This is a genomic window from Acidovorax sp. LjRoot66 (assembly GCF_964253305.1).
Taxonomy (GTDB): Bacteria; Pseudomonadota; Gammaproteobacteria; order Burkholderiales; family Burkholderiaceae_C; genus Acidovorax.
The window spans coordinates 4994690-5103599 of record NZ_CAXUQU020000001.1 but is presented as its reverse complement, the minus strand read 5'-3'; the positions used below and the strand labels follow the sequence as shown (position 1 = coordinate 5103599).

At 68.1% G+C, this 108910-nt stretch carries 110 protein-coding genes, 1 other RNA gene and 1 riboswitch (2 of these 112 cut by a window edge); of the genes, 76 read left to right on the top strand and 35 right to left on the bottom strand.

Annotation, left to right across the window (positions count from 1 at the left end):
- Positions 1–208, bottom strand: the beginning of a protein-coding gene (locus ACSQ3Y_RS24020; RefSeq protein WP_057206401.1) for a universal stress protein. The gene continues 236 nt to the left of window position 1, outside the view; only the first 208 of its 444 coding nucleotides appear in the window; its start codon is at positions 206–208; the stop codon falls past the left edge of the window.
- 103 nt (positions 209–311) lie between these two features.
- On the opposite strand from ACSQ3Y_RS24020, the gene ACSQ3Y_RS24015 reads away from it, so the two are divergent.
- From ACSQ3Y_RS24015 to ACSQ3Y_RS23970, 10 genes are all read left to right on the top strand, one after another.
- The gene (locus tag ACSQ3Y_RS24015; protein WP_436179125.1) at positions 312–2723 is read left to right on the top strand and encodes a heavy metal translocating P-type ATPase; all 2412 of its coding nucleotides are present in this window, start codon (positions 312–314) and stop codon (positions 2721–2723) included.
- Positions 2723–2860 carry a cbb3-type cytochrome oxidase assembly protein CcoS gene (gene ccoS / locus ACSQ3Y_RS24010; RefSeq protein WP_007860012.1) on the top strand — a complete coding sequence of 46 codons (138 nt, stop codon included), beginning with the start codon at positions 2723–2725 and terminating at the stop codon, positions 2858–2860. The genes ACSQ3Y_RS24015 and ccoS overlap by 1 nt, the downstream gene beginning before the upstream one ends.
- 62 nt (positions 2861–2922) lie before the next feature.
- Positions 2923–4365: a cytochrome-c oxidase, cbb3-type subunit I gene (gene ccoN / locus ACSQ3Y_RS24005; protein WP_057206397.1), complete on the top strand. Its 1443-nt coding sequence runs from the start codon at positions 2923–2925 to the stop codon at positions 4363–4365.
- A 26-nt stretch (positions 4366–4391) separates the two neighbouring features.
- Positions 4392–5024: a cytochrome-c oxidase, cbb3-type subunit II gene (ccoO, locus tag ACSQ3Y_RS24000; RefSeq protein ID WP_057206395.1), complete on the top strand. Its 633-nt coding sequence runs from the start codon at positions 4392–4394 to the stop codon at positions 5022–5024.
- A gap of 10 nt (positions 5025–5034) precedes the next feature.
- Positions 5035–5172, top strand: coding sequence for a cbb3-type cytochrome oxidase subunit 3 (locus ACSQ3Y_RS23995; RefSeq protein ID WP_007860005.1), 138 nt, complete (start codon positions 5035–5037; stop codon positions 5170–5172).
- A 50-nt stretch (positions 5173–5222) separates the two neighbouring features.
- Positions 5223–6143, top strand: a complete 921-nt coding sequence (gene ccoP / locus ACSQ3Y_RS23990) for a cytochrome-c oxidase, cbb3-type subunit III (protein ID WP_057206391.1) — start codon at positions 5223–5225, stop codon at positions 6141–6143.
- A gap of 115 nt (positions 6144–6258) precedes the next feature.
- Positions 6259–7716 carry a cytochrome c oxidase accessory protein CcoG gene (gene ccoG / locus ACSQ3Y_RS23985; protein WP_436179124.1) on the top strand — a complete coding sequence of 486 codons (1458 nt, stop codon included), beginning with the start codon at positions 6259–6261 and terminating at the stop codon, positions 7714–7716.
- Between the two features lie 59 nt (positions 7717–7775).
- Complete coding sequence (locus ACSQ3Y_RS23980) at positions 7776–8063, top strand: FixH family protein (protein ID WP_436179123.1); 288 nt, start codon at positions 7776–7778, stop codon at positions 8061–8063.
- Between the two features lie 160 nt (positions 8064–8223).
- The gene (locus ACSQ3Y_RS23975) at positions 8224–8520 is read left to right on the top strand and encodes a hypothetical protein (RefSeq protein WP_057206384.1); all 297 of its coding nucleotides are present in this window, start codon (positions 8224–8226) and stop codon (positions 8518–8520) included.
- A 278-nt stretch (positions 8521–8798) separates the two neighbouring features.
- Entirely contained in the window at positions 8799–9569 is a 771-nt protein-coding gene (locus tag ACSQ3Y_RS23970) for a helix-turn-helix transcriptional regulator (RefSeq protein WP_436179122.1), read from the top strand.
- A gap of 48 nt (positions 9570–9617) precedes the next feature.
- Here ACSQ3Y_RS23970 and ACSQ3Y_RS23965 read toward each other — a convergent pair whose 3' ends face one another.
- Both ACSQ3Y_RS23965 and ACSQ3Y_RS23960 read right to left on the bottom strand, forming a co-directional pair.
- On the bottom strand, positions 9618–11090 hold the full coding sequence (locus ACSQ3Y_RS23965) for an N-acyl-D-amino-acid deacylase family protein (protein WP_436179121.1): 1473 nt from the start codon (positions 11088–11090) through the stop codon (positions 9618–9620).
- Between the two features lie 4 nt (positions 11091–11094).
- The gene (locus ACSQ3Y_RS23960; RefSeq protein WP_436179120.1) at positions 11095–12120 is read right to left on the bottom strand and encodes a Bug family tripartite tricarboxylate transporter substrate binding protein; all 1026 of its coding nucleotides are present in this window, start codon (positions 12118–12120) and stop codon (positions 11095–11097) included.
- Positions 12121–12301: 181 nt separating this feature from the next.
- On the opposite strand from ACSQ3Y_RS23960, the gene ACSQ3Y_RS23955 reads away from it, so the two are divergent.
- Positions 12302–13186 carry a LysR substrate-binding domain-containing protein gene (locus ACSQ3Y_RS23955; protein WP_436179119.1) on the top strand — a complete coding sequence of 295 codons (885 nt, stop codon included), beginning with the start codon at positions 12302–12304 and terminating at the stop codon, positions 13184–13186.
- A gap of 56 nt (positions 13187–13242) precedes the next feature.
- On the opposite strand, the gene ACSQ3Y_RS23950 is transcribed toward ACSQ3Y_RS23955, so the two are convergent.
- Together ACSQ3Y_RS23950 and ACSQ3Y_RS23945 are read right to left on the bottom strand one after the other, a co-directional pair.
- Positions 13243–14244 carry an MBL fold metallo-hydrolase gene (locus ACSQ3Y_RS23950; RefSeq protein WP_436179118.1) on the bottom strand — a complete coding sequence of 334 codons (1002 nt, stop codon included), beginning with the start codon at positions 14242–14244 and terminating at the stop codon, positions 13243–13245.
- 48 nt (positions 14245–14292) lie between these two features.
- Positions 14293–14976 carry a glutathione S-transferase family protein gene (locus ACSQ3Y_RS23945; RefSeq protein ID WP_436179117.1) on the bottom strand — a complete coding sequence of 228 codons (684 nt, stop codon included), beginning with the start codon at positions 14974–14976 and terminating at the stop codon, positions 14293–14295.
- Positions 14977–15074: 98 nt separating this feature from the next.
- Here ACSQ3Y_RS23945 and ACSQ3Y_RS23940 point away from each other — a divergent pair, with 98 nt between their 5' ends.
- The gene (locus tag ACSQ3Y_RS23940) at positions 15075–16019 is read left to right on the top strand and encodes a LysR family transcriptional regulator (RefSeq protein WP_436179116.1); all 945 of its coding nucleotides are present in this window, start codon (positions 15075–15077) and stop codon (positions 16017–16019) included.
- On the opposite strand, the gene iaaH is transcribed toward ACSQ3Y_RS23940, so the two are convergent.
- Entirely contained in the window at positions 16016–17572 is a 1557-nt protein-coding gene (iaaH, locus tag ACSQ3Y_RS23935) for an indoleacetamide hydrolase (RefSeq protein ID WP_436179115.1), read from the bottom strand. The two genes, ACSQ3Y_RS23940 and iaaH, sit on opposite strands and share 4 nt — an antisense overlap.
- Positions 17573–17786: 214 nt before the next feature.
- Here iaaH and ACSQ3Y_RS23930 point away from each other — a divergent pair, with 214 nt between their 5' ends.
- Positions 17787–18647 (top strand): hypothetical protein, encoded by an 861-nt coding sequence (locus tag ACSQ3Y_RS23930; protein ID WP_436179114.1) that lies wholly within the window; start codon positions 17787–17789, stop codon positions 18645–18647.
- A gap of 5 nt (positions 18648–18652) precedes the next feature.
- Positions 18653–19057 (top strand): hypothetical protein, encoded by a 405-nt coding sequence (locus ACSQ3Y_RS23925; RefSeq protein ID WP_428001728.1) that lies wholly within the window; start codon positions 18653–18655, stop codon positions 19055–19057.
- Between the two features lie 16 nt (positions 19058–19073).
- On the opposite strand, the gene ACSQ3Y_RS23920 is transcribed toward ACSQ3Y_RS23925, so the two are convergent.
- Positions 19074–21413, bottom strand: a complete 2340-nt coding sequence (locus ACSQ3Y_RS23920; protein ID WP_436179113.1) for a cytochrome P450/oxidoreductase — start codon at positions 21411–21413, stop codon at positions 19074–19076.
- 55 nt (positions 21414–21468) lie between these two features.
- Entirely contained in the window at positions 21469–22281 is an 813-nt protein-coding gene (locus tag ACSQ3Y_RS23915; protein ID WP_057263879.1) for an IclR family transcriptional regulator, read from the bottom strand.
- A 95-nt stretch (positions 22282–22376) separates the two neighbouring features.
- Between ACSQ3Y_RS23915 and ACSQ3Y_RS23910 the strand changes: the two genes are divergently transcribed.
- The 3 genes from ACSQ3Y_RS23910 to ACSQ3Y_RS23900 all read left to right on the top strand — a co-directional run bounded on the left by ACSQ3Y_RS23910 (position 22377) and on the right by ACSQ3Y_RS23900 (position 25027).
- Positions 22377–23357, top strand: coding sequence for a Bug family tripartite tricarboxylate transporter substrate binding protein (locus tag ACSQ3Y_RS23910; protein WP_436179112.1), 981 nt, complete (start codon positions 22377–22379; stop codon positions 23355–23357).
- Between the two features lie 121 nt (positions 23358–23478).
- The gene (locus ACSQ3Y_RS23905) at positions 23479–24450 is read left to right on the top strand and encodes an MBL fold metallo-hydrolase (protein ID WP_436179111.1); all 972 of its coding nucleotides are present in this window, start codon (positions 23479–23481) and stop codon (positions 24448–24450) included.
- Positions 24422–25027, top strand: a complete 606-nt coding sequence (locus ACSQ3Y_RS23900; RefSeq protein WP_436179110.1) for a histidine phosphatase family protein — start codon at positions 24422–24424, stop codon at positions 25025–25027. Before ACSQ3Y_RS23905 ends, ACSQ3Y_RS23900 begins: the two co-directional genes overlap by 29 nt.
- Here ACSQ3Y_RS23900 and fnr read toward each other — a convergent pair.
- The gene (fnr, locus tag ACSQ3Y_RS23895; RefSeq protein ID WP_436179109.1) at positions 25024–25743 is read right to left on the bottom strand and encodes a fumarate/nitrate reduction transcriptional regulator Fnr; all 720 of its coding nucleotides are present in this window, start codon (positions 25741–25743) and stop codon (positions 25024–25026) included. The two genes, ACSQ3Y_RS23900 and fnr, sit on opposite strands and share 4 nt — an antisense overlap.
- Positions 25744–25915: 172 nt before the next feature.
- Between fnr and hemN the strand changes: the two genes are divergently transcribed.
- The 4 genes from hemN to ACSQ3Y_RS23875 all read left to right on the top strand — a co-directional run bounded on the left by hemN (position 25916) and on the right by ACSQ3Y_RS23875 (position 32139).
- Positions 25916–27298: an oxygen-independent coproporphyrinogen III oxidase gene (hemN, locus tag ACSQ3Y_RS23890; protein WP_436179108.1), complete on the top strand. Its 1383-nt coding sequence runs from the start codon at positions 25916–25918 to the stop codon at positions 27296–27298.
- A 2-nt stretch (positions 27299–27300) separates the two neighbouring features.
- The gene (locus ACSQ3Y_RS23885) at positions 27301–28032 is read left to right on the top strand and encodes a sulfite exporter TauE/SafE family protein (protein ID WP_436179107.1); all 732 of its coding nucleotides are present in this window, start codon (positions 27301–27303) and stop codon (positions 28030–28032) included.
- 313 nt (positions 28033–28345) lie between these two features.
- Positions 28346–29674, top strand: a complete 1329-nt coding sequence (locus ACSQ3Y_RS23880) for an HD-GYP domain-containing protein (protein ID WP_436179106.1) — start codon at positions 28346–28348, stop codon at positions 29672–29674.
- A complete protein-coding gene (locus tag ACSQ3Y_RS23875; RefSeq protein ID WP_436179105.1) occupies positions 29671–32139 on the top strand; it encodes an EAL domain-containing protein in 2469 nt (822 codons plus the stop codon). The genes ACSQ3Y_RS23880 and ACSQ3Y_RS23875 overlap by 4 nt, the downstream gene beginning before the upstream one ends.
- Positions 32140–32212: 73 nt before the next feature.
- On the opposite strand, the gene ACSQ3Y_RS23870 is transcribed toward ACSQ3Y_RS23875, so the two are convergent.
- Positions 32213–33031: a helix-turn-helix domain-containing protein gene (locus ACSQ3Y_RS23870; protein ID WP_057206343.1), complete on the bottom strand. Its 819-nt coding sequence runs from the start codon at positions 33029–33031 to the stop codon at positions 32213–32215.
- A gap of 86 nt (positions 33032–33117) precedes the next feature.
- Between ACSQ3Y_RS23870 and ACSQ3Y_RS23865 the strand changes: the two genes are divergently transcribed.
- Positions 33118–34152 (top strand): zinc-dependent alcohol dehydrogenase family protein, encoded by a 1035-nt coding sequence (locus ACSQ3Y_RS23865; RefSeq protein WP_057263859.1) that lies wholly within the window; start codon positions 33118–33120, stop codon positions 34150–34152.
- Positions 34137–34514, top strand: a complete 378-nt coding sequence (locus ACSQ3Y_RS23860; RefSeq protein WP_057206339.1) for a hypothetical protein — start codon at positions 34137–34139, stop codon at positions 34512–34514. Before ACSQ3Y_RS23865 ends, ACSQ3Y_RS23860 begins: the two co-directional genes overlap by 16 nt.
- An 81-nt stretch (positions 34515–34595) precedes the next feature.
- Here the strand turns inward: ACSQ3Y_RS23860 and ACSQ3Y_RS23855 are convergent, their stop codons facing one another.
- The 5 genes from ACSQ3Y_RS23855 to ACSQ3Y_RS23835 all read right to left on the bottom strand — a co-directional run bounded on the left by ACSQ3Y_RS23855 (position 34596) and on the right by ACSQ3Y_RS23835 (position 37127).
- Positions 34596–35411: a sulfite exporter TauE/SafE family protein gene (locus ACSQ3Y_RS23855; RefSeq protein ID WP_057206337.1), complete on the bottom strand. Its 816-nt coding sequence runs from the start codon at positions 35409–35411 to the stop codon at positions 34596–34598.
- A 93-nt stretch (positions 35412–35504) separates the two neighbouring features.
- Positions 35505–36092: an ankyrin repeat domain-containing protein gene (locus ACSQ3Y_RS23850; RefSeq protein WP_436179104.1), complete on the bottom strand. Its 588-nt coding sequence runs from the start codon at positions 36090–36092 to the stop codon at positions 35505–35507.
- A 113-nt stretch (positions 36093–36205) separates the two neighbouring features.
- A non-coding RNA gene (gene ssrS, locus ACSQ3Y_RS23845) (6S RNA) lies at positions 36206–36387 on the bottom strand.
- 102 nt (positions 36388–36489) lie between these two features.
- On the bottom strand, positions 36490–36906 hold the full coding sequence (locus ACSQ3Y_RS23840; protein ID WP_057206332.1) for a cell division protein ZapA: 417 nt from the start codon (positions 36904–36906) through the stop codon (positions 36490–36492).
- Positions 36903–37127 (bottom strand): hypothetical protein, encoded by a 225-nt coding sequence (locus tag ACSQ3Y_RS23835; RefSeq protein WP_007858570.1) that lies wholly within the window; start codon positions 37125–37127, stop codon positions 36903–36905. The genes ACSQ3Y_RS23840 and ACSQ3Y_RS23835 overlap by 4 nt, the downstream gene beginning before the upstream one ends.
- A gap of 36 nt (positions 37128–37163) precedes the next feature.
- Positions 37164–37402, top strand: a riboswitch (cobalamin riboswitch).
- A gap of 87 nt (positions 37403–37489) precedes the next feature.
- Between ACSQ3Y_RS23835 and ACSQ3Y_RS23830 the strand changes: the two genes are divergently transcribed.
- From ACSQ3Y_RS23830 to cobT, 20 genes are all read left to right on the top strand, one after another.
- Entirely contained in the window at positions 37490–39379 is a 1890-nt protein-coding gene (locus ACSQ3Y_RS23830) for a TonB-dependent receptor domain-containing protein (protein WP_436179103.1), read from the top strand.
- A gap of 43 nt (positions 39380–39422) precedes the next feature.
- Positions 39423–40787: a cobyrinate a,c-diamide synthase gene (locus ACSQ3Y_RS23825; RefSeq protein ID WP_436179102.1), complete on the top strand. Its 1365-nt coding sequence runs from the start codon at positions 39423–39425 to the stop codon at positions 40785–40787.
- A complete protein-coding gene (locus tag ACSQ3Y_RS23820; RefSeq protein ID WP_428001716.1) occupies positions 40784–41389 on the top strand; it encodes a bifunctional adenosylcobinamide kinase/adenosylcobinamide-phosphate guanylyltransferase in 606 nt (201 codons plus the stop codon). Before ACSQ3Y_RS23825 ends, ACSQ3Y_RS23820 begins: the two co-directional genes overlap by 4 nt.
- Positions 41386–42285, top strand: a complete 900-nt coding sequence (locus tag ACSQ3Y_RS23815; RefSeq protein ID WP_057206324.1) for an ABC transporter substrate-binding protein — start codon at positions 41386–41388, stop codon at positions 42283–42285. Before ACSQ3Y_RS23820 ends, ACSQ3Y_RS23815 begins: the two co-directional genes overlap by 4 nt.
- Positions 42282–43322: a FecCD family ABC transporter permease gene (locus tag ACSQ3Y_RS23810; protein ID WP_057206322.1), complete on the top strand. Its 1041-nt coding sequence runs from the start codon at positions 42282–42284 to the stop codon at positions 43320–43322. The genes ACSQ3Y_RS23815 and ACSQ3Y_RS23810 overlap by 4 nt, the downstream gene beginning before the upstream one ends.
- On the top strand, positions 43319–44092 hold the full coding sequence (locus ACSQ3Y_RS23805; RefSeq protein WP_057263842.1) for an ABC transporter ATP-binding protein: 774 nt from the start codon (positions 43319–43321) through the stop codon (positions 44090–44092). The genes ACSQ3Y_RS23810 and ACSQ3Y_RS23805 overlap by 4 nt, the downstream gene beginning before the upstream one ends.
- A gap of 52 nt (positions 44093–44144) precedes the next feature.
- Complete coding sequence (locus ACSQ3Y_RS23800) at positions 44145–44822, top strand: energy-coupling factor ABC transporter permease (protein WP_436179101.1); 678 nt, start codon at positions 44145–44147, stop codon at positions 44820–44822.
- A 779-nt stretch (positions 44823–45601) separates the two neighbouring features.
- Positions 45602–46171 carry a cob(I)yrinic acid a,c-diamide adenosyltransferase gene (gene cobO, locus ACSQ3Y_RS23795; protein WP_057263838.1) on the top strand — a complete coding sequence of 190 codons (570 nt, stop codon included), beginning with the start codon at positions 45602–45604 and terminating at the stop codon, positions 46169–46171.
- A gap of 3 nt (positions 46172–46174) precedes the next feature.
- On the top strand, positions 46175–47053 hold the full coding sequence (locus ACSQ3Y_RS23790) for an ABC transporter substrate-binding protein (protein WP_436179100.1): 879 nt from the start codon (positions 46175–46177) through the stop codon (positions 47051–47053).
- Positions 47054–47099: 46 nt separating this feature from the next.
- On the top strand, positions 47100–48167 hold the full coding sequence (gene cobW / locus ACSQ3Y_RS23785) for a cobalamin biosynthesis protein CobW (RefSeq protein ID WP_057263836.1): 1068 nt from the start codon (positions 47100–47102) through the stop codon (positions 48165–48167).
- A gap of 10 nt (positions 48168–48177) precedes the next feature.
- Positions 48178–51999: a cobaltochelatase subunit CobN gene (cobN, locus tag ACSQ3Y_RS23780; RefSeq protein WP_436179099.1), complete on the top strand. Its 3822-nt coding sequence runs from the start codon at positions 48178–48180 to the stop codon at positions 51997–51999.
- On the top strand, positions 51996–53063 hold the full coding sequence (locus ACSQ3Y_RS23775) for an ATP-binding protein (RefSeq protein WP_436179098.1): 1068 nt from the start codon (positions 51996–51998) through the stop codon (positions 53061–53063). The genes cobN and ACSQ3Y_RS23775 overlap by 4 nt, the downstream gene beginning before the upstream one ends.
- On the top strand, positions 53042–53761 hold the full coding sequence (locus ACSQ3Y_RS23770) for a vWA domain-containing protein (RefSeq protein WP_436179097.1): 720 nt from the start codon (positions 53042–53044) through the stop codon (positions 53759–53761). Before ACSQ3Y_RS23775 ends, ACSQ3Y_RS23770 begins: the two co-directional genes overlap by 22 nt.
- 39 nt (positions 53762–53800) lie before the next feature.
- Positions 53801–54184, top strand: coding sequence for a DUF1636 family protein (locus ACSQ3Y_RS23765; RefSeq protein ID WP_057264334.1), 384 nt, complete (start codon positions 53801–53803; stop codon positions 54182–54184).
- A 79-nt stretch (positions 54185–54263) separates the two neighbouring features.
- Positions 54264–55265: an adenosylcobinamide-phosphate synthase CbiB gene (cbiB, locus tag ACSQ3Y_RS23760; RefSeq protein ID WP_436179096.1), complete on the top strand. Its 1002-nt coding sequence runs from the start codon at positions 54264–54266 to the stop codon at positions 55263–55265.
- A gap of 11 nt (positions 55266–55276) precedes the next feature.
- Complete coding sequence (locus tag ACSQ3Y_RS23755) at positions 55277–56332, top strand: aminotransferase class I/II-fold pyridoxal phosphate-dependent enzyme (protein ID WP_436179095.1); 1056 nt, start codon at positions 55277–55279, stop codon at positions 56330–56332.
- Positions 56329–57114, top strand: coding sequence for a HipA family kinase (locus tag ACSQ3Y_RS23750; RefSeq protein WP_436179094.1), 786 nt, complete (start codon positions 56329–56331; stop codon positions 57112–57114). Before ACSQ3Y_RS23755 ends, ACSQ3Y_RS23750 begins: the two co-directional genes overlap by 4 nt.
- Positions 57101–57499, top strand: coding sequence for a DUF3037 domain-containing protein (locus tag ACSQ3Y_RS23745; protein WP_057206300.1), 399 nt, complete (start codon positions 57101–57103; stop codon positions 57497–57499). The genes ACSQ3Y_RS23750 and ACSQ3Y_RS23745 overlap by 14 nt, the downstream gene beginning before the upstream one ends.
- A gap of 35 nt (positions 57500–57534) precedes the next feature.
- The gene (locus tag ACSQ3Y_RS23740) at positions 57535–58995 is read left to right on the top strand and encodes a cobyric acid synthase (protein ID WP_436180164.1); all 1461 of its coding nucleotides are present in this window, start codon (positions 57535–57537) and stop codon (positions 58993–58995) included.
- 31 nt (positions 58996–59026) lie between these two features.
- The gene (cobT, locus tag ACSQ3Y_RS23735; protein WP_436179093.1) at positions 59027–60082 is read left to right on the top strand and encodes a nicotinate-nucleotide--dimethylbenzimidazole phosphoribosyltransferase; all 1056 of its coding nucleotides are present in this window, start codon (positions 59027–59029) and stop codon (positions 60080–60082) included.
- 12 nt (positions 60083–60094) lie between these two features.
- Here cobT and ACSQ3Y_RS23730 read toward each other — a convergent pair whose 3' ends face one another.
- Together ACSQ3Y_RS23730 and ACSQ3Y_RS23725 are read right to left on the bottom strand one after the other, a co-directional pair.
- Positions 60095–61183 carry an MBL fold metallo-hydrolase gene (locus tag ACSQ3Y_RS23730; protein WP_436179092.1) on the bottom strand — a complete coding sequence of 363 codons (1089 nt, stop codon included), beginning with the start codon at positions 61181–61183 and terminating at the stop codon, positions 60095–60097.
- Between the two features lie 146 nt (positions 61184–61329).
- Positions 61330–62262 carry a LysR family transcriptional regulator gene (locus ACSQ3Y_RS23725; RefSeq protein ID WP_428001702.1) on the bottom strand — a complete coding sequence of 311 codons (933 nt, stop codon included), beginning with the start codon at positions 62260–62262 and terminating at the stop codon, positions 61330–61332.
- Between the two features lie 134 nt (positions 62263–62396).
- Between ACSQ3Y_RS23725 and ACSQ3Y_RS23720 the strand changes: the two genes are divergently transcribed.
- Genes ACSQ3Y_RS23720 through ACSQ3Y_RS23710 form a run of 3 tightly spaced genes read left to right on the top strand, consistent with a single transcriptional unit; the run spans position 62397 to position 65456 of the window.
- Positions 62397–63383, top strand: a complete 987-nt coding sequence (locus ACSQ3Y_RS23720) for a tripartite tricarboxylate transporter substrate binding protein (protein WP_428001701.1) — start codon at positions 62397–62399, stop codon at positions 63381–63383.
- Between the two features lie 16 nt (positions 63384–63399).
- Entirely contained in the window at positions 63400–64581 is a 1182-nt protein-coding gene (locus tag ACSQ3Y_RS23715; RefSeq protein WP_436179091.1) for a CaiB/BaiF CoA transferase family protein, read from the top strand.
- Entirely contained in the window at positions 64581–65456 is an 876-nt protein-coding gene (locus ACSQ3Y_RS23710) for an HpcH/HpaI aldolase/citrate lyase family protein (protein ID WP_436179090.1), read from the top strand. Before ACSQ3Y_RS23715 ends, ACSQ3Y_RS23710 begins: the two co-directional genes overlap by 1 nt.
- Here ACSQ3Y_RS23710 and ACSQ3Y_RS23705 read toward each other — a convergent pair.
- On the bottom strand, positions 65438–66571 hold the full coding sequence (locus ACSQ3Y_RS23705; protein ID WP_436179089.1) for a GGDEF domain-containing protein: 1134 nt from the start codon (positions 66569–66571) through the stop codon (positions 65438–65440). The genes ACSQ3Y_RS23710 and ACSQ3Y_RS23705 overlap by 19 nt on opposite strands.
- A gap of 265 nt (positions 66572–66836) precedes the next feature.
- Between ACSQ3Y_RS23705 and ACSQ3Y_RS23700 the strand changes: the two genes are divergently transcribed.
- From ACSQ3Y_RS23700 to ACSQ3Y_RS23670, 7 genes are all read left to right on the top strand, one after another.
- Positions 66837–67937 carry an ABC transporter ATP-binding protein gene (locus ACSQ3Y_RS23700; RefSeq protein ID WP_436179088.1) on the top strand — a complete coding sequence of 367 codons (1101 nt, stop codon included), beginning with the start codon at positions 66837–66839 and terminating at the stop codon, positions 67935–67937.
- 68 nt (positions 67938–68005) lie between these two features.
- Positions 68006–69298: an ABC transporter substrate-binding protein gene (locus ACSQ3Y_RS23695; protein ID WP_436179087.1), complete on the top strand. Its 1293-nt coding sequence runs from the start codon at positions 68006–68008 to the stop codon at positions 69296–69298.
- A 100-nt stretch (positions 69299–69398) separates the two neighbouring features.
- Positions 69399–70313 (top strand): ABC transporter permease, encoded by a 915-nt coding sequence (locus ACSQ3Y_RS23690; protein WP_057206278.1) that lies wholly within the window; start codon positions 69399–69401, stop codon positions 70311–70313.
- Between the two features lie 40 nt (positions 70314–70353).
- The gene (locus tag ACSQ3Y_RS23685) at positions 70354–71247 is read left to right on the top strand and encodes an ABC transporter permease (protein WP_179679383.1); all 894 of its coding nucleotides are present in this window, start codon (positions 70354–70356) and stop codon (positions 71245–71247) included.
- 21 nt (positions 71248–71268) lie between these two features.
- Positions 71269–72075: a GntR family transcriptional regulator gene (locus tag ACSQ3Y_RS23680; RefSeq protein ID WP_436179086.1), complete on the top strand. Its 807-nt coding sequence runs from the start codon at positions 71269–71271 to the stop codon at positions 72073–72075.
- Positions 72076–72080: 5 nt separating this feature from the next.
- The gene (locus tag ACSQ3Y_RS23675; protein WP_436179085.1) at positions 72081–72839 is read left to right on the top strand and encodes an aspartate/glutamate racemase family protein; all 759 of its coding nucleotides are present in this window, start codon (positions 72081–72083) and stop codon (positions 72837–72839) included.
- Positions 72840–72919: 80 nt separating this feature from the next.
- The gene (locus ACSQ3Y_RS23670) at positions 72920–73075 is read left to right on the top strand and encodes a hypothetical protein (RefSeq protein ID WP_436179084.1); all 156 of its coding nucleotides are present in this window, start codon (positions 72920–72922) and stop codon (positions 73073–73075) included.
- Here ACSQ3Y_RS23670 and ACSQ3Y_RS23665 read toward each other — a convergent pair whose 3' ends face one another.
- From ACSQ3Y_RS23665 to ACSQ3Y_RS23650, 4 genes are read right to left on the bottom strand one after another with little or no spacing between them, the layout of a single operon-like run.
- Positions 73076–73996, bottom strand: a complete 921-nt coding sequence (locus ACSQ3Y_RS23665; protein WP_436179083.1) for a dioxygenase — start codon at positions 73994–73996, stop codon at positions 73076–73078.
- A 54-nt stretch (positions 73997–74050) separates the two neighbouring features.
- Positions 74051–75037, bottom strand: a complete 987-nt coding sequence (locus ACSQ3Y_RS23660) for a tripartite tricarboxylate transporter substrate binding protein (RefSeq protein WP_436180163.1) — start codon at positions 75035–75037, stop codon at positions 74051–74053.
- A gap of 38 nt (positions 75038–75075) precedes the next feature.
- Entirely contained in the window at positions 75076–75351 is a 276-nt protein-coding gene (catC, locus tag ACSQ3Y_RS23655; protein WP_436179082.1) for a muconolactone Delta-isomerase, read from the bottom strand.
- Positions 75352–75368: 17 nt separating this feature from the next.
- Entirely contained in the window at positions 75369–76562 is a 1194-nt protein-coding gene (locus tag ACSQ3Y_RS23650) for a muconate cycloisomerase family protein (protein ID WP_436179081.1), read from the bottom strand.
- A gap of 142 nt (positions 76563–76704) precedes the next feature.
- Between ACSQ3Y_RS23650 and cynR the strand changes: the two genes are divergently transcribed.
- A complete protein-coding gene (gene cynR, locus ACSQ3Y_RS23645; protein ID WP_436179080.1) occupies positions 76705–77571 on the top strand; it encodes a transcriptional regulator CynR in 867 nt (288 codons plus the stop codon).
- A 796-nt stretch (positions 77572–78367) separates the two neighbouring features.
- On the opposite strand, the gene nth is transcribed toward cynR, so the two are convergent.
- The gene (nth, locus tag ACSQ3Y_RS23640; protein ID WP_436179079.1) at positions 78368–79006 is read right to left on the bottom strand and encodes an endonuclease III; all 639 of its coding nucleotides are present in this window, start codon (positions 79004–79006) and stop codon (positions 78368–78370) included.
- Positions 79007–79276: 270 nt separating this feature from the next.
- On the opposite strand from nth, the gene ACSQ3Y_RS23635 reads away from it, so the two are divergent.
- The 6 genes from ACSQ3Y_RS23635 (at position 79277) to ACSQ3Y_RS23610 (ending at position 83055) form a co-directional block, all read left to right on the top strand.
- Complete coding sequence (locus tag ACSQ3Y_RS23635; RefSeq protein ID WP_157421791.1) at positions 79277–79549, top strand: hypothetical protein; 273 nt, start codon at positions 79277–79279, stop codon at positions 79547–79549.
- Entirely contained in the window at positions 79534–80496 is a 963-nt protein-coding gene (locus tag ACSQ3Y_RS23630) for a peptidase C39 family protein (RefSeq protein ID WP_436179078.1), read from the top strand. Before ACSQ3Y_RS23635 ends, ACSQ3Y_RS23630 begins: the two co-directional genes overlap by 16 nt.
- 22 nt (positions 80497–80518) lie before the next feature.
- Positions 80519–80764, top strand: coding sequence for a peptidase C39 family protein (locus tag ACSQ3Y_RS23625; protein WP_255361002.1), 246 nt, complete (start codon positions 80519–80521; stop codon positions 80762–80764).
- Entirely contained in the window at positions 80746–82359 is a 1614-nt protein-coding gene (locus ACSQ3Y_RS23620; protein ID WP_436179077.1) for a RimK family protein, read from the top strand. Before ACSQ3Y_RS23625 ends, ACSQ3Y_RS23620 begins: the two co-directional genes overlap by 19 nt.
- Positions 82360–82486: 127 nt before the next feature.
- Positions 82487–82903: a GNAT family N-acetyltransferase gene (locus tag ACSQ3Y_RS23615; protein ID WP_436179076.1), complete on the top strand. Its 417-nt coding sequence runs from the start codon at positions 82487–82489 to the stop codon at positions 82901–82903.
- The gene (locus tag ACSQ3Y_RS23610) at positions 82903–83055 is read left to right on the top strand and encodes a hypothetical protein (RefSeq protein WP_436179075.1); all 153 of its coding nucleotides are present in this window, start codon (positions 82903–82905) and stop codon (positions 83053–83055) included. Before ACSQ3Y_RS23615 ends, ACSQ3Y_RS23610 begins: the two co-directional genes overlap by 1 nt.
- 6 nt (positions 83056–83061) lie before the next feature.
- Here the strand turns inward: ACSQ3Y_RS23610 and ACSQ3Y_RS23605 are convergent, their stop codons facing one another.
- Positions 83062–83979, bottom strand: coding sequence for a LysR family transcriptional regulator (locus tag ACSQ3Y_RS23605; protein WP_436179074.1), 918 nt, complete (start codon positions 83977–83979; stop codon positions 83062–83064).
- Between the two features lie 119 nt (positions 83980–84098).
- Here ACSQ3Y_RS23605 and ACSQ3Y_RS23600 point away from each other — a divergent pair, with 119 nt between their 5' ends.
- The 6 genes from ACSQ3Y_RS23600 to ACSQ3Y_RS23575 all read left to right on the top strand — a co-directional run bounded on the left by ACSQ3Y_RS23600 (position 84099) and on the right by ACSQ3Y_RS23575 (position 90394).
- Positions 84099–85574, top strand: a complete 1476-nt coding sequence (locus tag ACSQ3Y_RS23600) for an amidase (RefSeq protein WP_436180162.1) — start codon at positions 84099–84101, stop codon at positions 85572–85574.
- Between the two features lie 61 nt (positions 85575–85635).
- Complete coding sequence (locus ACSQ3Y_RS23595; protein WP_436179073.1) at positions 85636–86622, top strand: Bug family tripartite tricarboxylate transporter substrate binding protein; 987 nt, start codon at positions 85636–85638, stop codon at positions 86620–86622.
- Between the two features lie 130 nt (positions 86623–86752).
- A complete protein-coding gene (locus tag ACSQ3Y_RS23590; protein WP_436179072.1) occupies positions 86753–87307 on the top strand; it encodes a hypothetical protein in 555 nt (184 codons plus the stop codon).
- A 162-nt stretch (positions 87308–87469) separates the two neighbouring features.
- Positions 87470–88486: an alpha/beta hydrolase family protein gene (locus ACSQ3Y_RS23585; protein ID WP_436179071.1), complete on the top strand. Its 1017-nt coding sequence runs from the start codon at positions 87470–87472 to the stop codon at positions 88484–88486.
- Positions 88487–88675: 189 nt separating this feature from the next.
- The gene (locus ACSQ3Y_RS23580) at positions 88676–89419 is read left to right on the top strand and encodes a helix-turn-helix transcriptional regulator (protein WP_436179070.1); all 744 of its coding nucleotides are present in this window, start codon (positions 88676–88678) and stop codon (positions 89417–89419) included.
- A 96-nt stretch (positions 89420–89515) separates the two neighbouring features.
- Complete coding sequence (locus ACSQ3Y_RS23575; protein WP_436179069.1) at positions 89516–90394, top strand: NmrA family NAD(P)-binding protein; 879 nt, start codon at positions 89516–89518, stop codon at positions 90392–90394.
- Between the two features lie 34 nt (positions 90395–90428).
- On the opposite strand, the gene ACSQ3Y_RS23570 is transcribed toward ACSQ3Y_RS23575, so the two are convergent.
- Positions 90429–90905, bottom strand: a complete 477-nt coding sequence (locus tag ACSQ3Y_RS23570) for an AraC family transcriptional regulator (protein ID WP_436179068.1) — start codon at positions 90903–90905, stop codon at positions 90429–90431.
- A gap of 198 nt (positions 90906–91103) precedes the next feature.
- Here ACSQ3Y_RS23570 and ACSQ3Y_RS23565 point away from each other — a divergent pair, with 198 nt between their 5' ends.
- Entirely contained in the window at positions 91104–91988 is an 885-nt protein-coding gene (locus ACSQ3Y_RS23565) for a LysR family transcriptional regulator (protein WP_057263753.1), read from the top strand.
- Positions 91989–92011: 23 nt separating this feature from the next.
- Here the strand turns inward: ACSQ3Y_RS23565 and ACSQ3Y_RS23560 are convergent, their stop codons facing one another.
- Complete coding sequence (locus ACSQ3Y_RS23560; protein WP_057201129.1) at positions 92012–92314, bottom strand: hypothetical protein; 303 nt, start codon at positions 92312–92314, stop codon at positions 92012–92014.
- Positions 92315–92423: 109 nt separating this feature from the next.
- Here ACSQ3Y_RS23560 and ACSQ3Y_RS23555 point away from each other — a divergent pair, with 109 nt between their 5' ends.
- The 5 genes from ACSQ3Y_RS23555 (at position 92424) to ACSQ3Y_RS23535 (ending at position 96883) form a co-directional block, all read left to right on the top strand.
- The gene (locus ACSQ3Y_RS23555; RefSeq protein WP_436179067.1) at positions 92424–93386 is read left to right on the top strand and encodes a GlxA family transcriptional regulator; all 963 of its coding nucleotides are present in this window, start codon (positions 92424–92426) and stop codon (positions 93384–93386) included.
- Positions 93387–93627: 241 nt separating this feature from the next.
- On the top strand, positions 93628–94377 hold the full coding sequence (locus ACSQ3Y_RS23550) for an SDR family NAD(P)-dependent oxidoreductase (RefSeq protein WP_057201125.1): 750 nt from the start codon (positions 93628–93630) through the stop codon (positions 94375–94377).
- A gap of 158 nt (positions 94378–94535) precedes the next feature.
- Complete coding sequence (locus ACSQ3Y_RS23545; RefSeq protein ID WP_057263748.1) at positions 94536–95174, top strand: glutathione S-transferase family protein; 639 nt, start codon at positions 94536–94538, stop codon at positions 95172–95174.
- A gap of 276 nt (positions 95175–95450) precedes the next feature.
- Positions 95451–96641, top strand: a complete 1191-nt coding sequence (locus ACSQ3Y_RS23540) for a PLP-dependent aminotransferase family protein (RefSeq protein ID WP_436179066.1) — start codon at positions 95451–95453, stop codon at positions 96639–96641.
- The gene (locus tag ACSQ3Y_RS23535; protein ID WP_057201122.1) at positions 96641–96883 is read left to right on the top strand and encodes a SlyX family protein; all 243 of its coding nucleotides are present in this window, start codon (positions 96641–96643) and stop codon (positions 96881–96883) included. The genes ACSQ3Y_RS23540 and ACSQ3Y_RS23535 overlap by 1 nt, the downstream gene beginning before the upstream one ends.
- An 18-nt stretch (positions 96884–96901) precedes the next feature.
- On the opposite strand, the gene ACSQ3Y_RS23530 is transcribed toward ACSQ3Y_RS23535, so the two are convergent.
- The 6 genes from ACSQ3Y_RS23530 to ACSQ3Y_RS23505 form a co-directional block, all read right to left on the bottom strand.
- On the bottom strand, positions 96902–97423 hold the full coding sequence (locus ACSQ3Y_RS23530; protein WP_057201120.1) for a hypothetical protein: 522 nt from the start codon (positions 97421–97423) through the stop codon (positions 96902–96904).
- A 45-nt stretch (positions 97424–97468) separates the two neighbouring features.
- A complete protein-coding gene (locus tag ACSQ3Y_RS23525) occupies positions 97469–97951 on the bottom strand; it encodes a hypothetical protein (protein WP_436179065.1) in 483 nt (160 codons plus the stop codon).
- 61 nt (positions 97952–98012) lie between these two features.
- A complete protein-coding gene (locus tag ACSQ3Y_RS23520; RefSeq protein ID WP_057201116.1) occupies positions 98013–98396 on the bottom strand; it encodes a hypothetical protein in 384 nt (127 codons plus the stop codon).
- 13 nt (positions 98397–98409) lie between these two features.
- A complete protein-coding gene (locus ACSQ3Y_RS23515) occupies positions 98410–99075 on the bottom strand; it encodes a hypothetical protein (RefSeq protein WP_436179064.1) in 666 nt (221 codons plus the stop codon).
- A 928-nt stretch (positions 99076–100003) separates the two neighbouring features.
- Positions 100004–101104 carry an IS5 family transposase gene (locus ACSQ3Y_RS23510; protein ID WP_436177452.1) on the bottom strand — a complete coding sequence of 367 codons (1101 nt, stop codon included), beginning with the start codon at positions 101102–101104 and terminating at the stop codon, positions 100004–100006.
- A gap of 178 nt (positions 101105–101282) precedes the next feature.
- Positions 101283–101903, bottom strand: coding sequence for a TetR/AcrR family transcriptional regulator (locus ACSQ3Y_RS23505; RefSeq protein ID WP_436179063.1), 621 nt, complete (start codon positions 101901–101903; stop codon positions 101283–101285).
- Between the two features lie 91 nt (positions 101904–101994).
- Here ACSQ3Y_RS23505 and ACSQ3Y_RS23500 point away from each other — a divergent pair, with 91 nt between their 5' ends.
- Complete coding sequence (locus ACSQ3Y_RS23500) at positions 101995–104079, top strand: FAD-dependent oxidoreductase (protein WP_436179062.1); 2085 nt, start codon at positions 101995–101997, stop codon at positions 104077–104079.
- Between the two features lie 9 nt (positions 104080–104088).
- On the opposite strand, the gene ACSQ3Y_RS23495 is transcribed toward ACSQ3Y_RS23500, so the two are convergent.
- The gene (locus tag ACSQ3Y_RS23495) at positions 104089–104703 is read right to left on the bottom strand and encodes a 3'-5' exonuclease (protein ID WP_436179061.1); all 615 of its coding nucleotides are present in this window, start codon (positions 104701–104703) and stop codon (positions 104089–104091) included.
- Between the two features lie 365 nt (positions 104704–105068).
- Here ACSQ3Y_RS23495 and ACSQ3Y_RS23490 point away from each other — a divergent pair, with 365 nt between their 5' ends.
- Positions 105069–105998 carry a DUF2142 domain-containing protein gene (locus ACSQ3Y_RS23490; protein WP_436179060.1) on the top strand — a complete coding sequence of 310 codons (930 nt, stop codon included), beginning with the start codon at positions 105069–105071 and terminating at the stop codon, positions 105996–105998.
- 14 nt (positions 105999–106012) lie between these two features.
- Positions 106013–106438: a DUF2142 domain-containing protein gene (locus ACSQ3Y_RS23485; RefSeq protein ID WP_436179059.1), complete on the top strand. Its 426-nt coding sequence runs from the start codon at positions 106013–106015 to the stop codon at positions 106436–106438.
- Positions 106439–106471: 33 nt separating this feature from the next.
- Here the strand turns inward: ACSQ3Y_RS23485 and ACSQ3Y_RS23480 are convergent, their stop codons facing one another.
- The gene (locus tag ACSQ3Y_RS23480) at positions 106472–107758 is read right to left on the bottom strand and encodes a sensor domain-containing diguanylate cyclase (RefSeq protein WP_436179058.1); all 1287 of its coding nucleotides are present in this window, start codon (positions 107756–107758) and stop codon (positions 106472–106474) included.
- A 224-nt stretch (positions 107759–107982) separates the two neighbouring features.
- Here ACSQ3Y_RS23480 and ACSQ3Y_RS23475 point away from each other — a divergent pair, with 224 nt between their 5' ends.
- Positions 107983–108900 (top strand): LysR substrate-binding domain-containing protein, encoded by a 918-nt coding sequence (locus ACSQ3Y_RS23475; protein ID WP_436179057.1) that lies wholly within the window; start codon positions 107983–107985, stop codon positions 108898–108900.
- Here ACSQ3Y_RS23475 and ACSQ3Y_RS23470 read toward each other — a convergent pair.
- Positions 108885–108910, bottom strand: partial view of an amino acid ABC transporter substrate-binding protein gene (locus ACSQ3Y_RS23470; protein WP_436179056.1) — the end only. Its footprint extends 883 nt past the window's final position; 26 of the gene's 909 nt are visible here — the last part of the coding sequence; its start codon lies beyond the right edge, outside the window; it ends in the stop codon at positions 108885–108887. The two genes, ACSQ3Y_RS23475 and ACSQ3Y_RS23470, sit on opposite strands and share 16 nt — an antisense overlap.

Here is a 108910-nt window from a genome sequence, read left to right as displayed (position 1 = left end):
GTGCGGCATCGTTCCACTGCTGCTCGATGCGTTTCACGTCGCTCATCTCCACAGGCATGCCGCCTTCGAAGTAGCTGCGCGGGTAGCGCGGCACCACCTTGAGAGCGATGACGGTGGCCGATGTCAGTTCGGCCAGTCCAAGCCCATGGTCCACCGCCTTGTCGGACAGGGTGGAGCCATCGGTGGCGATCAGGATGCGTTGGTACATGGTGGTCTCCTTGCTTGTAGATAGTGCAAGCGTAAGGGCCATGATGTTCCCCGCCTTGATCCAGGTCAACAAGCCAACCGGGCTGCGGCGATAGGCTTGAGCCATGTCAAATGCCACCCCCAGCCCCGCAGATGCAAGCTCGCCGGTGGCCTCGCCACAGCAGCTGCACGCCACACTGCTCGACGATCCGCAGGAGTGGTCTTCCTTTGGCCGCCCCTGCGACCGCCGCGGAGCGCCGGTGGAGTCCGCCCCTGGGGACGCGCCCGCTTGGGAGTCGCATGTGGTGCTCTCGGGCATGCACTGCGCGGCCTGCGCCCTCAGCATCGAAGACGCGCTGCGCAGCGTGCCTGGCGTGCTGCAGGCCGATGTGAGTGCCGCCACGCACCGTGCGCGCGTGCTGTGGCAGCCCGCGCAGGTGCTGCCCTCCACCTGGATGGCCGCCGTGGCCCGTGCGGGCTACCAGGCGCTGCCGGCGATGGATGCGTTCGCACGCACCCAGCGCCAGCAAGAGAGCCGGCGCGCGCTGTGGCGCTGGCTGGTGGCGGGCTTTTGCATGATGCAGGTGATGATGTACGCGTGGCCCGCCTATGTGGCGCAGCCGGGCGATCTGTCGCAGGAGATGGAGACGCTGCTGCGCTGGGCCTCGTGGGTCATCACGCTGCCGGTGGTGTGCTTTGCCTGCGGCCCCTTCTTCGCCAGCGCGCTGCGCGACGTGCGCCTGCGCCGTGTGGGCATGGACCTGCCCGTGGCGCTGGGCATGGCCATTACCTTTGCCGTGAGCACGGCGGGCACCTTCGACCCGGCGGGCGTCTTCGGCAAGGAGGTGTACTTCGACTCGCTGACCATGTTCGTGTTCTTCTTGCTCACCGGCCGCTGGCTGGAGCTGCGCCTGCGCGACAGCACCGCCGGCGCGCTGGAGGCGGTGATGAACCGCCTGCCCGACAGCGTGGAGCGGCGCGGTGCCGATGGCGCTTTCACCCGTGTGGCCACGCGCCGCCTGGCGGTGGGCGATGTGATCCGGGTGCTGCCGGGCGAGGCCTTTCCGGCCGATGGCCGCATCACCGAGGGCAGCACGCAGGCCGACGAGGCCCTGCTCACCGGCGAATCCACGCCCGTGGCGCGCCCGCTGGGCAGCAGCGTTGTGGCTGGCAGCTACAACCTGCAGGCGGCGGTGCAGGTGCGCGTGGAGGGCACAGGCAGCGCCACGCGCTTTGCGCAGATCGTGGCGCTGATGGAAAGCGCCTCGCTGCAAAAGCCCCGCCTGGCGCAACTGGCCGACCGCGTGGCGCGGCCCTTTCTCATCGCCGTGCTGCTCGCCGCCGTGCTGGCCGCTGCGTACTGGTGGCCCAGCGATCCGGGCCATGCGCTGATGGTGGCGGTGGCGGTGCTCATCGTCACCTGCCCTTGCGCGCTGTCGCTGGCCACGCCGGTGGCCATGCTCACCGCTGCCGGCACCCTGGCACGCCATGGCCTGCTGGTGCGCAACCTGCAGGGGCTCGAAGCCCTGGCGGCGGTGGACACCCTCGTGTTCGACAAGACCGGCACGCTCACGCGCGACGGCATGGCCCTGCAGGGCGTGCACACCATCACCGGCCTGGCGCAGCACGATGCCCTGGCGCTGGCCGCCGCCCTGGCGCGCCAGTCCATGCACCCCGCATCACGCGCCCTGTGCGCGGCGGCGGATGGCGACGCCGGTCGCTGGGCCGCCACGGAGGTGTTGGAAGAAGCGGGGCAAGGCCTTACCGCCCGCGTGATCGACACCACCGGCGCGCTGGCCCCACGCCGCCTGCGCCTGGGCTCTGCGCGCCATGCGGGCGTGGGGCCAGGGCAGGGCGCCGACAGCGCGGCCCTGCAGGTGGTGCTGTCTGAGGAAACCGATGAGCCCGGCGCCGTCGCCGAACTGGCCCGCTTCACCCTGGCCGAAAGCCTGCGGCCCGAGGCCTGCGACGTGGTACAGGCGCTGCAGCGCGAAGGCGTGGCCGTGCACATGCTCTCGGGCGACCGCATGGCGTCGGTGCAGCGCGTGGCTGCGCAGGCCGGCATCGCGCACGCGCAGGGTGATTGCTCGCCAGGGGGCAAGCTCGCGGCGCTGCAGGCACTGCAGTCGCAGGGCCGGCAGGTCGCCATGGTGGGCGACGGGCTCAACGATGGCCCCGTGCTGGCCGGGGCCAACGTGTCCTTCGCCTTCGGCAGCGCCGTGCCGCTGGCGCGCTCGCGCGCCGACTTCGTGGTGCTGGGCGGCAGCCTGCAGCTGGTGCTGCAGGCGCTGCTGCTGGCACGCAAGACGCTGTGCGTGGTGCGCCAGAACCTGTGCTGGGCGGCCGCCTACAACGCGCTGTGCGTGCCGCTCGCGGTACTCGGCTACATGCCCGCCTGGCTGGCCGGGCTGGGCATGGCATTGAGCTCGCTGCTGGTGGTGCTCAATGCCTCGCGCCTGGCCCGGCTGGTGGGGGAGGCGAGGCCTGGGCAAGACGCTGCTTGTGCGCTGCCCAGGACCGCGCTGGAGACCGTGTGATGGACATCCTGTACCTGCTGATCCCCCTGTCCGTGGTGCTGGTGCTGCTGATCCTGGCCGGCCTGTGGTGGGCTGTGTACCGCGGCCAGTTCGAGAGCGTGGAGCAAGAGGGCGAGCGCATTCTCCGGAATGATTGACATGCGTCAATACCCACCGGGCTGTGCTGCAAGAAACTCAATGCAACACAAAGAGGTGCCCGATGGATTCAACGCAAAACACAGCTGCTGCGCACTACAACGACACGGTCGTGCGGCAGTTTTCTATCATGGCAGTGGTATGGGGGGTGGTGGGTATGTTGGTGGGCGTCATCATCGCCGCCCAGCTGGCCTGGCCTGAACTCAACTTCGGCATTCCGTGGCTCAGCTACGGGCGCCTGCGGCCACTGCATACCAACGCCGTCATCTTCGCCTTTGGCGGCTGTGCGCTGTTTGCCACCAGCTACTACGTGGTGCAGCGCACCTGCCAGGTGCGGCTATTTGCCGCACCGCTGGCGGCCTTTACCTTCTGGGGCTGGCAGCTCGTGATCCTGGCGGCGGCCATCAGCCTGCCCATGGGCTACACCTCGGGCAAGGAATACGCCGAACTCGAATGGCCCATCGACATCCTTATCACGCTGGTCTGGGTGTCCTACGCCATCGTGTTCTTCGGCACCGTAGGCATGCGCAAGGTGCGCCACATCTACGTGGCCAACTGGTTCTTCGGCGCCTTCATCCTGGCCGTGGCCATCCTGCACCTGGTCAACAGCGCCGCGGTGCCTGCGGGCTGGATGAAGAGCTACTCGGCCTATGCCGGGGTGCAGGACGCCATGGTGCAGTGGTGGTACGGCCACAACGCGGTGGGCTTCTTCCTGACCGCCGGCTTCCTCGGGATGATGTATTACTTCATCCCCAAGCAGGCCGGCCGCCCGGTGTACAGCTACCGCCTGTCCATCGTGCACTTCTGGGCGCTGATCTTCACCTATATGTGGGCCGGCCCGCACCACCTGCACTACACCGCGCTGCCCGACTGGACGCAATCGGTGGGCATGGTGTTCTCGCTGATCCTGCTGGCGCCCAGCTGGGGCGGCATGATCAACGGCGTGATGACCCTGTCGGGCGCCTGGCACAAGCTGCGTGACGACCCCATCCTGCGCTTTCTGATCGTGTCGCTGTCGTTCTACGGCATGTCCACCTTCGAGGGCCCGATGATGTCCATCAAGACCGTCAACGCCCTGAGCCACTACACCGACTGGACCGTGGGCCACGTGCATTCGGGCGCCCTGGGCTGGGTGGGCCTGATCTCCATGGGCTCGCTGTACTACCTGATTCCCCGCCTGTTCGGCCGCGAGAAGATGCACTCCGTGCCGGCCATCGAGCTGCACTTCTGGATGGCCACCGTGGGCATCGTGCTGTACATCGCCGCGATGTGGATCGCCGGTGTCATGCAGGGCCTGATGTGGCGCGCCATCAACCCCGACGGCACGCTCACCTACACCTTCGTCGAAGGCGTCAAGGCCACCTACCCCTTCTACGTGGTGCGCGTGCTCGGCGGCCTGCTGTACCTGGGCGGCATGCTGGTCATGGCCTGGAACGTGTGGGCCACCGCCATCGCCGGCCGCTCGGTCAAGGTCGCCATCCCTGCAGTGCACGCTGCCCACGCCTGAGCAGCACGTACGGAGAGCTTTCATCCATGTCTGACAACAAGACCCCCGCGACCACCGGTTTCAGCCACGAAAAGGTGGAGACCAACAACTTTTTGATGATCGTGCTGATCCTGCTGGTGATCGCCATCGGCGGTCTGGTAGAGATCGTGCCGCTGTTCTTCCAGAAGTCCACCACCGAGGCCGTCAAGGGCGTGGAGCCCTATACCGCCACGCAACTGATCGGGCGCGATATCTACATCCGCGAGGGCTGCTACAACTGCCACTCGCAGATGATCCGCCCCTTCCGCGCCGAGACGCTGCGCTACGGCCACTACTCGGTGGCCGGCGAGTTCGTGTACGACCACCCCTTCCAGTGGGGCAGCAAGCGCACGGGCCCCGACCTGCACCGCGTGGGCGGAAAGTACAGTGACGAGTGGCACCGCATCCACCTGACCAACCCGCGCGACCTGGTGCCCGAGTCGAACATGCCCGCCTATCCCTGGCTGGAGAAGACACCCGTCGACACTGCCGTTGCAGCCCCCCGCATGAAGGCACTGCGCACCGTGGGCGTGCCCTACACCGACGGGCAGATCGCCGACGCGGCCGCCGAGCTCAAGGGCAAGACCGAGATGGACGCCCTGGTGGCCTACCTGCAGGTCATGGGCCGCGCGCTCAAGTAAGGAGTTTGAAATGGACATCACCACCATGCGCATCGTCGCCACTCTGGCTTCCCTTGCGTGCTTCATCGGCATCTGGGTCTGGGCCTACCTGGGCAGCAACAAGGACCGCTTCGACGAAGCGGGCCGCGTGCCCTTCGAGCACGAGTGACCTTGCCTGCCTCAAGAACAACGACAACCACATGAACAAGAGAGCACCCCATGAGTGACTTCACCAGCAATTTCTGGTCGGTCTTCGTGACCGCCGTGACCCTGGGCGGCATCGTCGCCTGCGGTCTGCTGCTGTGGATGGCCGGCCGCAAGAAGGTCATGGCCACCGCTGACAACACCACGGGCCACGTCTGGGACGAAGACCTGGTCGAGATGAACAACCCCCTGCCGCGCTGGTGGGTGTGGCTGTTCGTCATCACCATCGTCTTCGGCCTGGCCTACCTGGCCGCCTACCCGGGCCTGGGCACGTTTGCCGGCAAGCTCGGCTGGACGCAGCTGGGCGAGTACCAGGCCGAGATGGACAAGGCCAAGGCCGAGCTGGCGCCGCTGTACGCCCGCTTTGCCGACATGAAGCCCGAGGACATGGCGCGCGACCCGCAGGCCCACGCCATTGGCGAGCGCCTGTTCATGAACAACTGCGCGCAGTGCCACGGCTCCGACGCACGCGGCAGCAAGGGCTTTCCCAACCTGGCCGATGCCGACTGGCTGCACGGCGGCGCACCCGAGAAGATCCGCGAGACCATCGCGCAGGGCCGCATCGGCGTGATGCCGCCCATGGCGGCCGCCGTGGGCTCGCCCGAGGACGTGCGCAACCTTTCGCACTACGTGCTGAGCCTCTCCAAGAGCCCGCACGACTCGCTGCGCGCATCGCTGGGCAAGTCCAAGTTTGCCGCCTGCGCCGCCTGCCACGGCATGGACGGCAAGGGAAACCAGGCCCTGGGCGCCCCCAACCTCACCGACGACGTGTGGCTGCACGGCTGGGGCGAAGCCGCCATCACCGCCATGATCAACAACGGCAAGACCAACCAGATGCCCGCCCAGGCCGAGAAGCTGACCGAGGCGCAGATCAATGTGCTGGCCTCCTACGTGTGGAGCCTCTCCAACAACGGCGCTGCAGCCGCCGCGCGATGACCGTGTGACCTGAACCCTGGCGCAAAGGCTTCGCCGCCATACGGCGGGGCCGTAGCGCGCCGGCCGGTGCATGCCCCAAAGGGCATTGCGATCGGCCCCCTATTCGAGAACTGCCATGAAGCCACCCAGCGGGCCTGCCCGCAAGGTCATTCCCATCACCCCGGTCGCTGCCGCCCCTGGGGGCAGCAGCGACTCAGCGGCCGAAGTCGTGTCGCTGTACGAGGCGCAAAAGAAGATCTACCCGCGCTCCATCAGCGGCACCTTCGCCCGCTGGCGCTGGGCCATGGTGGCCCTCACGCAGCTGGTGTTCTATGTGGTGCCCTGGCTGCAGTGGGGCGAGCGGCAGATGGTGCTGTTCGACTTGGGCGCACGGCGCTTCTACCTGTTCGGGTTGGTGCTGTACCCGCAGGATTTCATCTACCTCACCGGTCTGCTCATCATCAGCGCGATGTCGCTGTTTTTGTTCACCACGGTGGCGGGGCGCCTGTGGTGCGGCTTTGCCTGCCCGCAGACGGTGTACACCGAGATGTTCATGTGGATCGAGCACAAGGTGGAGGGCGAGCGCAGCGCGCGCCTGCGCCTGGATGCCGGTGGCTGGACCTGGGAGAAGATCCGCAAGAAGTCGGTCAAGCAGTTCCTCTGGATCAGCGTGGCGCTGTGGACGGGCTTCACCTTCGTGGGCTATTTCGTGCCCATCCGCGCACTGGGTGCCGAGTTGCTGGCGCTGCAGGGCAGCTGGCAGATCTTCTGGGTTTTGTTCTACGGCTTTGCCACCTATGGCAATGCGGGCTACATGCGCGAGCAGGTGTGCAAATACATGTGCCCGTATGCACGCTTTCAGAGCGCCATGTTCGACAAGGACACTCTGGTCGTCAGCTACGACCTGGCGCGTGGCGAACCCCGGGGCCCGCGCAGCAAGACCGTGGACCACAAGGCCAAGGGTCTGGGCGACTGCATCGATTGCACGCTGTGCGTGCAGGTCTGCCCCGTGGGCATCGACATCCGCAACGGCCTGCAGTACGAGTGCATCGGCTGCGGCCTGTGCGTGGACGCCTGCAACACCGTGATGGACAAGGTGCACTACCCGCGCGGCCTCATCCGGTATGCCACCGAGAACGCCGTGGCGGCCCGCTGGAGCGGCGCGCAGATGCTGCGCCGCGTGCTGCGGCCCCGCGTGCTCATCTACAGCGCCATCCTGCTCGCGCTGTGCGTGGGGCTCACGGCCAGCCTGGCACTGCGCACCGCCTTCAAGGTCGACGTGGTGCGCGACCGTGCCGCGCTCTCGCGCATCGTCGCGGGTGGGCAGCTTGAGAACATCTACCGCCTGCAGATCATGAACGCCACCGAGGCCGGCCAGCGCTACCGCATCGGCGCGCACGGGATCGATGGGCTCACGGTGGCGTCGGAGGCCGAAGTCGAGATTGGCGCCGCCGAATCGCGCTGGGTGGCCGTGCGCCTGCAGATCCCGTACGGCTCTGCCACGCCCGGCTCGCATCCCGTGCAGTTCGAGATCGAGGCCCTGGGTGGCGGGGGCCATGTCACCGAGAAGTCGGTCTTCCTGGTGCCGCGCTGACCGTGCCCGCCAGACGCTGCCGCCCCTTTGTTGTCCTTGTCCGTCAGGAGTAGTACCCCATGCCATCCCCTTCCGTCGCCGCACCGCCCGCTGCCACCCCCGCGTCTGCTCCCTGGTGGAAATTCGGCCATGTCTGGCTGGTCATTTCCGGCCCGGCCATCGTCGTCGTAGCGGGCTTCGCCACGCTGTGGATCGCCATCGCCCGCCCCGACCCCGTGGTGGCGGAGGACTACTACCAGCAAGGCATCGAGATCAACAAGACGCTGGAGGACAACCCCAGCAGCCTGGCCCCCGCCATGAAGGCGCGCAACCATGCGGCCACGCCCGAGCAGGACAGGCCGCGCTGAAAGCGGCGCAGCCTCCAAACAACGAAACACCCAACGAGCAAAGCGGTTTTGAATTCGATCGGATAACTAGGCGGGGAGCCGCAGACAGTGCTGTAGCACGGCAAGGCTCCCCAACGACGTTAGCCGATTGAAGGCAAAACCGTAACAAGGAGACAAGCCCATGAGATTGCAGCGACTGATGTGGATCGCCTGGCCCGCCTTTCTGACGGCCGGCGTGCTGGAAATGCTGGTCTTTGCCTTCGTGGACCCACAGGACATGCACTGGTTCGGCCAGCCCTTGGCCCTGTCGCGCGAGGGCGTCTACACCATCGCCTTCTTCGTGTTCTGGCTGGTGACCATCGCATCGAGCGCGCTCACCACGCTGCTTTCCATGTCGCCGTTCGAGGTCAACCGCTGCCCGGTGCCCGTGACCGAGCGGCCGGCGGATTGCGCACGGCATAGGATTGACACCCCCTGAGTCGCTTCGCGCCTTCCCCCTCTCTCGCCTCGCTGCGCGAGTCGGGAGTGGGACGCCCCCAGCGCGGCGGGGCGGCCCTTGCGCGGGGGCACTGGCCTTTGCCGCGCCAGTTTTCGTCAGCGGGGGCATGGCCAGGTTGTTGGCCGATACCGAGACCCAGAGCGAGATCGTGTAAGGGAAAGCGAGCCTGGCACAGCTCTTGAATGCGGGCAGTGATGTCCCTACAGTAGCGGGCAGGCCAGCACCATCGCTGTGCCTAAGCCTCGCACCCTCCCGCCATGTACCTGAGCCACGCCCGCGTAGAAATGCTGTCCCGCCTGATGGGCCGGCTGGAGGCTGCCGAACTCCCGGCGAGCGCCCCGCTGCGCCTGGCCGTGGGCAGCGACCTGCTGGCCCTGCTGCAGGCCGACCATTTCGCCTCGTACGCCTGGGACGACGGCGCCCAGCGCTTTGGCGACCGCGCCTCCATCCACATGGACGACGCCAACCTGCAGGCGTACGAGGCGTACTACCAGTACCGCGACCCCATCACCCACCAACTGCGCCAGCGCCGCGAGCCCACCCTGGTCACGCAGATCCTGCCCCAGCAGGAACTGATGAAGACCGAGTTCTTCAACGACTTCCTGGCCCGCGACGGCCTGCACCACGGCGTGAACCTCTTTGCCTGGGACGGCGGGCGCAACCTCGGTGACCTGCGCATCTGGCGCAGCCGCCAGCGCGGGCCGTTCGACCGCGACACGCTGGACCTGCTGCGGCTGGTGCAGCCGGCGTTCACCGGCGCGCTGCGGCGGCTGGGCGCGCGGCCGGCGGACACGGCGCCGGTCGCACCTGTACCCGCTTCACCCGACCCCTGGCAAGGCCTCAACGGCCGCGCCCGCGAAATCGCCCAGGCGCTGTGCGCGGGCTGGCCCGACAAGAAGATCGCCGCCGAGCTGGGGATTGGCTACTCGACGGTGCGCACCCATGTGGATGCGCTATTCGAGCGGTTCGGGGTGCATAACCGGACGGAGTTGGTGCAGAGGCTGCTGGGGGCGAGGCAGTCCCACTGAGGCTGTCCCTGGACCGCGAGTGCGGAGCGAAGGCTTCGCTCGCATTCTTCAACCCATCTGGCCCTGTGGTGCAGGCAAAGCGGACTGACCTTGCTGCCGCCGCAGCACCTGCCCCGCATGCGCATGCACCGTGCGCCCCTGCTCGCAGGCCAGGTGGCCGTTGACGAAGACTGCGTCGATACCAATGCTCGGGGTGGTGGGATGCTCGAAGCTCGCGCGGTCGGCCACGTGGGCCTCGTCGAAGACCACGATGTCGGCTGCATACCCAGGCGCGATCATTCCCCGGTCCGCCAGGCCGAAGCGGCGTGCGCTCAGGCCGGTCATCTTGTAGACGGCGGTCTCCAGCGGGAACAGGCGCTGCTCGCGCGCATAGTGCCCCAGCACGCGCGGGAAGGTGCCCCACAGGCGCGGGTGGGGCACGGCGTCGTGGGCCAGTCCGTCCGATCCGACCATGGTGAGCGGGTGCGCCAGGATGCGGCGCACATCGTCCTCGTGCATGGCGAAGTACACCGCGCCAGCGGGTGCCAACTGCTCCACCAGGGCCTCGGGCGTGCAGCCGCGCTCGCGCGCCAGAGCGAACAGCGAGCGACCGGCGGCGCTGGGGTCGCCGCGCGACCAGGTGACCAATACTTCGCTGGACTGCCCTACGCGCGCGGCCAGCAGCATGGTGGATGAAGCGTTGTAGGGGTAGCAGTCCATGCACACCGGCTGGTGCGCGGCGGCCGCGTCCACGGCGGCCAGGGTCTGCACCGACCTGCCGTGGTTGCGCTGGCCGATGAGCTTGTGGTGCGAGAGCACGGCCTCCACGCCCAGGGCGCGGCCGATGTGCAGGGCCTCGCGCAGCGCGTCGTCGATAGCGTCGGCCTCATCGCGCAGGTGCATGGTGAGGATGCCGCGCGCTGCGGTGAGAGGGGCTCCCACGGCTATCACTTCTTCGGCGGTGGCCGCGCGCGCTGGCGGGTAGTACAGCCCGGTGGACAGGCCACTGGCCCCCGCATCCAGCGCGTCTGCCAGGTCGGCCGCCATGCGGGCCGCCTCTGACGGCGTAGCGGGGCGCTCCAGATCGGCCACGTGGCGCACGCGCAGGGTGGAGTGGCCCACCAGGCACACGGCATTGAGCGCGGGGCGGGCGGCCTGCAGCGCATCGAGGTAGTCCCCAAAGCGCGCGTAGCGCCAGTCGTCGGCGCCCAGCAGGTCCAGCGGGGCCGGGGGCGTGGTGGCGCTCAGCAGTGGCGCCAGGCTGATGCCGCAGTTGCCGGTGACCACCGTGGTCACGCCCTGGGTGAGCTTGGGGTGGGGGCCGTGCGGCGTGCCCAGCAGCAACCGGTCGTCGTGCGTGTGCACGTCGATGAAGCCGGGGCAGACGATGCGGCCTGTGGCGTCATGGTGGGCCCGGGCCGGCTGGCTGCGCAGGTCGCCCACGGCGGTGATGCGGCCCTGGGCCACACCCACGTCAGCGCGCAAGCGGGGTGCACCGCTGCCGTCGACGACCGTGCCCCCAGCGATGATCAGGTCCAGCATGCGGTCAACCCACCTGCGCGCCGGAGCGCTTGACCATCTCGGCCCACATGGGCGATTCCTTCTTCGCGCGCTCCATCAGCCGCTCGGCCGGGCCGGGCGTCACTTCGAAGCCGATGGCGGCGTATTTCTCCTGCACGGTGGGCAGGCGCAGCAAGTCGTTGATGGCCTTGTTCAGCTGTGCCACCAGCGGCTTGGGCAGGCCCGGCGGCGCGACGATGCCGCCCCAGGCCACGGTCTCGTAGCCCTCGACACCGGCCTCGGCCACGGTGGGCGTCTGCGGCAGCAGCGGGCTGCGCGCGGCGCCCGTGACGGCCAGCACGCGCACCCGGCCCGACTGGATGTGCGGGGTGATCGAGCTCAGGTTGTCGAACATCACGTCGACCACGCCGCCCATCAGGTCCTGGATGGCCTGGGGGCTGCCCCGGTAGGGGATGTGCGTCATGGACACACCCGCCATGGACTTGAACAGCTCTCCGCTCAGGTGGCCGGTGGTGCCGCTGCCGGCCGATGCCATGCTCAGGTCGCCCGGCTTCACGCGGGCCAGCGCGATCAGCTCCTTCACGCTGTTGGCCGGCAGATCCTTGCGCACCACCAGCGCGTTCTGCACGAAGCCCAGCAGGGCGATGGGCACCAGGGCATCGGGGTCGTAGGGCAGCCTGGCATACAGCGCGCGGTTGATGGCCAGCGTGCCCACGTTGCCGTAGCCCAGGGTGTAGCCATCGGGTGCGGCGCGGAACACGTCCGCCATGCCGATGCCTCCGCTGGCGCCGGGCTTGTTGTCCACCACGAAGGGCTGGCCGATGGACCTGGCCAGCTCGTTGGTGAGTATGCGCACGATGGCGTCGGGCGAGCCTCCAGCGGCCGAGGGCAGCACCAGGCGGATGGGGCGGTCCGGGTAGCCGGCGGCGGCCTGCGCCCACTGCGGAAGCAGTGCGGCGGCGGACGCGGCGGTGGCCGATTGCAGCCACCGGCGGCGGGTGGCTGCAGCGGGCGACACAGTGGGAGAGGGCCGCGAAGCGGGGGAGGTCATGGGCGCATTCCTTTCGTTGTTGAAGGGCTGATCACGGTGGGAATGCTAGAAACCGCCCCCGTTTTGCACAAACCATGTTTTCTGCGGCTACCATGCAAAATGCTCATGCATCTTTGTGGTGAATGGGGTTTTTCATAGCTGCTCGATGCACCTATCATGTGCATAGCTCATGGAGTAAAGCATGTACCGTGCCCCTTCGACCATGTCGCTGCTGTGCCTGGAAGCCAGCGCGCGGCTGGGCTCGTTCACCGCTGCCGCGCAGGAACTGCACCTCACCCAGGGCGCGGTAAGCCGGCAGATCCAGGCGCTGGAAGAGCGGCTCGACGTGCGCCTGTTCACTCGCCGGCGCGACGCGCTGGTGCCCACCGACGCAGGCCGCTATTACCTCGACGAAGTCGCCCCATTGCTGCAGCGCCTGGAGCGTGCCACGGTGAACGTGATGGCCTTCAAGGGGCGGGGCGGCGGGCTGGCCTTGTCGGTGGGCGCATCGCTGGGCGCGTACTGGCTGATTCCGCACCTGCCTGCCTTCACCCGCGCGCATGGCGAAATCACCCTGAACCTGAGCACGCGCGTGGGGCCGGTGGACTTCAAGACCGGGGCCGCCGACGCCTCGCTGGAGTTCGGCGACGGCCAGCGCCCTGGCCTGCACAGCGACTTCGTGGCTGCGCTGGACCTGTCGCCCTACGCCGCGCCCGCATGGGTAGAGCGCCATGGCGCGCGGGTGGATGCAAGCACACCGCGCGCCGCGCTGCTCAACCACCACACCCTGCCCGATGGGTGGGAGCAGTGGTTCGAATTCGAGCAGATCGGCACCAGCCCGGGGCGCGATGGTCCGCGCTTCGAGATCATGTCCATGGCGCTCAACGCCGCCGTGGCGGGGCTGGGCGTGGTGCTGCTGCCAGCCTACATGGCGCAGGACATGGTGCAGGCCGGCCGGCTGCAGCGCTTGTCCCCCCGCGTGTGGCGCTACGCCAAGGGCTACTACCTGGTCTACCCCGAGGAGTCAGGGCGCCTGCCGGCGCTTCAGACCTTTCGCGCGTGGCTGCTGGGGTTGGCGCGCGAATAGCGCCGGCCCACGGGCCTGCTCGCGGTCTCAACAGGGGCCACGAACAGGCGCTTCGCTCAATCGGCGGCGCGGTACCGGTAGTCCACCGGCACAAACGCGTACTTCCCCTTGCCCTCGTCGCGCAGGTAGCCTACCCCCGGGTACGGAATATGCGCTGCAGCCACCATGCGCCGCTCTTTCGCCAGGCGCGCGAACTGCTGCTTGCGCTGCGCCCTGGCATCGTGGGGCACCACGTCGTAGACGATGGTCACGTCCGGCCGGGGCATCTGCACCGCTTGCACATGCAGGATGTCGCCGATGAATTCCAGCGCCTCGCCGCCCTTGCCCTGCAGCACGAAGAAGGCGTGGCCGGGCGTGTGGCCCGGGGTGGGGCGTGAGCGGATGCCGGGCACCAATTCCACCGCGCCGGTGAAGGGGCGCACTTGGCCCGACTTCACGTAGGGCGCCAGGGCCGTGGTGGCCTGCTCGAAATAGGCCTTGTCGTAGCCGCGCACGCCCTGCTGGTTGGCGAGTGCGAGGAAGAAGTCCAGGTCTGGCTTGCCCACGTGGATCGTTGCGTTGGGAAAGACGCGCTGGCCCTGCGTATCGACCAGGCCACCGCTGTGGTCGGTGTGGATATGGGTGAGCAGCACGTCCTGGATCTGCGCAGGCTCCACGCCCGCGGCCTTGAGGCTGGCAACCAGTTGGCCGCCCGCGCCCGGGCCGAAGAAGGCGCCGGCGCCGGCATCGACCAGCGCCAGGCGGTCACCGGCATAGACCAGGTAGGCGTTGATCGATGCCTCCACCGGGTTGGCGAGGAAGCCGCGCTGCAGCAACTGGTCGGTCTGTGCGGGCGTGGTGTTGGTGAGCAGGGTGTGCAGGTCCTGCGGCACCGTACCGTCGGACAGGGCGACGACCTGTACGCCGCCCACGCTGAAGCGGTAGAAGCCGGCCTGTTGGGTGGCGGTGGGAGCGCTGGCCGGGGCGGCAGGCGCAGCGGCCTGGGCGATGGCCAGAGCGGGGCCGAGCAGCGATGCGGCGACGGCCAGGGAGATCAGGGAGCGGCGTGTTGTGGTCATGTCTTGGAATGGATGAAGTGTGTAGAGGTCTGGTGAATGGCGGTGGCCTCAGGCCACCCGGCCGTGCTGGAACAGCTGGGCCTTGGCATCGGCATCGAGCTCGGCCTTGAAGGCGTGCCTGGTGGCCAGGGCCATGGCCGCAATGGCGGCGGGCCGGGCATTGAGTTCGTCGAAATGGCGCTTGATGTTCGGAAACTTCGCCCACGCCGCGTCGCCTATCAGGTAGGCCAGGCCGCCGCACCAGCCCCAGAGCGACATGTCGATGATGCTGTAGGCGTCATCACCCAGCACATAGCGGCGCGTGGCCAGCCGTGCGTCGAACAGCGCCCAGTGGCGTTCGGCCTCGAACAGGTAGCGGTGCAGCGCATACTCCTTGGGCTCGGGTGCGTAGTGCGTGAAATGCACGGCCTGGCCGGTGAAGGGGCCCAGGCCCGTGGCGGCGAGCATCAGCCACGACAGCATTTCGGCGCGGCCTGCCGCACCGGGAGTGCCGAGAAAGCGCCCGCTCTTCTCGGCCAGGTGCAGCAGGATGGCGGCGCTGTCGAACACCACCGCATCGCCATCGACCAGTGCGGGCACCTTGCCGTTGGGGTTGATGGCGCGGTAGGCGGCGCTGTGCTGCTCGCCTTTGGAGGTATCGATGGGCACCATCTGGTAGGGCAGGCCCAGTTCCTCCAGCAGCAGCGCGACCTTGCGCGGGTTGGGGGTGGGGTGGTAATAAAATTGGATCATCTGAAAACTCACAGTCGGTGCAGTGGAAAGGTGCGCAACGATAGGGCGCACAGGCACCGCAGCGTGAGTCGGAAATGCCGATAGGAGGTATAGGCACCATGGATATCCGGCGTTCCGATCTGCCCTTGTTGATCTCGCTCGATGCGCTGCTCGACGAGCTCAACGTCACACGCGCGGCGCGGCGCCTGAACATCAGCCAGCCCAGCCTGTCGGGCCAGTTGGCCAAGCTGCGCGACCTGTTTGAAGACCCGCTGCTGGTGCCCGCCGAGAACGGCCGTGGCATGGTGCCCACGCACCGCGCGCTGGAGTTGAAACCCCGGCTGAGCGAGGCGCTCAACCAGCTGCGCGGCGCGGTGGAGCTGGGCGACAGCTTCGACCCGGCCACCGCACGCCGCGCCTTCGTGATCGCTGCCAACGACAGCGTGTTCAGCATCCTCGGCCTGGCGGCGCTGGGCCGCATCGTGGGCATCGGCAACCCGGACCTGCGCGTGAGCTTCGTGCCTGCGGCCGACTCCGGGCTGGTGGAACGCATGGAGCGCGGCGAGGTGGACCTGTACCTGGGCGATGTGGGCAAGGTGCCGGGCCCGCTCAAGTCGCGCTTTCTGATGGGCGATCGCTTCGAGATGGCGCAGCGCATCGGCCACCCGCGCGGCAAGGTGGCCGCCACGCTCGACGAATACTGCGGCCTCTCGCATGTGCTGGTCTCGCAGGTGGGCCACCCGCACAGCCAGATCGACGACCTGCTCGCGGCCCTGTCACGCAGCCGGCGCGTGGTGGTTACCGTGCCCAGCTACAACCAGGTGGCCCTGGTGCTCACGCACACCGACTGCGTGGCCACCCTGCCCAGCCACCTGCTGCGCCGCTACGCGCAGATCCTGGAGATACTGCCCGCGCCGTTCGAAATACCGCCCTTCAACCTGGCCATGGCCTGGCACACCCGCGCGCAGGCCGATGCGGGGCACCGCTGGCTGCGCGAACTGTTCGTCACGGCGGTAGCGGAGCAGGCGGGTGAAGAAGCAGTCAACCCGCCTGCGCAGGATTAGAGCCTGGGCGCGGGCAGTCTGCCCAGCACTTTCTCGATTTCCAGGCCAATGGCCAGCAGCCTGCGGTCGCTGCCCACGGGCCCGTCAATCTCCAGCCCCACGGGCAGTCCGGCGCTGGTCAGGCCGGCAGGCACCGAGAGGCCTGGGATGCCGGCATTGCTGCCGGGGTCGGTGTTGCGGATGAAGGTGGCGAATGTGTCCGCATCCGCGCCGCCGTTGACCTTGACGGTGGACGAGCCCTTGGCCCGATCCATGGGCACGGCCGGCAGTGGCGTGGTCGGGAACAGCAGGGCATCGAATTGGCCCTGCGCAAAGGTGGTGGCATACAGCGCCTGCAGCTGTGGCCGGTGCACGGCCATGGCCTCGGGGTAGGCGGCGCCGAAGGCGTCGGCGGTGATGGCACCGAAGGCGCCCTGCACGTCGGGGCTGGCCACCTTGGCCGCGACCTCGGCCACCGTCTTCACGGGGGCGTTGTTGGCCGCAAGGTAGGCGGGCAGGTCGGCCACGGGCTCGTGCAGCGCGATCTGGAACGACATCTTTTCGTTGAGCGGCAGCAGTTGCGCCATGTCCACCTCCACCAGCGTGGCGCCGGCCGCGCGCAGTTGGGCCAGGGCGGCGTTCACCACCGTGGCCAGCGAGGCATCGAGCCCCGCCCACAGCGGGCGCGGCAGGCCCAGGCGCACGCGGGACAGCGGCATGGCGGGCAGGCTGGCATCGCCGGTAATCACCGCATCGAGCAGCGCCACGTCGGCCACGGTGCGGCCCATGGGGCCCACGGTGTCGCGCGTGTGGCTGATGGGCACCACAGCCAATGGGTCGTGGTAGCGCCGCTCGGCGCCGCCATTGCCCACCGAAGGGCGCAGGCCCACGATGCCGCACAGGGCGGCAGGTACGCGGGTGGAGCCGCCCGTGTCCGTGCCCAAACCGGCCGCCACCATGCGCGCGGCAATGGCTGCGGCCGTGCCGCCCGACGAGCCCCCGGGGATGCGCGTGGGGTCGTAGGGGTTGCCCACGGCGCCGGCGAACGGCGAGAAATTGGTGCTGGTGATGCCGAAGGCCAGCTCGTGCAAGTTGGCCTTGCCCAGCACGATGGCGCCCGCGTCAATGAGCTTTTGCAGCGAGGGCGCCGTGCGCGGTGGCTTGAATCCCTTCAGCGCGGGCGTGCCGCCCGTGGTGGGCAGGTCGGCGGTGTTGATGTTGTCCTTGGCCACGATCACCAGGCCCGCCAGCGGGCCGAGCGGCGCACCGGATGCCCGTGCCGCGTCGATGCGCCGCGCGGCGGCCAGGGCGCCGGCTTCGTCGAGTGTGATGAGGGCATTGAGGGATCGCAGCGCCTTGGCCCGCGCCACCAGGGCGGCCACATAGTCCAGGGCCTTCAGCCTGCCGCCCTTGATCTGTGCGATGGCCTGCGCGGACGTCAGCTGGGTGAGGTCCGACGGCGTGGAGGCCGTGCTCGCGCAGGCGGCCAGCCAGGCGGGGGCGGTGAGGGTGCCGGCCAGGGCGCCAGTGCGTTGCAGAAACCGGCGGCGGGGCTGGGGCGAGGGGTGGCTCATGAAGGTGCTCCTGAAGGTCGAAACTCGAAGCCTTCAGGTTATCGGCGCCTGGCCGGGCGCGGTATCCCCAGGATTGAGGAGGGGGGTGTGGTGCGGCGGCATCTCCTTGACAACCTGTCCAGTGCGGCGCGTGGTGCGCTCCCTACAATCCCATCGCAAGCAACGCAAGGCCAGCCGCCGCTGCGCCAGAACCATCCAGGGAGCGAGAGAAGACATGGATACCAAGGCCATTGATGGCTACACCCGACAGTACCTGTGGGACCGGTTGGAGCAGGCCGACTATTTCGACTGGTGCCGCAAGGAGGAGTACCGGCAATTGAGGGCCCTGTACTTCGATGGGGTCGTTGAGGAGTTTCCCAAGACCTTCGTCACCTGCCGCGAACTGGTCTGGAGCCCTCTGAGAGGCGAAGCGCACTGGCAGTCGGTTCTGCAGGCGCGCCGCCGGTACCAGCACATCGACACCGAAGAGACCTTCATCTCGGAAGTCTTTGGCGAGGAATACGCGGTGGAGCAACTCGAGGGTCTGCTGGTCAACCACGACCAGCAGCACTACGGCATGGCGATCGACGACCAGGTCGCGTTGATCGAGTTTCTGGGAGTCGAGCGCCTGCCTTCGCGATCAGTCTGTACCGCACTGGGCGCATGGAGCGCTGAAATGTGGCTGTGGCTGGCGGCAGAGGGCCGGGGCGAGTACGGAATTGCGGGCCTGAGCGACACCCGGGGGACCCGGCTGCGCGACCTGTTCTACCGCCTTCTTTCCGAGGCCCCGGTGGCTGTGAAGGGCGCGCGCCTGGTACCGACCGAAGAGCGGATCGGCTGGAGCGACTTCCATGCGCAAGACCTGCATGAAAGTTTCAAGCTGCTGTTCAAGCACCTCTACAACTACCGCGTGCCCAAGAAGCTCGCCTGCGACCCCGGGCCCCGGTTGCAGTTCGTGGAATCCATGCGCAATGACCTCGAGTCGGACCGCGCACCGCCGATCCTGCGCGAGCTGTGGGACCTGTGGCAATCGCGCAAAGCCGAGGCCAAGGCCAAGGCCGCCGCCAAGAAGGCAAACAAGGCCCAGGCCTGCTGACCAGCATGTCCACCGAATACATCGTCGCCCTCGAAGCCGGCTGGGGCACTGCAGACCGCGCGCTGGCACAGCTGGCATTCGCGCTGGTGCAGTCGCGGGCCGCGCCCTACAAGATCGAAACGGCGTTCGAAGCCTTCGGCAAGGAGGCAGAGCAGGGGCTGTCCGACATCCTGGACGAACACTCCCACCTGTTCCGGTCGCTGCAAACCTTCACGCACAGTGAGCAGGGCGTTGCATTGCGCTGGAGCGGCTATGGCAGCGGCGAGCCGTTTCTGGAGCAGGTCCTCCTCCTGCTGCGCACCCTCGGCTTCGATGGCGCTCGGGGGCAGGCGGTGGGTGACGAGGGGGCCTGGCACTGCCGCGTCGTGGGCGATGAACTGCACTGCGAGTACATCGAAGAGCAGCCCTGAAGGCGCTTCAGCGCCACTACAGGAACAGAACCACCCGATCCCCCGCGGCCCGCGAGCAGCAGGCCATCATGCGCTGGTTGGCCTGGCGCTCGGTCTTGGTCAGCACCTTGTCGCGGTGGTCGATGTCGCCGCTGGCCACCTGCACCTCGCAGGCGCCGCACAGGCCCTCGCCGCAATCGCAGGGCACATCGACGCCCGCTGCCTGCAGCGCCTGCAGCAGGGTCTGGTGGCGGGGCACCTCGATGGTGAGGCCCGAGTCCTTTAGCTCGGCGACGAAGGCGTGCTCCTTGCTCGGGTCGAGCGCTGCGTTGTCGGTGCTGAAGTGCTCGAAGCGCAGCACGCTCTCGGGCCAGTGCTCGCCCAGGGTTTCGAGTTCGGCGATCAACCGGTCCGGCCCGCAGGCATAGACGCGGGTGGCGCCGTCCACATGCCGCAGCATCGCGGGCAGGTCCATGCGCTGGCCCTCGGTCTTGATGTGCAGGGTGGCGTGGCCGGCATGGTCCTTCAGTACCCGGCCCAGCAGCGCCATGTTCTGGCGCGAGCGGCCCGCGTAGTGCAGCGCGTAGGGCAGGCCCAGGGCCTTGAGTCGGTCGGCCATGGCGAGGATGGGCGTGATGCCGATGCCTGCGGCCAGCAGGATGTGGTGAGTGCCCGCTTCGTCAACGCGAAACAGGTTCTTCGGCCCGGCCAGCTGCAGTTCGTCACCGGGCTGCAAGGTGTCGCAGAAGTGCCGCGATCCACCTCGGCCGCCTTCTTCACGCTGCACGACGATCTCGTAGCAGCCGGGGTGGGCGCCAGATCCGCACAGCGAGTACTTGCGGCGGTGGCCCCCGGCGATGAGGTCGATGTGCGAGCCCGCACTCCAGGCCGGCAGGGGCGTGCTGCCGGCCGCGGCGATCACGAAGCGGTAGAGGCCTTCGCCCTCGGCGATCTTGTCCTTGAGCACCACCGCGCGGGCAATGCCGTCCTTGGGCGGCGGGCCGATCTGGAACCTGGCGAGGACGGCAGGCGCCTTGTCGGCCTGGCGCTCGGGGTTCTGCAGCGGATCCCACTGCACCCACAGCGCCGACGGGCCGCGGAACGAGGTGTTCGAGAGGAACTCGAACTGCTGCCCTTCGACGAGCGCGATGTGCGGCAGGCGGCGCACGAACTCTTCGAGGAAGATGCGCATCTGCATGCGCCCGATGTTCTTGCCCATGCACTGGTGCGCGCCGTAGCCGAAGGTCAGGTGCTCGACGGCGTTTTCGCGGTGCAGGTCCACGCGGTCGGGGTCTTCGAAGTGGCTGGCGTCCGCATTGGCCGATGCCTGGAACAGCAGCAGCTTGCCGCCCTGCGGGATCTTCACGCCGCCGACCTCGGTGTCGCGTGTGGCCATGCGCCGCCAGGCGATGATGGAGCCCGCCACGCGCAGGCATTCCTCCACCGCATTGGGTATCAGAGCGGGCTGTGCGCAGATTTCCTCCCACGCATGGCGGTGCGACAGCAGTGTCATGAAGGCGTTGGCCGTGGCGTTCGACGTGGTCTCGTGCGCGGCGGCCAGGATGGCCATCATCATCGAGCGCAGGTACGACTTGGTCACGATGTCCGGGTGCGCGTGGTGCTGGCGGATCGAGTCGTACATCCAGCCTTGGCCATCGGGCTGGGCCATCATGGTGTCCAGGATGCCCTGAGCGGTCTGCCAGAAGCGGCCCACGTTGTGGGCGATCTCCAATTGCTCCTGCGCCGTGGGCCGGCCCCAGGTGTTCAGGGTGTGCGCCACCGCGAAGTTGCGCAACTGCTCTGCCCCTTCATCCGGCACCCCGAGGAAGTGCAGCGCGATGGTCAGCGGAATCTCGTAGAACATGTCGGCCACCAGGTTCGCACGCCCCTTGTCCACGAAGCGGTCCATGTATTGGCGCGCCAGGTCGCGGATGGGCTGCTCGTAGTCCATCAGGCGCTCGGGCATGAAGGCGTCCATCAGCAGGCGCCGGCGCGCCATGTGGTCCGGCTCGTCCTCGTTGACCATGGTGCGGTTCATCGCGAAGCCATAGCTCTTGAGGATGGCCAGCACCTCCTCGGTGGCGGGCGTGATCTTTTCGAGCGCGACCGAGGGCGAGAACAGGATGTTGTCGCGGAACACCGCCTTCACGTCCTCGTAGCGCGTCACCACCCAGTAGCCCAACTCGGGGCTGTAGAAGACAGGCTCCTCCTCGCGCGCCCAGCGCACCACCTCGGCCGGGTTTTGCTGGTAGCTGGCGGCGAACGGGTCGAACGCCGCCGCACGCGCGCTCACGGGGCAGCCCGTGGGGCTTTTCTGGGCGGCGGCCATCGCGGCATGGTCGACCGGGCAGCGGGAGGCGTTGGCGGGGGCAGTCATCGTAAATCTCCTTTTGCGTAAATGTATTACGCAATGTAGCGACAATGATTCGGGTTTACCCTGGGTTGCCTTGGTAGCCCATGGCGCGGCTGATGAGCCGCGCTTCCTGCAGCAGTGCGGGGCAGATGGCGCCATCGGGCCGCAGGTCGAAGCCACCCGTGGCCCCCAGGGTGGTTAGGCAGGCGCACACATTGCCGGTGGCGTCGAAGACCGGCGCCGCGAGCGCACTGATGCCCTTGAGCAGCGAGTCGTGGGCGACGGCCCAGCCCCGCGCTCGCACTTGCTGTCGCAACTGCTCGACGGGCCGGGTGCCGTCGAGCTGCGCGCGCCTGTCCGCAGAGGCCTCGGCCAGCTCCTGCTCGGCCATGTCGATCACCAGCCGGTCGCTGGAGAAACCCAGAAACACCCGGCCCGTGGCCGACCACAGCGTGGAGAGCACCGAGCCCGCGCGGATGTTCACCGTGACGGGCAGGGTGGGTTCTTCCATGCGCAGCACGGTGGCCCCCTTGTTGCCCATGACCGCCAGGAAGGCGGTGACCTCCAGCGCCTGGCGCAGCCGCTGCAGGGACGCCTCGCCCAGGCGGATGGGGTCGCACTGGCGCAGGGCCGCCAGGCCAATGGCAATCGACTCCTGCGCCAGGTAGTAGTGCTGGTTGACGGGCGACTGCTCGACAAAGCCCTGCTGGCACAGGCTGGCCAGGTAGCGATGCACCTTGGCAGGGCTCTCGTCCACCTCGGCGGCCGTGGCGGTCAGGCTGGCCGCACCGCCCAGGCGGGTCAGCGCCTTGAGCACGCTGAGCCCCATTTCGGCCGATTGGACGCGTTGCCGGCGGTCGGCCACCCGGGCCGTGGAAGGGGATGTGGTCATGGTGTTTTGGTCGAAAACCTAGGGTAAACGCTGCCCCAGGCTATTACGCATAGCGGAGTAACATCACGCAGATATTAATCCCCTGAGGTGCAGACATGTTGAAGAATCGTCGCTTGTTGGCTGGAATGCTCGCTCTGCCGGCCCTGCTGGCCTGGGCCGCCCCGGCCAGCGCGCAAACCTACCCGGCCAAGGCCATCCGCTGGCTGGTGCCGTACCCGGCGGGCGGCGGCTCCGATTTTCTTGCGCGCACCGTGGGCCAGCAGCTGTCGACCCAGGTCGGCCAGCCGGTGCTGATCGACAACAAGCCCGGTGGCAACACGGCCATCGCCGCCGTGGAAACGGGCCGCGCCGCGCCCGACGGCTACACCATCCTGTCGGCCGACAACGGCACCATGGTGTTCAACCCGGCGCTGTACAGCAAGCTGACCTACAACCCCAGCAAGGACCTGCTGCCCGTGACGCTGATGGGCAAGTTCCCGATGATCCTGGTGGTCAACCCGGGCGCCGACTTCAAGGACGCCAAGGACTTCGTCGCCAAGGCCAAGGCCAAGCCCGGCGCCATGAGCTTCGGCTCGGCCGGCGCAGGCAGCCCGCACCACCTGGCGATGGAGCTGCTCAAGGTCGATGCCGGCCTGTTCATGACCCACATCCCCTACCGCGGCGCTGCGCCGGCGCTCACGGACCTGGCCGGCGGGCAGATCCCGGCCATGATGGTTGACCTGGCCGCCGGTGGCGCCTTCATCAAGGCCGGCAAGGTGCGCCCGCTGGCGGTGGCCAGCGCCAAGCGGCTGCCGCAGCTGCCCGATGTGCCGACCTTCGCCGAACTGGGCTTCAAGAACGTCGAGGCGTCTGCCCAGGTGGGCATCGTCGCGCCCGCAGGCACGCCGGCGGACGTGGTGGCTGCCCTGCAAAAGCAGGTGGCTGCCGCCATCAACCAGCCTGCGGTCAAGCAAAAGCTGGTGGACTTCGGCATCGAGCCCGTGGCCAGCACGCCGGCCCAGTATGCAGACCTGATCCGCACCGAGACGGACCGGTGGCACAAGCTGATCAAGGCGCAGCGCATTACCCTGGACTGACGCCCCTGGCAAGATCCCAAGACCCCATGGCGCCTACTGATTTGCGCCGGGTCTGGTGCCATCGTGCCACTCCCCGTTACAGTTGAAAACTCATCAGTTCAACTCAATACCGGAGAGTTTCATGCTGTCACGCCGCCATTTCCTGGGTGCTGGGCTTGCCGCCCCTGCTTTTTACGCTGCGGGCTCGTTCGTGCCTGTGTGGGCGCAGAATGCGCCCAACTTCGGTACGCCCACCCTGCCCAACCCCGGCTTTCGGCGCATGAAGGTGGGCGATGTGGAGGTGGTGGCGCTGGCCGATGGCGTCACGCGCCGCCCGCTGGGCGAGGAGTTCGTGAAAAACGCGCCGCTGGCCGAAGTGCGTGCGCTGCTCACCTCGCAGGGCCTGCCCACGGACTACATCGACGTGCCCTACACCCCCTTCCTGGTGGTGGCAGGCGGGCGCAAAATCCTGATCGACACGGGCCTGGGCGAGTTTGGCGGCCCCACCACCGGCAAGCTGCTCGACAGCCTGGCCGCTGCAGGCCTGAAGGCCGATGACATCGACACCGTGCTCATCAGCCACTACCACGGCGACCACATCAACGGTATTCGCAATAAGGCGGGCGCGCCGACCTTCCCAAAGGCCAAGGTGCTGGTGCCGGCCGCCGAGCATGCCTTCTGGATGGACGATGCCCGCATGGCGGCTGCGCCCGCGGGCATGAAGGGCGCCTTCGAGAATGTGCGCCGCACCTTTGCCACCATGCCGGCCGACACGCTGGTGCAGTTCGGGGCGGGTACCGAAGTGGCACCGGGCATCCAGTCCGTGGCGGCCTACGGGCACACGCCGGGCCACACCCTGTTTGAGCTCAAGTCCGCCGGCCAGAACTTCTTTTACGTGGCTGACCTGACCAACGTGCCGGCCCTGTTCGCACGCAACCCCGACTGGGCCGTGACCTTCGACATGGATGCCGAGGCCGCACGCAAGGTGCGGCGCGAGGTGTTCCAGCGCATCACCGCCAGCAATGCCATGCTGGGGGGCTTTCACTTCCCGTTCCCGGCTTTCGGGCGCATGGCGGCATCGGGCAATGGCTATGCGTTCCAGCCCGCAGCCTGAAGTGGCCGTTGGCCGGCGCACCGTGCTGGGCGCCGGGCTGGCGTTGACCACGCTGCATGCCTGGGCCGCCCAGGACCCCGAGGCCGAGGCCCTGCTGCGCAAGGGCGGGGTGGTGGCTGCGTTCCGCCACGCGCTGGCGCCCGGCACCTTCGATCCACCGGGGTTTCGCCTGGGCGACTGCGGCACGCAGCGCAACCTCAGCGAAGAAGGGCGCGAGCAGGCACGGCGCACCGGCGTGTGGTTCAAGGAGCGCCAGCTGCAGCCGGCCAAGGTGCTTTCGAGCCCCTGGTGCCGCTGCATCGACAGTGCCACGCTGGCCTTTGCCGCCCCCCAGGTGTGGCCCGCGCTGGGTTCGCCGCGCGGCGCGCCGGAGACCACCGGTGCCAGCCACCTGCGCGAGCTGCGCCAGGCGCTGGTGGCCGCGTCGGCACGGGGCGCAAGCTTCGAGGCCTGGTTCACCCATATGTTCGTGCTGTCCGATCTGGCCAGCACCAACACCAGTTCGGGCGAGGCGCTGATCCTGCGCGCGGACCGCAGCGGCAAGACCGAGGTGCTAGCCCGCCTGCAAGTCTCTTAGCTACAGGTCTGCGAGTTGACGATGCGCTTGAGCGCATCGGTGTCCAGGATGCGCACATGGCGCTGCTTGACCTCGACGATGCCGTCCTCGGCGAACTTGGAGAAGGTGCGGCTCACGGTTTCGAGCTTGAGGCCCAGGTAGCTGCCGATTTCCTCGCGCGTCATGCGCAGCACCAGCTCGGACTGCGAGAACCCGCGCGCGTGCAGGCGCTGCACCAGATTGAGCAGAAAGGCGGCCAGGCGCTCTTCGGCGCGCATGCTGCCCAGCAGCAGCATCACGCCGTGCTCGCGCACGATCTCGCGGCTCATGATCTTGTGCACATGGTGCTGCAGGGCCGTGACCTCGCGCGAGAGCTCCTCGATGCGGTCGAACGGCATCACGCAGACCTCGGCATCTTCGAGCGCCACGGCGTCGCAGGTATGGTGGTCGTTGACGATGCCGTCCAGGCCGATGATCTCGCCCGCCATCTGAAAGCCCGTCACCTGGTCGCGCCCGTCCTCGGTGGCCACGCAGGTCTTGAAGAAGCCGGTGCGGATGGCGTAGAGCGAGGTGAACACCTCGCCGTTGTGGAACAGCGTGCCCCCCCGCTTGACCTTGCGCCGCACGGCCACGATCTCGTCGATGCGCGTGAGCTGCTCGTCGTTCAGGCCCACGGGCATGCACAGCTCACGCAGGTTGCAGTTGGAGCAGGCGACTTTGATGGTGAGCGGGTTCATGGGCACAGCAGCTGATTGGGGGTGCGAACGGATCGCATCCGGGGGGAGGAGCGTGGTGGTGGCTGACATGCATCAAATTGTGGGCCCTGCGACTCCGTGATCACTTGATCTGCGTCAAGGTCGGTGGGCAAAGGCTGCGGCACAGTCAGTACCCAACAAGGAACCGCTCCCCATGACCGCTGTGACGCCCGAACTTCTGAGCCGCTTCGACGTGCCTGGTCCCCGCTACACCTCTTACCCCACGGCTGACCGTTTCGTCGAGGCTTTCGGAGAAGACGAGTATGTGCTGGCCCTGGCCCAGCGCAAGGCGGGCACGCCGGGCAAGGCGTTGCCGCTGTCGCTGTATGTTCACATTCCGTTCTGCGAGTCGCTGTGCTACTACTGCGCCTGCAACAAGATCATCACCAAGCACCACGACCGGGGCGATGTGTACCTGCGCTACCTGGCGCGCGAGGTGGAGCTGCACACGGCCCACTGCGGTACGGGCCAGGTGGTGAGCCAGCTGCACCTGGGCGGGGGCACGCCCACCTTTCTGTCGGACGACAAGCTGCGCGAGCTGATGGCGGTGCTCAGGCGCAGCTTCACGTTTGCGCCGGGCGGCGAATACTCCATCGAGGTGGACCCGCGCACCGTGACCCCCGAGCGCCTGGCGGTGCTGGCCGAGTTGGGGTTCAACCGCCTGAGCTTTGGCGTGCAGGATTTTGATGCCGATGTGCAAAAGGCCGTGCACCGCGTGCAGCCGGCCGCGCAGGTGTTTGCGCTGGTGGAGGCGGCGCGCAGCCTTGGGTTTGACTCGGTCAACGTGGACCTGATCTATGGCCTGCCGCGGCAGACTCCAGAATCCTTCGACCGCACGCTGGAGCAGGTCAAGCAGCTGCGGCCCGACCGCATTGCGCTGTATGCCTATGCCCACCTGCCCGAGCGCTTCAAGCCTCAGCGGCGCATCGTGCCGGCCGAGCTGCCGGCGGCGCCTTCCAAGGTGGCCATGCTCTCGCGCTCGCTGCAGCAGTTCATGGACGCGGGCTATGTGTACGTGGGCATGGACCACTTCGCCCTGCCCACCGACGCGCTGGCCGTGGCCAAGCGCCAGGGGCGGCTGCACCGCAACTTCCAGGGCTACAGCACCCAGCCCGACTGCGACCTGATCGCCCTCGGAGTCTCGGCCATCGGCCGGGTGGGCGCCACCTACAGCCAGAACGCCAAGACCCTGGATGAGTACTACGACCTGCTGGACCAGGGCCGCCTGCCCGTGGTGCGCGGCCTGGCCCTGAACCGCGACGACCTGGTGCGCCGCGCCGTGATCATGGCGCTGATGTGCCAGGGCGAGTTGCTGTTCGAATCCATCGAGGCGGGCTGGCTCATCGACTTCCGGCGCACCTTTGCGTCCGAACTGGAGCAGCTCGCGGGCCTGCAGGCGCAGGGCCTGGTGAGCGTGACGGAGGAGGGGATCACCGTCTCGGCCATGGGCTGGTTCTTCGTGCGCGGCATCGCCATGGTGTTCGACCGCTACCTGCAGGCCGACCGCAACCGCGCCAGATTCTCCCGGATCATCTGACCATGCTGGCCACCCTGGGCTGGACCGCGCTGCTGATGGGCCTGGCCGGTGGCCCGCACTGCCTGGCCATGTGCGCGGCGCCGTGCGGGGCGCTGGTGGGGCAGGGTGGGGAACAACCCGTTCGCTGGGCCGGGCAGGGGGGCGCGGGGCTGGCCGAACCCGCACCATCGCTTGCGCTGGGCCGGCTGCTGGCCTTCCATGGCGGGCGGGTCGCCGGCTACGCTGGCCTGGGCGCGGCTGCTGCCCTGGCCATGGATAGCCTGGCCTGGCTGACCCAGCGCACCGCTGCGCTGCAGCCGGCCTGGACCTTTTTGCACCTGGCCATGATGGCCTGGGGCCTCTTGCTCCTGGTGCAGGCGCGCCAGCCGGCCTGGGTGGAAGGCCTGGGCCGCTCGGTGTGGCGGCGCGTGCAGCCCCTCACGGCGGGGGCGGGCGGTGTGGGTGCGGCCGGGCTGCTCTGGGCGCTGATGCCCTGCGGCCTGCTGTACTCGGCCCTGCTGGTGGCGGCGCTCAGCGGTGGGCCGGTGCAGGGGGGCGCCACCATGGCGCTGTTCGCCCTGGGCAGTGGCCTGTGGCTGGTGGGCGGGCCGTGGCTGTGGTCGCGCCTGCGCAGCCGCATCAACCAGGCCCGGGCCGACTGGGGCACGCGCGTGGCCGGGGGGCTGCTGTGCGCGGCGGCCGGCTGGGCGCTGTGGATGGACCTGGTCTACAAGCCTTCGCTGTGGTGCCGGTGAGACAGCCGGTCAGCCGCCAGCTGTTGTTTTGCGCGTCCTACGCAGTTGCACGGATCGCAGGGCCGCCTGATCGGTGCATTGCCAGGGCTCTGCGTCTGCAGGGGGGCGGCCTGGAGCGAAACGCGGCTTTGGCGCAACGCTCCGGTGCAGGGTTTTCCCCGGGGTGTCGTGCATTGCATCACCGAATTCGGGACAGTATCGCCATGGCTATGTCCTATGACATTGCAGGACAAGACAGGCCTTCAGAACTGGTGATAATGGTGTAACCAATGGTGGCAGCGATGCCGCCGTGCTTCCACCCGTACGCCCCGAAGTGAATTCTTCCATCCTCATCGACATCAGCCAGCTGCGCATCGGCATGTACATCCAGCTCGACCTGGGCTGGATGCACCATCCGTTTCCGGTGAGCAGTTTCCGGGTGGCGTCTGCCGAGCAGATCGCCACCTTGCGCGAACTGGGGCTGACGGAGGTGCGCTACGTCCCCAAGAAGAGCGATCCCGACCTGCGCGAGCTGGCGCTGCCCCCGGTGGGCAGCCACCAGGAGGCGCCGCCCGCCGACGCTCCAGGTGCCGTGCGGGAGGCGACGGCCCCCGCTCCGCTGGCTGTGCCACCCGACCCCGCTGTGGATGAAGCCGCCGCCCGCCGGCGCCGGCTGCTGGAGGCGCAGAACCGTGCCCTGGCCCAGTGCAACCAGCGCTTTGGCGAGGCCACGCGCCGTTATGTGGCGCTGGAGAAGGTGGTCGTGGACCATCCCGAGCGCGCCCGCACCGACGGCGAAGTGCTGGTGGCCGGCTGCGTCAGCGACCTGCTCAACAACGGCGATTCGGTGATCCGCCTGCTCTCCGAAGGCGTGGGCGAGCCCGGGGCGCTGCACCCCGTGAACGTGCTTGTCGTCAGCCTGCTGCTGGGCAAGGCCCTGGGCATGAAGGCCGAGGACCTGCAGGACCTGGGGGTGGCCGCCCTGATCCATGACGTGGGCAAGATGCGCCTGCCCGACGCATTCAAGAACGTACAGGCCCACATGCCCGCGCCCGACCGCGCCCGCTACGAGGGCCATGTGCGTGAATCCGTGGCGCTGGCGGGCCGTATGGGCCTGGGCAAGCCGGTGCTGCTGGCCATTGCGCAGCACCATGAAATGGTGGACGGCAGCGGTTTTCCGATGCGGCTCACGGCGGCAGACCTCTCGCGCCCCGGCCAGGTGCTGGCGCTGGTGAACCACTACGACCGCCTGTGCAGCCCCGGCAGCGGCATGGGCGGGCTGACCCCGCACGAGGCGCTGTCCGTCATCTTCGCCCAGCACAAGGCGCGCTTCGACGCCGTGGTGCTGGGGGCCTTCATCCGCATGATGGGGGTGTACCCGCCGGGCTCCATCGTGCAGCTGGTCAACGACCGCTACGCCATCGTGGCCTCGGTCAACTCCTCGCGGCCGCTGCGCCCCAAGGTCATCGTGCACGACCCGCGCGTGCCCAAGGACGAGGCGCCCATCCTGGACCTGGAGACGGTGCCCGAGCTCGGTATCCGCCGCAGCCTCAAGCCCGCACAGCTGCCGCGCGAGGCGCTCGACTACCTGTCGCCGCGCAAGCGCATCTGCTACTTCTTCGAGCGTGCCGTGGCCCCCGTCCCCGACGAGGGTGGAGCGTGATCCGGCCGCTGCCGCAGGCATGGATCGACGGTTTGCTGGAGGCGGTATGGCTCGTCGATGAAAAGACCCTGTACATCCTGGCCGCCAACCAGGCGGCCGAGCACCTGACGGGCCTGACCATCGCCGACATGCTGGGCACGCCGGTCACCCTGCTGGCGGCCACGCCGCAGGACCAGATCTTCTGGAGCCAGCCGGCCGCCGTGGTAGCCGACGGCATCCATTCGCACACCAGCGTGCTGCACGCCACCGGCATCCTGGTGGCGGTGGAGCGGCGCGTGACGCGCGTGCCCCGGCTCGAAGGCGGCACGGCCTTCCTCGTCACCATGGTGGACCGAAGCCACCAGCAGGCCACCGAGCGCGAGCTCGAAACCCTGTTGGCCGAGCTGCGTGCCACGCTCGATTCGGCCGCCGACGGCATGCTCGTGTGCGGCCTCGATGGGCGGGTGCGCGCCTTCAACCAGCGGCTGGCCCAGCTGTGGAACGTGCCGGCCCCGCTGCTGGTGCGCCGCGACGACGAGGCCTTGTTTGCCCACATGGCCGACCAGGTGGCCGACGTGCCCACCTATGTCGAGCGCCTGGCCGCCGTGGTGGCCGAGCCCATGCAGGAGAGCATCGACATCCTCGGGCTGCGCAACGGCATGAGCCTGGAGCGCCGCTCGGTGCCCCAGTTCAGCCAGGGGCGCGCCGTGGGGCGGGTGTATTCGTTTCGCGACATCACGCGCCAGAACGAGGTGCAGGCCAGCCTGCGCCTGGCGGCGCGGGTGTTCGAGTCGAGCATGGACGCGATCTTCATCGCCGACAGCCACCACCGCCTGATGCGCATGAACCCCGGCTGCGAGCGCCTGGTGGGCAAGACCGCGCGCGCCTTCGAGGGTGCGGCTGCAGCCTCGCTGTTCGGTGGCGGGCCCGATGCCGACTTCATGGCCCAGGTCGAGGCCGGCTGGGCGCGCGAGGGCTTCTGGGAGGGCGAGTTGTGGCTGCCCCGCGAAAACGACGCCTACTGCGCCGTGCAGCTGTCCTGGGTGGCGCTGCGCGACGACGAGGACCGGCTGGTGCAGAGCATCGGCTTCATGCGCGACCTCACCTTGCAGCATGCCGCGCAAAAACGCATCGAGGAGCTGGCCTACAGCGATGTGCTCACCGGCCTGCCCAACCGCCTGCTGCTGTCGCAGCGCGTGGACACCGCCATCCAGGGCGCGCGCCAGAGCGATACCGGCTTTGCCATTCTGTTCCTGGACCTGGACCGCTTCAAGATCATCAACGACTCGCTGGGCCACCCGTTCGGCGACCGCGTGCTGCAGTTGGTGGCCGAGCGCCTGCAGACCTGCCTGCGCCAGACCGACATGCTGTGCCGCCTGGGCGGCGACGAGTTTGTGATCTACCTGCACGGCGGCGATGCCGTGGTGGCCGAGAGCGTGGCGCGCCGCATTCTCGACGAGATGCTACGCCCCTTCACGCTCGACAACATGGGTTTTTCGATCCAGTGCAGCATCGGCATGGCGCTGTACCCGCAGGACGGCAGCTCGCTGGACGAGCTCATCAAGCAGGCCGACACGGCCATGTACCAGGTCAAGGAACGCGGGCGGGGCAGCTACGGCTTCTACCAGCCGCAGATGAACGCCAACCTGCTCTCGCGCATGAAGCTGGAGCACGCCATGCGCCAGGCCCTGGGCGAGCAGCGCATGGCCGTGCACTACCAGCCGCAGGTGAGCATGGAGACCGGTGCCATCACCGGCGCCGAGGCGCTGATACGCTGGACCGACCCCGAATTCGGCTCCGTCTCGCCCGGCATGTTCATCCCGCTGGCCGAAGAATCGGGCTACATCGTCACGCTGGGCGCCTGGGTGATGGAGCAAGCCGTGCGCGAGGCGGCGGCCTGGATCCACAGCGGCCACCCCATCGTGGTGTCGGTCAACGTCTCGGCGCTCGAATTCCGCCAGCCCGACTTCGTGGAGCGGCTCACGCGCCTGTTGGCCGTGCACCAGTTGCCGCCCACACTGCTGGAGCTGGAGCTGACCGAAACCATTTTGCTGCAGGACGCTACCGAAATGGAGCAGCGCCTGCACGAACTGGCGGGCCTGGGTGTGAGCCTGGCCATCGACGACTTCGGCACCGGCTATTCGAGCCTGGCGTATCTGAAGAAGCTGCCCATCCACAAGCTCAAGATCGACCAGTCCTTCGTGCGCGGCCTGCCCGACGACGATGGCGACCGGGCCATCGTCAGCGCCATCATCAGCATGGGCCGCGCGATGCGCATCGAGGTGGTGGCCGAAGGGGTGGAGACCGAGGTGCAGCGCGCCGTGCTGCAGCAGATGCACTGCGACCACTACCAGGGTTTTCTGTGCGCGCCCGGCCTGCCGGCCGAAGACTTTCGGCGCCTGCTGGGCCGGCCAACGGTGGCACCGCCCGGTGTGCCAGCGCCGCAGCCCGTGACAGCAAAGCCCGCGCCAGAGCCTGGGGACTGAGCCCTCAGGGGCATTTGTCGTTGCAAAGAGCTGGGCGCCGATCTGCCAGCAGTGGTGCAAGCAATCGACCTTCTCAGCCCGCAAGCCTGCTTGCCAGGGGCGGGCGTTCGGCAAGTACGGTCCGCGTCGCTGCATCGGCTGGAAACAATGTCTCGATCCGCATCTCCTGCAACGTTACGTCTTGCGCCGTGCCTATGGTGGCAATGGTGGTGAAAAGATTGAGTTCGATGCTGTCTCGTTTCAAGTTCAATCCTGAGATCAGTGGCAGTGTCTCGACCGGCAGGCGCGGCTCGCCCAGAGCCTTGAGTACGGGATCGATCTCCATCAGCAGTTCGTCGTCGCGTTGCTCGCGCACATGCGCGCTGCCCAAATCGCGACGCAGGCGGCCCAGTACCTTGCGCTGCACTTCCTCCAGGTTCCGGATGAAGCCCCGCATGCCTTCGGGGCGCATGACCAGCTGCGCCATGTTGACGGGTGCTGCACACTTGCCGGCATCGGCGGTGAAGGTGGCCAGCACCCACCTTCCTGCTGCGTTCGCGTCGACCACGTCGTAACAGCGATTGACGATGAAGGTGGGATTGGGCTCCATGGCCTGAAGTACGAACTGCAGCGCGTCGCGCACGGGTCCGAGTGTGAGTCCGTCCATTGGCGTCTCGGTATAGAGCGGCGCGAAGCCGGCAGCAGCCAGCAGCTGGTTTCGCGCGCGCAGGGGCAGGTCCATGGCTTTCGTCAGCACCGCCACCATCTCGCGACTGGGGCGGGCCTTGCCGGTTTCCAGGTAGCTCACGTGGCGTGTGGAGACGCCCGCAGCCAACGCCAGATCCATCTGGCTTTGCCCGCGCATGGCACGCCATGATTTGAGTTGCGGGCCAAAATGCGATGCAGTCTTCATGGCTCCAAGAATAACGTTTCGTTTCGTGGCGGCAATAACCTGCGACGTTATCGACAGCCCAGGTAGCGGGCCTAAGAATGCACCCCATGCAAACTTATTTCCTCCACCCCAACGGCATCTCGGCGCAGGAGCGCGAGGTGCCCACGCCAGGCCCCAGCGACATTGTTGTGCGCGTCAAGGCCGCATCACTCAACAAGCGCGACTTGTTCATCCAGGCGGGCACGTACCCCATCGCCGCGAGGTCCGGCGTGGTGCCGCTATCGGACGGCGCGGGGGAGGTGGTAGCCGTGGGCGGGCATGTCAAACGCTTTTCTATCGGCGACCGCGTGGCGGGCAATTATTTCGCGCGCTGGAAGAGTGGTCCCATCGGCTACGACGTGTTTGACCAGCTGGGTTGCACGCTCGACGGCATGCTTGCCGAGTACACAGTACTGCATGAAGAGTGGGCCGTGCGCGTGCCCGCTCACTTGACATGGCTAGAGGCCGCCACGCTGCCTTGCGCCGGGGTTACGGCGTGGAACTGTGTCGCAGGCGCCGTACCCATTGTGGCGGGGCAGACGGTGCTCGTGTTGGGCTCGGGTGGCGTCTCGTTGTTCGCGCTGCAGCTGGCCAAGGCCATGGGTGCGCGGGTGCTCGCCACCACTTCCAGCGACGAGAAGGGCCATCGGCTCAAGGCACTGGGTGCGGATGCAGTCATCAACTACTGCCATGAGCCCGAGTGGGGCAAGGCGGTGCGCGCGGTCACCGGCGGCGCGGGGGTGGACTTGGTGGTGGAGACTTTCGGGGCTGACACCATTGAGCAGTCCATTCGTGCGGTGGGCCTGCATGGCCAGGTGATGCTGTTGATCGCGCGCGGCGTGCACAAGGCGAACATCGAGATCTCCTCGCAGGCCTACGGCGCCAGCATGGCCACCATCCGCCGCGTGTTCGTCGGCAATCGCGACAGCTTCGAGGCGATGAACCGGGCCCTCACGGAGCACCAGATACGGCCCGTCATCGACAGCGTATTCCCATTCGCGCAAGCCCAAGAGGCGTACCGCCACTTCGAGCGCGGCCAGTCGTTCGGCAAGGTCGTCATTTCCATGGAAGCCACCGGGAGAGATTCATGCAGCAGCCACTAGACAGTTTCATTGCCGAGTACCTGGCCATGTGGCACGAACCCGATGCCCCACGGCGGCGGGCGATCGTGGAGCGGCTGTGGGCACCCGGGGCCGAGAACATCACCCGCAATTTCACCGCCCGAGGCCTGGGCGAGATCGCCGCGCGTGTGGACAGGGCCCACATGGAGTGGGTGCACCAGCGCGACTTCATCTTTCGCTCCCGCGGCAATGCCGATAGCCACAACCACCTTGTCAAATTCCATTGGGAGATGCTGCCCCGCGTGGGAGGCCCAATTGAAGCGCGCGGGCTGGACCTGCTGGTACTGGACGAGGCAGGGCGGATCCGCTCGCTCTACCAGTTTGCAGAGCAGCTTGCCGCGTAGACCAGGCGCGGACCAAAGCCGCCGCAGAGGGCTCGAAGGAGGCGTTTTTGCGGGCCGCACGGCATCAATCGGCGCTGGCCCTCAGATACTTGAGAGGCCTTTGTAGAGCATGTACGCGGCCAGGCAGAACAGCAGGCTGGCGAATACGCGCTTGAGCTGCTTGACCGGCAGGTTGTGTGCAGCCTTGGCGCCCAGCGGTGCGGTGAGCACGCTGCACACCGCGATCACGGCCAGGCCGGGCAGCCAGATGTAGCCCAGCGAGGCGGGCGGCAGGTTCTGCACCGTCTGCCCGCTGACGGCATAGCCCACCACGTTGGCCAGCGCGATCGGAAAGCCCAGTGCGGCGCTGGTGGCCACGGCATTGTGGATGGCCACGTTGCACCAGGTCATGAAGGGCACGCTCACGAAGCCGCCGCCGGCACCCACCAGGCCCGACAGGAAACCGATCACCCCACCCGCGGCCAGTTGCCCGCCGGTGCCCGGCATCTGGCGCGTGGGCGCGGGCTTCTTGTCCAGCAGCATCTGGCTGGCCGAGAAGCTCACGAACAGCGCGAAGAAGATCGCCAGCGACGAGCCCTTGAGCAGCGCGAAGATGCCCAGGCTGGCCGCGAAGCCGCCGATCACGATGCCCGGCGCCAGGCGCTGGACGATGTCCCAGCGCACCGCACCGCGCTTGTGGTGCGCGCGCACGCTGGAGATGGAGGTGAAGACGATGGTGGCCATCGAGGTGGCGATGGCCATCTTCACTGCCAGGTCCGGCGCGACTTCGCGTGCGCCCAGGATGTAGGTCAGGAAGGGCACCATCAGCATGCCGCCGCCAATGCCCAGCAGCCCCGCGAGAAAGCCCGTGCACAGGCCGAGGACGCCGAGTTCAACGATCAGGAGGGGGTCGAGCATGGGGAGGTGGCAGATGGAAATGGAGGGGGCGGGAAGGTGCTGCAATGCGGCAGGAATTGTAGAGCGCGGGCTTGTCGGCTGCAGGCGGTCTGGCTACTTCGCCTTGCCCGGCCGCGCTCCATGGCGACGCAGCAGCGCCACCTTCGCGGGCTCCTGCCTCGTGAGCGCTACATCCAGCGGTGTTTCGCCGGCCTTGTTGGCCGCATTCGGGTTGGCGCCCAGCTTGAGCAGCTGCGCCATCACGTCCTGCATCTCCGGGTGCTCGGTGGCGGCATGCAATGGGGTGTTGCCGCCGTTGTCGCGGGCCTCGATTTTTGCGCCTGCTTGCACCAGCAGTTTTGCCATCTCCGGGTAGGCGGCCAAATGAAGCGGCGTGGTGCCTTCGCTGTTGGCAGCATTCACGTTGGCTCCTCGCTCGATCAGCAGGCGGGCCATGGCGGTGTGCTCCTCGCCGGCCACGCCGTGCAGGGGCGTGAAGCCCCATTGGTCCCCCCGGTTCACGCTGGCAGGGTCGCGGGCCAGAAGCCGTTCCACTGCGGCTCGGTCATTGAACACGGCGGCGTCGTACAGCGTGGCATGGCGCGCGGATGGGGCTTTGCCGGTCTGCGCCAGTGACGGCAGCGCGATCATGGCGACCAGTGTGCAGCAGATGGCAAAGCGGGTGGAGCGGTGGGCTGGCATGGATTGGGGGCGACCATCGCAGGATACCGAACTGCCCGGACGCATCGCATGGGCACAGGAATCGGCGCCCGAAAAAAATGGCTGCCGGATCGCTCCGGCAGCCATTTCTGGAATAGGTGTCTGCGGCATTGCTACCGGACCCTCATCCTGAACCGGGGGTTCAGGTGGGCGAGGGCAGCCAGGTGTTGGGTTCATCTGACGCGAGATGATCACGCTCCCCTGGCGATGTACCAAGCCCGTGCTCGTTGAGCATTGGTTCAAGGAAATATAAGACCCGGCGGCACCGCAGACACCTTTATTGTAGGCGCTGAAAATGCCCTTTGCAGCCGTTAGGCGATGTAAAGAAAATCTCCAGAATGTGTGCCGCTGATAGCGTGCGGCGCGGCGCTTTCTGGCCCTACAGCAGCCGACCGTCTTCGCCCAGGGCCTGGTCCAGGCGCTGCACCAGGCTTTGCAGGCGCAGGGCCTCGTCCGCATCGGGTGGCAGCAGCGATTCCTGCACGCCGCTGGCGCTGCGCCGGGGCGGTGGCGCCGGCATGTCGTCGCCCATTGCCATGGGGGTGGCCATGGGCACAGGGTGGGGGTGGTCGGCCGCCTCGGCGAGGTCGGCGGCTTCGCGGTCGGCGATCTCGAAGGCGAGGTTCAGTGCGGCCAGCACCGCGATGCGTTCACGGGCACGCACCTTGCCGGCATCGCGGATGCGCGTCATGGCGGTGTCCACGCGCTCCACGGCGTCGAGCAGCCGGCTCTCGTGCCCCTCGGGGCAACTGAGCAGGTAGCTTTGCTGCAGGATCTGCACCTCGATTTGCTTCATGCGGCGTCTTTCGCGGGAGGGGCCTGGGGCAGGCGCTCGAGCAGGGCGTCCACGCGCGAGCGCGCTGCGCTCAGGCGGGATTTGAGGGAGTCGCGCTCCTGGGTGAGTGCGGCCACCTGCTCGGACAGCAGGGCGTTGGTGCGCTGCAGTTCGGCGTGGCGCACCAGCAGGCGCTCCACGCGCTCGGCGATCTGGTCAGTGGTCGATGGTGTTGTTGCCATACAGCCACCGATTGTAGGACGGCGGGTTGTAAACGGTCGTAAAATCACCGGGTTGGTGCTCGCGGTGTGGTTCACATGCTGCAGTTCAACGGGAAGCAGGGAGGTGGCGCCACGCATGGCGCGCCGAGCCTGCGCTGCCCCCGCAACGGTCAGCGGACGAAGCCTTCGGGCTTCTCTCTCCAGCCACATGCCACTGGGTGCCTTGAACAAGCACCTGGGAAGGCGTTGGGGAGTGTTCCGCCAGCCCGGATACCGGCCAACACGGTGGTTGCATGCGCCCTGGATTGCAGGGCACGCGCAGCCGTATCACCCATTTCGCTGGCGGGAGGCCGGCACGGGTTTGTTTGCTGACGATTCGCCCCATGAAAATCCGTACCCCCCGTGCGTGCCTTGCTGCGTCCATCGCCAAGCCCCTGTGCCTGCGTCCCGCCCTGGTGGCGTTGGCCGTGCTCGGTGCCTGCGCCGCCCAGGCCCAGCAGGCCGGTGCCAATGGCGCTGTGCTGTTGGCGCAGAACCTGCGCGCGCCTTCGCTGAGCGAAACCGTGGTGACCGCCACGCGCACGCCGCAGCCCCTGTCCGACCTGGTGGCCGACGTGACCGTGATCGACCGCCAGACCATAGAGACCAGCGGCGCCACGGGCCTGGCCGACGTGCTGGCGCGTGTGCCCGGCATCGAGATCTCCCGCAACGGCGGGCCCGGCACCACCACCGGCGTGTTCCTGCGCGGCGCGGAGTCGCGCTTCACGGCCGTCTACATCGACGGTGTGCGCATGGACTCGCAGTCCACCGGCGGCGCGGCGTGGGAGTCGATCCCGCTGGCGCAGATCGACCGCATCGAAGTGCTGCGCGGTCCGGCCGGCGCGGTGTATGGCTCCGACGCCATGGGCGGCGTGGTGCAGATCTTCACCAAGCGCGGCGAGCAGGGCGTGGCGCCCTACGTGGGCATCGGTTTTGGCAACCACGGCACACGCAAGGCCGAGGCCGGCGTGAGCGGTGCCAGCGGCACCATCGACTACGCCTTCGGCATTGCGCGCGAGGAGAGCAAGGGCTTCAACGCCCGTACCATCGCCACGCAGAACCCCGACCGCGACGGCTATGAATCCACCTCGGCCAGCGCCCGTGTGGGCCTGCAGGTGAACGCCACGCACCGGCTGGAAGCCACGCTGCTCGCCAACGACCTGGACAGCGGCTACGACAGCGGCCTGGGCAAGGACGACCGCAACCAGCACCAGCTGCACGCCCTGGGCCTGAACTGGCAGGCGCAGTGGACCCCGCAGTACAAGACACGCGTGCAGATCACCGACTCGCGCGACGAGTACCAGACCACGCCGGCCTTCTACCTGACCGAAACGCGGCTGCGCGGCTACCTGTTCCAGAACGAATGGCGCCAGGGCCCGCACCTGGTGACGGCCGCGCTGGAGCGCCGCGAGGACCGCCTGGACAACGCCCCCATCGACCGCAAGCGCTCGCAGGATGCGCTGGCACTGGGCTATGGCTACACCGCCGGCGCCCACACCTTGCAGGCCAATGTGCGCCACGACTCGGACAGCGAGTTCGGCGGCAAGGGCACGGGCAGCCTGGCCTATGGCTACACCTTTGCCCCGCAGTGGCGCGCCACGGCCTCGGTGGGCACGGCCTTTCGCGCACCCACGCTGTACCACCGCTTCAGCGAGTACGGCACGGGCAGCCTGAACCCCGAGAGCAGCCGCAATGCCGAGCTGGGCCTGCGCTGGGCACAGGCTTCGAGCAGTTTCTCGGTAACCGCCTACCGCAACCGCGTGCAGGACCTGATCGTCTTCGGCCCCGCCGGGCGCTGCCCCTCCACGCAAGGTTGCTATGCGAACGTGGCGCGCGCCGAATACAAGGGCGTGACCTTCGCAGGCTCCTACCGCCTGGGCAGCGTGCAGCTGCGTGGCTCGCTGGACCTGCAGAACCCGCGCGACCTCGATACCGGCAAGATGCTGGCGCGCCGCGCCAAGCGCCACGGCACCCTGGGCGCCGACACGCAGCTGGCTGGCTGGACCGTGGGCGCCGAGGTGCAGGCCTCGGGCCGCCGTTTCGACACCGTGGCCAACACCTTCGTGCTGGGCGGCTACAGCCTGTTCAACCTGTATGCCAGCACGCGCATCGCACGCGACTTCACGCTGACCGCGCGCCTTGACAACGCAGCCGACAAGACCTACGAGCTGGCCCGCACCTACGCCACCCCGGGCCGCACGGTCTATGTGGGCGTGAAGTGGGCGCCGCTCTAAGCACAAAGACAACGAGAGAGAGCAGGGAAGGGAAGCAAGAAGAATGGTCACCCCGGCACGCTGTCCGGCGATATTGATCGCCGCCCCGGCATCCGGCCAGGGCAAGACCACCGTCACCGCGGCCCTGGCGCGCCTGCATGCGCGCCAGGGCCGGCGGGTGCGGGTGTTCAAGTGCGGCCCCGATTTCCTCGACCCGCATTGGCACCAGCTCGCCAGCGGTGCGCCGGTGCACCAGCTCGACCTGTGGATGAACGGCGAGGCCGATTGCGCGCAGCGCCTGCATGCTGCAGCGTTGGAGAGTGACCTGGTCCTCATCGAAGGCGTGATGGGCCTCTTTGACGGCACGCCGAGTGCGGCCGACCTCGCGCAGCGCTTTGGCGTGCCCGTGCTCGCGGTGATCGATGCCGCCGCCATGGCCGGCACCTTCGGCGCGCTGGCTTTTGGCTTGCGCCACTACCGCGCGGGCCTGCCCTGGGCCGGCGTGCTGGCCAACCGCGTGGGGTCGGAGCGCCATGCCCAGATGCTGCGCGACGGCTTGCAGGACGCGGATGACTGGATGGGCGCGCTGATGCGCGTGGCGCCCGGTGACGTCGCCACCAAGGCCTCGGCACCGCTGCTGCCCGAGCGCCACCTGGGCCTGGTGGTGGCGCATGAGCTGCACGATGCCATGCAGCGCCTGGATGCGGCGGCCGATGCGCTGGCCGCCACGCCGCTTGGCCAGATGACCCTGGATGATCTGCAGCGCTGGGCGGTGGATTTTCCGCCACCCGCAGCGACGTCTGTGGCACCGCTGCTCGCCGGCCGCACCGTGGCCGTGGGGCGCGACGAGGCCTTCTGCTTCATCTACGCGGCCAACCTGCAGTGCCTGGCGCAGATGGGCGCCCAGGTGGTGTTCTTCTCGCCGCTGCACGATGCCGCGCTGCCCGCCTGCGATGCCGTATGGCTGCCCGGCGGCTACCCCGAGCTGCATGCCGCCACCATCGCAGCCAATACCGCCATGCAGGCCAGCCTGCGTGCCCATGTGGCTGCGGCCAAGCCCGCGTGGGCAGAATGCGGGGGCATGATGGCCCTGTTCGAATCGATTGCTTTGGCCGATGGCGCGCAGCAGCCGCTATGGGGCCTGCTGCCCGGCCGCGTGGCCATGCAAAAGCGGCTGGCCGCGCTGGGCCCGCAGCACCTCACGGTGGCGGGGCACACGCTGCGCGGCCATACCTTCCATTACTCCACTGCGCAGAGCTCGGCGCCCGTGGTGGGCCGCACGGCGCGCCCGCAGGCGCTGCCTGCGCCCGATGCCGGCGAGGCGCTGTACCGCCAGGGCAGCATCCACGCGAGCTACTTCCATGCCTGGTTCGCATCCGCCCCCGCAGCGGTGGCGCACTTGCTGGGCGGGGAGGGCGTGCCCGCATGACGACCCTGCCATCCACCATCACCACCGAATTCATCCTCGGCGGCCAGAAGAGCGGCAAGTCGCGCCGCGCCGAGCTGATCGCGCGCGACTGGCTGGCCCGCTCGCCCGCGCACCGTGCCGTGCTGGTCGCCACGGCCCAGCCCTGGGACGAGGAGATGCGCCAGCGCATCGCCCGCCACCAGCGCGACCGCGCAGAGCGCGTGCCCGGCCTCGCCACTCTGGAAGAACCGCGCGACCTGGCTGGCGCATTGCGCCAGCTCGGCAGTGCCGACACGCTGGTGGTGGTCGACTGCCTGACCCTGTGGCTCACCAACTGGACCATGCCGGCGGGCGCCGAGACCATGGGCCGTGAGGACCGCGACGCACTGGACAGCGACTGGGCGGCCCAGCGCCAGCACTTCTTCACCACATTGCAGCAAGCCCCCGGCCCCGTTGTTCTGGTGGGCAACGAAATCGGCCTGGGGGTCATCCCCCTGGGGCGCGAGGTGCGCGCCTTCGTCGACGCGCTGGGCGCGCTCAACCAGCAGGTGGCCGAGGTGTGCCCGCGCGTGACCCTGATGGCCGCCGGGCTGCCATTGGCCTTGAAGGAGCCGCGCGGATGACCCCGACCCCCGTGCGCCGCATCCTCTGGGTGATTGCCATCATCGTGGTGCTGGGCCTGCTCATGGCGGGGCTGGCGCAGGCGCAGCCTGTGCAGGTGACGGACGACCGCGGCCGCGTGGTGTCGCTACCCCAGCCGCCGCAGCGCATCGTGACGCTGCTGCCCTCGCTGACCGAGAGCGTCTGCGAGCTCGACCAGTGCCACCGGCTGGTGGGGGTGGACCGCTATTCCAACTGGCCCGAGTCGGTGAACAGGCTGCCCAAGCTGGGCGGCGGGATCGATCCGAGCATCGAGGCCATCGTCGCCGTGAAGCCCGATGTGGTGCTGCTGGCCATGAGCTCGCGCGCCAGCGAGCGCCTGGAGGCCCTGGGCCTGAAGGTCGTGGTGCTGGAGCCCAAGACCCATGCCGACGTGCGCCGTGTGCTCGGCGTGGTGGGCCAGGTGCTGGGTGTGCCCCAGGCCGAGGGCGCCGACCGGCTGTGGCGCGTGATCGACGCGGCCGTGCGGGCGGCGGCCCAGTCGCTGCCGCCCAAGGCGCGTGGCACGCGCGTGTACTTCGAGGTGAGCCGCGGGCCGTATGCGGCCAGTGAGTCCTCCTTCATCGGCGAGACACTGACCCGCCTGGGCGCGCGCAACGTGGTGCCCGCATCGCTCGGCCCCTTCCCCCGGTTGAACCCCGAGTACGTGGTGCGCGCCAACCCCGACGTGATCATGATCGGCAACCGCAGCATGCAGGCCATGGTGCCGTACCCCGGCTGGGCCAGCATGCGCGCCATCCGCGATGACCGCATCTGCGTGTTCGGCCCCGGCGACTCCGACGTGGTGGTGCGTCCCGGCCCGCGCATGGCCGAGGCCGCGCGCATCATGGCGCGCTGCCTGACCGAAAAGGCGCGATGACTGCTGCTGAAAAAACCTTCCTGATCCCCTCGGCTGCGGGCCGGCGCCGCGCCGCCTGGTGCGCGCTGTGGCTGCTGCTGGCCAGCCTGGTCCTGCTGGTGCTGGGCATCGCGGTGGGCAGCACGGGGCTGGAGAGCCTGGTGCACATGGGCGACGACCCGGTGGCCCGCCAGATCGTGTGGGACATCCGCCTGCCGCGCACCCTGGGTGCCTGGCTCGCCGGTGCGCTGCTGGGCCTGGCCGGCGCGGTGGCGCAGGGCCTGTTCCGCAACCCGCTGGCCGATCCGTACCTGCTGGGCAGCGCCTCGGGCGCGGCCCTGGGCGGCGCGGTGGCCATGGCCATGTTCGGCGTGTCGCCCGTGGCCGCGCAGTGGATGGCGCGTATCGGCATCACCGGCATGGCCTTTCTCGGTGCTGCCGGGGCCGTGGTGCTCACGCTGGTGCTGGCCAAGGGTGTGCAGCACACGCTGCGCCTGCTGCTGGCCGGCGTCATCGTGGGCGTGGTGCTGGGCGCCCTGCGCGACCTGGTGGAGCTGGCCTCGCCCGACATCCTGCAGGCCATGCAGGCCTTCATCCTGGGCAGCACGGCCTTTGTCGGCTGGATCGCCTGCGCGCTGATGGGCGCAGCCTGGGCGCTGTGCGCGCTGCTGGCCTGGGTGCTGGCGCGCGCGCTCGACGGCCTCACGCTGGGCGAGTCCACCGCCGCCAGCCTGGGCCTGCCGCTCGGGCCCATGCGTGCCGGCCTGGTGGCCGCCATGGCGCTGGCCACCGGCACCGCCGTGGCGCAGACCGGGCTGATCGCTTTTGTCGGCCTGGCGGCGCCGCACCTGGTGCGCTCCATGGTGCGCGTGACGCACGAGCGGCACATTTTGCTGTCCAGCCTCATGGGCGCGGTGCTGCTGCTGGCCGCCGACATTCTGGCGCGCTGGATGCTGGCGCCGCAGGAGCTGCCCGTGGGCGTGCTCACCGCGGCGCTGGGCGGCACCTACCTGCTGTGGCTGATGCACCGGCGAACCGCGCACGGGGGCGGCCTGTGAAGGGCATTGCGCTCAGCGCCCACCACATCACCGCGCGCGTGGGCGGGGTACAGGTGCTGCACGGCATCGACCTGCACCTGCCCGAGGGCCGCTGGACGAGCATCGTCGGGCCCAACGGCGCGGGCAAGTCCACCTTGCTCAAGGTGCTGGCCGGCCTGTTGCCGCGCGGCCATGTCGATGGCCATGTGGCGCTGCTCGGCCGCATGCTCAGCCAGGTGCCGGCCCGTGAGCGCGCCCGCCAGCTGTCATGGCTGGGCCAGAACGAGGGCTCGGCCGACGATCTGACGAGCTACGACGTGGCCATGCTCGGCCGCCTGCCGCACCAGCCCTGGCTGGCCCCGCCGTCGCCCGCCGACCATGCCGCCGTGGAGCAGGCCCTGCGCACGACCCAGGCCTGGGACTGGCGCGACCGCCCCCTGTCGCAGCTCTCAGGCGGCGAGCGCCAGCGCGTGCTGCTGGCCCGCGCCTTGGCCGTGCAGGCCCAGGTGCTGCTGATGGACGAACCCCTGGCCAACCTCGACCCGCCGCACCAGACCGACTGGCTGCACACCGTGCGTGCCCTGGTCGCTGCCGGCAACACAGTGGTCAGCGTGCTGCATGAGGTGTCGCTGGCCCTGCAGGCCGACGATCTGGTGGTGATGGCCCAGGGCCGCATCACCCACCAGGGGGGTTGTGATGAGCCTGTCACCCACCGCGCGCTGGAAGCCGTTTTCGACAACCGCATCGCGGTGCACGCGCTGCTGGGGCAGTGGGTGGCCTTGCCGCGCTGATCGCTGTTTTTTGTTTTCTCTCTTTCATTTGTTTTAACCAAGGAGCCGTGCCATGCACATCGAACCCGGGCTGGTGGATACCACCAAGATCTTCCTGAGCTATGCCACGGGCGCCACGGCGCTGCTGTACGCCGGCAAGCTGGCGCTCGACATGGTGAAGAAAGAGGGCCCCGTGGCCCTGCTGGCACGCTCGGTCTTCACGATCGCGCTGGTGTTTGCGTTCTTCGAGCTGCTGCCGCACCACCCGGTGGGGGTGTCCGAGGTGCACCTGATTCTGGGCACCACCTTGCTGTTGCTGTTCGGCGCTGCGCCTGCCTGCATCGGTCTGGCTGGGGGTCTGCTGATCCAGAGCGTGTTCTTTGCGCAGCAGGATCTGCCGCAGTACGGGATGAATGTCACCACCTTGCTGGTGCCGTTGTTCGCGACGGCGGCGATTGCCAAGCGTATCCTGCCGGAAAGCATGGCGTATGTGGACATGACGTATGCGCAGACGTTCAAGTTGTCGGTGGCGTACCAGGGTGGGATCGTGATGTGGGTGGCGTTCTGGGCTATCTACGGTGCGGGTGTTGGCTCTGCGAATCTGGAGAGCATTGCCACGTTTGGCGCGGCTTACATGGCGGTGGTGTTGTTGGAGCCGCTGGTGGATCTGGGGGTGCTGGCGGCGGCCAAGGCGTTGCGTCGTCTGGAGGGGTCTTCATTCGTTGAGCGCCGGTTGCACCAGGCGGCTTGAGGTTTTTTGGTTGTGGTTGCTGCTGTTTCTTTGCCGAGGGCGGAGGCCGGGATGTGCGCCCGGCGGCGCACCTACTTTCTTTTGCGTCGCCAAAAGAAAGTAGGCAAAGAAAAGGCGACCCCCAGTCTGCGTCCCCCATTCGCCCTGCCGGGCGAATGGGGGCAACCTGCGATGCTCGGAACTGGGGTGGTGCCGCAGAACTCGCTGCGTTCTTCGAACTCCGCTCAAACAGCTGCGGCAAGTCAGATCACGAAGCGTGTGTGTCCTTCGGCACACACGCCCACCCCAGCTCCTGCGCTTCTCGGCGCAGCCAGCAGGGGTGGGGAGCGGGGACCACACGGCTGCTGCTTCGCAGCTACGCCGGGTGTCGGTGACGCGCTTCGCGCTGCCGACAGGCCGAAGCGCAGCGAGGCAAATGGGGCCGAGCAAAGCGATGGCCCGAGTGGAGTCCTCTCCCACCCCCTTCTGACCGTGCCGAGAAGCGCAGGGCCTGGGGTGAGCGCCTGCCGAAGGACACGCGCATCGTTGTCTAGCTTGCCGCAGCTGTTTGAGCGGAGTTCGAAGAACGCAGCGAGTTCTGCGGCACACCCCAGGACCGAGCATCGCAGGCTGCCCCACTTGCCGCCAGGCGAGTGGGGACACGGGCAGCGGGGTCGCCTTTCTTTTGGGTACTTTTCTTTGGCGAAGCAAAGAACAAGTACCTCGGCCGCCGGGCCGAGACCCGGCTCCCGCCCGTAACACGAGCAAGCAGCAACCAAGACCACCGGCAGAGCAGAGAAATGCAAATCGAATCTCCCCCCATCCTCCGCGACACCCCCAAACCCCAAGGCGAACGCCGAGGATTGGTCCTCGTCCACACCGGCACCGGCAAAGGCAAGAGCACCGCCGCCTTCGGCCTGGCCATCCGCGCCCACGGCCGCGGCAAAAAAGTCAAGATCTACCAGTTCATGAAAGTGCCGACTGCCCGCTTCGGCGAGCACCGCCTGTTCGAACAACTGGGCATGCCCATTGAAGGCCTCGGCGACGGCTTCAGCTGGAAGAGCCGCGACCTGGACCACTCCGCGCAACTGGCCCTGGACGGCTGGGCCAAGGCCGAGGCCACCGTCCGCGCGGGCGAGCACTTCATGGTCGTGCTCGACGAAATCATGTACCCCCTGCGCTACGGCTGGATCCCGCTTGAATCCATCCTCACCTGCCTGCGCGAGCGCCCGCCCCATGTGCACGTGGTGCTCACCGGCCGGAATGCGCCAGCCGAGCTCATCGAGCTGGCCGACACCGTGACCGAGATGACGCTCGTCAAGCACCACTTCAAGGCCGGCGTGCCCGCGCAGCGCGGGATCGAGGACTGATCGATGGGTTCCTCCCTGTCGATTTCCATGCCGATGGCAAGGTCCCGCTCGGCGCCCGCGCTGGCCGTGCTCGGCCTGCTGGGCGGGCTGGCTGCTCCCCTGGCGCAGGCACAGACACAGCAGCACCGCATCGTCACGCTCTCCCCCTCGCTCACCGAGGCGGTGTGTGCCCTGGGCCACTGTGCCGAGCTGGTGGGCACCGACCGCTATTCGAGCTGGCCCGGCAGCGTGGCCAAGCTGCCCAAGGTGGGCGGCCTGCAGGACGCGCAGATCGAGCGCATCGTGGCCCTGCGGCCCGACATGGTGCTGCTCGGCCCGCGCAGCCGTGCGGGGGACCGCCTCTCGGCCCTGGGCGTACCGGTGCAGGTGTTCGATGCGCGCACGCATGCCGACCTCAAGCGCATGCTGGTCAGCGTGGGCCAGTCGCTCGGCGAATCGGCACGCGCGGCCGAGCTGGTGGCGCGCATCGAGCGCGAGCTCGACGCTGCGGCGCGCCGCGTGCCGGCCCACCTGCGCGGGCGCAGTGTCTACGTGGAGGTGGGCGTGGGCCCCACGGCCGCCAGCGCGGCCAGCTTCATCGGCGAGACCGTGGCGCGCCTGGGCCTGGTGAACATCGTGCCCGGCGACATGGGCCTCTTCCCGCGCGTCAATTCCGAGATGGTGGTGCGCCGTGGGCCGGACCTGGTCATCGGCCCACAGTCCACCCTCTTCAACGTGACAGACCGTCCCGGCTGGGCTGGCATGCAGGCGCTGCGCCAGCACCAGGTCTGCCAGCTCGACGCCGACCGCATGGACCTGCTCTCGCGCCCCGGCCCGCGCCTTGGCGAGGCGGCGCACATGCTGGTCGATTGCCTTCTTGGATTACCGCAAGTTCTGCGTTGATTCGCACCACCCCATTTACCCATTTTTCTGACTGGAGATTTCTTCCATGCAAGTCCACAAGATTCCCGCCACCATCGTCACCGGCTTTCTGGGCAGCGGCAAGACCACGCTGCTGCGCCACCTGCTGACCAACGCGCAAGGCAAGCGCATCGCCGTCATCGTCAACGAGTTCGGCGAACTGGGCATCGACGGCGAGCTGCTGCGCAGCTGCGGCATCGGCTGCGACGAGAACGGCGTGGAGAACGGCCAGCTGTTCGAGCTGGCCAACGGCTGCCTGTGCTGCACCGTGCAGGAAGAGTTCGCGCCCGTGATGGAGCTGCTGGCCGCGCGCCGTGACCAGATCGACCACCTGGTCATCGAGACCTCGGGCCTGGCGCTGCCCAAGCCGCTGGTGCAGGCCTTCCAGTGGCCGGCGCTGCGCAACGTGTTCACGGTGGACTCGGTGATCACCGTGGTCGATGCGCCCGCCGTGGCCGCCGGCCAGTTTGCCGACGACCCCGTTGCGGTGGACGCCCAGCGCCGCGCCGACGAGAACCTGGACCACGAATCGCCCCTGCACGAGCTGTTCGAGGACCAACTGGCGACGGCTGACCTGGTGGTGCTGCACAAGACCGACGGCCTGACCGCCGAGGACCTGGCGCGCGTGGAAGCCATTGTGCGTGGCGAGACCCTGCCCGGCGTGAAGTTCGTGCACGCCCAGCATGGCCGCATTGACCCCAGCGTGCTGCTGGGCCTCGGCCGTGCGGTGGAGGACGTGATCGACGAGCGCAAGACCCACCACGACGAGGAAGAGGACCACGACCACGACGAGTTCGAGTCGGTCCACGTCACGCTTGATGTAGCCGACCGCGGCCGCCTGGTGGAGGCACTGATCGCCCTGGTGCAGCGCCATGAGATCTACCGCATCAAGGGCTTTGTGGCCCTGCCGGGCGCGGCCATGCGCCTGGTGGTGCAGGGCGTGGGCCAGCGCTTCGACAGCCATTTCGACCGCGCCTGGCGCGAGGGCGACCTGCGCACCACGCGCCTGGTGGTGATCGGCGACCACCTGGATGCCGCCGCCCTGCAGGCCGAGCTGCAATCGGCACTCGCCGAATCCGCCACCACCACCGCCTGAGGCCGCCCGCATGCATCTGCTTTCCACGCGACCGGGTGGCTACGTCGAGGACGGGGGCCAGGGCCTGGTGCGCGTGGAGCAGACGCCCGGCGACATCGTCATCCTGAGCGCGGCCGACACCACGCTGTCACTGCTGTCCGACGCTGCAGCCAGCCTGGGGGATGATTTCCCCCGCGTGCGCCTGTCCAACCTGATGTGGCTGCGCCAGCCGGCCTCCACCGACATGTACGTGGACGACGTGCTGCGCCATGCGCGCGTGGTGGTCATCGACCACCTGGGTAGCCCGAGCGACTGGGCCTATGTGGTCGAGCAGGCGATGTCGCTGGCCGGCAAGCGCGGCCAGTGGCTGGCGCTGTTCTCGGGCGACAACGTCGAAGACCCGCAACTGCTGATGCGCAGCACCGCCAGCCCGGAGGACTGCCACCAGCTGTGGCGCTGCCTGCGCGAGGGGGGGCGCGAGAACGCGCTGGCCTTTTTCGCATTGATCGGTCATGCGGCCTTCGGCATCGGGCCGCGCCCGCCGCCGCCCCGGCCGCTGCCGCCGGTGATGGCCTACACGCCGGCTGCGGCTGCGCCCTGGGTACCGGGTGCGCCGGTGGCGATGCTGGTGTTTTACCGCGCCCACCTGCAGTCGGGCAACACAGCGGTGTTCGATGCCATGCAGGCAGCGCTGGCGCAGGCGGGGCTCAACACCCTGGCCGTGGCCGTCGATTCGCTCAAGAACCCCGAGAGCCTGGCCGCGCTGCAGTGCATGGCCGCAGAGCAGGGCGTGGGCGTGGTGCTCAACGCCACGAGCTTTGCCGTGGCCTCCATCGACGGCCGTGACGACGAGGACGCGCCAGCGGTCGCCCTCGCCGGCGATGCACCGGTGCTGCAGCTCATCACCGCCGGCTGCTCGCAAGAGCAGTGGCAGGCCGACCCGCATGGCCTGGCGCCGCGCGACCTGGCCATGCAGGTGGTGCTGCCCGAGGTCGACGGGCGCATCGGCGCACGCGCCATCAGCTTCAAGGGCCTGGCCTGGCGCTGCGAGCGCACCGAGGTCGACGTGGTGCGCTACCAGCCCGAACCCGAGCGCATCGCCTTCGTGGCCGAGCTGGCGCGCCGCTGGTGCGTGCTGCGCAGCAAGCCGCATGTGGGCAAGCGTGTGGCGCTCATCCTGGCCAACTACCCCAACGACGATGCGCGCCTGGCCAACGGCGTGGGCCTGGATACACCGGCTTCCACCGTGCTCATCCTGCAGGCGCTGCGCGATGCCGGCTACACCACGGGCGAGCTGCCCGAGGGCGGCGATGCGCTGATCGCGCAGCTGGTGGAGGGCGTGACCAACCACCTCGATGCCAATGCCGACCGCCCTGCGGGCCAGAGCCTGGCCATGGCCGACTACCTGGCCGACTTCGGCGCCCTGCCGCAGGCCAGCCAGGACGCGGTGAACGCCCTGTGGGGCCCGCCCGGCGCAGACCCCATCGTGCGCAGTGGCCGCTTCATGGTGCCGGGAATTCGCCTGGGCAACGTCTTCGTGGGCATACAGCCTGCGCGTGGCCGCGACCTGGACCTGGTGGCCACCTACCACGATGCCGACCTGGTGCCCACGCACGGCTACCTGGCCTTCTACTTCTGGCTGCGCCGCGTGTTCGCGGTGGATGCCGTGGTCCACGTGGGCAAGCACGGTAACCTCGAATGGCTGCCGGGCAAGAGCGTGGCGCTGGGCGCCGCCTGCTGGCCCGATGCCATCCTGGGTCCGCTGCCGCACCTGTACCCCTTCATCGTCAACGACCCGGGCGAGGGCAGCCAGGCCAAGCGGCGCACGCAGGCCGTCATCATCGACCACCTGATGCCCGCGCTCACGCGCGCCGAGACCTACGGCCCGCTCCAGCAGCTCGAGCGCGCGATGGACGAGTACTACGAGGCGCTGTCGCTCGACCCGCGCCGCGCCAAGCTGCTGCGCCAGAGCATCCTCGACCAGGTGCTGCAGCACCGCCTGCACCAGGAGCTGGGTTTTGCGCCGCCGGCCGACGACGCGCAGCGCGAAGCCCTGCTCGGCCGGCTTGACGCCTACCTGTGCGAGATCAAGGAGTCGCAGATCCGCGACGGCCTGCACATCCTGGGCCGCTCGCCGCGGGACCGCCAGCGCACCGATACGCTGGTGGCGCTGGCGCGCTTTCCCGGCGGATCGGCGCCGGGGCAGGGCAGCCTGCTGGTGGCGCTGGCCCGTGACCTGGGTCTCACCGATTTCGACCCGCTGAACCCCGAGTGGGCCGCGCCCTGGACCGGGCCGCGTCCCGAGGCATTGCAAGTGTTGATTTACGAGCCCTGGCGCCATGTGGGCCACACGCGCGAGCGGCTCGAAAAACTGGCCGCGCAGTGCGTGCAGCACCACCTGGCGATGGATGCCGCAGGCCGCATCGTGGGCGCGCCCATGGATGCCGCGCAGTGGCCGCAAAGCGCACAGGTGCTGGCGCGCATGCGCACGGTGCTGGCGCCCCGGCTCGATGCCTGCGGCCCGAACGAGATGGCCCAGTTGCTGCGCGGCTTGGCCGGCCGCTTCGTGCCGCCGGGCCCCAGCGGTGCCCCTTCGCGCGGCCGGCCCGACGTGCTGCCCACGGGCCGCAACTTCTATTCGGTGGACACGCGCGCCGTGCCCACACCCACCGCCTACGGCATGGGCGCGCTGGCGGCGGACCGCGTGGTGGAGCGCCATTTGCAGGACCATGGCAGCTTTCCCACTGCGGTGGGCCTGTCGGTCTGGGGCACCAGCACCATGCGCACGGGCGGCGAGGACATCGGCCAGGCCTTCGCCCTGCTGGGCGTGCGGCCCAAGTGGGCGCCCGGCAGCCACCGCGTGGTGGACATCGAGGTGCTGCCCATGGCCATACGCAACCGCCCGCGCATCGACGTGACGCTGCGCGTGTCGGGGTTCTTTCGCGATGCCTTCCCGGGCGTGATCGACCTGTTCGACACGGCAGTGCGCGCCGTGGCCGCCATCCCCGAAGACGATGAGCCCGACGACGTGAACCCCATCCGCGCCCGCGTGCGGCGTGAGGCGGCTGAAGCCGAAGCGCAAGGCATGGCCACTGAGGATGCACAGCGCCGTGCCACTTGGCGCGTGTTCGGCCCGCGTCCCGGCGGCTATGGCGCCGGCCTGCAGGAGGTGATGGCCAGCGGCCGCTGGAGCACCGCCGACGACCTGGCCCAGGCCTACCTGCGCGCGGGGGCCTTCGCCTACGGCCAGGGTGGGCACGGCGAGGCCGCACGCGCCGCCTTCGAGCAGCGCCTGGCGGCGGTGGACGCAGTGCTGCACAACCAGGACAACCGCGAGCACGACATCCTCGACTCGGACGACTACTACCAGTTCCAGGGTGGCATGGCCGCCGCCGTGCAGCACCTGGCTGGTGCCCCCGCTGCGCTGTACCACGGCGATTTCAGTGTGCCCGGCGCGCCGCGCATACGCACCCTGGGTGAAGAGGTGGCGCGCGTGGTGCGCGCCCGGGCCGTGAACCCCAAGTGGATCGATGGCGTCAAGCGCCACGGCTACAAGGGCGCGTTCGAGATGGCGGCCACGGTGGACTACCTGTTCGCCTTCGATGCGACCACGGGCGTGGTGGGCGACCACCAGTACGCGCTGGTGGCAGACGCCTACCTGCACGACGACGCCACGCGCGACTTTCTGCAACAGCACAACCCGCTGGCCCTGCGCGGCATTGGTGAGCGTTTGCTCGAAGCCATGCAGCGCGGGCTGTGGGGCGAACCCGGCGAGCACCGCGAGCGCATCGAGCAGCACCTGCTGGAGCTCGAACACCGCCTCGAAACCCAGGGCGAAGGACCCTTGCCATGACCGCTTTTTCTGTGTCCCCAGTGCCTGCCACTGCGTTCCCCTTCACCGCCCTGGTTGGGCACGAGGCCCTGCAGCGCGCGCTGCTGCTGGCCGCCATCGATCCTGGCATGGGCGGGGTGCTCATCAGCGGCCCGCGCGGCACGGCCAAGTCCACCTCGGCGCGCGCGCTGGCGGCGCTGCTGCCCGATGCGCCTTTCGTCACGCTGCCGCTGGCCGCCAGCCTGGAGCAACTGGTCGGCACGCTGAACATCGAAGACGTGCTGCGCGACGGCCAGGTGCGTCTGGCGCCCGGCCTGGTGGCGCGCGCGCACGGCGGCGTGCTCTATGTGGACGAGGTCAATCTGCTGCCTGATGCGCTGGTGGATTCGCTGCTCGACGTGGCCGCCAGCGGCGTGAACACGGTGGAGCGTGATGGCGTGTCGCACCAGCATGCGGCGCGCTTCGTGCTGGTGGGCACCATGAACCCGGAGGAGGGCGAGCTGCGCCCCCAACTGCTGGACCGCTTCGGCCTGTCGGTGGCCCTGCACAACCCGGCCGATGCGGCCCAGCGCCAGGCCATCGTGCGCGCCCGCCTGGCCTTCGATGCCGACCCCGCGGCCGTGGTGGCGCGGCATGCCGCTGCGCAGGCCGAATTGGCGGCGTCGGTGGCGCGCGCCCGCGCCGCGCTGGCAAGCCTGCAGTGGACCGACGCCGTGGTGCAGCATGCCGCGAATCTGGCCCTGGCCGCCGGGGTGGACGGTATCCGCGCCGACCTGGTGATGCTGCGTGCGGCACGGGCGCTGGCTGCCCTGGAGCAGGCCGACAGTGTGGGTCTGGCGCATGTGGATGCCGTGGCCGAGCTGGCGCTGGCGCACCGCCGAACGGAAAATTCCGCAGGTTCTGCTCCCCCTTCGGGCGCTACGCAGCCACCGCCGCCTTCCTCGTCCAAACCATCGCTTACCAGTGGGCAGGGCCCCGCCTCGTCGCAGAGCGCACCCGAGGGCGACTGGGGCGCACTGCCGCCCGAGCCCCAACCCATGGCGCGCGTGCGCAGCACGGGAGCGTGGCCGCCAAAAAAAGCCTGAGCCACCCCGGCCCGCGCTCTCCTGGTTCAACCAAGACAAGTGCAGGCTGGCGGTGGCAAGCCCCTCGCAATGCCTGGCTGCGCACGCCGCACGCCGTGGTCCGGCCTGCCGACCCAGAGGGCGCGGGCATCGATTGGCTGCGCACGTTGGTGGCCAAGGGCTCGGCGCGCCTGCAGGCCGCGCATTTGCGGCGCCGACCCTCCAGCGCCGTGCAGCCCTGCCTGCACCTGATCGCCCTCGACACCTCGGGCTCCATGCGCCAGGGCGGGCGCCTGGCCTGGGCCAAGGGCTATGCGGCACGCCTGATCGAGCAGGCCGCGCGCGCGGGCGACGACGTGGCCCTGCTGTGCTTCGGCGGCCAGGGCGTGGAGCTGCTGCTCCCCCCCGGCCCCGCACGCACGGCCGGCACGGCCCGCGTGCGCCCGCTGGGCGGCGGTGGTGGCACACCCCTGGCGGCGGGCCTGGCCGAGGCCGAGCGCTTGCTGCGCACCACGCGGCGCCAGCGCGGCGCGGGCGCACCCTCGTGCCTGTGGCTGCTGACCGATGGCCGCACGCTGGAACAGCCCGCCGCGCCCGCTGCGGCCACGCATGTTGTGGTCGTGGATTTCGACGATCCGCTGCGGCCCGTGGGGCGGTGTGCCGCCTGGGCCCAGCGCTGGCAGGCGGAGCACCGCCTGCCCGAACCCCTTTCCTCCTAGAACCACGAGCTTTTCCTGATGTCCGACACCGCATCCCCGATGCCATTCCCCACTGACGTGATCGTCTGCACCACCTGCCGCCCGGCCGGCGCCTCGCGCGAGTTGCCGGCCGACGGTGAGCTGCTGTTTGAGGCCGTGCAGGTGGCCCAGCTCGAAGACGACACCGGCGCCTGGGCCCAGGTGCGCGTGCGCGGCGTGGCCTGCCTGAGCAGTTGCGGGCGCGCCTGCTCGGTCGCCTTCCAGGCCCCTGGCAAGCACACCTTCGTGTTCGGCGACCTCCAGCCCGACGAAGAAACGGCGCGCCATGTGCTGGAGTGCGGCGCCATGCACGCCCGCGCCAGCGACGGCATGCTCAACCGCAACGAGCGGCCCGCGCGCCTGAAGAGTGGCATCGTGGCCCGGCTGCCGCCCTTCACGGCCTGACTCTCTGTACCATGCGTGCCGCCATGATGTATTGCCTTGACGCTCCCCGCACCAGTGCTCTGTCACTGCCGGAGGGCCCATGCTCGGTCTGATCGATCTGCTGCTGCCTGGCATGCATTGGGATGCCCTGCGCGTGCTGATCTGGGTGCCCTTCGTGGCCCTGGCCCTCGACTGGTGGCGCGGCGAGCCGCCGGTCGCCGTGCACCCCGTGGTGTGGATGGGCAAGGCCCTGCACTGGTGCGGCGAGCGCTGGGCGCCGCTGGCGCCCGTGCCGCGCGATTTCAGGGCTTTCTGGTGCATGGCGCTGGCCTGGTGCGTTCTGGCGGGTGTAGTGATGGCCGCGGCCTGGGGCCTGCAGTGGCTGGCGCTGCGCTTTCATGACGTGATCGCGGCAGCGCTGCTGGGGGTGTTGCTCAAGCCGATGTTGTCCTGGCGCATGCTGCACGACGAGGTGCTGGCGGTCGAGGCAGCCCTGGCCCGCTCGCTGCCCGAGGGCCGCGCGCAACTGGCGCGCCTGGTGAGCCGTGACGTGAGCGAACTCACGGCCGAGCAGGTGCGCGAGTCGGCCATCGAGTCGCTGGCCGAAAACCTCAACGATTCGGTCGTGGCGCCGCTGTTCTGGTTCGTGCTGCTGGGCCTGCCCGGCGCCGCGCTGTACCGGCTGGCCAACACCGCCGATGCCATGTGGGGCTACCCCGGCATGCACGGCGGGCGCTACTGGCAGTGGGCCGGCAAGTGGGCTGCGCGCGCAGACGACGTGCTCTCGTGGCTGCCCGCACGCATCACCGCATTGCTGCTGGCCGTGCTGGCGCGCGGGCTGTCACCAGCCGCGTTGGCGCGCCAGGCGCGCCGCACGCCGTCGCCCAACAGCGGCTGGCCCATGGCGGCCATGGCGCTGGCGCTGGGCGTGCGGCTCGGCAAGCCCGGGGTGTATGTGCTCAACGCCAGTGCACGCGACCCCGGCCCGCTGGATACCCGGCGCGCGGCCAAGCTCGGCTCGCTGGTGGCGCTGTCGCTGATCCCGCTGGCAGTGGGCGCCCACCTGCTGATCACCATCGTGTCTGCATGGGTAGTTGCATGAGCTTGCAGGCCATGCCACCGCACCCCCATGGCGGCCCCGATGCGCTTGGGGCGCCGGTGCACGATTTCTCTACCAACAGCAATGCCTGCGGCCCTTGCCCCGAGGCCCTGCAGGCCGTGCAGCAGGCCGATGCCACGCGCTACCCCGACCCGCACTACACGGCGCTGCGGGAGGCGCTTGGCGTCTTTCATGGCGTAGCGGCCGAGCGCATCGTGCTGGCGGCCAGCTCCAGCGAGTTCATCCACCGCGTCACGGCGCTGGCGGTGCAGCAGGGGGCCGTGCAGGTGGGCCTGCCGCTGCACAGCTACGGCGACTATGCCCAGGCCGCGCAGGCGCGCGAACTCGCGCTGGTGCGTTCGGCAGGCGCCGCACCCGGGCTGCAATGGGCCTGCGAGCCATCCAGCCCCCTGGGTCGGGAGGATGCGGCCCTGCGCGCATGGGCGACGGCACCGGCGGATGGCAGCACGGCGCTGCGCGTGCTCGACTGTGCCTATGCCCCGCTGCGCCTGGGCGCCGATGGCCCGGGCCCCTGGGCCGGCTCGCCCGCGCTGCCGCATATGCCCTGCTGGCAGCTGTGGACACCCAACAAGGCCCTGGGCCTGACCGGCGTGCGCGCTGCCTACGCCGTGGCGCCCGAGGGGTCTGCAGCACAGGTGCAGGCGCTGCTGGCACTGGCACCTTCCTGGGCCGTGGGAACGCATGGCGTGGCGCTGCTGCAGGCCTGGGTGCAACCCGGCGTACAGCGCTGGCTGGTGCACAGCCTCGATACCCTGCGCGACTGGAAGCAGCGCCAGCTCACCCTGTGCCTGGACCTGGGCTGGGGCGTGCATGCGGGCAGCCTGGCCAACTACTTCTGCGCCCAGCCTGCCTGTGCCGATCTGCCCGGCGCGCTGGCGGCCCTGCGCGCGGCGGGCATCAAGCTGCGCGATGCCGCCTCGTTCGGCCTGCCCGGTGCGGTGCGCCTGGGCGTGCTGGCGCCGGGGGCGCAAGATGCGCTGCGCGCCGCATGGTCCGCCGCCATGGCCGTACGATCCGGTGCACAACCCAAGGAGATCACCCCCCGATGAGAACCATCACCGTCACCCGCTATGTCACGCCGCTGCGTGAGGGCGGCTCCATGCCTGCCGTGGTCGAAGGCGACGACCTGGGGCTGTATGTGCTCAAGTTCCGCGGCGCAGGGCAGGGCGTGCGCGCCCTGCTGGCCGAGATGATCTCGGGCGGCATTGCCCGGGCGCTGGGCCTGCCGATCCCCGAGATCGTGCTCGCCGAGCTCGACACGGGCCTGGCCCAGACCGAGCCCGACCCCGAAATCCAGGACCTGGTGCGCGCCAGCGGCGGCCTCAACGTGGGCCTCGACTACCTTTCGGGCGCGCTCAACTTCGATCCCGCAGTGGACGAGGTGAGCAACGACTTCGCCTCGCGCCTGGTCTGGTTCGACGCCCTGGTGGCCAATGTGGACCGCACGGCGCGCAACACCAACCTGCTCATGTGGCACCGCAAGCCCTGGCTCATCGACCACGGCGCTTCGCTGACCTTCCACCATGCCTGGAACGGCGCGGTGGTGCAGCCCGCCAAGCCCTTCCCGCCCATTGCCGACCATGTGCTGCTGCGCCAAGCCACGGCGCTGGCGCAGGTGGATGGCGAGCTGGCGGCACTGCTCACGCGCGAGGTGCTCACGGGCATCCTGGCCGATGTGCCCGACGAGTTCCTGGCCATTGCCGGGGCCGAGCACACCGAAGGCCCGCTGTCGGCCCCTGCCAGCCATCGCCAGGCCTATGTGGACCATTTCTGTGTCTGCCTGGCCGGCCGGCAAGCCTGGGTGCAAGGAGCCATCGATGCACGCGGCTGAGATGAATGTGTACGACTACGCCATCGTGCGCGTGGTGCCGCGCGTGGAGCGCGAGGAATTCATCAACGCCGGCGTCATCCTCTCGTGCCAGAAGAGCGGCTTTCTGCAGGCAGCCATTGCCCTGGATGAGGAGCGCCTGCTGGCGATGGACCCGCATGTGGACATCGACACCGTGCGCCGCCACCTGGACGCCATCGTCGCCATCTGCGCGGGGGACGCGGTCTGCGGGCCGATTGCGCAGCTGCCTTTTCGCCAGCGCTTTCACTGGCTCACAGCCAGGCGCAGTGCCATCATCCAGACCTCGCCGGCGCATACCGGGCGCTGCACCGATGCGGCGGCGGCGCTGGAGCACATCATGGACCGCATGGTGAGGCCTTTGCCTTGAGCGCTTCCGATTCCCCCCGCCTGGCGCGCTGCGTCATGGTGCTGGGCACCACCAGCGGCGCCGGCAAGAGCTGGCTGGCCACGGCGCTGTGCCGCTGGTACAGCAACCAGGGCTACAAGGTGGCGCCGTTCAAGGCGCAGAACATGAGCAACAACGCGCGCGTGGTCGCCAGCGACCACGGCCATGGTGAGATCGGCAGTGCCCAGTATTTCCAGGCGATTGCTGCGCGCACCGTGCCCGACGTGCGCATGAACCCGCTGCTGCTCAAGCCCGAGGCCGACACCCACAGCCAGGTGGTGCTGATGGGCCAGGTGAGCGCCGAGCTCACGGCGCTGCCCTGGCGTGGCCGCAGCGAGCGCGTTTGGCCACAGATCGCCGCCGCGCTCGACGCGCTGCGCGCCGAGAACGACGTGGTGGTGATCGAAGGGGCAGGCTCGCCCGCCGAGATCAACCTGCACGCCAGCGATGTGGTCAACATGCGCGTGGCGCGCCACGGCGGCGCACGCTGCCTGCTGGTGACCGACATCGACCGCGGCGGAGCCTTTGCCCACCTGTACGGCACCTGGGCCCTGCTGCCCGAGGACGAACGCGCGCTGATCCATGGCTTCGTGCTCAACCGCTTTCGCGGCGATGCCACGCTGCTCGCGCCCGCGCCGCAGATGTTGCAGGAGCTGACCGGCGTGCCCACCGTGGCCACCATCCCCATGCAATGGCACCACGGCCTGCCCGAGGAAGACGGCGTGTTCGACGACCGCAGCACCGCGGGAGGGGCCGTGCACACGACGGTGGCCGTGATTGCCTACCCCCGCATCAGCAACCTCGACGAATTCCAGCCGCTCAAGAACGTGCCCGGCGTGCGCCTAGTGTGGGTGCGCAGCCCCGCCGGGCTGGCAGGACTGAAGGCTACCGACTGGGTCATCCTGCCCGGCTCCAAGGCCACTGCGGCCGACCTGGCCTGGCTGCGTGCGCAAGGGCTCGATGAGGCCATTGCTGCGCATGCGGGGCAGGGCGGCAGCGTGCTCGGCGTGTGCGGCGGCCTGCAGATGCTGGGCGAGGCACTGATCGACACCGCTGGCATCGACGGCAACGCGCCAGGTCTCGGCCTGCTGCCCCTGGTCACCACCTTCGAGCCCGCCAAGACCGTGCGCCGCACCACCGCGCGCTTCGGTACGCTGCAGGGTGCCTGGGCGGCACTGTCGGGCGTCGAGGCCAGCGGCTACGAGATCCACCACGGCCAGACCGCACAGCACCCGGCCATGGCGGCCGGTGGCGACGTGGCGCGCGAGGTAGTGCCTGGCCTGGCCTGGCAGAACGGCGCGGGCAATGTGCTCGGCCTGTACCTGCACGGCCTGCTCGAAGACCCCGCCGCGCTGCAGGCCCTGTTCGGCCGCGAGGGCGCGGCCCCCGTGCCCACGCTCGACGCCGTGATGGAGGGCCTGGCGCGCACGGTGGATGCGCATTTCGAACCCGGCGTATTGAACGCGCTGGTGGCCTGAATGAATCCCGATTTCTTTACCTGACGAACCCATGTCCTTCGCTTTCCCCACCATTGCCGACATCACCGACGCTCCCCTCACGGCGCGCCTGCAGCACATCCTCGACTTCAAGACCAAGCCCCTTGGCTCGCTGGGCCGGCTCGAAGCGCTGGCGCTGCGCATCGGCCAGGTGCTGGGCACCGAGGCACCGCAGCTGGTGCAGCCGCAGATGCTGGTCTGCGCGGGCGACCATGGCATCGCGGCGCGCGGTGTGTCGGCCTTTCCGAGCGACGTGACCTGGCAGATGGTGGAGAACTTCCTGGCCGGCGGTGCGGCCGTGAGCGTGCTCGCGCGCCAGCACGGCCTGGCCCTTACTGTGGTGGATTGCGGCATGGCCAAGCCCATCGCGCCGCGCGATGCCGCCCCGGGCGCGCCCCAACTGCTGCTGCGCAAGGTGGCGCCCGGCACGGCCGATGCATCGGTGGGCCCGGCCATGACGGCCGAGCAGTGTGCCCAGGCCATCACCAACGGCATGGAGGTGGTGCGCGGCCTGCCGGGCAATGCGCTGCTGCTGGGCGAAATGGGCATTGCCAATACCTCGGTCGCCTCGCTGCTGCTGGCGCGTCTGGCCGGCCTGCCGCTGGCCGAGGTGACGGGCGCGGGCACGGGCCTGGACGCCGCCGGCATAGCGCGCAAGCGCGCCGTGCTGCAGCAGGCCCTGGATGTGAACGCCGAAGCCACGAGTCCCTTCGACGCGCTGGCCGCCCTTGGCGGCTACGAGGTGGCCACCCTGGTGGGCGCCGTGCTGCAGGCCGCAGCCGAGCGCCGGGTCATCGTCGTCGATGGCTTCATCACCAGCGCCGCCGTGCTGGTGGCCAGCCGCCTGCAGCCAGCCGTGCTGCAGCGCTGCGTTTTTGCGCACCGCTCGGGCGAGCGCGGCCACAGCCTGATGCTGGCGCAGATGCAGGCCGAGCCCCTGCTCGACCTGGGCCTGCGCCTGGGCGAAGGCTCGGGCGCGGCGCTGGCCTGGCCGCTGCTGCAGTCGGCTTGCGCGGTGCTGGCGGAGATGGCCAGTTTTGAATCCGCAGGGGTGGACAACCGCAGCTGAGCCGGGGGGCGCTCAGTCCCCCGGGCATTCGAGCTGGCCGGCGCGCGGATTCTCCCCCTGTCGGCCGGGGCCAGGTCCCGTCGCGGGCAAGCCGTAGACGGCCTTCTGGTTCGCGCTATCGGTCACCTTCACGCCCTGCGCGTCGAAGTTCCACGCATCCCAGTAGTTGACCGGCACCACCTGTGGCACCTTGGCTGACGCGAGGAAGTCGCGCAGCAGGGGCTGCTCGTTGGGATCGTAGGGGAAGTGCAGACCGTACTCGAGCTTGAACTCTGACACTGAGTTGGCCCGCACACCGAGGTGGTGGGGCATGAATGTCTTGACCTTGAACTCGGGCACGACGATGCGCGCCTGCGTTACCACGCGTGACTCCGGCCCGCCCTGCCACAGGTCCAGGCTGGTCGCGCCCGCAGCCGCCATGGCGGCCTTGAGGTTGTCCAAGGGCGAGCCGTAGGTCACGCCATTGGCCACGCGCGGGGTGGTCAGGTCCTTGCCGCCGGCGCCGCTGTCGGACACGAACAGCTGCAGCGGCTCGGCGCGGGCGCGGGTCTTCGCGCTGACCAGGAAACCGAAGGTCTCCGGGTCGTTGGTGCCGTTGCCAAAGGCCGTGCAGCCCGAGACGCTGTGCACCCAGCGCACCACGCGGATGGTGACGGCGTCGTTCATGCGCACTGTCTCGCCGCCCTTGAGCGTGGTGCACTGGCTGGCGGGCAGGCCCACCTTGGCCATGGCACTGCAGACCGCTGCAGGGGCATAGACCGGCTTGCCCGTTTGCCGGGCCCACTCGGGGACCTGCACGCCATGGTCCCCATGTTCGTGGCCGACGAGGATGGCGTCGATGCCTCCGCGCATCTTGATGGCCTGCAGGGCCTTGGCCACGGATGGGGTGTTGGCGGTAGGGTTGGCGGTGAAGTCCGAGATCGTCTCGCCGTCAACCAGGATGCCGGTATCGCCAATCTGATAGTGCCAGTTGGTGATGCCGAACCAGGTCATGCGCATGTTTTCGGGCAGGTCGGGGTCGGATCCGCCGCAGGCCAGCAAAAGGGCGGCAGAAAGGCACGCGCCGGTCGTCCCGAGTCGGGTCCAGTTTTTGGGTTTCATCTTGTCTCCAGGTCGCGGCAATATCACCGTCTGCCCTGAAGGCTAGGGACGTGAAGCTGTCAATCTGCTTTCAGGGTTGGCGCGTGCCAGGGTCAGAAAGCGATCTGAAAGCCGCCGTGGTCCATCATCGCGCGCGACAACGGTTGTCAGGAGCGCCGCTTGCGTACCTTGGGCGCAGGTGCCAGCGGCTTCTGGTGGTGCGCGCACAGCAGGTCGATCAGCGACTGCGCATACGCCGGCATGCGCGCCTCCTCGCGCACCAGGATGTAGCGCTCGCGCACGCTCCAGGCGTCTTCCAGGTCGATCAGCACCAGGCCCATGGGGGCGAGGTAGCGCCGGGCGGCGCTCTCGGGCACGATGCCGATGCCCACGCCGGCACCGATCATGCGGCACATGGCGTCGAAGCTCGATAGCTGCACGCGCAGCTTCTGCGGCTGGCCCAGTTGCTCGGTCACCTGGGCCAGGAAGGTCTGCAGCGTGCTGGCCGGGTGCATGCCCACCATGGGCTCGTCCAGCGTTTCGGAAAAAGCCATGCGCCGGCGCCGCGCAAAACGGTGGCCACGCGGCACCACCAGCGCCAGCCGGTCGGTGCTGAAGTGGATGGCGGTGAGGCCCAGCGTGTCCACCTGGCCGGCGACGATGCCGATGTCGGCGCGCCCGTCGAGCACACCGCGCGGGATATCGGCATTCGGTTTTTCCTGAAGCTCCACGTTCACGCGCGGATTGGCCGCGAGGAAGGCGGGCAGGATCTCGGGCATGAAGTCCGTCACCGCCGTGGTGTTGGCGAACACCCGCACATGGCCGCGCAGGCCGCCGCTGTACTCCTGCAGGTCGGCGCGCAACTGCTCGGTCTGGCGCAGCACGCCGCGTGCGTGGTGCAAGAAGGCCTCGCCCGCAGGCGTGGGGCGCATGCCGCGCGCTTCGCGGTACAGCAGCGGCATGCCCGCCTGCTGCTCCAGCGCCTTGATGCGCGCACTGGCCGCTGCCAGCGACAGGTGCCGCGCCGCTGCGGCGCGGGAGAGGGCGCCTTGCTCGGCCGTGAGCACGAACAGGCGCAGATCGGTCAGGTCGAATTGCATGGCCGCATGTTACTGCCGCGCGTGCGAGGTTTCGGTTCTGGCGAAGGCTTGGTTCTGAAATGCGTGATTGTGCGCGGGCGGCGGGGCGGCGAACATCCGTGCTCATCCGAGAACACGCCAAGGAGACAAACCGCATGAAGTTCGCCGCCCCCCGCGCCATCGCGCGCCGCACCGCCCTCGTTGCCCTGCTCGCCGCACCCCTGTGGGCCGCCGCGCAAGCCAGCTACCCCAGCCGCCCCATCGTGATGGTCGTGCCGCAGGCAGCAGGCGGCACCAACGACATCGTGGGCCGCCTGGTGAGCCAGAAGCTGGGCGAGGTGCTGGGCGGCGCCACCGTGGTGGAAAACCGGCCCGGTGCGGGCGGCAATATCGGCACGCAGTATGTGGCGAAAGCCCCGAAGGACGGCTACACGCTGCTCATGACCATCAGCAGCAGCCAGGCCATCAATCCGGCGCTGTTCAAGAACCCCGGTTTTGACCCCGTGAAGGATTTCAAACCCGTGGGCCTGATCGGTGCCGTGCCCAATGTGCTGCTGGTGAACCCGTCCTTCCCCGCGCGCAACATGGCCGAGCTGGTGGCGTTGGCCAAGGCCAAGCCGGGCCACTACCAGTACGCATCGGCCGGCAATGGCACGCTCAACCACCTGCTCGGTGAAATGCTCAACAGCATGGCCGCCATCCAGTTGCAGCATGTGCCCTACAAGGGCGTGGCCCCGGCCATCAACGATGTGCTGGGAGGGCAGTTGCCCATGGTGTTCGCGAGCATGCCCTCAGCGCTGTCGCATATCAAGGCCGGCAAGCTGCGCGCCCTGGCCGTGAGCGGCGCCACGCGCTCGCCCGTGCTGCCCGACGTGCCCACCATCGCCGAAACGGTGGCCGGCTACAACGGCACGCTGTGGATCGGGCTGTTCGCGCCCGCAGGCCTGCCGGCCGACATCCAGTCCAAACTGCAGGACGGCATGGCCACGGCCCTGGCTGCCAAGGACCTGCGCGAGCGCCTGGAGGCGCAGGGCGTGGAGATTGCCACCAAGACCACACCGGACCAATTTGCCGCGCTGCTGCAGGAGGACCTGGCCAAGTGGGCCAAGGTGGTCAAGACCTCCGGCGCCACCGTGGACTGAGCAAGGGAGCCAGCCAATGACCCGCCCCCTGGACCACATCACCGTGGTGTCGCTCGAGCATGCGATCGCCGCCCCGTTCTGCACCCGCCAACTGGCCGACCTGGGCGCCCGCGTGATCAAGGTCGAACGCCCCGGCGGCGGCGACTTTGCGCGCGACTACGACACCAGGGCAGAGGGAATGGCCTCGCACTTCGTCTGGGTCAACCGCTCCAAGGAGAGCCTCACGCTCGACCTCAAGCAGCCCGAGGCCCTGGCGGTGCTATGGGAGCTGCTGGCCAGCGCCGATGTGCTGGTGCAGAACCTCGCGCCCGGCGCCACTGCGCGCATGGGCCTGTCGTGGGAGGCGCTGAGCGCACACAACCCGCGCCTCATCGTCTGCGACATCTCGGGCTATGGCGGCGATGGCCCCTACCGCGACAAGAAGGCGTATGACCTGCTGATCCAGAGCGAGGCGGGCTACCTGTCGGTGACCGGTACGCCCGAAGAGCCCTGCAAGTCGGGAAACTCCATCGCCGACATCGCGGCCGGCATGTATGCCTACACCAGTGTGCTTGCCGCGCTGATGCAGCGCGAGAAGACGGGCCAGGGCTCGCGCATTGATGTCTCCATGCTTGAATCGCTGGCCGAGTGGATGGGCTTTCCGATGTACTACGCCTACGGCGGCGCCACGCCGCCGCCGCGCAATGCCGCATCGCACGCCACCATCTACCCCTACGGCCCCTTCCTGGCCGGTGATGGCGGCACGGTGATGCTGGGGCTGCAGAACGAGCGCGAGTGGAAGCTGTTCTGCGAGCATGTGCTGCTGCAGCCGCCGCTGGCAGCCGACCCGCGCTTTGACAGCAATGCCCGGCGCAACGCGCACCGGGCCGAACTCAAGGCCCTGATCCTGGCCGTGTTCGGCACGCTTACCGCCGCGCAGGTCATCGAGCGGCTGGAAGCGGCGCGCATTGCCAACGCGCGCATGAACACCATGGCCGAGGTCTGGGCGCACCCGCAGTTGCAGGCGCGCGGCCGCGTGCAGCAGGTGGACACGCCCGAAGGGCCTCTGGATGCCCTGCTGCCGCCCGGCGCACACAGCAGCTTCGACTACCGCATGGACCCGATACCCGCCGTGGGCGAGCACACCGAAGCCATCCTGCGCTCTCTGGGGCGTGGCGACGGGCACTTGGCGGCGCTGCGCGCCAGCAAGGCGATCTGATGGCAGTGCCTTCCACCCACCAGGCAATGGCCCGCGCGACGACCTTCCTCTTCGTTCCCGCCATCCGGCCCGAGCGCATCGCCAAGGCCCTGGCCAGCGGCGCAGGCGCCGTGGTCGTGGACCTGGAGGATGCCGTGGCGCCCGGTGAGAAGGCGGCCGCGCGCACGGCCTTGCTGGCCGCCGTGAAGGCCCTGGAGCCAGCGCAGCGCGCGCGCCTGCTGGTGCGCGCCAATGCCGCAGGCACGCCCTGGCACACCGACGATGTGGCGGCCGTGGCCGCCTGCGTGGCCCAGGGCCTGGCCGGTGCCATGTTGGCCAAGGCCGAGTCGGCAGCGGTGCTGGCCGCCGTGGCCCGGGCGCTGGGGCCGCAAGGCCTGCTGGTGCCGCTGGTCGAATCGAATGCGGGGCTGGATGCGCTGGACGCACTGGCCCAGGCGCCTCAGGTGGTGCGCCTGGCGTTTGGCCACCTCGACTTCCAGGTAGATCTGGGCATGGAATGCGCTGCCGACGAGGCCGAGCTGCTGCCCGTGCGCCTGGCGCTGGTGCGCGCCTCGCGCCGCGCCGGGCTGGCCGCGCCGGTGGATGGTGTGACCACGGCCACCGACGACCTGGCGCGCCTGGCCGAGGACACGGCGCGTAGCCGGCGCCTGGGCTTTGGCGGCAAGCTGTGCATCCACCCCGCGCAGGTGGCGCCTGTGCAGGCCGCCTTTGCGCCCGACCCTGCCGCGCTCGCGTGGGCCCGCCGCGTGCTGGACGAAGCGTCCGCGCATGGCGGGGCGGTGTTCCGGCTCGACGGCCGCATGGTCGACGCGCCGGTGTTGGCGCTGGCGGCGCGCCTGCTGGCCCGCGCAGGGGATCAGCCGACGGCAGTCTGATTGCGCCCCTGCGCCTTGGCCTGGTACAGCGCCTGATCGGCGCGCGTGAGCATCGCGTCCAGCGTGTCGCCGGGGCCGCTCCATTGCGTCAGGCCGATGCTGACCCGGCAATCGAGCGGGTGGCCTACGGCCAGCGTGGCGTGGATGCGCCGGGCCACGTTGAGCGCCGCGACGGCATCGGTGCCGGGCAGCACCACCATGAACTCTTCGCCGCCATAGCGGCCCATGCGGTCGGGCGTGCGCAGCACGGACAGGGTGCGCTGCACGAAGTGCACCAGCACCGCATCGCCATGCTGGTGGCCGCAGCTGTCGTTCACGGCCTTGAAATGGTCCAGGTCCAGCATCATCAGCGAGGGGCCGCCGCCGTAGCGGCGCGCGCGCTCCAGTTCTTCTTCACAGCGCTGCAGCAGCGCGCGCCGGTTGAGCGCCGGGGTCAGCGAGTCGTGTGTGGCCAGGTGCTCGAGCTCGGTGCGCAGCCGGTCGGTGGCCATGAGCAGCGCGCCGATGGAGAGCATGAGCACCGTGAGCGCGTAGGCGCCGATGTACAGGTTCTGGTAAACCGATGGCTCCATGAGGTTGTCGCCCGCGAACCCCGCGAAGATGGAGCCAAGCCGCACCAGCAGCACCGTGAGGTGCAGCACCAGCACCACCTCCACCAGCCGCACAGGGAAGTTGCTGCCCCCGTGGCGCAATAGAAAGCGCAACTGGGCGCCGTAGATGCAGGACATCACCAGCGTGAAGAAGGAGAGCCGCACGCTGTAGTTGGGCCATCCGAAGGACAGCCAGGTGAAAACCCCAAAGCACACGGCCAGCACCCCGCCCCAGATGCGCCAGGTGTGGGCATGGCCCAGAAAGGCGCGGGTACCCATGTAGTAGGTCATGGTGCCCAGCACCAGCAGCATGTTGGCGCCCACCAGGCTCATCCAGTCGGGCAGCAGCCCGCGCGCGCTGAAGAGGGCGGTGGATGCCAGCCAGAACACCGGCGCCGCCGCCCAAGAGCCGATGCCCCGGATGTGGGCCGGGTAATAGCGCCGCATGCAGGCCAGCACGACGGCCATCAGGGCGGACATGAATCCCGCCAGGGCGATCATGGAGCGAGGGTCGAGATTCGTCATCCTGCAGTACTGCGGTGGGACGGGGGGCGCCTCGTAAAGAAATGTTTCTGCGACTGGCCAGTATAGCCAGCGACCGGGCAGCATGGGCCTTTGTCCAGTGTGCGCAGATGGTGCCGAATGGCGTATGTGGCCCGAGCGCGACGTTCGTTTTTGGTGCCGCAAGCCCCTGGCAGGCGTGGTTGCGCACGATGTCGGTGCATTTTGTATACAAATTGCCAGAAACATTGTGCGCAAAAGCTGGCACGTGGCTTGCGTAGACCCTGGCATGCAAGACACCACGCCTGCCCAGCCCCCGGCCGCCATCGAGATCGTGGCGCTCACCAAGCGCTACGCCAGCGGCAAGCCCGCCGTGGACGCCATCGACCTGCGCATCGCCAGCGGCAGCTACTGCTGCCTGCTGGGCCCTTCGGGCTGCGGCAAGAGCACCACGCTGCGCATGATCGCCGGGCACGAATCAGTGACCAGCGGCGACATCCTGCTCGAAAACCGCAACATCACCGACCTGCCCGCCGCCGCGCGCGGCACGGCCATGATGTTCCAGAGCTTCGCGCTGTTCCCACACCTTTCGGCGCTGGACAACGTGGCCTTCAGCCTCAAGATGAAGGGCGTGGCCAAGGCCGAGCGCCAGGCCAAGGCGCGGGATCTGCTCGAACGCGTGGCCATGGGCCACCTGGCCGAGCGCAAGCCGGCCGAGCTCTCGGGCGGGCAACAGCAGCGCGTGGCGCTGGCGCGTGCGCTGATCACCCAGCCGCGCGTGCTGCTGCTCGATGAGCCCTTGTCGGCGCTGGACCCGTTTCTGCGCATCCAGATGCGTGCCGAGCTGCGCCGCTGGCAAAAGGAGCTGGGCCTGACCTTCATCCACGTGACCCACTCGCAGGAGGAGGCCATGGCCCTGGCCGACACCATGGTGGTGATGAACCACGGCGTGATCGAGCAGGTGGGCTCGCCGCACGAGGTCTACAACCGCCCGGCCAGCGAATTCGTGGCGCGCTTCATGGGCGGCCACAACGTGATCGATACACCCGAAGGCAAGGTCGGCGTGCGCACCGACCACCTGCAGGTGCTGCCGCAGGGCACGCCGCTGCCCTGGGGCGCCCTGCACATGCAGGCCGTGGTAACCGATGTGGAGTACCAGGGCACCTACGTGCTGCTGGGCCTGCAAAAGCAGGGCGTGGCCCTGTCGGCGAATGCCACGGCGGCGTATTCGGTGATGGTCTCCGAAGCCGCTTTTGCCGCACAGCCCTATGCGGTGGGGCAGGCGGTGCAGTTGCATTGGACGCCCGAGCAGGCCCATCCCCTCTCCCCGCAGGCGGTACCTGTGTCCGCGCCCGTGGCGACGGCTACTGCCCAGGCCGTGCCTGCCTGAGTTTTTCTCTCATTCTTTCGTTGTCCGCTGTTTCCACCCCTCCACTTTGCAAACCAAGGAGCTCTCCCATGTCCGACGACTCTCGTGCCGATTCCCCCGCTGTTGCCTCTGACGCCACCGGCGTGCAGCGCCGCTCGCTTCTCAAGGGCACGGCGGGCATCCTGGCCGCTGGCGTGTTCCCGGCTGTCCATTCGCAGGAAAAGATCGTGCTGCGCTACCTGGGCACGGCCGTGAACCAGGACAAGGCGATTGCCGAGAAGTTCAAGGCCGACACCGGCATCGAGATCCAGTACGTGGCCGTGACCACCGACGACGTGACCAAGCGCGCCGTGACCGCGCCCAACAGCTTCGACCTGATCGACACCGAATACTTCTCGCTCAAGAAGATCGTGCCCACCGGCAACTTGAAGGGCATCGACACCAAGCGCATCAAGAACGCCGACAAGATCACCACGCTGTTCACCAACGGCATGGTGGCCGGCAAGGCCGTGGGCGACCAGGGCACCGCGCCCAAGAAGGTGATCTACCTGGAGGGCGAGAAGTCCAAGAAGTTCGCGACGGCGCCCACGCAGTACATGTCGCTGATCCCCACCGTGTACAACGCCGACACGCTGGGCATTCGCCCCGACCTGATCAAGCGCCCCATCAACTCCTGGGCCGAGCTGCTCAACCCCGAATTCAAGGGCAAGACCGCGATCCTGAACATCCCTTCCATCGGCATCATGGACGCCGCCATGGTGGTCGAGGCCATGGGCATCTACAAGTACCCCGACAAGGGCAACATGACCAAGAAGGAGATCGATCTCACGATCAAGACCCTGATCGAGGCCAAGAAGCAGGGCCAGTTCCGCGCGCTGTGGAAGGACTTCAACGAGTCGGTGAACCTGATGGCATCGGGCGAAGTGGTGATCCAGTCGATGTGGAGCCCGGCCGTCACCGCCGTGCGCACCAAGGGCATCGCCTGCAACTTCCAGCCCCTGAAGGAGGGCTACCGCGCCTGGGCTGCCGGCTTCGGCCTGCCGGCCACCCTGTCGGGCAAGAAGCTCGATGGTGCCTATGAGTTCATCAACTGGTTCCTGGACGGCTGGGCCGGTGCCTACCTGAACCGCCAGGGCTACTACAGCGCCGTGCTGGAGACTGCCAAGTCCAAGATGGAAGCCTACGAGTGGGCCTACTGGATGGAAGGCAAGCCCGCCACGCAGGACATCAAGAGCCCCAACGGCGACGTGCTGGCCAAGACCGGCGCGGTGCGCGACGGCGGCAGCTACGAGTCGCGCATGGGCGGCATCGCCTGCTGGAACGCCTTGATGGACGAAAACAACTACATGGTCCAGAAATGGAATGAATTTGTAGCTGCATAAGAGGGGCCGTCACGCCCGCCAGGGCGTGCCCCGCTGCCCCGAACGGGAGCGGCATGCCCTGCGCGCGGCGCAGGGCTTTCACAGGTTATTCCAAGACACCATGAGCACCACCACCACACCGTCTCTGCCATCGAGCGCCGCCCCCGGGCGCGGCATTGCCGCGTGGTGGCAGGCCGCGCCGTTCACGCTGGTGTTCGCGCTGTTCTTCCTGATTCCACTGGCGCTGATCGTGATGGTCAGCTTCTGGGACTTCAATGAGTACGAACTCTTGCCCGGCTTCACGTTCAAGAACTACATCTCGATCTTTGCGGGCTGTGGCGATGCGTCAGAGGGCCTGTGCGTCACGCTCAAGACGTACTACTCCACGCTCAAGTTCAGTTTTCTCGTGTGGCTGATCACGCTGGTGATCGGCTTCACCGTGGCCTATTTCCTGGCCTTCCACGTGCGCTCCTCGGGCATGCAGACACTGCTGTTCGTGCTGTGCACCATCCCGTTCTGGACCTCCAACGTGATCCGCATGATCTCGTGGGTGCCGCTGCTGGGGCGCAATGGTCTGGTGAACCAGAGCCTGATCAGCATGGGCATGGTCGATCAGCCCATCGAGTGGCTGCTGTTCTCGGATTTCTCGGTGGTGCTGGCCTTCGTGCACCTGTACACCATGTTCATGATCGTGCCCATCTTCAACAGCATGATGCGCATCGACCGCAGCCTCATCGAGGCGGCCAGCGACAGCGGTGCCAGCGGCTGGCAGACGCTGTGGAACGTGATCGTCCCACTGTCGCGAACCGGCATCATCATCGGCTCGATCTTCGTGATCACCATCATCATGGGCGACTTCGTCACCATCGGCGTGATGGGGGGGCAGCAGATCGCCTCCATCGGCAAGATCATCCAGGTGCAGACCTCGTACCTGCAGTTCCCTTTGGCTGCGGCCAATGCCGTGATCCTGCTGGCGGTGGTTCTGATGATCATCTGGGGGCTCACGCGCCTGGTCGACATCCGCAAAGAGCTTTGAGCACCGTCCACGTCGCTGACAACCTCCACAGGACACCCGCATGAAATCCCGCGTCCGCGAATCCCGCCCCGCCAGCTTCTGGCTGCTGGCCATCGTGTTCAGCCTGTTCGTGCTGTTCATGTACGGGCCCATGTTCGTCATCTTCATCCTGAGCTTCCAGGGCCCCGAGGGTGGGCTGACCTTCCCCATGCGCGGCGTGTCGCTGCACTGGTTCTACAAGCTGGCCGAGGGCCTGGGCGTGGTGGACATCGGCGCGGCGCTGTGGCGCTCGCTGGGCCTGGGCGTGGCGGTGATGCTGTGCACGGTGGTGCTGTCGGTGCTGGCGGGCCTGGCCTTTCGCAAGCGGCTGGCGGGGGGAAACACGCTGTTCTTCATTGTCGTGGCCAGCCTGATCATGCCGTCCATCATCGTCTCGCTGGGCATCGGGCTGGAGTTCCGGCTCATCGACAACGGCATCAAGGCCGCCCTCGAATGGCTGGGCATGGAAAGCACGCTGGAGGGCTACGGCACCTCGCTGGGCCTGTTCACCTCGGCGCTGGGCGCACACCTGACCTGGACGCTGCCCTTCGGCCTGCTGATCATGTTCGCGGTGTTCAACCGCTTCAATCCCGCGTACGAAGAGGCGGCGCGCGACCTGGGCGCCACCCCCTGGCAGGGCTTTGCCCACGTGGTGCTGCCGCTGATCGCCCCCTCGGTCGTGGGCATCGGCATGTTCGGCTTCACCCTGAGCTGGGACGAGATCGCCCGCACCTCGCAGGCCATCGGCGACGTGAACACGCTGCCTCTGGAGCTGCAGGGCCTGACCAGCACGGTCACCACGCCATCGATCTACGCGCTGGGCACACTGACCACCGTGGTGTCGTTCGTGGTCATGGGCATCACGCTGGCCCTGGTCTGGGCGCTGGGGCAACGCAAGAAAGGGCGGGCCGGCTGAGCCGCACGCCATGAGACTTCCATGCGCATCCGTGCCGACGATTCCATGACCGCTGCCTCCAAGCCCCGGCGCCGTGCTGCTGTGGCCGCACTCGCCGATCCCGTCGACCTGACCACGGAAGGTGCTGCCAGCGGCGGCCTGCTCAGCGACAACGACATGTACGAGCGCATGGTCTCGGCCATCCTCGACCACCGCCTGCCCCCGGGCACCAAGCTGGTGGAGGACAAGCTGGCGGCGGCCTTCGGCGTTTCGCGCACCCGCGTGCGGCCGGTGCTGGTGCGCCTGGCCAACGAGCAGGTGGTCACGCTCACGCCCAACCGCGGCGCCTCCATCGCCCAGCCCACGCCCGAGGAGGCGCTCGAAGTTTTCGAGGCGCGCCGCCTGCTGGAGCCGCGCCTGGTGGAGCTGTTCATCGCCAACGCCACCGACGGGCACATCGCCGCGCTGCGCGCCTGCATCGACGACGAAGAGGCCGCGCGCGCCAGCGGTGACATGCGCCGCGCCATCCGCCTGTCGGGCGACTTTCACCTGCACATCGCGCAGGCCGCAGGCCACCAGACGCTGGGGCGCATTCTGCGCGAGCTGGTTTCGCGCACCTCGCTGATCCTCATGACCTACAGCCCCAGCCATGCCCGCGAGCGCGAGGAGGCCACGGCCTGCGGCTGCCGCGAGCACCGCGCGCTGATCGACGCCATCCGCCTGCGCGACGCGAAAGAGGCCGCGCGCCGCATGCTCGACCACCTGGCGCGCATCGAGTCGCAGCTGGAGTTCACCCCGCCCGCGAGCGAGGCGCCGGATCTCATGAGCCTGCTGGGCATGGCGGGCTGAACGGCATGCGCCACCTGCTGGTCATCAACCCGAACACGTCGCCCAAGGTCAGCGCGCTGCTGCAGCAGCATGTGCAGGCCGCCGCGGGATCGCATGTGGTGGTGCGCACGGCCACCGCACGCTTTGGGGCCCCCTACATCGCCTGCGAGGCCAGCTACGCCGTGGCCGCGCATGCCGCGCTCGATGCCTGGGCGCTCGACTTGTCTACCCAGTCCTCGGCACCGAGCGCGGTACTCATCGGCTGCTTTGGCGACCCGGGCCTGATGGCGCTGCGCGAGAGCAGCCCCGTGCCCGTCACCGGCCTGGCCGAGGCCTCCTTCATCGAAGCCGCACGCCACGGCCGCTACGCCATCGTCACCGGCGGCGAGCGCTGGGGCCCCATGCTGCAGCGCCTGGCCCAGGCTCTGGGCCACGCCCATTCGCTGGCCGGCATCCACACCGTGGCGCCCACCGGCGCCCAGCTGGCAGCCGACCCCGTGACTGCGCGTGCGCTGCTGGCCCAGGCCTGCCGCGACGTGGTGCGCCAGATGGGCGTGCAGTCCGTGATCCTGGGCGGCGCGGGCCTGGCCGGTATGGCGGCGGCCGTGCAGTCCCAGGTAGGGGTGCCGGTGATCGACAGCGTTGTCGCGGGCGCCCACTGGGCCCTGCGGGCCAATGCCGTGCCGCCCGAGCGCAGTGTGCCGGCGTTCGATGTAGCGTGGGAAGGGGTGTCGGGGGAGATGGCTGCGCTGTGGGAATTCACCAAGGTGGGTGAGTGCATTTGACAGAGGCTGGGCCACGGGATAGTGTGCGGTCATGGCACCTGCAAAACTATGCACTCTCGCTGGTCGAAGCGGAAGACTCCTTGGCCGCGATCTTTCCTGATGAACTGCTGTCCCATATGCAACTCAAGCTTGGCGACGAGCTGTATGTGACAGAAGGCAAAGACGGTAGCCTGTTCATCAGCGCGAAGAAGCCAGACCCTGCGACACACAACGTGCTTCAGGACCTGGCTGGATAGTCAGACCGGCACAGCCACCCGCTCCATGCGCGTCAGCGGCAGTGCTTCGTCTTCGCTGGTGGCCTTTGGCAGCACGAAGTTGAATACCGAGCGCGTGAATGGCGCGGTGATGCCCAGTGACTCGTAGCCTGCGGGCGCCACATTGCGCTCAAGCTCCACAATCAGCCCATCGCGCGTGGCGAATGCAAAGTCATCGTCGATGTAGCTGTCACCGGGAATATTGACCTGCGTGGTCAGCGTGCGCATGCCGGGGGCGGCCACCAGGAAGTGGATGTGCGCAGGCCGCTGGCCATGGCGGCCCAGTGCGGCGAACAGGTCGGCCACCGGGCCGGTCGGCGGAATCGCATAGCCCGGCGGCAGAAAGCTGCGAAAGCGGTAAAAGCCCTTGGCATCGGTCTCGATGCGGCGGCGCAGTTCAAACGGCTGCATGCCTGGGAAGAAGTGCGAGTAGCCGCCTTGCTCATTGGCATGCCATACGTCCACCATGGCATGGGGCACGGGCTTGCCATCGAGGTCCAGCACCTGGCCTTCCATGATGAACACCTCGCCCTTGGGCTCGCCTTCGTCCACGCGCACTTCCACCTTGGACGTGGGTGCACCGGCCACGAACAGCGGCCCCTCGATGGCGCGCGGCGTGCCGCCCTCGCGCCCCGCCTTCTGGTCGGCCTCGTCGGCGCGGATGTCGAGCAGCCGGTCAAAGCCCAGGCCGGCCGTGATCAGGCCCGTCTGGCCTGCCGCGCCCAGGCGCGTGAGCCAGGCCGTGGCGGCCCAGAATTCGTCGGGGGTCACGTCGAGTTCGTCTATGGTCTTGAACAGGTCGGTGACGATACGCTCGGTGAGCTGGCGCACGCGGGGGTTGCCGGGGGCGATCTTCTTGGTGTTGACCAGTGCGAGCAACTGGGCCTGGGTGAGTTCTGCCATGTTTTTGTCTCCTCTGTGGGAATGGATGGGTGGAAATCGGGGGGAAGGGGCCAATCAATCCAGCTTGATACCGCGCTCGGCAATCAATTTCGCCCAGCGCTCGGATTCGCGCGCCAGGTGCTTGGCGAGTTCGGCGGGCGTGGAGCCCACGGGCTCGGCGCCGATGGTCTCGAAGCGGGCCACCACGTCGGGCTGCTTCATCGCATCGCGCAGGGCGGCGTTGAGCTTGTTGACGATGGGCGCGGGCGTGCCCGCCGGCATGAACACCGCGAACCAGGGCGAAACCTCGTAGCCCGGCAGGCCGGCTTCGGCCAGGGTGGGTACGCCCGGCAGGGTGGCCGAGCGCTTGGCCGTGGTCACGCCCAGGGCGCGCAGCTTGCCCGACTGGATATGCGGTCGCGCCGAGGTGATGCTGTCGAACATGTAGTTGATCTGCCCGCCCAGCAGGTCGGCCACGGCCGGGCCGCTGCCCTTGTAAGGGATGTGCAGCATGTCGATCTGCGCCAGCGAGTTGAACACCTCGCCCGCCAGGTGGATGGAGGTGCCGTTGCCGGCCGAACCATAGGTGAGCTTGCCCGGCGCCTTGCGCGCAGCGGCGATCACGTCGGCGGCGGTCTTCACGTCGGGCTGGGTGGCATTGGTCACCAGCACGTTGGGCACCACGGCCAGCAGGCTCACGGGGGCGAAGTCCTTGAGGGGGTCGTACGACAGCTTTCCGTACAGCGGTTTGTTGGTGGCCATGCCGATGGACGTGATCATCAGCGTGTAGCCATCGGCCGGCTGCCTGGCCACGAACTCGGCACCGATGTTGCCGCCCGCGCCGGCCTTGTTCTCGATCACGAAAGGCTGGCCCAGCGCCTGGCCGGCCTTCTCACCCAGGGTGCGGGCAATCGCATCCATGGCGCCACCAGGCGGGAAGGGCACGACCCAGCGGATGGGCTTGTTCGGCCAGTTGGCGCCTGGTGCCTGGGCCTGCTCGGCGGGCCATGCCGCCAGTGCCAGGGTGGCGGTGAGCAGGCTGAGCACCGGCTGTCGTTTCATGATCATCGCGTGTCTCCGATTCTTCTTTGTGGGGGGTGTCAGATGGCCGAGGGATGCCGTGCCAGCGGCGTCACCGAGATCTTCATGAACGGGAACAGCGGCAGCCCCTGCAGCAACTGGTGCAGCTCGTCGTTGGAGGCCACGTCGAACACGCTGTAGTTGGCGTACTCGCCCACCACGCGCCAGATGTGTGGCCAGCGGCCGTCGCGCTGCAGGTCCTGCGAATAGGCCTTTTCGCGGGCCTTGATCTCATTGGCCTGGTCGGCGGGCAGGTCGTGGGGGATGTGCACATCCATGCGGACGAGGAACAGCATTGCGGGGTCTCCTTTTTTTAAACGGTGGTGGCCTGGCGGCCCAGGTCGATGTGGATGGGCGCCTTGCCTTCGCGGGCGCGGTCGAAGCGGTCGAGCTGCGCGAGCGACACTTCCACGCCAAAGCCCGGGCCGTCGGGCAGCTGCAAGGCAAAGTCGGCAATCGGCATCTGGGTTTCCACGATGTCGTCCACCAGCAGCTGCGGGCCGAACAGTTCGCAGCCATGGTGCTGGCTGCCCAGGGTGGAGAACACATGGGCCGATGCCGCGCTGCCCAGCGAGGTCTCCAGCATGGTGCCGCCGTACCAGCCGATGTCGGCCGCCTCGGCAACGGCCGCCACCTTGCGCGTGCGCAGCAGGCCGCCGTGCTTGGCCACCTTGAGCGAGAACACGTGGCAGGCCTGGCCGCGCGCCAGGGCCATCGCGTCCTGCGGGGTGCACACGGTTTCGTCGGCCATGATGAGGGCGCTGTCACCCAGCGCTGCGGTCAGGCCCTTCAGGGCCTCGATGTTCCAGTGGGCCACGGGCTGCTCGATGAGCGTCACGCCGGCTTCCACCAGCTGCGGCAGGTAGCGGCGCGCGGTGTTGCCGTCCCAGGCCTGGTTCACGTCCACCGTCAGCGTGGCGCGGCCCGCGAGGCCGCGTGCGATCCGGGTCACGTGGGCCACGTCGTCGGCCGGGGCGTTGGCACCGATCTTCATCTTGAAGATGTGGTGGCGGCGCTGCTCCAGGCGCAACTGGGCTTCCTCCAGGTCGCGCTCCACATGGCCGCTGGCCAGGGTCCAGGCCAAGGGCAGGCTGGCGTGCACCTTGCCGCCCAGCAACTGCCAGGCGGGCAGGCCCAGGGTGCGTGCCACAGCATCGATGAGGGCCATTTCCACGGCGCTCTTGGCAAAGGCATTGCCCTTGCAGGCCTTGTCCATGCGCGCCAGGGCGGCTTCGAAGCCGCCGGCTCCCTGGCCCAGAAGGGCCGGGGCCAGGTACTGGGTGATGGCGTGGTGGATGCTCTCGGGCGACTCCTCGTTCCACGAGGGGCCGCCGATGGTGGCCGCCTCGCCGAAGCCGCAGGCGCCATTGGCCAGCCACAGCTGCACGATGACCGGGCTCTGGCGGCTGATGGAGCCGAACGAGAGCTTGTGCGGGCGGATGGTGGGGATGTCCAGGATGCGCGCTTCGATGCGCTCGATGGTGAAACCACCGGGGTGGTTGTTCATGGGGGCGGGCCTTCGGTCGATGGGGGAAACATGGGTTCAAGGCGAAGCTTAGTTTTTGCCCGCCTGCAAATCCAATGATTCATTTGCAATGCATCGTTCGATATCATCGATGAATATCCGTTTCCCTCGGGAGGGTTCCACCATGGAAATCCGCCAGCTCCGCTATTTCCTCGACATCGCACGCACCGAGCACCTGACACAGTCGGCGCAGAACCTGTTCGTCACGCAGTCCACGCTGTCGCATGGCCTGCGCCAGCTGGAGCAAGAGCTGGGCGTGGCCCTGTTCGATCGGCTGGGCCGGGGGCTCAAGCTCTCGCAGGCGGGTGTGGCCTTTCGCACCTACGCGGCGCGCGCGCTGCAGGAGATCGAGGCCGGCCGCATGGCGCTGGCCGACATGGGGGCGCTGGAGTCGGGCTCCCTGACCGTGGGGGTGATCCCCACCTTTTTGCACACCCTGGTGCCGGCGGCGGTGGCGGCCTTCAGCAGCGCGTACCCGGGCGTCAACGTGGTCGTGCGCGATCTGCGCGCCGGGCCCATCGAGGAGCAGTTGGTGCAGGGGCAGCTCGACGTGGGGATCGCCTTTTATCCCACCGAGCGCGACGAGATCGAGACCGAGCCTTTGTTCGAGGAGCGGCTGCAGCTGGTGGTGAACCGCGCGCATCCGTTGGCGCGTCGGCGTACCCTGGCCTTGAAGGACCTGGCTGGGGTGCCGCTGGCCATGTTGCCGCGCGCGTTCACTACACGGCGCCTGATTGATGAGAGCCTGCGGGCTGCCGGGGTGGTGCCTTTGGTTCGGGTGGAGATGGAGTCGGTGGAGGGCTTGCTGGATGTGTGCCGGTGGGGGGATCTGGCGAGCATTGCGCCTGAACGTGCTGCCTTGCAGGCGGCGGATCTGCACTCGATCAATCTGCATTCGCCGGGGATGGTGCGGCATGCGGGGATTTTGTGGCGCAAGGGGGCTTCTCGGAGTCGGGCGGCGTTGGAGTTTGCTGGTTTGTTGAGGCCTTGATTGTTGGTTTTGGTTGCTTCTGCTTTTTGGGTTGAGGGCGGAGGCCGGGGTGTGCGCCCGGCGGCGCAGTAACTTTCTCTTGAGTCGCCAAGAGAAAGTCACCAAAGAGAAGGCGACCCCCAGTCTGCGTCCCCCGTACGCCCTGTCGGGCGAACGGGGGCAACCTGCGATGCTCGGTCCTGGGGTGGTGCCGCAGAACTCGCTGCGTTCTTCGAACTCCGCTCAAACAGCTGCGGCAAGCCAGATGACGAAGTGCGTGTGTCCTTCGGCACACGCACCCACCCCAGGCCCTGCGCTTCTCGGCGCAGCCAGCAGGGGTGGGGAGCGGGGTCAGAGACGGCTGCTGCTTCGCAGCTGCGCCTGGGGTCGGTTCGCGCTTTGCGCTGCCGACGAACTGGGCGATCGCTCTGACGAGCCGAGCGCAGCGAAGGACCACAGGCCGAGCGGAGCAATGGCCCGTGTGGAGCCCGCTCCCACCCCCTTCTGACCGTGCCGAGAAGCGCAGGGCCTGGGGTGAGCGCGTGCCGAAGGACACGCGCATCGTCATCTGGCTCGCCGAAGCTGTTTGACCGGAGCTGCCTCGCAGAGGCAGCGCAGGGAGTTCTTCGGCGTCACCCCAGGACCGAGCATCGCAGGCTGCCCCCTCGTACGCAGTACGAGGGGGACACGGGCAGCGGGGTCGCCTTTCTTTTGGGCACTTTTCTTTGGCGAAGCAAAGAACAAGTGCCTCGGCCGCCGGGCCGAGACCCGGCCTCCGCCCTCAATCAAGGCATGGCCTAACCACCGTCAACAAGGCTCATGGCGCAGCCGTCTTCGGCTCGTAATCACAATACTGCGGCACCACACACTCCCAACACCGCGGCTTGCGCGCCACACACACATACCGCCCCAGCAAGATCAGCCAGTGGTGCGAATCCACCGCATACGCATCCGGCACCCGCTTCACCAACTGCAACTCCACCGCCAACGGGTTCTTGCCCGGCGCCAGCCCCGTGCGGTTGCTCACCCGAAAGATGTGCGTATCCACCGCCATCGTGGGCTGGCCGAAGGCCACGTTGAGCACCACGTTGGCCGTCTTGCGCCCCACGCCGGGCAGGGCTTCGAGCGCCTCGCGCGTGCGCGGCACCACGCTGCCATGCTGCTCCACGAGGATGCGGCAGGTAGCCATCAGGTTCTTCGCCTTCGTGCGGTACAGGCCGATGGTCTTGATGTAGCCCTCCAGCCCTTCGAGCCCCAGGTCCAGGATGGCCTGCGGCGTGCCCGCCACCGGAAACAGCTTGCGCGTGGCCTTGTTCACGCCCACGTCCGTGGCCTGGGCCGAGAGCAGCACGGCGGCCAGCAGCTCGAACGGGGTGGTGTACTCCAGCTCCGTGTTGGGCATGGGGTTGGCGGCCTTGAGGGCGGCGAAGAAGGGTTCGATCTGCTCGGTTTTCATGGTGGGGAGGGGCCGTTGTTCTTGTCGGGTGCTGCATTGTCCCGCAGTGGATTCTTCACGGCGATTTGACGGCCGCAGCGCGTTTCTTTACAACGAATTTATACCGCGCTGCCTAGACTGCAAGCCATGTTTAACCCACTGCCTACCGCCGGCTTGGAAGCCGCCTGGCTCCCTGGCGCAGGCCCCCGCATGCTGCACCCCAGCCTTTCCCTGGTTTCGCTCCACCGCGTGGCGCTCGGCGCTGTTGCCCAAGACAGTCCGGATGACCTCGTGGTCCTTCCCCTGCGGTTGTCCGGCGCCGACGTACCCGCAGTGCGGCGCACCCTGCACCACATCCTGGGCCCCCGGCTGGCCTGCTACCGCATCGGGATGGACGTCGCGCGCCACGGCATCAGCGCCCACATCCACCTGCGCAGCAGCGAGCTGGCCACCTGCATGGCCCTGCTCACGGCCGGCATGCCACAGGCCGAGTTCGGCCGCATTGAGCGGCTGACAGGCGCAAGCACAAACACAAGCACAGGCACCCCATGCGTGGTGCATTGAGGGGGCTGCCTTCTGCACCACCCACCAGCGGCCCCATTGGTCTGGGCACGCTGGGGGATGCGCCTGCACTCGATGCCCTGGAGCGCGCTGCGTTCACCGGCGACCGCATCTCCCTGTCCAGCTGGCGGCGCCTGTTGCGCAGCCCGTCGGCCCGGGTGCTGGTGGCCCGCGATGGCGCAAGCGAGTGCGCAGCGGTGCCCGGCGCCTGCGTGGTGCTGCTGCGCAGAGGCACCTTCGTCGCGCGCTTGTACTCGCTGGCCGTCGCACCGCAGGCGCGCAACAGTGGGCTGGCCAGCGCCTTGGTCACCGAGGCCCTGGCCCATGCGCGCCGCGCAGGCTGTGCGCTGCTGCGGCTGGAAAGCCGGGCCGACAATGTCGGTGCCCACCGCCTGTTCCGGCGCTTTGGCTTCGTGCCATCGGGCCGCAAGAGCGCCTACTACGAGGATGGGGCCGACGCCATCTGCTTCCAGAAGGACCTGTTCGACGACAAGGGCCAGGGCGCGCATCCGGTGCTCCGCAGCGCGCGGCACTACGGGCAGACGCTGGACTTCACCTGCGGCCCGTGCGCGCTGCTGATCGCCATGTCGGCTCTGGACCCTGCCACCGTGATGGACCAGGCCGCAGAGATCCGCCTGTGGCGCGAGGCGACCACGGTGTTCATGGCAGCGGGCCACGGCGGCTGCGGTCCGTTCGGGCTGGCCTGTGCGGCGCTGCACCGGGGCTTCGATGTGTCGGTGTATGCCGCAGCGGGCTCCTCGCTGTTCATGGACAGCGTGCGCGAGCCGCACAAGAAGCGCGTCATCCAGCGCGTGGAAGATGACTTCCAGGCCGAGCTGCTGGCGCGCGGCGTGCCTATCTTCGCGCTGCCGGTGTCCGCCGAGGGGGTGATCGAGCAATTGCGCCTGGGCTACGTGCCCATCGTGCTCATTAGGGCCTGTTCACACTAATTTCGCGATCCCCGAAATTAGTGTGAACAGGCCCTACCTGTGGCGGCTGCACCGCGAGAAGGCGCCGCACTGGGTGGCCATCGTCGGCTTCGATGGCGCAGTGTTCCGCGTGCTCGACCCCATGGCCCGTTCCGGCGAAAGCGATGGCGGCATGTCGGTGAGCCTGGCCGAGTTCAAGAAGATCGCCCGCTACGGGCGCCGCCGTCAGACCGCGGCCGTCATCATTGCAAGCAAGAAAGAAGTTCCCCCGTGTCCTCAGAACATGTGATCGTGGTCGAAAAGCGCTCCGACTTCCGCTGGAGCGACCCCGGCGTGAAGATCGTCACCGCCGAGGAGTTCATTGCCGAAGGCCCCCAGGCGCGCAGCCGGGTGCGCAAGGTCACCAACCTGTGCCGCAGCTACAGCTACCTGGGCATCGGCTACTACTGCTCGCTGCTGGCCGAGGCGCGCGGCGACCGGGTGACACCGGGCGTGGAGGCCATCCTGGGCCTGGCGCGCGGCAAGGCGCGGGCGGCTTCGATCGCGGTGCTCGACCGGCTGGTCGGCCCGCTGCCCGGCATACCGCGTTCGGTCAGCACCCTCACGCTGCAGGTGTTCTTCGGGCGCACCGAGGATGCTGAATTCGCGGCCCTGGCACGCAAGAGCTTCGAGCTGTTTCGCTGCCCGCTGCTGGAGATTGTGGTCGAGCGCTGCGATGCCCCGCAGGGCTGGCATGTGGCAGCCCTGCAGGCCCTGGACCCGCGCGACGTGGACACGCACCGCGACGAGGTCTTCACCGAGGCGCTGGGCCACTTCACGCGGCGCAGCTGGCGCCCGGTGGCGGCCGTGGCCGCGCCGCGCATGGACCTGGCCATCCTTCACGACCCAGCCGACCCGCTGCCGCCTTCGAGCGCAGCCACGCTCGCCAGGCTCATCACCATCGGCGACAGCATGGGCATTTCGGCCGAGCTGATCGAGAAGAAGGATTTTTCGCGCCTGGCGCAGTTCGACGCCCTGTTCATCCGCGAGACCACGGCCGTCAACCACCACACCTTCCAGTTTGCCAAGCGCGCCGTGGCCGAAGGCATGCCCGTCATCGACGACCCGGTCTCCATCCTGCGCTGCACCAACAAGGCCTATCTGGCCGAGCTGCTGCGCGGCCACGGCATTGCCACACCGCGCACGCACATGCTCAGCCGCCGCACGCTCGCGGATTTCCAGCATGGGCTGGCCTACCCGGTGGTGGTCAAGGTGCCCGATGGCTCGTTCAGCCGCAGCGTGAAGAAGGCCGACCACTTTGCACAACTGCAGGAGATCGCGCGAGAGATGCTCAAGGAGTCGGAAATCATCCTGGTGCAGGAGTACATGTACACCGATTTCGACTGGCGCATCGGCATCCTGGCGGGCCAGCCGCTGTTTGCCGCCAAATATTTCATGTGCGACGGGCATTGGCAGATTCTGCAGCACGGCGACAACGGCCAGTACACCGAGGGCCGCACGCTGGCCGTGCCCCTGGCGCAAGTCCCGGCCGAGGTGCTGGCCGCCGCCACCGCTGCGGCGCGCCTGGTGGGCGACGGCTTTTATGGCGTGGACCTCAAGTGCAACCCCAGCGGCGCCCATGTGATCGAGATCAACGACAACCCCAATCTGGATACCGGAGTGGAGGACGCCATAACCGGGGATGCCGTGTACCGCAGTCTGCTGGGCCACCTGCTCACCCGCATGGAGCAGCGCCTGCACCGGGGGCCCGGCGGTGCGGGTAGCCTGGCTGTGCCGGGGCTGCAGGGAGGAGACGGCGCAGCCGTGCAGATCACCCCGCTTCTGTCGTCGTCTGTCGCCGTCTCGGAACTGAGGTCCGCGACACGCACGGCACGTTGCGCCTGATCGCCTGATCAGCAGGCGCCTGCGCCCTTTTGCAAAGAGGCAGCCTGCAGCCCCTACCGGGCCAGGCAGGTTGATGCCCAGGACCCAAGAAAAAAATACGCAGGCGAAAAAATCGCTGGTGTGACCTATGAACGAGCTCGAGACATCCTTTGCGCCTGAAGTCGGGGAGCTTCAGCACCTCTCCAAAGCAGTCATCGCCCATGACCGTGCATCCGTCGGCGCCGGACATCCCCAACCCCTGGCCTGCATGGCGCGCGACAACGGCCGTCTGATCGGAGGCGCGGCGGGGCGGATTGAACTGGGCCGGCTGTATGTGGAATACCTCTGGGTGGATGCAGCGCATCGGCGCAAAGGCCTGGGCCACAGGCTGCTTGCCGGCATCGAGAGTGCCGCCAGAGGTGCTGGTTGCAACGAATGCCTCATTGAATCCCTGTCGCCAAAGACGGCGCTGATGTATGAGCGCGCTGGATACCGGGGCTACGCCCAGATTGACAATTACATCCCGGGACTCACCTTGTTCGTGCTGCTCAAGCCGTTGGTCTGATGGTGCACCACGCCGTTCACGATGTGTTTTTTGTCGGCATCGCCATTGCCGCGTTCCTGCTGGTGTTTCACATGGGGCAAAAACTCGCTGCCTGGCTGGAGGCTGCCCACGAAAAGTGGAAGACTCAACACCAGGACACGCCAGTTCAGTAGGAGCCTTCAGCCCGCGTCGCGCGCCACCAGCTGCCCGCGCAGGAATTCGAGGAACATGCGCACCCCTGCCGGCAGGGTGCGCCCGCCCAGCGTCTGCACCTCCACCGCGCGGGCGCTCATGCCGGGCTCGCGGATCTGGGCGGCGTGCAGTTCGCCGCGCTGCACGCGGTCGCGCACCGTCACCTCGCCCGATATCGACAGTCCGCCGCCGTGCAGCACGAAGTGCGTCAGCGTCTCGAAGTGGTTGCACACCAGCACCGGTTCGAACAGCAGGCCGCGCTGGCTGCAGCCGATGTCGAACAGCTGGCGCACGGTGTTGTCGCGCTCGGGCAGGGCGATGGGGTGGGGGTGCATCTGCGCCAGGGTAATCGATTTGAAGCGCGCCAGGGCATGGTCGGGTCGCATGATGGCGATCACCGGTGAGGCCTCGCGGTGCTGCACGCTGATGTCGCGCTCGGCCGCGCGGCTGTAGGTCAGGCCGATGTCTGCGTCGCCGTGCAGCACCGCCGTGGTCACCGCCGCCGGGCTGGCCACGCGCACGTGGAACTGGATGCCCGGGTACTGCGTGCGGAACTGCGCCATCACGCGCGGCAAGAACTCGATGGCAAAGCCGGCCGAGCTGCACAGCCGCACCAGCCCGGTATGCAGCCCCTGCAGCGCCTTGATGTCGGCTACCACGCGGTCGGCCTCCAGCGCGCCGCGCCGCGCATGGGCGGCCAGCATCTCGCCGGCCGCGCTGGGTGCCATGCCGCGCGGGCGCCGGTCGAACAGGGGCACGCCCAACAGATCCTCCAGCGCCGCCACCTGCCGGCTCACCGCCGAGGGCGACACGCTGAGCCGAGTGGCCGCCTCGCTCACCGAGCCGCTGCGCACCACCTCCAGAAAGTAGCGCAGGGCCGTGTCCTGCAGGCGGCTGGAGAGCATGGGTGACCTCTGGTGGTTTGCGTAAAACGCAAGGGTAACCTCAGAAATCGTCGATTGCAGAAAAGCAGCAGCCTGCCTATGCTGACTTCGAAATGACTTATTCGAACGCAGCCGCCACCATGCCCGACTTCTCCAGCCTGCCCGCCACGGGCATCGCCCCCAGCGGCATCGTCGCCCATACGGCCACGGGCCTGTCGCGCGCCATCCATGCCCGCGAGGTCTCGTGCGTGGAGGTGCTCGACGCCTACCTGGCCCAGGTGGACCGCCTGAACCCCGTGGTCAACGCCCTGGTGGCCATGGCCGACCGCGGTGCGCTGCACGCCCTGGCGGCAGAGCGCGACGCGCAACTGGCGCGTGGCCAGAGCCTGGGCCCGCTGCACGGCATGCCCCAGGCGCCCAAGGACATTGCGCCTGCAGCGGGCATGGTCACCACGCGCGGCTCCCCCCTCTTCGCCGGCCAGGTCACCACTACCGATGCCGTGGTGTTCGAGCGCATGCGCGCCAGCGGTGCGCTGTTCATCGGCCGCACCAATTCGCCCGAGTTCGGCCTGGGCGGGCACACCTACAACCCGGTGTACGGCACCACGCGCAACGCCTTCGACCCGGCGCGCTCGGCCGGCGGCAGCAGCGGCGGTGCCGGCGTGGCCGTGGCCCTGCACATGCTGCCCGTGGCCGATGGCTCGGACATGATGGGCTCGCTGCGCACGCCGGCCGCGTTCAACAATGTATATGGCCTGCGCACCTCACCGGGCTTGGTGCCGCACGGTCCGTCGGAGGAAGTGTTCTTCCAGCAGTTCAGCGTGACTGGGCCCATGGCGCGCAACATCCCCGACCTGGCGCTGCTGCTGTCGGTGCAGGCGGGCTTTGACGAGCGCCTGCCGCTCACGCGCCGCAGCGACGACGTGGCCGCCTTCGGCCAGCCGCTGGAGCGCGACTTCAAGGGCACGCGCATCGGCTGGCTGGGCGACCTGGGCGGCTACCTGCCTACCGACCCAGGCCTGTACATCACCTGCGAGAAGGCGCTGGGCCATTTCCGCACCGTGGGCTGCACGGTGGAGAAGGCCGTGGTCGATTTCGACCTCACGCAGTTGTGGAAGGCCTGGCTCGACCTGCGCAGCTTCAGCGTGGCGGGTGCCAATGCGGCGCTCTACCACGACAGTGCCAAGCGCGCCCAGCTCAAGCCCGAGGCGGTGTGGGAGATACAGCGCGGCCTGGCGTTGACTGCCATGCAGGTCTATGACGCAGCGCGCGTGCGCACGGCCTGGTACCAGGTGCTGCGCGGGTTGTTCACGCGCTTCGACTTCCTGGTGCTGCCCGCTGCCCAGGTGTTCCCCTTCGACGCCAGCCTGGACTGGCCGCACGAAGTGGCCGGGTGCCGCATGGACACCTACCACCGCTGGATGGAGACCGTGGTGCCCGCCACCATGGCCGCCCTGCCCGCGCTGGCGGCACCCGCAGGCTTTGGCCCCGAGGGCCTGCCGGCCAGCCTGCAGATCATCGGGCCTGCGCAGTCCGACGCGGCCGTGCTGCAGATCGGCCATGCGTATGACCTGGCCAGTGGTTACTCGCGTGTGCACAGTCCGCTGCTGCGCTGATCGGTTGCCGTCGTTCTTCGCCCCCCATCCCTTCGTCCTGTTGCTCCTGGAGATGTTCCCGATGCCGATGCCGCGTTCCCGTTTCCTGTCGTGTCTTGTGGCCGGTGCAGCCGTGCTGGCGGTGCCCGCCGTAGCGTTGGCGCAGCAGGGCTACCCTGATCGCCCCATCAAGCTCGTCGTGCCATTCGCACCCGGCGGCGCCACCGACATCCTGGGGCGCCTGCTGGCCACCTCGATGGGCGAGCGCCTGGGCCAGCCCATGGTGGTGGAGAACCGGGCCGGTGCCGGCACCGTGGTGGGGGCCTCCATCGTGGCCAAGGCCCCGGCCGATGGCTACACGCTGCTGCTGGGCGCCAACACCACCTTCACGCTGAACCCCGCCATCCGCAGCAACCTGCCGTACGACCCCGTGCGCAGCTTCACGCAACTGGGCCTGGTGGCCGACATGGGCCTGCTGCTGGTGGCCCACAACGACACGCCCGGCAGCACGCTCAAGGACGTGATCGCCCAGACCCGGGCCGCGCCCGAGAAGTTCTCGTATGGCTCCTACGGCACCGGCTCGTCGGTGCACTTCGGCGGCGAGGTGCTCAAGTCCACCACCGGCGCGAAGATGCTGCACGTGCCCTTCAACGGCAGCGCGCCCAACCTCACCGCGCTGATGGGCGGGCAGGTGCAGTTCGCGGTCGATACGGTGGTGGCATCGACCCCGCTGATCAAGGCCGGCAAGATCAAGCCCATCGTGGCCCTGGGCGCGCAGCGCCTGGCCCTGCTGCCCAACGTGCCCACCGTGGCAGAAAGCGGCTACCCCGGCTTCGACATGGGCTCGTGGTTCGCTTTCGTCGGGCCCGCCGGCCTGCCCGCGCCCGTGCAGACCAAACTGGAGAAGGCCCTGGCCGACACCATGGCCTCGGCCGAATTCAAGAAGAAGCTGGTGGACATTGGGCTCACGCCCTCCTGGTCCAACGGCGACGGCCTGCGCGCCCGCATCGAGCGTGAGCTGCCGGCCATGCGCGCGGTGGCGGCCAGGGCGGATATCCGCAGCGACTGACTAAAAGCGGGCGGATGTTGCTTGACCCGAGTTCCAGAGCACCTGTGAAACCGGTAAGGTCAGGGTGCGCATCGGTGTTGTGATCAAGGGCTGAATCGGTTGCACAATGCGCGCAAACCCCAGATTCTTCATGCAACACATCAGCCTGTCTCTATTTGCTTTTCTGTCCTGCTGCTGGCCTCTGCAGGCACTGGCCTGCATGTGCCCTCTGACAACAGACAAAGAGCGTATCGGCGCGGCCCAGTTGATCTTCGAGGGCAAGGCCGTCAATATCCAGCCAGTGGCTGCATTGCACGCGCCGAGTGACAAAGCCCTGCCCGAGCACCTGCGAACAACGGGACTTATGCGCGCGACATTCCGTGTGACCAGGCTCTGGAAGGGTGAGCCGGAAGGCCGGGTGGATGTGGACTACGCCGAAGGCAATGGCAGCAACTGTGGCTGGCGGCCCTATGTCGGCGACCTCATGCTTGTGTATGCGCATGGCAGCACGACCAAGGGCTACACCACCAGCGCATGCTCTGCGAGCGGAAACATCAGGGAACTGGCTGCCTACCGGGCCCGGCTCGATGACATCGAGCAGCGCCTGGCGCGCGATGCTGCAGATCCCCAGGCGCTGCGTGAGCGGGAGTCGCTGGAGCGGGAGTATGGCGAACGGGTGGGTGGAGAGCGGCCGGCAGTGCGCTGAAATGTGCTGCTCACCATGGGCCGTTGGGCGCAATTTGCCCCAGTAGCCATGCGTTTGGCGAAGCCTTTTGGCATTTCGTCGCAATGCGATAGAACTCGTGGATGTGCGTGCCTACAGTGCCGTCAAGCCGCTGCCGTAGCGGCCCTTGAAGGAAGCCACACCATGATGAAGACACTGTTCCAGACCCTTGCCGCCGCCGCCCTGCTGGGCCTCGCCGGCCAGGCCGGCGCGCAACAAGCCGGTTACCGCACGCTGACCGTCCCGGGGGATGCGCCCATCAGCGTCGCATTGTTCTACCCCACGGCCGCAACCGCCCGCGCCCTGCCCATGGGCCCCTGGCAGCCCCTGGTTGCGCCGGGCGCTCCGGCGGGGCAGGCGCCGCTCAAGGGGCTGGTGCTGATCTCGCACGGCACGGGTGGCTCCGAGGTGGGGCACCACAACCTGGCCACCCGGCTGGCCAGGGATGGCTACCTGGTCGCAGCCCTGCGCCACCCCGGTGACAACTGGCAAGACCGCTCCATGATCACCTCCGGCCACTACTTCGGCGAGCGCCCACGCCAGGTCAGCCGGGTGCTCGACGCGCTGCTGGCCAGCCCCGAATGGGGCAGCCGCATCCCGGCCGAACGCATCGGCGCGGTGGGGCATTCCGCCGGGGGCTATACGGTGCTGGCACTGGCCGGGGCCGAGGCTGAGCCGGCGCGCGCGGCCAAGCACTGCGCTACCGTGCAGGACGACCCGGGCTTCTGCTCGCTGGCCAAGGGGTCCCCGGCAGGTGCTGCCATTCCTGCCGCCAGCGGCAAGGGCGTTGCGCCAGACGCCCTGCGCGTCTCGGTGCCCGACCGGCGCATCCGCGCCGTGGTCGCCCTGGCCCCCATGGCCGTGGTGTTCACCCCCGAGAGCCTGGCGGCCATCGCCGTGCCGGTGCGCGTCATCGTGGCCGAGCGCGATGCGGTGCTGGTCGGCAAGTACCACGGCGGCCATGTGGTCGCCCACCTGCCCAAGGCCCAGGCCAGCACCGCAGCGGGGGCAGGGCACTTCGCCTTCATGGCGCAACCGTCCATGCCGCTGCCATCCGATGCGGGCGATGCCGCCGCCAACCCGCCGGGCTTTGACCGCGTGGCCTACCAGCCGGAGCTGGAGAACCAGGTGGCGGAGTTCTTTGCGCAGCAGTGGCGCTGAGCCGGGGCGGCACCTGGCAGGCAAGCGCCCAGGGGCGGCGGGGAGTATGCTTTTGGTATGACCCCTTCTTCGTCGCCAATACCCCCTTCTCCGCAGGTTCTGCTGACCAGTGCCACGCGGGCGTGGCGCGGGCTGCAGGCCGATTTCGTTCAAATTCCCCGGGGCCTGGTGCAGGTGCCTGGCGGCGAGATGCACCGCCTGGGCATGCATTTCGGTTCGCCCGTGCGTGCCGATTGCCAGTGCGGTGGTGAGCGCATGCGCCGTGTGCAAAAGCCGGGCGACATCGACGTGGTCCCCTCGGGGGTGGGCGGCTCGTGGGAAGACGATGCCGACTGCCGCATCCTGCGGCTGAGCCTGCGCCCCGAACTGGTCGATCAGGTGGCGCAAGACCTCGGCATGGCGGCCGGCACGGCACAGCTGGTGCCCAGGCTCCAATTGCGCGACACCCGCATCGAAGCGATCGGATGGGCCGTCAAGGCAGACCTGGAGGCGGCCGTGCCGTCCGATCCTCTCTTTATCGATCTGCTGGCCAATGCCCTGGCCGTCCGGCTGATCGAGACCGCGAGCGGTCGTTCGGCACAGCCGCAATGCCGTACCGTGCCCCAGCTACCGGCGCGCCAACTGCGCAGCCTGACTGAGTTCATCGAAAGCCACCTGGACCAGAAGCTCCTTCTGGCCGATCTGGCGGCGGTTGCCGGGGTCAGTGCCACGCGGCTGAAGACCCTGTTTCGCAACAGTGCCGGCATGCCCGTGCATCAGTACGTCATCCGCCGCCGTGTCGAACATGCCCGCGCGCTGCTGGCGACAACGGCGATGCCGGCCAGCGAGGTTGCAGCCGCCGCCGGTTTTGCCCACCAGAGCCACATGGCTTCGACCATGCGCCGGATTCTGGGCCAGACTCCGAGCGAGATCGCCCGGCAGGCGCGCTCCTGAAAATCGGTCCGAAACTGCAAACACCGGCCTGAATCTGCGCGACGATGGGCGTGCGCCCCGGCATCCTTGCCTGTCTTTGATGCAAGGAAATGACGCATGTTTGCAATTCTCGGAGCCGCCGGAAAAGTCGGCTATTCCACCGCATTGGCGCTGCGCGAGGCCGGCGTTCCCGTCCGGGCGATCCTGCGGGACCCAGCCAAGGCCGACCGCCTGAGGGCCATCGGCTGCGAGGTCGCCGTAGCCGACCTGCAGGACCCGGCGGCCCTGGGCCGTGCGATCGCGGATGCACAGGCCGTGCAGCTCATCTGCCCGACCACGCTGCAGGCCCTTGACGCGGTGGGCGACATGCGCCGCTCCATCGATAGCATGGCCCGCGCGCTGGAGCAGGCGCGCCCGGGCCTGGTGCTGGCGATTTCCGACTACGGCGCACACGTTACCGAAGACATCGGCATGCCCAGCGTGTTCCACGGGTTCGAGCAACGCCTGCGCCAACTGCCAATGCCCAAGGTGTTCCTGCGCTCGGCGGAGCACATGGAGGGCTGGCGCGGCCTGATCCCGGTGGCTGCCGCTTCGGGCGTACTGCCGAGCTTTCACCAGCAACTCGACAAGCCGTTCCCTACCGTCTCGGCGCAGGACGTGGGCCGCATGGCCGCGGAGCTGCTGCAGCACCCCGGGGTGGCGGCTGGCGAGCACATCGTCCACGCCGAAGGCCCGCGCCGCTATGCGGCGACCGACGTGGCCGAGACCCTGGGCCAACTGCTTGGGCGCACCGTCAGCGCCCAGGCCGTGCCCCGCGCGCTGTGGATGGAGAAGCTGGGCCGGATCGTGAGCGAGAGCACCGCTCGCCTTTTGGTGGGCATCTACGATGCCCATGACCGTGGTGGGCTCATAGACGTTGAGCCCGGCCGGGGCGCGGTGCGCTACGGAACTACCGGGCTGCTTGAGGCGCTGCGTCCGCTCGTTCCGCAACGCTGACAACCCATCGGAGTCCCGCGTGGTGGTCCATGGCTCAGTCCTGCCTGCGCACCGCCACGCACAGCCAGCACTCAAAAGCCCCCGTCGCCGGGTCCATCGCAAAGTCCTCGTCATAGACCTCGATGGCCGGCCGCGCATCCAGCACCCAGCCCTCGGGGATCTGCCCCGGCGCTTCCATGCCGGCCCAGGCCGCACCGATCTCGGCGTCTGTGCCTTCGAAGCGCTTGCACGCATACTCACCGCCCGCAAAATCCTGCACCTGCGCATCCGTCCCCGTGCGCAAGCCCACACCCACCTGCACGCAGGCGTCGTAGCGGCATTGCTCGGGCGGGGTGCAGGCGGGGTTGTCCAGGCTGATACCGTAGAACTTGGGGCGTGGCTCGCTCAGGCGGTGCTCGGCGCACCACTGGCCAAAGCGCTCCCACAGCCGGCCCAGGGCCGGGCCGTAGGGGCCGGTGTGGCGCATGTAGGCCAGGCGCATTTTGGGTAGCTGGCGGATTTCGAGGGGCATGGTCAGAGTCTTCGTTGTCTGGGTTGGCGGTATATAGCATGCGCTGTGGCTCCCGGCCCCGTTTTGACCACAGATGCCCGCTAACTTCCTTTAGCGCGTGCACATGGCATCGGAGCCCGGCGCTGTGCAGAGTGAGGGGCGGATTCAACGGCGAAGTGCGACAGCTGGTATCGTCAAGCCAAGCACCGGACCCCTCGCATGAACGACAAACTGCTGGCCCTTCGACTTTTCGCGCGCGTTGCGCGCACGGGAAGCTTCTCCGCCGCAGCGCGGGAGCTCGACCTGTCGCAGCCGTCGGTCTCACGCATCATCGCGGCACTGGAAAAGGACGTGGGCGGAGCTTTGGTCACCCGAACGACGCGGGCCGTCACGCTCACCGACGTCGGCAGCGACTATCTGGCACGTGTGGAAACGATCCTGGCGGCGCTTGAAGAGGCCGACCATGTGGCGCGGGGATCGCTGGAATTGCGTGGGTCGCTGCGTGTCGCCATGCCCTCGAGCTTTGGCGTGCGCGAAATCGTTCCTGTGATGCCGGGATTTCTCGCGCGCCATCCTGCACTGAACGTCAGCTTGTTGATGAGCGACCAACGGCAAGACACCATCAAGGAAGGCGTTGATGTCGCACTTCGCCTCGGCGTGTTGGCAGACTCGAGCGCAACCGCGCGCCTGATGGGCCGAACGCAGCGGATCGTTGCGGCATCGCCCACCTACCTGAAGGCAAACGGCACGCCCAAGGCACCAGCAGACTTGGCTGCGCATGCGGTGATCGTAGGGCCTGCAGGAACGAGCGCCGGCACGTGGTCCTTTGAGAGGGAGGGCCAGAGCGTATCCGTGCGCATCCACAGTCGTCTGAACGTGTCCGCCAACGAAGCGGCGGTCGCCGCCGCTGTGGCAGGCATCGGTGTAGTGACGACAGCCCTGTGGGGCTGTCGTGCCGAACTGGCCAACGGTTCGCTGATTCAGGTGCTGTCGGATTGGCGCATGGGCGATGTCGAAGTCCACGGCATGTTCACGCCAGGACGACCGCCCAAGCCCTCGGCACGCGCGCTGGTCGAATACCTGATCGCGGAACTTCGTCGGTAGGAGCGTGCGCGGTGCCCCGCTTGTCAGCCGGGCAGCTTCGCCGCCAGCAGGTCGATCTTCTCGATGCTCGGTGGCGTGCTGAGCAGGGCCTCGGCGTTGGCCATCAACGCAGCGGCAATGGGGCCGCTCAGGTGGGCCTGGCGGCCCTCCTCATCGGCAAAAGTGTCAAAGACGCCAAACGTGGAGGGGCCGAACCGCAACGCGAACCAGGTGGTGGTCTGCAACTCGGCGTTGGCAAGTGGCAGGGCGCCGGCAAGGAAAGCGGCAACGGCTGCCTCCTGGCCTGGCTTGGCCTCGAGGCGGACGAACAGGGCAAATTTGGACATGGGGTGATCCTCTGGTCGAACAGGTGAATGAGGTTGCGAGCCGTGAGTTTCCCCGTCATCGCTGTAGTCAGCGAGTGGCAAGAACGCCAACATCATTATCATTATTGCCATGCGCCTCCACATTCTCGTTCTTGATGGTGTGTTCGACCTTGGCCTGGCGGCGCTTGCCGACACGTTCGGCACGGCCAACCAGTTGGCGGGGTCGCTCGTGCAGGTGCCTGGGCCTGTTGAAGTGACGCTGGTGGGCGTTCGGCGACGCGTGCGCACCGCGCAGGGGCTCACGGTGCCGGTCGTGCCTGTGAGCCAGGTGATGGCGCCTGATGTGGTGCTCGTGCCCGCGCTCGGCGCCAAGATGCCGGACGTGCTTGCGGCGCGCCTCGCGCAAGCAGACGTTGCCGACGCCATCCTTGCCTTGCAGCGGTGGTCGAACGCCGGTGCTATGGCGGGTGCGGCATGCACCGGCACATTTGTACTGGCCGAGAGCGCATTGCTCAATGGCCACCGCGCCACGACGTCGTGGTGGCTGGCGCCGATGTTTCGGCAGCGTTATGCGCAGGTCGCGCTCGACGAATCCAGCATGCTCGTGAAGTCCTCCGGATTCATCACGGCCGGCGCAGCCCTCGCTCATCTCGACCTTGCGCTGAGCATCGTCCGCAGTCGCAGCCCTGCGCTGGCGACGCTGGCGGCGCGCTACCTGCTGATCGAGGCGCGCGGCTCGCAAGCCGAGTTCGTCATCCCGGACCACCTGTCCCACGCAGACCCCGTCGTCGAGCGTTTCGAGGGCTGGGCCAGGCAGCAATTGGCACGGGGTTTCTCACTCGACGAGGCGGCCATCGCAGTTGGCGCCAGCAAGCGCACGTTGTCGCGGCGCCTGCACAGCGTCCTGGGAAAGACGCCGCTGTCGTACTTCCAGGACCTGCGTGTCGAACGTGCGGTGCATCTGTTGCGCACGGGCAGCGAGAGCATCGACCAGATCGCTGCGCAGATCGGTTACGCCGATGGTGTCAGCTTGCGCGTCCTGTTGCGGCGCAAGCTGGGCCGCGGCGTCCGGGAGTTGCGCACGCGTGCCTGAATGGGGCCGAACGCGCCCCATCGCTGAAGGTCAAAGGGAGGCAAACGCGGGGTGACCTGGCTTGCTTGGCCGGGGGCGATTCCTTGCCCAGCGTCCTGAGATCTTCGTCCCGATTCGTGGGGTGAGCGATCCGTCTGGCGAATAAGTCTTAGTTGCCTGCGCACCTATTCACGCGTGCCTCGATCATCGACAGTTCGTCCAGGCGCCAAGGTGGCGCCGTCAACCCAAAGGACAGAAATCCATGACCACTCTCAACGGCAAGGTCGCCATCGTCACCGGTGCCTCCAAAGGCATCGGCGCCGGAATCGCCAGGCTTTTCGCCCAATCTGGCGCCTCGGTCGTCGTGAACTACTCGACCAGCAAGGACGCAGCGGATGCACTGGTCGCCGAGATCAAGGGTGCCGGCGGCAAGGCCGTCGCCATCCAGGCCGACTTCTCGAAGACCGCTGACATCAAGCGGCTTTTCGAAGAATCGAAGCGCGCCTTCGGCACGCTCGACATCCTCGTGAACAATGCTGGCGTCTACGCGTTCGGCCCTCTCGAAACCGCAACGGAGCAGGAATTCCATCGGGAGTTCACCACCAACGTGCTCGGCGTCATCACCGCGACGCAAGAAGCGGCCAGGTACTTCGGGCCGAATGGCGGCAGCATCATCAACATCAGCTCCATCGCCAGTGTCGGCTTCATGCCCAACTCGGTGATCTACGCTGCGAGCAAGAGCGCGGTCGACGCCATCACGCGCGTGACCGCGATGGAGCTCGCGCCGAAGAATATCCGCGTCAACACCCTGGCGCCGGGTGGCACTATCACCGAAGGCATCGCAGCGCTGGGCTGGTCGGAGGAGACGGTCAAGGCCATTGTCGCAACGATCCCGTTCGGTCGTCCGGGCAAGCCGCAAGACATCGCCCGCGTGGCGCTGTTCCTGGCCTCCGATGATTCGGCCTGGGTGACCGGCGAGCGGATCACCGCCTCCGGCGGCCAGCGCGCCTGACCGGCCCGGCCGGATCAGAGGCCGCCAAGCAAAAGGTGCCGACGCTCGACCCTGGGTCGAATCCTGCGCCTTTGCGCGCGAGTGTGCATGTTGGCCGCGCCCATTCAAGAAGATCCCGAGCGCTCCACAGCGCCTCTCCCGTTTATTCGAAGGTTTCCATGTACAAGGTCTACGCATTCGCCACGCCCAACAGCATCAAGGTTCTCATCGGTCTTGAAGAATTGAACCTCGGGTACGAGCTGATCGGTGTCAACGTCCGCAAGGGTGAGCAGAAGGCCGCCGACCACCTCGCTCGCAACCCCAACGGCAAGGTGCCGGTCCTGGTCGACGACGAACGTCCGGCAAGCGACGATACCTTGACCGAATCTGCGGCCATCCTGGTCTATCTCGCCGAACGCCACGGCAAGCTGCTTGCGACGACGGGCATGGCCCGGGCACGCGTGTTCGAGCAACTGTTCTTCCATGCATCGGGGATTGCGCCGGCATTCGGCCAGGCGGGGTTCTTTCAGAAGAACGCCAGCGAGCAACTGCCGTTGGCAATCGACAGGTTCCAGAGCGAGGCGAATCGAACGGTCGCGCTGCTCGACCAGGTGTTGGCCCGCCACCCATACGTCGCAGGAGACGACTACACCATTGCCGATATTGCGCACTTCGGATGGATGTGGCGGCGCACGTTCGCCAACGTCACCTTCGATGGCCTGCCCAACCTTGCACGGTGGTTCGACGCGGTGGCTGCGCGGCCGGCCGTTCAGCGCGCCATCCAGCGGGCCGAGGCATTGGTGCCGCCGCAGCCTTGATCTTTGCGCCAGGCGACCCCCATTCCCCAAGGTCGAACACCAAAGCGGCTTGCTTCACCGCCCAGGGGGTTCACGCCATGAACTGGACCTGCATCCCATGTTGACGTGCCACTTGCTGCAACGGCGTCGTTGTTGTCGTCGTCGGCGTGGCAGCATGTTTGCCTGCCGAGGCCGCCTGGATTTTCCTCCATACCGGCCAAGCCGCAGGAAACCTGCACGCCAATTGGCGACAATGGGGGACTCACTACCCATTGTTGTCCACCGGGATCCCACTCCATGCAATTCGCCGACCGCCTGAACAATGTAGAAACCTCCGCCATCCGCGAGCTCTTCAAGCTGCTGGGCAAGCCCGGCATCATCAGCTTTGCCGGTGGCTTTCCCGACAGTGCCATGTTCGACGTGGAAGGCATCCGCGCCGCCAGCAACCAGGCCCTGACGGACGAACCCGGTGCCGCACTGCAGTACGGCGCCACCGAGGGCTACCAGCCCCTGCGCGAGCAATTGGCCGCCTTCATGGCGAGCAAGGGCGCCAAGGATCTGGTGCCCGAGAACCTGATCGTCACCACCGGCAGCCAGCAGGCGCTGGACCTGCTGGGCAAGACCCTCATCAGCCCCGGCGACAAGGTCATCGTGGAAGGCCCGACCTTCCTGGCCACCATCCAGTGCTTTCGCCTGTACGGCGCCGAGCTGATCAGCGCGCCCATCGATGAAAACGGCGTGAAGACCGATGAGCTCGAAAAGCTCATCGCCGAGCACCAACCCAAGTTCGTCTACCTGATTCCCACCTTCGGCAACCCCAGCGGCGTGATGCTGAGCCTGGAGCGGCGCAAACAGGTGCTGGAGATGGCCGTCAAGCACCAGACCCTGATCGTCGAAGACGACCCCTACGGCGACCTGTACTTCGGCGAAGCGCCACCGCCCAGCCTGCTGAACCTGTCGGCCACGGTGCCCGGAAGCCGCGAGCTGCTGGCGCACTGCGGCTCCATGAGCAAGGTGCTCTCGCCCGGCCTGCGCGTGGGCTGGATGATCGCCCCGGCCGAACTGCTGGCCAAGGCCACCATGTGCAAACAGTTCAGCGACGCGCACACCAGCACCTTCGCCCAGGCCACCGCTGCCCAGTACCTCAAGGCCGGCCGCATGCCCGCCACCCTGGCCAAGGTGCGCAAGGTGTACGCAGAGCGCGCGCAGGCCATGGGCGATGCGCTGCGCAAGGAGCTGGGCGACGCCATCGAATTCGTGCAGCCCCAGGGTGGCCTGTTCGTGTGGGCCCGCCTCACGGGTGCGGGCGGCAAGGTGGCGGACGGCAACGTGCTGGCCAAGCGTGCGATCGAAAAGGGTGTGGCCTTCGTGCCGGGCACGCCGTTCTACTGCGCCAACCCCGACAACGCCACCTTGCGCCTGTCGTTTGCGACGGCCGATGTGGAGAAGATCCGCGAAGGCGTGGCGCGCCTGGGTCAGGCCCTCTGATGGAGTCGGCCTCGGGCCCGGGCGCTGACCATCAGCGCATCATCGAGCGGCTGGAGAGCCTGGAGATCAAGGCCAGCTTCACCGAGGACCTGCTGGACCAGCTCAACCTGACCATCTACCGCCAGCAGGAGCTGATCGACCGGCTTACGCAGGAGGTTATCCAACTGCGCCAGCAGGCGCCCGATGGGGGCGCCGGCGGGGCGCCGCGCAACCTGCGCGACGAGTTGCCGCCGCACTACTGAGGCGAAGCGCCGTGGAGGTCAGCTGACGCCGCAGGCCCTGACATACACCTGCGTCGTGTCGTAGCGATCGAGCTTCAGCAGATGGATGGCGCGGACCATGGACTCGCTGCGGTTGCGGACCTTGGAAATGAAGTACGCAACCCGCCAGCGCACCTCGTGGTCCGGGTGGCTGGCCAGCGCGAACAGCAGGTCTCCGCAGTCCTCGAACAGGGCAGGGGCGGTGCCCATGGTGTAGAGCACCGTTGGTAGAAAGGGGCAGTCCTTATCGGCCAGCGCCTCGCGGATCATGGGGCGGACCTGCGCGTCGGCGATCTGGGCATCGGCGATGAACTGCAGCACCCAGTCGCGCGCGCCGGGGACCGGGTTGTCATTCCACAGGGAGATCAGCCCGCCCAGATGTTGCCGCACCAGTTTGGCGGACAAGGGGTGGTCCTCGAAGTGGCCCAACCCGCGGGCGTTCAGGCGCTGCACCACTTGGGCCGTATGTTCGCGGCCACCGCTGGCGAACGCAATGAAGTCTTCCTTGTCCTGCTTGAGCATGGTCGGTCTTGGCGGGGTAGCGGTCGATTGGCGGTGGTGCAGCGTTCAAGGACTGCAAGCGACGCCGCGCAGGCGAAGCGCCCGGCACAACAGGTCAAGGCGCACATCGTTGTCTTCTTCGGCAACGAAGTACTGCCCCTGGGCGAGGGCGGCCTGGGCTGCGGGGAACGCGTGCACCGGCGGGTCGTAGTTGCGTACGGATCCCTCCAGGTAGTAGTCGAATTCGTGGGGGCCGGATTTGCGGGAGAACACGCAGTCGTGCCCTGCGAGCCAGCGGGCAAAGTCCTTGCCCACGCGGTGCAGCTCGGGGAACAGGCTGCGCAGGGGGCTGGCGAGAAAATGGACCTCGCCCACCGTCCAGAGCACACCCCGTTTCACCTGGGGCGAAAACACCGTGACCACTGGCGAGCGGCTCGCGTCGATCTGGCCATCGGCCCGGTACGCCAGCGCCCCCATGTGCGCAAAATGCAGCACCGTGGCGCGCGCGGTTCGCACCTCTGCGGGGCCGGGTCGAGGGCCCGGAACCATGCCAGGACCGGTGATGGGGCTGCTGGATCTGCGATGAATCGGTAGGTGTTTGCCATGCTGGCTATGTTCCTGCGAAGGCGCGCCGCTCCTCGTCGACGAGAAGGTGGGCAACGGCCGCCCGGTCCGGTGCGGAGAAAGGGCAGGCCTCGATGGAACGCCGCACGGCATCCCAGGCCATGCGCCGCAACTCGGCGTCGCGCTCGGGGCCATGTTCCCAGGGGCCCAGCCCGCACAGGACCTGGAAGGCGCCGTCGCGGTTGGGTGCCTCTTCAAGAAAACCCAGTGGCTGGCTGTTGGTCAGGCCCACGAGAAGAAATTCGTGGATGGGGTGGGCCAGGGGTTGTGCTGCAAACGAGGCCACCAGGGCATCGAACCCAGGCCTGATGCGCCGCATCGCCTTGCCAAAGGCGCGGGTCTCCGAGGCGATGCCGATCGACAGGTGCATGGTGGTCTGCCGTTCAATGTTCGGCGTGGGCCATTGCCGCCTGGAACCTGGCCGTCAGTTCGTTGTTCAGGCCCATCTTCTGTGCCAGAAAGAGGTATTCCTGCATCCTCTGGGGCGGAAGGTTCTTGCGTTGGCGCTGGAGCAGCTCCTGCCCGCCCTCCAGGCGCTGCAGCCAATCAAGGTAGCACGCATGCGCGTTCTGCAGGTGGCCGGCCCGCTCCCAGGCGTACCCGGCGATGGCCGCCGCATTGGGGTCGACCTGCTGCGCCAGCACCTGGGGGTCGCGCAGCGACGCGAGCCAGGGTTCACCCATCTGGGCGAGCGCGGTCACGACGCGCTCCAGGGACGAGAGCAGTTGTTCCTGGGTACGGCAGGGCCAGGTGTGCCTGCGCCGGCCCACCTTGCCCAGGCTGAGGTAGGGGCCGCAGATGAATCCGCTGCTGACAGGGTCGTTGGGTTGTCCCAGCAGCGCTTCCATGAAGTCGGTAAGGTCCGAAGGCTGGTAGGCAATCAGCACGGCGAAGTTCTCGAAGCCACGGCCGGGGTCGAAGGCCAGTTTGTCGAAGCCGCCGACGTCGTTGCGAATGAAGCTGCCCGGACCCACCCCGGTCCAGGCAGGGACAATGGATTGATTGAGCAGGTACGCGTCTGCGATACGGTCGAAGTCTTTGCCCAGCATGAACGGAGATCCCTCAGGTGCGCCATTTTTTGGCAGGCGATTACCGCAAATCGTAAACGTGTTCGGCACCCGTCCGGGACATTTTTTGAAAGCTGCGCGGTTCCTTGGGCGTGCTGCCACAACGCTGTGGCCGTATCCGTCACCGCCCGCTGCCCGCTTCTTCACCTCTCTTGCGGAAGGTTGTGGTGTGGTGGTGGTGGTGGTGGTGGTGGTGATGGTTGCTGCTTGCTTTGGTGGAGGGCGGAGGCCGGGTCTCGGCCCGGCGGCCGAGGTACCTTTCTTTGCGTCGCCAAAGAAAGGTACCCCAAAGAAAGGCGACCCCGCTGCCCGTGTCCCCCTCGCCCGGAGGCGAGGGGGCAGCCTGCGATGCTCGGGCCTGGGGTGCACCGCGGAACTCGCTGCGTTTGGCCTGCGGCCAAACTCCGCTCGGACAACCGCGGTGAGTCAGTTCACGATGCGCGTGTCCTTCGGCACGCGCTCACCCCAGGCCCTGCGCTTCTCGGCACGATCAGAAGGGGGTGGGAGCCGGCTCCACTCGGGCCATTGCTCCGCTCGGCCTGGTGCGCCGTCGCTGCGCTCGGCCTGGGCAGAGTGATCGCGACCAACACGTCGGCAGCGCGCAGCGCGAACCGACACCCGGCGCGGCTGCGCAGCAGCAGCCGTTCGGACCCCGCTCCCCACCCCTGCTGGCTGCGCCGAGAAGCGCAGGAGCTGGGGTGGGTGCATGTGCCGAAGGACACATGCACTTCGTCATCTGGCTCGTCGCTGCTGTCTGAGCGGAGCTCGAAGAGCGCAGCGAGTTCAGCGACGCCCACCCCAGTTCCGAGCATCGCAGGCTGCCCCCGTTCGCCCGACAGGGCGTACGGGGGACGCAGACTGGGGGTCGCCTTTTCTTGGCCCACCTTCTTTTGGAGGGTGTAGAAGAAATCTATTTCAACCGCCCCAACAACATCCGAGCCTGCGCAAGCCACACCCACGCAGCCGCATAGAACGGCTTGCGGTCGTGGTGCATCACCAGCCTGCGGTTGCGCTCCAGCCATGCATGGGTGCGCTCCACGACCCAGCGCTTCTTGGCGATGGGGGCAGGCCGCTCGTCGCTCCACAGCGGCTGCTGGGCATCGTCCCAGCGGTGGCGGGCACTGTGGCGCACGATGCGCACCTGTACGTGGTGCGCCTTCTCGATCTGCTGGGCGCATTGCCCGGCGTACGCGCTGTCGGCCCACAACGTCTTGAACGAGCCATCTGTGCGCTTGCACGCCTGTGCTACCGCTTGCGCGGCCGCGTCGCGGTCCTGCACGGCTGCACTGGTGATCACCACCGCAAGCAGCAGGCCCAGCGTGTCCACGACCAGATGGCGCTTGCGCCCCTGCACCTTCTTGCCTGCATCGAAGCCCAAGGTACCACCCTGAGGGCTGCCCCGGTTGGACTGCGAGTCGATGATGGCCTCGCTGGGCTGCGCAGCGCGCTCCAGGCGTTGGCGCCATTGCTGGCGCAGACGCTCGTGCAGCGCTTCGAACTTGCCTTGGCGGGCCCAGTTGACGAAGGCCTTCTGCACGGACTGCCAGGGCGGATAGATCTGCACCGGCAGGTTGCGCCAGGACGAGCCGGTGCGCAGCACATAGCAGCAGGCATCGACAACGCTACGCCGCGAGTAGGTGGCCGGTCTGCCACGCGAGCCCCGTTGGGGCTCGAACAGGTCCTGCGCCAGCGCCCATTCGGCATCGGTCAGGGCACCGGCAATGGCGTTGCCGGATTGACTGGCGGGCCGATGCTGGGCGGTGTAGCCGTAGCGCGTGCCAGGCTGACCAGGCTGCGAGCGGGACAGCTGCGACTTGGGCCGCGCTCGCTGCAGGCCGGCAGCCTTCAGTGCTGCGCGCAGAGTCACCGTGCTGGGGGCGCTGCGGCCCATGTGATCGGCCCAGGCCAGCGCCAACTCGGGCAGCGTGGCCTGCGGGTTGTCGCGCACCACCTCGCGCAAGGTGGCGTACTCGCCAGGGGGGATCACGGGTGGTCGGCCTGTCTTTGCCATTGCGCTGCTCCTGCTTGGTCAATGCGGCGCTATTATAATTTATTTCTTCTACACCCTCTTGGCGACGCAAAAGAAGGTGGGTGCGCCGCCGGGCGCACACCCCGGCCTCCGTCCTCGGCAAAAGCATGCAGCAACCACAGAAACAGAACGGCACTGGGGCCCGCACCCATCACTCCCGTCACGCCCGCACCGCCCTCCAAGCCGCAGCCGCCAACTCACTGCGGTACACCTCCGGCGAGGGCAGACCCCCCTGGCCCGCACGATCCGACAGCCACGCCCGGCAATAGCTCTGCACCGGCCCCATCACCAGCGATGGCATCAGCTCGCACGGCAGGTCGCGCAATGCTCCGCCTTGCCGATGCGGCTCGAACCATGCCACCAGCGCCTGGTTGCGCCCGCGCGCCGCCTCGGCCAGTTCGGCGCTGCGCGGGCCGTTGGCCACCGGGCCGCGTGCCTGGAACAGAAAGCGCGCCTGCACGGGCTGGGCCACCACCCAGTCGAGGTAGCCGGTGACCAGGGCCTGCACGCCCGCTTCCACGCCCACGGCGGCATCGAGCTGGGCCTGCACGCTGCGCGACTGCGCCGCGAAGATGTCGAAGAACAGCGCCGCGACGATGCCCTCCCTGCTGCCGAAGTGGTGATAAATGCTGCCCACGCTGGCGCCGCAGCGTGCGCGCACGCCGTCGATGGAGACGGCCTCGACCCCCGCCTGCGCGGCGCAGGCCAGCGCGGCGTTCAGGATCTCCTGGCGGCGGTCGGTGGGCTCGGCGGTGGGGGCGGGGTTGGTACGGCTTGCCATGGAAGTGCATTCTAGAATAAAGTTCTAGAAAATAGTTCTAGATGTTGTGTCCGGCGTTCTGGACGCCATCCCACCCTTTCTGCGCCCCACCATGAAATCCATCGCCAGCGAACTGCCGCCCGGCCACGCCCTGTACCCCCATCTGCTCGCCCCGCTGGACCTCGGGTTCACGCAGATCAAGAACCGCGTGCTCATGGGCTCCATGCACACGGGGCTTGAAGACGCGCGCGACCTCACGCGCATGGCGGCCTATTTCCGCGAGCGGGCCGAAGGCGGGGTGGGGCTGATCGTGACAGGGGGATTCGCGCCCAACATCGCGGGCTGGACCAAGCCGTTTGCGGGCACGCTGTCCACGGCCGGTGCTGCGCGCCGCCACAAGGTGGTGACCGAGGCCGTGCACGGTGCCGGCGGCAAGATCGCGCTGCAGATCCTGCACACCGGCCGCTATGCCTACCATCCGCTGGCGGTAGCGCCCTCGCGGCTGCAGTCGCCGATTTCGCCGTTCACGCCGTTCGCGCTGTCGGCCAGCGGGGTGGAGCGGCAGATACGCGCCTTCGTCAATTGCGCCCAACGCGCCCGCGAGGCCGGGTATGACGGGGTGGAGGTGATGGGCTCCGAGGGCTATTTGATCAACCAGTTCCTCTCGGCCACCACCAACCGGCGCACCGATGCCTGGGGCGGCGACTACAGCCAGCGCATGCGCCTGCCGGTCGAGATCCTGGCGCGCATGCGCGAGGCCGTGGGGCCGGACTTCATCATCATCTACCGCCTGTCCATGATCGACCTGGTGCCCGGCGGCAGCGCCTGGGACGAGATCGTCACCCTGGGCAAGGCCGTGGCCACGGGCGGCGCCAGCATCGTCAACACCGGCATCGGCTGGCACGAGGCGCGCATACCGACCATCGCCACCAGCGTGCCGCGCGCGGCATTCGCCTGGGTCACGCAGAAGATGAAGGCCGAGTTCGCGGCGGCCGGCATTGCCACGCCGCTCGTCACCTCCAACCGCATCAATACCCCCGAGGTGGCCGAACAGGTGTTGGCCGATGGCTGCGCCGACATGGTCTCCATGGCGCGGCCGCTGCTGGCCGACCCGGCCTTCGTGAACAAGGCCATCGCCGGCCGGGCCGACCGCATCAACACCTGCATCGCCTGCAACCAGGCCTGCCTGGACCATGTGTTCAAGAACAAGACCAGCAGCTGCCTGGTGAACCCGCGAGCCTGCCAGGAGACTCTCTTGGTCTATCGCCCCCTGGCGCCCGGCAACAAGGCCAAGCGCATCGCCGTGGTCGGCGCCGGGCCGGCGGGCCTGACGGCAGCCACGGTTGCGGCCGAGCGCGGGCACGAGGTGCACCTGTTCGACGCGGCCGACGCCATCGGCGGCCAGCTCAACATGGCCAAGCAGGTGCCGGGCAAGGAAGAGTTCCACGAAATGCTGCGCTACCTGGCCACGCGGGTGCGGGACACCGGCGTGGTGCTGCACCTTTCCACCCGCGTGCAGGCCGCAGACCTTGCAGGCTACGACGAGGTGGTGGTGGCCACGGGCGTGAGCCCGCGCGACCCGAAGATCCCCGGGCAGGAGCACCCCAAGGTGCTGAGCTACATCGACGTGCTGCGCCACGGCAAGCCGGTGGGCGAGCGCGTGGCCGTCATCGGCGCGGGCGGCATCGGCTTCGACGTGGCCGAGTTCCTAGTGCACGAAGGCCATTCGACCACGCTGGACCTGCCCGCCTGGCAGGCCGAATGGGGCATCACCGACCCGGCCGAGGCGCGCGGCGGCCTGGCGCCCCAGGGCCCGCAAGTGACGCCCCCGGCGCGCCAGGTCACGCTGCTGCAGCGCAAGAAGGGCAAGCTCGGCGAGGGCCTGGGCAAGACCACAGGCTGGATCCACCGCACCACGCTGAAGATGAAGCAGGTGCAGATGGTGGGCGGCGTGAACTACGAGCGCATTGCCGACGAGGGCCTGCTTGTCTCGTACGGCGAGCAGCGCGAGGACCCGACCTGGATCCCCTGCGACACCGTGGTGCTGTGCGCGGGCCAACTGCCGCTGCGCACGCTGGCCGATGAACTGCTGGCCCTGGGCAGGAAGCCCCATGTGGTGGGCGGTGCGCTGGAGGCCGGCGAACTCGATGCCAAGCGGGCTATCGACCAGGCCGCACGGCTGGCAGCAGTGCTCTGAGCGATTGCCTCACGTGCCGGCTGGCAGCCCCAGCGCGTGGTACACGCGCGCTGCCGCATAGGCATCGTTGGCGGCATACACCAGCTGCGATTCGGTGAGGTGGGGGTTGGCCCAGTTGGAGGTGGCGGCCTTCTTGGACTTCATGAAACGCTGGTTGAACAGCACGGCCACCGCGCCCTTGACGCCCATGTCCTTGCGGTAGCCCTGCTGGCGAAACACATGGTTGAGCTCCAGCACGCCCTCGGGCACCACACCGAGCTTGGCCTCGATGCGCTTCTTGTCGTCGCCCAGGCCAAAGCCCGCCTTGGTGGTGCCGGGCCGGGCCAGCAGCTGTGCCACCAGGGCGCGGCAGCCTTGGTCGTGCAACTGAAATACCCAGGCCTTGTCGAGGGTGGACAGCTGCACCACATGCGGCCCGTCGGACACCTCGCCCTGCACGAAGGTGGGCTTGGACTCGGTGTCGAAGCCCCAGACCGTGCTCGCGGCCAGTTCGGCGCAGGCCTGCTCGGCCTGGACGGCAGTGGTCACCAAGGTGATGCGGTCGGGCCCCAGGCGCTCGAAGGGGGGCAGCAGTGCGATCTCTTCCTTGCCGGGCGTGGCGCGTTGGGTGTGTGGAGGGCTCATGGGGTGGCTATTGTGGGGGATTGGGAGGCAACTGATGCAAAATGCAAGCGATGTTGCGAGGGCCGCCTTGGACTGCCATGATCCTGCGGCACCCGGGAACGGGGGGCGTTCTAGCTTCGCGTCCCCGCACCCTTCAGAAACCTCCCTCTTTGGTGACGTAGGTCACGCCTGACACGCAATTGCGCGTTTGTGGCCGTCGCAGTCAAAACCCCGGTGGATAAGATCGTCTTGCCAGCTGGGATGGTCGCTGTCTATTGTTTCCTTGAAGACTGTCTGCATTGTTTTTGCGCCCTGACCTTTCTGGCTGGCCTCGTTTGACATCCCTCTGGAGGGGGCGCGGCCTTGCTGGAGTGCAGCGGCTGCGAATGGCCTGGTTGGCACTGGGTTTTGCCATTGCCTGCGGCATGATGCAATTGATTCCCGCCTTCCAGTCGCCCGATGAGATCGTGCACCTGCTGCGCGCCGACATGGTGGCCCATGGCCAGCCCTTGCTCAAGGGTCTGGAGCCCGACGTGCGCGGCAAGACCGGTGGTTGGGTGGACATCCATTTCTTCCTGTTCTCGCAGTGGATGCAGAAGATTGTGGGGCCGCACCGCGACAGGAGCCTGTCGCCCGCGTGGCTCACGAGCGAGGCCAAGCGGTTCGACTGGATGGACGACGAGGTCTTTGTCGATGCGTCGGCCACCGGGTATTACGCCCCTTTCATCTACCTGCCGCACGCGCTGGGCCTCAAGCTCTCGCGCGCGCTCGACCTGTCCCTGGGCCACAGTTACCAGCTCACCCGCATGCTGGTCACCCTGCTGGTGCTGGGTGTGGTCTTCTGGGCCTGGCAGACGGGGCCGCCCTCACTGCTGCTGCAGGCCCTGCTGCTGATGCCCATGGCGCTGTTCCAGATCATCTCGCCCACCATCGACGGGCTGTGCTTTGCGCTGGCATTGCTGGTGCTGTCGCTGTTTCTGCTGCAGTGGCAGGAGGGCCGGGCCACGCGCTGGCAGGCGTTCGCGTTTTACTTTTCCATCTTTCTGCTGGTAACGTCGCGCACCAACCTCATTCCCATGGTGTTGCTGCCGCTGGTGCTGCTGCTCAGGCACTGGTCGTGGCAGCGCGTCGCGGCCACGACCACACTGTTCGCGGCCAGTAGCGGGTGGACTCTGTACGGCTTGGTCCACACCCAGGACCACCGCGTGGTGCGCGCGCTTTCCACGGGGCAGATCATCGGCACATACCTGCGCGACCCGCTTGATTTCCTGCGCCTGGGGGGCGAACCATCGCCGACCCGTTCCAGGGCCACCTGATCGCTTCATCCTTCGTGGGCAACCTGGGTTGGGCCGATGCGCCGATTGCGGACCTGGCCCTGATCACCATAGGCTGCGGCCTGCTGCTGGCGGCCGGCCTGACCGTCGCGGCGACAAGCTACCAGAAGGCCGATCTTGGCATCCGCGCCACGCTGCTGGTTGCGGCGGTGGGCAGCGCTCTGCTGGCCTTCTTTGCGCTCGCCGTGACCTGGAACGACTACCCGGTGCGCGTCATCGAGGGCTTGCAGGGGCGCTACTTCATCATCCCCGCCATGCTGCTTGCGGCGGCCCTGGGGCCCGTGCGGCTGGCACCGGTGCACATGCCCAGGCCAGCCAGCCACCGGGTGTTTGTTCTGCTGTATGCCTTGTTCTGCCTGGGTGCCATGGCCACAACGCTGCAAGGGCGCTACGGCATGGGCTTGGCAGTGTTCGATTTCTGATCGGCATCCTCCGCGCGAGGTGTGCCGGCCAAGTCAGTAGCCCTGGCCGTCCAGGTCGGCGTCGGCCAGCGCAATCCGGTCGCGCCCTTCGCGCTTGGCCTGGTACAGCGCCTGGTCGGCCCGGTCCAGCAGGTCGCGCAGGCTGCGGTCGCTGCCCCTGAGGGTGCCCAGGCCCATGCTGGCGGTGATGCGGTAGCGGTGGCTGCCACCCGCATCCATGCCCGCCAGCTCCAGTGTGCGCACGCAATTGAGCAGCCGCATGGCCACCTCGTGGCCCTGGGGCAGGGTGGTGCCCTGCAGCAGCACGCCGAATTCCTCCCCGCCCAGGCGGCCTACCGCATCGCCAGGGCGCAACCCGTCCATGACGGCGCGTGCAAAGTCCACCAGGGCGCGGTCGCCTTCGAGGTGGCCGAAGCGGTCGTTGATGGATTTGAAATGGTCCACGTCCAGCATCAGCAGTGTGAGCGGCGTGCCATGCTCGCGTGCGGCGTGGAAGGCCGCCTCGGCGGTTTCCAGAAAGGCGCGGCGGTTGGCCATGCCGGTCAGCATGTCGGTGGTGGCCAGGCGGTGCAGCTCGCGCTCCAGGTTCTTGCGCTGCGTCACGTCGCGGTAGATGCCCTCGACCCCGGCGAACTGGCCCAGGTGGTCGTACAGCGCATGGCTGCTGATGGAGATGTCGATCACCGTGCCATCGCGCCGCACCATCTGCCCTGGAAAGTCGGCCACCTCGCCTTTTTCCTGGATGGCCACCTTGAAGGCATCGCGGTCCTTGCTCTGCGGGTAGTACGACTCGGCCGTGCGGCCCTCGATCTCGTGCGGCTCATAGCCGAGCACCCGGCGCACCCCCGGCCCCACGTGCTGCACCACGCCCTGCGCGTCGGTGCGGTAGTACACGTCCTGCATGTTGTCGAACAGACGGCGGAAGTTGTGCTCGCTCTCGCGCAGCTGCTCCTGGATTTCGCTCTGGTGCGTCATGTCCATGCCGCACATCAACACGGCCGGCGCGCCCTGCCATTCAATCGCCACGCTGGCCACCAGCACCATGCGCAGCTGGCCCTTGTCGGTGCGCACGCGGAACTCGGAGGACTTGTTGGGCCGCCCCACGTGGTCGGGCTCCTTCACGCGCTCGATGCGCTGGCTGGAGCGCGCCTTGTCCATGGGGTGCACGAAATGGCCGAGGATCCGGCCCAGCAGGGCCTGCTCGCTGTCGGCCTCCAGCAGGGCCACGCCGGCCGCATTGGCACGCAAGATGGCGCCGGCGGGCGTCACCACCAGCGCCGCTGCAGGCAGCAGTTGCAACAGTTCCTGATCGTGGTGCATGCGTTTGTAACAATACGTAGTGCACCATTGTGGCACCGCGCGCGCAAAACGCCACCAAGTGTTTTACACAGGGGGACGGTTGGGAGATGTTGCCCTGAGGCGTGTCCACCATCGGTGTGGTCCACAGGGGCATTGCCTTGGCGATCGCCCGCGCAAGCTCCTGGCATGGATGGCCGCGATATATGCTGCAGGCCATGTATCGATTTTCGGAATGATCTCCCACCGTGCTCAGCGAACTCAAGACCTTCATCGCCGTCTGCCGCCACGGCACGTTTGCCGCCGCCGGCGAGCGCATCGGCCTCACGCAGTCCGCCGTCAGCAGCCAGATCAAGCGGCTGGAGGAGTCGCTGGGTTTTGCACTGTTCGATCGCACCGGGCGCTCGGCCACGCTCAACGCGGCAGGCCAGGCCACGCTGGCGCGCGCTGAAGAGATCCAGGCGCTATACGCCCGGCTGGCCGACCTGCCCAGCGAGGCCTCAACGGCAGGCCTGCTGCGCATGGGTTCCATCGCCTCGGCGCAGCCGACCCTGGTGGCGCGGGCGCTGGCCATTCTGCGCCAAGCCCATCCGCAGCTGCGCGTGCACGTCACGCCGGGCGTGTCCATGGGCCTGATGGACGAGCTCGACGCGGGCAAGATCGATGCGGCCGTCATCATCCGCCCGCCCTTCGGCATGCTGCCCGAGCTGACTTGGCAGCCGCTGGCGCACGAGGCCTTCGTGCTGCTGGTGCCGGCCGGCCTGAAGGGCCGCGACTGGCGTGCGCTGGTGCAGGAGCACCCGTTCCTGCGCTACGAACGCACCTCGTTTGGCGGGCGCATGGTGGAGCGCTTTGTGCGCCGCGAAGGCCTGGCCGTGTGCGATGCGGTGGAGGCGGACGAGATACCCGCGCTCATCCACCTGGTGGCGCTGGGCGTGGGAGTGGCGCTGGTGCCGCTGGTGCAGGCGCACCTGCCGCTGCCGCCCGGCGTGCGCGTGCTGACCCTGGGCGAGAACACCTTTTACCGCGAGATCGGTCTGCTGCAGCGCAGGCCGCGCGCCAGCCCGCCCGCCGTGGCGCTCTTCGCGCAATGCCTGAGGCGGGCCGCCGAGGTGGCGGCGCCTGCGTCTGCTGTGGCTTCTTCTTCGCGTCAGCGCGGTCCGTAGTCTTCCATGG

Excerpts from the sequence above, each read along its gene's own strand:
- ACSQ3Y_RS23565 (WP_057263753.1), top strand. The coding sequence starts at position 91,104 with ATGAACGACAAACTGCTGGCCCTTCGACTTTTCGCGCGCGTTGCGCGC.
- ACSQ3Y_RS23995 (WP_007860005.1), top strand. The coding sequence starts at position 5,035 with ATGGACATCACCACCATGCGCATCGTCGCCACTCTGGCTTCCCTTGCG.
- ACSQ3Y_RS23920 (WP_436179113.1), bottom strand. The coding sequence starts at position 21,413 with ATGACTGCCCCCGCCAACGCCTCCCGCTGCCCGGTCGACCATGCCGCG.
- ACSQ3Y_RS23675 (WP_436179085.1), top strand. The coding sequence starts at position 72,081 with ATGCGCCACCTGCTGGTCATCAACCCGAACACGTCGCCCAAGGTCAGC.
- ACSQ3Y_RS23910 (WP_436179112.1), top strand. The coding sequence starts at position 22,377 with ATGTTGAAGAATCGTCGCTTGTTGGCTGGAATGCTCGCTCTGCCGGCC.
- ACSQ3Y_RS23850 (WP_436179104.1), bottom strand. The coding sequence starts at position 36,092 with ATGCCAGCCCACCGCTCCACCCGCTTTGCCATCTGCTGCACACTGGTC.
- ACSQ3Y_RS23575 (WP_436179069.1), top strand. The coding sequence starts at position 89,516 with ATGTTTGCAATTCTCGGAGCCGCCGGAAAAGTCGGCTATTCCACCGCA.
- ACSQ3Y_RS23960 (WP_436179120.1), bottom strand. The coding sequence starts at position 12,120 with ATGACCTCCCCCGCTTCGCGGCCCTCTCCCACTGTGTCGCCCGCTGCA.
- cobO (WP_057263838.1), top strand. The coding sequence starts at position 45,602 with ATGCAAATCGAATCTCCCCCCATCCTCCGCGACACCCCCAAACCCCAA.
- ccoP (WP_057206391.1), top strand. The coding sequence starts at position 5,223 with ATGAGTGACTTCACCAGCAATTTCTGGTCGGTCTTCGTGACCGCCGTG.
- ACSQ3Y_RS23870 (WP_057206343.1), bottom strand. The coding sequence starts at position 33,031 with ATGAAGACTGCATCGCATTTTGGCCCGCAACTCAAATCATGGCGTGCC.
- ACSQ3Y_RS23705 (WP_436179089.1), bottom strand. The coding sequence starts at position 66,571 with ATGACGAATCTCGACCCTCGCTCCATGATCGCCCTGGCGGGATTCATG.
- ACSQ3Y_RS23650 (WP_436179081.1), bottom strand. The coding sequence starts at position 76,562 with ATGAACAACCACCCCGGTGGTTTCACCATCGAGCGCATCGAAGCGCGC.
- ACSQ3Y_RS23580 (WP_436179070.1), top strand. The coding sequence starts at position 88,676 with ATGCACCGCCTGGGCATGCATTTCGGTTCGCCCGTGCGTGCCGATTGC.
- ACSQ3Y_RS23855 (WP_057206337.1), bottom strand. The coding sequence starts at position 35,411 with ATGCTCGACCCCCTCCTGATCGTTGAACTCGGCGTCCTCGGCCTGTGC.
- ACSQ3Y_RS23925 (WP_428001728.1), top strand. The coding sequence starts at position 18,653 with ATGTCCACCGAATACATCGTCGCCCTCGAAGCCGGCTGGGGCACTGCA.
- ACSQ3Y_RS23750 (WP_436179094.1), top strand. The coding sequence starts at position 56,329 with ATGAGAACCATCACCGTCACCCGCTATGTCACGCCGCTGCGTGAGGGC.
- cbiB (WP_436179096.1), top strand. The coding sequence starts at position 54,264 with ATGCTCGGTCTGATCGATCTGCTGCTGCCTGGCATGCATTGGGATGCC.
- fnr (WP_436179109.1), bottom strand. The coding sequence starts at position 25,743 with ATGAACCCGCTCACCATCAAAGTCGCCTGCTCCAACTGCAACCTGCGT.
- ACSQ3Y_RS23540 (WP_436179066.1), top strand. The coding sequence starts at position 95,451 with ATGCAATTCGCCGACCGCCTGAACAATGTAGAAACCTCCGCCATCCGC.
- ACSQ3Y_RS23660 (WP_436180163.1), bottom strand. The coding sequence starts at position 75,037 with ATGAAACGACAGCCGGTGCTCAGCCTGCTCACCGCCACCCTGGCACTG.
- ACSQ3Y_RS23725 (WP_428001702.1), bottom strand. The coding sequence starts at position 62,262 with ATGCAATTCGACCTGACCGATCTGCGCCTGTTCGTGCTCACGGCCGAG.
- ACSQ3Y_RS23480 (WP_436179058.1), bottom strand. The coding sequence starts at position 107,758 with ATGCACCACGATCAGGAACTGTTGCAACTGCTGCCTGCAGCGGCGCTG.
- ccoO (WP_057206395.1), top strand. The coding sequence starts at position 4,392 with ATGTCTGACAACAAGACCCCCGCGACCACCGGTTTCAGCCACGAAAAG.
- ACSQ3Y_RS23940 (WP_436179116.1), top strand. The coding sequence starts at position 15,075 with ATGGATATCCGGCGTTCCGATCTGCCCTTGTTGATCTCGCTCGATGCG.
- ACSQ3Y_RS23915 (WP_057263879.1), bottom strand. The coding sequence starts at position 22,281 with ATGACCACATCCCCTTCCACGGCCCGGGTGGCCGACCGCCGGCAACGC.
- ACSQ3Y_RS23515 (WP_436179064.1), bottom strand. The coding sequence starts at position 99,075 with ATGCTGGGCAAAGACTTCGACCGTATCGCAGACGCGTACCTGCTCAAT.
- ACSQ3Y_RS23585 (WP_436179071.1), top strand. The coding sequence starts at position 87,470 with ATGATGAAGACACTGTTCCAGACCCTTGCCGCCGCCGCCCTGCTGGGC.
- ACSQ3Y_RS23980 (WP_436179123.1), top strand. The coding sequence starts at position 7,776 with ATGCCATCCCCTTCCGTCGCCGCACCGCCCGCTGCCACCCCCGCGTCT.
- ACSQ3Y_RS23975 (WP_057206384.1), top strand. The coding sequence starts at position 8,224 with ATGAGATTGCAGCGACTGATGTGGATCGCCTGGCCCGCCTTTCTGACG.
- cobN (WP_436179099.1), top strand. The coding sequence starts at position 48,178 with ATGCATCTGCTTTCCACGCGACCGGGTGGCTACGTCGAGGACGGGGGC.
- ACSQ3Y_RS23600 (WP_436180162.1), top strand. The coding sequence starts at position 84,099 with ATGCCCGACTTCTCCAGCCTGCCCGCCACGGGCATCGCCCCCAGCGGC.
- ACSQ3Y_RS23905 (WP_436179111.1), top strand. The coding sequence starts at position 23,479 with ATGCTGTCACGCCGCCATTTCCTGGGTGCTGGGCTTGCCGCCCCTGCT.
- ACSQ3Y_RS23500 (WP_436179062.1), top strand. The coding sequence starts at position 101,995 with ATGAAATCCATCGCCAGCGAACTGCCGCCCGGCCACGCCCTGTACCCC.
- ACSQ3Y_RS23715 (WP_436179091.1), top strand. The coding sequence starts at position 63,400 with ATGACCCGCCCCCTGGACCACATCACCGTGGTGTCGCTCGAGCATGCG.
- ACSQ3Y_RS23590 (WP_436179072.1), top strand. The coding sequence starts at position 86,753 with ATGCAACACATCAGCCTGTCTCTATTTGCTTTTCTGTCCTGCTGCTGG.
- ACSQ3Y_RS23550 (WP_057201125.1), top strand. The coding sequence starts at position 93,628 with ATGACCACTCTCAACGGCAAGGTCGCCATCGTCACCGGTGCCTCCAAA.
- ACSQ3Y_RS23530 (WP_057201120.1), bottom strand. The coding sequence starts at position 97,423 with ATGCTCAAGCAGGACAAGGAAGACTTCATTGCGTTCGCCAGCGGTGGC.
- cobT (WP_436179093.1), top strand. The coding sequence starts at position 59,027 with ATGTCCTTCGCTTTCCCCACCATTGCCGACATCACCGACGCTCCCCTC.
- ACSQ3Y_RS23680 (WP_436179086.1), top strand. The coding sequence starts at position 71,269 with ATGCGCATCCGTGCCGACGATTCCATGACCGCTGCCTCCAAGCCCCGG.
- cobW (WP_057263836.1), top strand. The coding sequence starts at position 47,100 with ATGCAAGTCCACAAGATTCCCGCCACCATCGTCACCGGCTTTCTGGGC.
- ACSQ3Y_RS23545 (WP_057263748.1), top strand. The coding sequence starts at position 94,536 with ATGTACAAGGTCTACGCATTCGCCACGCCCAACAGCATCAAGGTTCTC.
- ACSQ3Y_RS23510 (WP_436177452.1), bottom strand. The coding sequence starts at position 101,104 with ATGGCAAAGACAGGCCGACCACCCGTGATCCCCCCTGGCGAGTACGCC.
- ACSQ3Y_RS23615 (WP_436179076.1), top strand. The coding sequence starts at position 82,487 with ATGAACGAGCTCGAGACATCCTTTGCGCCTGAAGTCGGGGAGCTTCAG.
- iaaH (WP_436179115.1), bottom strand. The coding sequence starts at position 17,572 with ATGAGCCACCCCTCGCCCCAGCCCCGCCGCCGGTTTCTGCAACGCACT.
- ACSQ3Y_RS23835 (WP_007858570.1), bottom strand. The coding sequence starts at position 37,127 with ATGGCAACAACACCATCGACCACTGACCAGATCGCCGAGCGCGTGGAG.
- ACSQ3Y_RS23700 (WP_436179088.1), top strand. The coding sequence starts at position 66,837 with ATGCAAGACACCACGCCTGCCCAGCCCCCGGCCGCCATCGAGATCGTG.
- ACSQ3Y_RS23560 (WP_057201129.1), bottom strand. The coding sequence starts at position 92,314 with ATGTCCAAATTTGCCCTGTTCGTCCGCCTCGAGGCCAAGCCAGGCCAG.
- ACSQ3Y_RS23815 (WP_057206324.1), top strand. The coding sequence starts at position 41,386 with ATGACCCCGACCCCCGTGCGCCGCATCCTCTGGGTGATTGCCATCATC.
- cynR (WP_436179080.1), top strand. The coding sequence starts at position 76,705 with ATGGAAATCCGCCAGCTCCGCTATTTCCTCGACATCGCACGCACCGAG.
- ccoN (WP_057206397.1), top strand. The coding sequence starts at position 2,923 with ATGGATTCAACGCAAAACACAGCTGCTGCGCACTACAACGACACGGTC.
- hemN (WP_436179108.1), top strand. The coding sequence starts at position 25,916 with ATGACCGCTGTGACGCCCGAACTTCTGAGCCGCTTCGACGTGCCTGGT.
- ACSQ3Y_RS23825 (WP_436179102.1), top strand. The coding sequence starts at position 39,423 with ATGGTCACCCCGGCACGCTGTCCGGCGATATTGATCGCCGCCCCGGCA.
- ACSQ3Y_RS23775 (WP_436179098.1), top strand. The coding sequence starts at position 51,996 with ATGACCGCTTTTTCTGTGTCCCCAGTGCCTGCCACTGCGTTCCCCTTC.
- ACSQ3Y_RS23955 (WP_436179119.1), top strand. The coding sequence starts at position 12,302 with ATGTACCGTGCCCCTTCGACCATGTCGCTGCTGTGCCTGGAAGCCAGC.
- catC (WP_436179082.1), bottom strand. The coding sequence starts at position 75,351 with ATGCTGTTCCTCGTCCGCATGGATGTGCACATCCCCCACGACCTGCCC.
- ACSQ3Y_RS23945 (WP_436179117.1), bottom strand. The coding sequence starts at position 14,976 with ATGATCCAATTTTATTACCACCCCACCCCCAACCCGCGCAAGGTCGCG.
- ACSQ3Y_RS23755 (WP_436179095.1), top strand. The coding sequence starts at position 55,277 with ATGCCACCGCACCCCCATGGCGGCCCCGATGCGCTTGGGGCGCCGGTG.
- ACSQ3Y_RS23525 (WP_436179065.1), bottom strand. The coding sequence starts at position 97,951 with ATGGTTCCGGGCCCTCGACCCGGCCCCGCAGAGGTGCGAACCGCGCGC.
- ACSQ3Y_RS23555 (WP_436179067.1), top strand. The coding sequence starts at position 92,424 with ATGCGCCTCCACATTCTCGTTCTTGATGGTGTGTTCGACCTTGGCCTG.
- ACSQ3Y_RS23745 (WP_057206300.1), top strand. The coding sequence starts at position 57,101 with ATGCACGCGGCTGAGATGAATGTGTACGACTACGCCATCGTGCGCGTG.
- ACSQ3Y_RS23720 (WP_428001701.1), top strand. The coding sequence starts at position 62,397 with ATGAAGTTCGCCGCCCCCCGCGCCATCGCGCGCCGCACCGCCCTCGTT.
- ACSQ3Y_RS23490 (WP_436179060.1), top strand. The coding sequence starts at position 105,069 with ATGGCCTGGTTGGCACTGGGTTTTGCCATTGCCTGCGGCATGATGCAA.
- ccoG (WP_436179124.1), top strand. The coding sequence starts at position 6,259 with ATGAAGCCACCCAGCGGGCCTGCCCGCAAGGTCATTCCCATCACCCCG.
- ACSQ3Y_RS23840 (WP_057206332.1), bottom strand. The coding sequence starts at position 36,906 with ATGAAGCAAATCGAGGTGCAGATCCTGCAGCAAAGCTACCTGCTCAGT.
- ACSQ3Y_RS23690 (WP_057206278.1), top strand. The coding sequence starts at position 69,399 with ATGAGCACCACCACCACACCGTCTCTGCCATCGAGCGCCGCCCCCGGG.
- ACSQ3Y_RS23800 (WP_436179101.1), top strand. The coding sequence starts at position 44,145 with ATGCACATCGAACCCGGGCTGGTGGATACCACCAAGATCTTCCTGAGC.
- ACSQ3Y_RS23790 (WP_436179100.1), top strand. The coding sequence starts at position 46,175 with ATGGGTTCCTCCCTGTCGATTTCCATGCCGATGGCAAGGTCCCGCTCG.
- ACSQ3Y_RS23505 (WP_436179063.1), bottom strand. The coding sequence starts at position 101,903 with ATGGCAAGCCGTACCAACCCCGCCCCCACCGCCGAGCCCACCGACCGC.
- ACSQ3Y_RS23965 (WP_436179121.1), bottom strand. The coding sequence starts at position 11,090 with ATGCTGGACCTGATCATCGCTGGGGGCACGGTCGTCGACGGCAGCGGT.
- ACSQ3Y_RS23820 (WP_428001716.1), top strand. The coding sequence starts at position 40,784 with ATGACGACCCTGCCATCCACCATCACCACCGAATTCATCCTCGGCGGC.
- ACSQ3Y_RS23595 (WP_436179073.1), top strand. The coding sequence starts at position 85,636 with ATGCCGATGCCGCGTTCCCGTTTCCTGTCGTGTCTTGTGGCCGGTGCA.
- ACSQ3Y_RS23665 (WP_436179083.1), bottom strand. The coding sequence starts at position 73,996 with ATGGCAGAACTCACCCAGGCCCAGTTGCTCGCACTGGTCAACACCAAG.
- ACSQ3Y_RS23605 (WP_436179074.1), bottom strand. The coding sequence starts at position 83,979 with ATGCTCTCCAGCCGCCTGCAGGACACGGCCCTGCGCTACTTTCTGGAG.
- ACSQ3Y_RS23885 (WP_436179107.1), top strand. The coding sequence starts at position 27,301 with ATGCTGGCCACCCTGGGCTGGACCGCGCTGCTGATGGGCCTGGCCGGT.
- ACSQ3Y_RS23830 (WP_436179103.1), top strand. The coding sequence starts at position 37,490 with ATGAAAATCCGTACCCCCCGTGCGTGCCTTGCTGCGTCCATCGCCAAG.
- ACSQ3Y_RS23710 (WP_436179090.1), top strand. The coding sequence starts at position 64,581 with ATGGCAGTGCCTTCCACCCACCAGGCAATGGCCCGCGCGACGACCTTC.
- ACSQ3Y_RS23730 (WP_436179092.1), bottom strand. The coding sequence starts at position 61,183 with ATGAAACCCAAAAACTGGACCCGACTCGGGACGACCGGCGCGTGCCTT.
- ACSQ3Y_RS23930 (WP_436179114.1), top strand. The coding sequence starts at position 17,787 with ATGGATACCAAGGCCATTGATGGCTACACCCGACAGTACCTGTGGGAC.
- ACSQ3Y_RS23900 (WP_436179110.1), top strand. The coding sequence starts at position 24,422 with ATGGCTATGCGTTCCAGCCCGCAGCCTGAAGTGGCCGTTGGCCGGCGC.
- ACSQ3Y_RS23610 (WP_436179075.1), top strand. The coding sequence starts at position 82,903 with ATGGTGCACCACGCCGTTCACGATGTGTTTTTTGTCGGCATCGCCATT.
- ACSQ3Y_RS23695 (WP_436179087.1), top strand. The coding sequence starts at position 68,006 with ATGTCCGACGACTCTCGTGCCGATTCCCCCGCTGTTGCCTCTGACGCC.
- ACSQ3Y_RS23740 (WP_436180164.1), top strand. The coding sequence starts at position 57,535 with ATGGTGCTGGGCACCACCAGCGGCGCCGGCAAGAGCTGGCTGGCCACG.
- ACSQ3Y_RS23520 (WP_057201116.1), bottom strand. The coding sequence starts at position 98,396 with ATGCACCTGTCGATCGGCATCGCCTCGGAGACCCGCGCCTTTGGCAAG.
- ACSQ3Y_RS23865 (WP_057263859.1), top strand. The coding sequence starts at position 33,118 with ATGCAAACTTATTTCCTCCACCCCAACGGCATCTCGGCGCAGGAGCGC.
- ACSQ3Y_RS23495 (WP_436179061.1), bottom strand. The coding sequence starts at position 104,703 with ATGAGCCCTCCACACACCCAACGCGCCACGCCCGGCAAGGAAGAGATC.
- ACSQ3Y_RS24015 (WP_436179125.1), top strand. The coding sequence starts at position 312 with ATGTCAAATGCCACCCCCAGCCCCGCAGATGCAAGCTCGCCGGTGGCC.
- ACSQ3Y_RS23685 (WP_179679383.1), top strand. The coding sequence starts at position 70,354 with ATGAAATCCCGCGTCCGCGAATCCCGCCCCGCCAGCTTCTGGCTGCTG.
- ACSQ3Y_RS23765 (WP_057264334.1), top strand. The coding sequence starts at position 53,801 with ATGCCATTCCCCACTGACGTGATCGTCTGCACCACCTGCCGCCCGGCC.
- ACSQ3Y_RS23970 (WP_436179122.1), top strand. The coding sequence starts at position 8,799 with ATGTACCTGAGCCACGCCCGCGTAGAAATGCTGTCCCGCCTGATGGGC.
- ACSQ3Y_RS23950 (WP_436179118.1), bottom strand. The coding sequence starts at position 14,244 with ATGACCACAACACGCCGCTCCCTGATCTCCCTGGCCGTCGCCGCATCG.
- ccoS (WP_007860012.1), top strand. The coding sequence starts at position 2,723 with ATGGACATCCTGTACCTGCTGATCCCCCTGTCCGTGGTGCTGGTGCTG.
- nth (WP_436179079.1), bottom strand. The coding sequence starts at position 79,006 with ATGAAAACCGAGCAGATCGAACCCTTCTTCGCCGCCCTCAAGGCCGCC.
- ACSQ3Y_RS23570 (WP_436179068.1), bottom strand. The coding sequence starts at position 90,905 with ATGCCCCTCGAAATCCGCCAGCTACCCAAAATGCGCCTGGCCTACATG.
- ACSQ3Y_RS23630 (WP_436179078.1), top strand. The coding sequence starts at position 79,534 with ATGCGTGGTGCATTGAGGGGGCTGCCTTCTGCACCACCCACCAGCGGC.
- ACSQ3Y_RS23860 (WP_057206339.1), top strand. The coding sequence starts at position 34,137 with ATGCAGCAGCCACTAGACAGTTTCATTGCCGAGTACCTGGCCATGTGG.
- ACSQ3Y_RS23810 (WP_057206322.1), top strand. The coding sequence starts at position 42,282 with ATGACTGCTGCTGAAAAAACCTTCCTGATCCCCTCGGCTGCGGGCCGG.
- ACSQ3Y_RS23535 (WP_057201122.1), top strand. The coding sequence starts at position 96,641 with ATGGAGTCGGCCTCGGGCCCGGGCGCTGACCATCAGCGCATCATCGAG.